The sequence below is a fragment of the Longimicrobium terrae genome, from assembly GCF_014202995.1.
Classification (GTDB): domain Bacteria; phylum Gemmatimonadota; class Gemmatimonadetes; order Longimicrobiales; family Longimicrobiaceae; genus Longimicrobium; species Longimicrobium terrae.
On record NZ_JACHIA010000001.1, the window covers coordinates 114504 to 229500 of the forward strand.

Annotated in this window: 99 protein-coding genes and 1 pseudogene (2 of these 100 only partly in view); 20 read left to right on the top strand and 80 right to left on the bottom strand. The window is 70.2% G+C overall.

Annotated elements, in window-relative coordinates; translation table 11 throughout:
• The 11 genes from HNQ61_RS00465 to HNQ61_RS00515 all read right to left on the bottom strand — a co-directional run.
• Positions 1–730: the 5' end (the start) of a DEAD/DEAH box helicase gene (locus tag HNQ61_RS00465; protein ID WP_170030603.1), read on the bottom strand. Its footprint begins 2396 nt before the window's first position; 730 of the gene's 3126 nt are visible here — the first part of the coding sequence; it begins with the start codon at positions 728–730; the stop codon falls past the left edge of the window.
• A gap of 346 nt (positions 731–1076) precedes the next feature.
• Positions 1077–2600: a metallophosphoesterase family protein gene (locus HNQ61_RS00470; RefSeq protein WP_170030605.1), complete on the bottom strand. Its 1524-nt coding sequence runs from the start codon at positions 2598–2600 to the stop codon at positions 1077–1079.
• A gap of 148 nt (positions 2601–2748) precedes the next feature.
• Positions 2749–3318, bottom strand: a complete 570-nt coding sequence (locus HNQ61_RS00475) for a hypothetical protein (protein WP_170030607.1) — start codon at positions 3316–3318, stop codon at positions 2749–2751.
• A 137-nt stretch (positions 3319–3455) separates the two neighbouring features.
• Positions 3456–3776, bottom strand: coding sequence for an antibiotic biosynthesis monooxygenase (locus HNQ61_RS00480; RefSeq protein ID WP_170030609.1), 321 nt, complete (start codon positions 3774–3776; stop codon positions 3456–3458).
• A 168-nt stretch (positions 3777–3944) separates the two neighbouring features.
• Complete coding sequence (locus tag HNQ61_RS00485) at positions 3945–4793, bottom strand: YwqG family protein (protein WP_170030611.1); 849 nt, start codon at positions 4791–4793, stop codon at positions 3945–3947.
• Positions 4794–4899: 106 nt separating this feature from the next.
• The gene (locus HNQ61_RS00490) at positions 4900–5235 is read right to left on the bottom strand and encodes a HEAT repeat domain-containing protein (RefSeq protein ID WP_170030614.1); all 336 of its coding nucleotides are present in this window, start codon (positions 5233–5235) and stop codon (positions 4900–4902) included.
• 66 nt (positions 5236–5301) lie between these two features.
• Positions 5302–5637 carry an antibiotic biosynthesis monooxygenase family protein gene (locus HNQ61_RS00495; protein WP_170030616.1) on the bottom strand — a complete coding sequence of 112 codons (336 nt, stop codon included), beginning with the start codon at positions 5635–5637 and terminating at the stop codon, positions 5302–5304.
• A 57-nt stretch (positions 5638–5694) separates the two neighbouring features.
• Positions 5695–6513, bottom strand: coding sequence for a hypothetical protein (locus HNQ61_RS00500; RefSeq protein ID WP_170030618.1), 819 nt, complete (start codon positions 6511–6513; stop codon positions 5695–5697).
• 11 nt (positions 6514–6524) lie between these two features.
• Positions 6525–7058, bottom strand: a complete 534-nt coding sequence (locus tag HNQ61_RS00505) for a hypothetical protein (protein ID WP_170030620.1) — start codon at positions 7056–7058, stop codon at positions 6525–6527.
• Positions 7055–7465, bottom strand: coding sequence for a hypothetical protein (locus HNQ61_RS00510; protein WP_170030622.1), 411 nt, complete (start codon positions 7463–7465; stop codon positions 7055–7057). Before HNQ61_RS00510 ends, HNQ61_RS00505 begins: the two co-directional genes overlap by 4 nt.
• Positions 7466–7557: 92 nt before the next feature.
• Entirely contained in the window at positions 7558–8061 is a 504-nt protein-coding gene (locus HNQ61_RS00515) for a hypothetical protein (RefSeq protein ID WP_170030624.1), read from the bottom strand.
• 299 nt (positions 8062–8360) lie between these two features.
• Between HNQ61_RS00515 and HNQ61_RS00520 the strand changes: the two genes are divergently transcribed.
• Genes HNQ61_RS00520 through HNQ61_RS00535 form a run of 4 tightly spaced genes read left to right on the top strand, consistent with a single transcriptional unit; the run spans position 8361 to position 16755 of the window.
• Positions 8361–9893 (top strand): TIGR02677 family protein, encoded by a 1533-nt coding sequence (locus HNQ61_RS00520; RefSeq protein ID WP_170030626.1) that lies wholly within the window; start codon positions 8361–8363, stop codon positions 9891–9893.
• Positions 9890–11083, top strand: a complete 1194-nt coding sequence (locus tag HNQ61_RS00525; protein WP_170030628.1) for a TIGR02678 family protein — start codon at positions 9890–9892, stop codon at positions 11081–11083. The genes HNQ61_RS00520 and HNQ61_RS00525 overlap by 4 nt, the downstream gene beginning before the upstream one ends.
• Positions 11083–15360: an SbcC/MukB-like Walker B domain-containing protein gene (locus HNQ61_RS00530; RefSeq protein ID WP_170030630.1), complete on the top strand. Its 4278-nt coding sequence runs from the start codon at positions 11083–11085 to the stop codon at positions 15358–15360. The genes HNQ61_RS00525 and HNQ61_RS00530 overlap by 1 nt, the downstream gene beginning before the upstream one ends.
• Positions 15361–15369: 9 nt before the next feature.
• Complete coding sequence (locus tag HNQ61_RS00535; protein WP_170030632.1) at positions 15370–16755, top strand: DUF2399 domain-containing protein; 1386 nt, start codon at positions 15370–15372, stop codon at positions 16753–16755.
• 23 nt (positions 16756–16778) lie between these two features.
• Here the strand turns inward: HNQ61_RS00535 and HNQ61_RS00540 are convergent, their stop codons facing one another.
• Positions 16779–17903: a hypothetical protein gene (locus tag HNQ61_RS00540; protein ID WP_170030634.1), complete on the bottom strand. Its 1125-nt coding sequence runs from the start codon at positions 17901–17903 to the stop codon at positions 16779–16781.
• Between the two features lie 367 nt (positions 17904–18270).
• Here HNQ61_RS00540 and HNQ61_RS00545 point away from each other — a divergent pair, with 367 nt between their 5' ends.
• From HNQ61_RS00545 to HNQ61_RS00555, 3 genes are all read left to right on the top strand, one after another.
• Positions 18271–18966 (top strand): hypothetical protein, encoded by a 696-nt coding sequence (locus HNQ61_RS00545; protein WP_170030636.1) that lies wholly within the window; start codon positions 18271–18273, stop codon positions 18964–18966.
• Between the two features lie 654 nt (positions 18967–19620).
• Positions 19621–20091, top strand: coding sequence for a hypothetical protein (locus HNQ61_RS00550; protein ID WP_170030638.1), 471 nt, complete (start codon positions 19621–19623; stop codon positions 20089–20091).
• Positions 20092–20117: 26 nt separating this feature from the next.
• The gene (locus HNQ61_RS00555; RefSeq protein WP_170030640.1) at positions 20118–20747 is read left to right on the top strand and encodes a hypothetical protein; all 630 of its coding nucleotides are present in this window, start codon (positions 20118–20120) and stop codon (positions 20745–20747) included.
• Positions 20748–21024: 277 nt separating this feature from the next.
• Here the strand turns inward: HNQ61_RS00555 and HNQ61_RS00560 are convergent, their stop codons facing one another.
• The gene (locus tag HNQ61_RS00560; RefSeq protein WP_170030642.1) at positions 21025–22083 is read right to left on the bottom strand and encodes a glycosyltransferase family 9 protein; all 1059 of its coding nucleotides are present in this window, start codon (positions 22081–22083) and stop codon (positions 21025–21027) included.
• A 163-nt stretch (positions 22084–22246) separates the two neighbouring features.
• Here HNQ61_RS00560 and HNQ61_RS29060 point away from each other — a divergent pair, with 163 nt between their 5' ends.
• Positions 22247–22465 (top strand): DUF4254 domain-containing protein, encoded by a 219-nt coding sequence (locus tag HNQ61_RS29060; protein ID WP_170030644.1) that lies wholly within the window; start codon positions 22247–22249, stop codon positions 22463–22465.
• A complete protein-coding gene (locus HNQ61_RS29065) occupies positions 22458–22730 on the top strand; it encodes a DUF4254 domain-containing protein (RefSeq protein ID WP_170030646.1) in 273 nt (90 codons plus the stop codon). The genes HNQ61_RS29060 and HNQ61_RS29065 overlap by 8 nt, the downstream gene beginning before the upstream one ends.
• 74 nt (positions 22731–22804) lie before the next feature.
• On the opposite strand, the gene HNQ61_RS00575 is transcribed toward HNQ61_RS29065, so the two are convergent.
• On the bottom strand, positions 22805–23092 hold the full coding sequence (locus HNQ61_RS00575; RefSeq protein ID WP_170030648.1) for a type II toxin-antitoxin system RelE/ParE family toxin: 288 nt from the start codon (positions 23090–23092) through the stop codon (positions 22805–22807).
• Positions 23093–23115: 23 nt separating this feature from the next.
• Positions 23116–23454: an addiction module protein gene (locus HNQ61_RS00580; RefSeq protein WP_205761084.1), complete on the bottom strand. Its 339-nt coding sequence runs from the start codon at positions 23452–23454 to the stop codon at positions 23116–23118.
• Positions 23455–23765: 311 nt separating this feature from the next.
• Here HNQ61_RS00580 and HNQ61_RS00585 point away from each other — a divergent pair, with 311 nt between their 5' ends.
• From HNQ61_RS00585 to HNQ61_RS00595, 3 genes are all read left to right on the top strand, one after another.
• The gene (locus HNQ61_RS00585; protein WP_170030650.1) at positions 23766–25532 is read left to right on the top strand and encodes an amidohydrolase; all 1767 of its coding nucleotides are present in this window, start codon (positions 23766–23768) and stop codon (positions 25530–25532) included.
• Positions 25533–25563: 31 nt separating this feature from the next.
• On the top strand, positions 25564–26784 hold the full coding sequence (locus HNQ61_RS00590) for a patatin-like phospholipase family protein (RefSeq protein ID WP_205761085.1): 1221 nt from the start codon (positions 25564–25566) through the stop codon (positions 26782–26784).
• A gap of 159 nt (positions 26785–26943) precedes the next feature.
• Positions 26944–27735, top strand: a complete 792-nt coding sequence (locus HNQ61_RS00595) for a DUF72 domain-containing protein (protein WP_170030652.1) — start codon at positions 26944–26946, stop codon at positions 27733–27735.
• A gap of 342 nt (positions 27736–28077) precedes the next feature.
• Here HNQ61_RS00595 and HNQ61_RS00600 read toward each other — a convergent pair whose 3' ends face one another.
• The 35 genes and pseudogenes from HNQ61_RS00600 to HNQ61_RS00770 all read right to left on the bottom strand — a co-directional run bounded on the left by HNQ61_RS00600 (position 28078) and on the right by HNQ61_RS00770 (position 70855).
• A complete protein-coding gene (locus tag HNQ61_RS00600; RefSeq protein ID WP_170030654.1) occupies positions 28078–28581 on the bottom strand; it encodes a GAF domain-containing protein in 504 nt (167 codons plus the stop codon).
• A complete protein-coding gene (locus HNQ61_RS00605) occupies positions 28578–28889 on the bottom strand; it encodes a hypothetical protein (RefSeq protein WP_170030657.1) in 312 nt (103 codons plus the stop codon). The genes HNQ61_RS00600 and HNQ61_RS00605 overlap by 4 nt, the downstream gene beginning before the upstream one ends.
• A gap of 183 nt (positions 28890–29072) precedes the next feature.
• Positions 29073–32807: an ABC transporter permease/M1 family aminopeptidase gene (locus HNQ61_RS00610; RefSeq protein ID WP_170030659.1), complete on the bottom strand. Its 3735-nt coding sequence runs from the start codon at positions 32805–32807 to the stop codon at positions 29073–29075.
• Positions 32807–34516, bottom strand: a pseudogene (locus HNQ61_RS00615) (ATP-binding cassette domain-containing protein); the annotation flags it as partial. The pseudogene HNQ61_RS00615 and the gene HNQ61_RS00610, both read right to left, overlap by 1 nt.
• A gap of 323 nt (positions 34517–34839) precedes the next feature.
• The gene (gene hutU, locus HNQ61_RS00620) at positions 34840–36519 is read right to left on the bottom strand and encodes a urocanate hydratase (protein ID WP_170030664.1); all 1680 of its coding nucleotides are present in this window, start codon (positions 36517–36519) and stop codon (positions 34840–34842) included.
• Positions 36520–36579: 60 nt separating this feature from the next.
• Positions 36580–37167, bottom strand: a complete 588-nt coding sequence (locus tag HNQ61_RS00625) for a Uma2 family endonuclease (protein WP_170030666.1) — start codon at positions 37165–37167, stop codon at positions 36580–36582.
• 107 nt (positions 37168–37274) lie between these two features.
• Positions 37275–38798: a histidine ammonia-lyase gene (gene hutH, locus HNQ61_RS00630; RefSeq protein ID WP_170030668.1), complete on the bottom strand. Its 1524-nt coding sequence runs from the start codon at positions 38796–38798 to the stop codon at positions 37275–37277.
• Positions 38799–39198: 400 nt separating this feature from the next.
• On the bottom strand, positions 39199–40371 hold the full coding sequence (locus tag HNQ61_RS00635; protein WP_170030670.1) for a fibronectin type III domain-containing protein: 1173 nt from the start codon (positions 40369–40371) through the stop codon (positions 39199–39201).
• 232 nt (positions 40372–40603) lie between these two features.
• A complete protein-coding gene (locus tag HNQ61_RS00640; RefSeq protein ID WP_170030672.1) occupies positions 40604–43591 on the bottom strand; it encodes a putative LPS assembly protein LptD in 2988 nt (995 codons plus the stop codon).
• Positions 43592–43608: 17 nt separating this feature from the next.
• The gene (gene tatC / locus HNQ61_RS00645; RefSeq protein ID WP_170030674.1) at positions 43609–44379 is read right to left on the bottom strand and encodes a twin-arginine translocase subunit TatC; all 771 of its coding nucleotides are present in this window, start codon (positions 44377–44379) and stop codon (positions 43609–43611) included.
• A gap of 64 nt (positions 44380–44443) precedes the next feature.
• Positions 44444–44980 carry a transcriptional regulator NrdR gene (nrdR, locus tag HNQ61_RS00650; RefSeq protein ID WP_170030676.1) on the bottom strand — a complete coding sequence of 179 codons (537 nt, stop codon included), beginning with the start codon at positions 44978–44980 and terminating at the stop codon, positions 44444–44446.
• 29 nt (positions 44981–45009) lie between these two features.
• Positions 45010–45783 carry a tol-pal system protein YbgF gene (ybgF, locus tag HNQ61_RS29070; RefSeq protein ID WP_170030678.1) on the bottom strand — a complete coding sequence of 258 codons (774 nt, stop codon included), beginning with the start codon at positions 45781–45783 and terminating at the stop codon, positions 45010–45012.
• Complete coding sequence (locus tag HNQ61_RS00660; RefSeq protein ID WP_170030680.1) at positions 45780–46391, bottom strand: OmpA family protein; 612 nt, start codon at positions 46389–46391, stop codon at positions 45780–45782. The genes ybgF and HNQ61_RS00660 overlap by 4 nt, the downstream gene beginning before the upstream one ends.
• A 111-nt stretch (positions 46392–46502) precedes the next feature.
• The gene (locus HNQ61_RS00665; protein WP_170030682.1) at positions 46503–47804 is read right to left on the bottom strand and encodes a PD40 domain-containing protein; all 1302 of its coding nucleotides are present in this window, start codon (positions 47802–47804) and stop codon (positions 46503–46505) included.
• The gene (locus tag HNQ61_RS00670) at positions 47801–48790 is read right to left on the bottom strand and encodes an energy transducer TonB (RefSeq protein WP_170030684.1); all 990 of its coding nucleotides are present in this window, start codon (positions 48788–48790) and stop codon (positions 47801–47803) included. The genes HNQ61_RS00665 and HNQ61_RS00670 overlap by 4 nt, the downstream gene beginning before the upstream one ends.
• Before the next feature lie 2 nt (positions 48791–48792).
• Entirely contained in the window at positions 48793–49206 is a 414-nt protein-coding gene (locus HNQ61_RS00675; RefSeq protein WP_170030686.1) for a biopolymer transporter ExbD, read from the bottom strand.
• Entirely contained in the window at positions 49206–49910 is a 705-nt protein-coding gene (locus tag HNQ61_RS00680) for a MotA/TolQ/ExbB proton channel family protein (RefSeq protein WP_170030689.1), read from the bottom strand. The genes HNQ61_RS00675 and HNQ61_RS00680 overlap by 1 nt, the downstream gene beginning before the upstream one ends.
• 28 nt (positions 49911–49938) lie before the next feature.
• Complete coding sequence (hemA, locus tag HNQ61_RS00685; RefSeq protein ID WP_170030691.1) at positions 49939–51237, bottom strand: glutamyl-tRNA reductase; 1299 nt, start codon at positions 51235–51237, stop codon at positions 49939–49941.
• Positions 51219–51863 carry an NAD(P)-dependent oxidoreductase gene (locus HNQ61_RS00690; protein WP_170030693.1) on the bottom strand — a complete coding sequence of 215 codons (645 nt, stop codon included), beginning with the start codon at positions 51861–51863 and terminating at the stop codon, positions 51219–51221. The genes hemA and HNQ61_RS00690 overlap by 19 nt, the downstream gene beginning before the upstream one ends.
• Positions 51860–52681: a cytochrome c biogenesis protein CcsA gene (gene ccsA, locus HNQ61_RS00695; RefSeq protein ID WP_170030703.1), complete on the bottom strand. Its 822-nt coding sequence runs from the start codon at positions 52679–52681 to the stop codon at positions 51860–51862. Before ccsA ends, HNQ61_RS00690 begins: the two co-directional genes overlap by 4 nt.
• Before the next feature lie 85 nt (positions 52682–52766).
• Positions 52767–53783, bottom strand: a complete 1017-nt coding sequence (locus HNQ61_RS00700; RefSeq protein WP_170030705.1) for a LysM peptidoglycan-binding domain-containing protein — start codon at positions 53781–53783, stop codon at positions 52767–52769.
• A 450-nt stretch (positions 53784–54233) separates the two neighbouring features.
• Complete coding sequence (locus HNQ61_RS00705; protein WP_170030707.1) at positions 54234–55688, bottom strand: hypothetical protein; 1455 nt, start codon at positions 55686–55688, stop codon at positions 54234–54236.
• Positions 55689–55834: 146 nt separating this feature from the next.
• Positions 55835–57268, bottom strand: coding sequence for a Dyp-type peroxidase (locus HNQ61_RS00710; protein ID WP_170030709.1), 1434 nt, complete (start codon positions 57266–57268; stop codon positions 55835–55837).
• Between the two features lie 67 nt (positions 57269–57335).
• The gene (locus tag HNQ61_RS00715; protein WP_170030711.1) at positions 57336–57782 is read right to left on the bottom strand and encodes a hypothetical protein; all 447 of its coding nucleotides are present in this window, start codon (positions 57780–57782) and stop codon (positions 57336–57338) included.
• 110 nt (positions 57783–57892) lie between these two features.
• A complete protein-coding gene (locus HNQ61_RS00720) occupies positions 57893–59152 on the bottom strand; it encodes a winged helix DNA-binding domain-containing protein (RefSeq protein ID WP_205761086.1) in 1260 nt (419 codons plus the stop codon).
• Between the two features lie 497 nt (positions 59153–59649).
• Positions 59650–60726 carry a CgeB family protein gene (locus tag HNQ61_RS00725; RefSeq protein ID WP_170030713.1) on the bottom strand — a complete coding sequence of 359 codons (1077 nt, stop codon included), beginning with the start codon at positions 60724–60726 and terminating at the stop codon, positions 59650–59652.
• Positions 60723–61805: a CgeB family protein gene (locus HNQ61_RS00730; protein ID WP_170030715.1), complete on the bottom strand. Its 1083-nt coding sequence runs from the start codon at positions 61803–61805 to the stop codon at positions 60723–60725. The genes HNQ61_RS00725 and HNQ61_RS00730 overlap by 4 nt, the downstream gene beginning before the upstream one ends.
• Positions 61796–62980 (bottom strand): CgeB family protein, encoded by a 1185-nt coding sequence (locus tag HNQ61_RS00735; protein ID WP_170030717.1) that lies wholly within the window; start codon positions 62978–62980, stop codon positions 61796–61798. The genes HNQ61_RS00730 and HNQ61_RS00735 overlap by 10 nt, the downstream gene beginning before the upstream one ends.
• Positions 62977–64095 carry a glycosyltransferase family 4 protein gene (locus HNQ61_RS00740; protein WP_170030719.1) on the bottom strand — a complete coding sequence of 373 codons (1119 nt, stop codon included), beginning with the start codon at positions 64093–64095 and terminating at the stop codon, positions 62977–62979. The genes HNQ61_RS00735 and HNQ61_RS00740 overlap by 4 nt, the downstream gene beginning before the upstream one ends.
• A gap of 76 nt (positions 64096–64171) precedes the next feature.
• Entirely contained in the window at positions 64172–65143 is a 972-nt protein-coding gene (locus HNQ61_RS00745) for a Gfo/Idh/MocA family protein (RefSeq protein ID WP_420816084.1), read from the bottom strand.
• A 541-nt stretch (positions 65144–65684) separates the two neighbouring features.
• Positions 65685–66710 carry an MDR/zinc-dependent alcohol dehydrogenase-like family protein gene (locus tag HNQ61_RS00750; protein WP_205761088.1) on the bottom strand — a complete coding sequence of 342 codons (1026 nt, stop codon included), beginning with the start codon at positions 66708–66710 and terminating at the stop codon, positions 65685–65687.
• Between the two features lie 18 nt (positions 66711–66728).
• The gene (locus HNQ61_RS00755) at positions 66729–67808 is read right to left on the bottom strand and encodes an SDR family NAD(P)-dependent oxidoreductase (RefSeq protein WP_205761089.1); all 1080 of its coding nucleotides are present in this window, start codon (positions 67806–67808) and stop codon (positions 66729–66731) included.
• 11 nt (positions 67809–67819) lie between these two features.
• On the bottom strand, positions 67820–68944 hold the full coding sequence (locus tag HNQ61_RS00760) for an NAD-dependent epimerase/dehydratase family protein (protein ID WP_170030721.1): 1125 nt from the start codon (positions 68942–68944) through the stop codon (positions 67820–67822).
• A 163-nt stretch (positions 68945–69107) separates the two neighbouring features.
• Positions 69108–69389, bottom strand: coding sequence for a hypothetical protein (locus HNQ61_RS00765; protein ID WP_170030723.1), 282 nt, complete (start codon positions 69387–69389; stop codon positions 69108–69110).
• Between the two features lie 428 nt (positions 69390–69817).
• Positions 69818–70855: a Leu/Phe/Val dehydrogenase gene (locus HNQ61_RS00770; RefSeq protein ID WP_170030725.1), complete on the bottom strand. Its 1038-nt coding sequence runs from the start codon at positions 70853–70855 to the stop codon at positions 69818–69820.
• Between the two features lie 139 nt (positions 70856–70994).
• On the opposite strand from HNQ61_RS00770, the gene HNQ61_RS00775 reads away from it, so the two are divergent.
• Together HNQ61_RS00775 and HNQ61_RS00780 are read left to right on the top strand one after the other, a co-directional pair.
• Positions 70995–71366 (top strand): DUF2513 domain-containing protein, encoded by a 372-nt coding sequence (locus HNQ61_RS00775; RefSeq protein WP_170030727.1) that lies wholly within the window; start codon positions 70995–70997, stop codon positions 71364–71366.
• A gap of 40 nt (positions 71367–71406) precedes the next feature.
• Positions 71407–72135, top strand: a complete 729-nt coding sequence (locus tag HNQ61_RS00780) for a GntR family transcriptional regulator (RefSeq protein ID WP_170030729.1) — start codon at positions 71407–71409, stop codon at positions 72133–72135.
• An 8-nt stretch (positions 72136–72143) separates the two neighbouring features.
• Here the strand turns inward: HNQ61_RS00780 and HNQ61_RS00785 are convergent, their stop codons facing one another.
• Positions 72144–72761 (bottom strand): glycoside hydrolase family 16 protein, encoded by a 618-nt coding sequence (locus HNQ61_RS00785; protein WP_170030731.1) that lies wholly within the window; start codon positions 72759–72761, stop codon positions 72144–72146.
• A gap of 285 nt (positions 72762–73046) precedes the next feature.
• Between HNQ61_RS00785 and HNQ61_RS00790 the strand changes: the two genes are divergently transcribed.
• From HNQ61_RS00790 to HNQ61_RS00800, 3 genes are read left to right on the top strand one after another with little or no spacing between them, the layout of a single operon-like run.
• Positions 73047–73442: a GntR family transcriptional regulator gene (locus HNQ61_RS00790; RefSeq protein WP_170030733.1), complete on the top strand. Its 396-nt coding sequence runs from the start codon at positions 73047–73049 to the stop codon at positions 73440–73442.
• Positions 73439–74368, top strand: a complete 930-nt coding sequence (locus HNQ61_RS00795) for an ABC transporter ATP-binding protein (protein ID WP_170030735.1) — start codon at positions 73439–73441, stop codon at positions 74366–74368. The genes HNQ61_RS00790 and HNQ61_RS00795 overlap by 4 nt, the downstream gene beginning before the upstream one ends.
• Positions 74365–75363 carry a hypothetical protein gene (locus HNQ61_RS00800; RefSeq protein WP_170030737.1) on the top strand — a complete coding sequence of 333 codons (999 nt, stop codon included), beginning with the start codon at positions 74365–74367 and terminating at the stop codon, positions 75361–75363. Before HNQ61_RS00795 ends, HNQ61_RS00800 begins: the two co-directional genes overlap by 4 nt.
• 103 nt (positions 75364–75466) lie before the next feature.
• On the opposite strand, the gene HNQ61_RS28210 is transcribed toward HNQ61_RS00800, so the two are convergent.
• The 13 genes from HNQ61_RS28210 to HNQ61_RS00875 all read right to left on the bottom strand — a co-directional run bounded on the left by HNQ61_RS28210 (position 75467) and on the right by HNQ61_RS00875 (position 90846).
• Positions 75467–76063: an HD domain-containing protein gene (locus tag HNQ61_RS28210; RefSeq protein WP_205761090.1), complete on the bottom strand. Its 597-nt coding sequence runs from the start codon at positions 76061–76063 to the stop codon at positions 75467–75469.
• Positions 76064–76292: 229 nt separating this feature from the next.
• Positions 76293–76910, bottom strand: a complete 618-nt coding sequence (locus HNQ61_RS00810) for a single-stranded DNA-binding protein (RefSeq protein WP_170030739.1) — start codon at positions 76908–76910, stop codon at positions 76293–76295.
• A 73-nt stretch (positions 76911–76983) separates the two neighbouring features.
• On the bottom strand, positions 76984–77475 hold the full coding sequence (rimI, locus tag HNQ61_RS00815; protein WP_170030741.1) for a ribosomal protein S18-alanine N-acetyltransferase: 492 nt from the start codon (positions 77473–77475) through the stop codon (positions 76984–76986).
• On the bottom strand, positions 77475–78179 hold the full coding sequence (gene tsaB / locus HNQ61_RS00820; RefSeq protein WP_170030743.1) for a tRNA (adenosine(37)-N6)-threonylcarbamoyltransferase complex dimerization subunit type 1 TsaB: 705 nt from the start codon (positions 78177–78179) through the stop codon (positions 77475–77477). Before tsaB ends, rimI begins: the two co-directional genes overlap by 1 nt.
• Positions 78176–78643 carry a tRNA (adenosine(37)-N6)-threonylcarbamoyltransferase complex ATPase subunit type 1 TsaE gene (gene tsaE, locus HNQ61_RS00825; RefSeq protein ID WP_170030745.1) on the bottom strand — a complete coding sequence of 156 codons (468 nt, stop codon included), beginning with the start codon at positions 78641–78643 and terminating at the stop codon, positions 78176–78178. The genes tsaB and tsaE overlap by 4 nt, the downstream gene beginning before the upstream one ends.
• Positions 78640–80688 carry an excinuclease ABC subunit UvrB gene (gene uvrB / locus HNQ61_RS00830; RefSeq protein WP_276510066.1) on the bottom strand — a complete coding sequence of 683 codons (2049 nt, stop codon included), beginning with the start codon at positions 80686–80688 and terminating at the stop codon, positions 78640–78642. Before uvrB ends, tsaE begins: the two co-directional genes overlap by 4 nt.
• 99 nt (positions 80689–80787) lie before the next feature.
• Positions 80788–83013: a RelA/SpoT family protein gene (locus HNQ61_RS00835; protein ID WP_183685468.1), complete on the bottom strand. Its 2226-nt coding sequence runs from the start codon at positions 83011–83013 to the stop codon at positions 80788–80790.
• Positions 83014–83132: 119 nt separating this feature from the next.
• A complete protein-coding gene (radC, locus tag HNQ61_RS00840) occupies positions 83133–83891 on the bottom strand; it encodes a RadC family protein (RefSeq protein WP_170030751.1) in 759 nt (252 codons plus the stop codon).
• A 209-nt stretch (positions 83892–84100) separates the two neighbouring features.
• On the bottom strand, positions 84101–87418 hold the full coding sequence (secA, locus tag HNQ61_RS28215) for a preprotein translocase subunit SecA (protein ID WP_183685495.1): 3318 nt from the start codon (positions 87416–87418) through the stop codon (positions 84101–84103).
• A 16-nt stretch (positions 87419–87434) separates the two neighbouring features.
• The gene (gene nadD / locus HNQ61_RS00860; protein WP_170030753.1) at positions 87435–88016 is read right to left on the bottom strand and encodes a nicotinate-nucleotide adenylyltransferase; all 582 of its coding nucleotides are present in this window, start codon (positions 88014–88016) and stop codon (positions 87435–87437) included.
• Between the two features lie 10 nt (positions 88017–88026).
• Positions 88027–88806, bottom strand: coding sequence for an outer membrane protein assembly factor BamD (locus HNQ61_RS00865; protein WP_170030755.1), 780 nt, complete (start codon positions 88804–88806; stop codon positions 88027–88029).
• Between the two features lie 53 nt (positions 88807–88859).
• Positions 88860–89594 (bottom strand): tetratricopeptide repeat protein, encoded by a 735-nt coding sequence (locus tag HNQ61_RS00870; protein WP_170030757.1) that lies wholly within the window; start codon positions 89592–89594, stop codon positions 88860–88862.
• A gap of 97 nt (positions 89595–89691) precedes the next feature.
• Entirely contained in the window at positions 89692–90846 is a 1155-nt protein-coding gene (locus HNQ61_RS00875; RefSeq protein ID WP_170030759.1) for a nucleotidyltransferase family protein, read from the bottom strand.
• 167 nt (positions 90847–91013) lie between these two features.
• Between HNQ61_RS00875 and HNQ61_RS00880 the strand changes: the two genes are divergently transcribed.
• Entirely contained in the window at positions 91014–91706 is a 693-nt protein-coding gene (locus tag HNQ61_RS00880) for a polysaccharide biosynthesis/export family protein (protein ID WP_170030761.1), read from the top strand.
• Positions 91707–91828: 122 nt separating this feature from the next.
• Positions 91829–94267 (top strand): polysaccharide biosynthesis tyrosine autokinase, encoded by a 2439-nt coding sequence (locus HNQ61_RS00885; RefSeq protein WP_170030763.1) that lies wholly within the window; start codon positions 91829–91831, stop codon positions 94265–94267.
• A gap of 782 nt (positions 94268–95049) precedes the next feature.
• On the opposite strand, the gene HNQ61_RS00890 is transcribed toward HNQ61_RS00885, so the two are convergent.
• The 16 genes from HNQ61_RS00890 to HNQ61_RS00965 all read right to left on the bottom strand — a co-directional run bounded on the left by HNQ61_RS00890 (position 95050) and on the right by HNQ61_RS00965 (position 114005).
• Positions 95050–96069: an MraY family glycosyltransferase gene (locus HNQ61_RS00890; protein ID WP_170030765.1), complete on the bottom strand. Its 1020-nt coding sequence runs from the start codon at positions 96067–96069 to the stop codon at positions 95050–95052.
• Positions 96066–97046 carry a UDP-glucose 4-epimerase family protein gene (locus tag HNQ61_RS00895; RefSeq protein WP_221239645.1) on the bottom strand — a complete coding sequence of 327 codons (981 nt, stop codon included), beginning with the start codon at positions 97044–97046 and terminating at the stop codon, positions 96066–96068. Before HNQ61_RS00895 ends, HNQ61_RS00890 begins: the two co-directional genes overlap by 4 nt.
• A gap of 190 nt (positions 97047–97236) precedes the next feature.
• On the bottom strand, positions 97237–97968 hold the full coding sequence (locus HNQ61_RS00900) for a class I SAM-dependent methyltransferase (RefSeq protein ID WP_170030767.1): 732 nt from the start codon (positions 97966–97968) through the stop codon (positions 97237–97239).
• Positions 97965–99245, bottom strand: a complete 1281-nt coding sequence (locus tag HNQ61_RS00905) for a glycosyltransferase family 4 protein (protein WP_170030769.1) — start codon at positions 99243–99245, stop codon at positions 97965–97967. The genes HNQ61_RS00900 and HNQ61_RS00905 overlap by 4 nt, the downstream gene beginning before the upstream one ends.
• A complete protein-coding gene (locus HNQ61_RS29420; RefSeq protein WP_170030771.1) occupies positions 99242–100417 on the bottom strand; it encodes a glycosyltransferase in 1176 nt (391 codons plus the stop codon). Before HNQ61_RS29420 ends, HNQ61_RS00905 begins: the two co-directional genes overlap by 4 nt.
• Entirely contained in the window at positions 100407–101150 is a 744-nt protein-coding gene (locus tag HNQ61_RS00915; protein WP_170030773.1) for a WecB/TagA/CpsF family glycosyltransferase, read from the bottom strand. Before HNQ61_RS00915 ends, HNQ61_RS29420 begins: the two co-directional genes overlap by 11 nt.
• A 121-nt stretch (positions 101151–101271) precedes the next feature.
• Positions 101272–102300 carry a glycosyltransferase gene (locus HNQ61_RS00920; RefSeq protein WP_170030775.1) on the bottom strand — a complete coding sequence of 343 codons (1029 nt, stop codon included), beginning with the start codon at positions 102298–102300 and terminating at the stop codon, positions 101272–101274.
• Complete coding sequence (locus HNQ61_RS00925) at positions 102297–103400, bottom strand: glycosyltransferase (RefSeq protein WP_205761091.1); 1104 nt, start codon at positions 103398–103400, stop codon at positions 102297–102299. Before HNQ61_RS00925 ends, HNQ61_RS00920 begins: the two co-directional genes overlap by 4 nt.
• Positions 103397–104653 carry a polysaccharide pyruvyl transferase family protein gene (locus HNQ61_RS00930; RefSeq protein ID WP_170030777.1) on the bottom strand — a complete coding sequence of 419 codons (1257 nt, stop codon included), beginning with the start codon at positions 104651–104653 and terminating at the stop codon, positions 103397–103399. The genes HNQ61_RS00925 and HNQ61_RS00930 overlap by 4 nt, the downstream gene beginning before the upstream one ends.
• Positions 104650–106149, bottom strand: a complete 1500-nt coding sequence (locus HNQ61_RS00935) for a lipopolysaccharide biosynthesis protein (protein WP_170030779.1) — start codon at positions 106147–106149, stop codon at positions 104650–104652. Before HNQ61_RS00935 ends, HNQ61_RS00930 begins: the two co-directional genes overlap by 4 nt.
• A 62-nt stretch (positions 106150–106211) precedes the next feature.
• On the bottom strand, positions 106212–107330 hold the full coding sequence (locus HNQ61_RS00940) for a glycosyltransferase 61 family protein (RefSeq protein ID WP_170030781.1): 1119 nt from the start codon (positions 107328–107330) through the stop codon (positions 106212–106214).
• Positions 107327–108208: an FkbM family methyltransferase gene (locus HNQ61_RS00945; RefSeq protein ID WP_170030783.1), complete on the bottom strand. Its 882-nt coding sequence runs from the start codon at positions 108206–108208 to the stop codon at positions 107327–107329. Before HNQ61_RS00945 ends, HNQ61_RS00940 begins: the two co-directional genes overlap by 4 nt.
• Positions 108205–109563: an O-antigen ligase family protein gene (locus tag HNQ61_RS00950; RefSeq protein WP_170030785.1), complete on the bottom strand. Its 1359-nt coding sequence runs from the start codon at positions 109561–109563 to the stop codon at positions 108205–108207. Before HNQ61_RS00950 ends, HNQ61_RS00945 begins: the two co-directional genes overlap by 4 nt.
• Before the next feature lie 118 nt (positions 109564–109681).
• Positions 109682–110737 carry an SDR family oxidoreductase gene (locus HNQ61_RS00955; RefSeq protein WP_170030787.1) on the bottom strand — a complete coding sequence of 352 codons (1056 nt, stop codon included), beginning with the start codon at positions 110735–110737 and terminating at the stop codon, positions 109682–109684.
• A 263-nt stretch (positions 110738–111000) separates the two neighbouring features.
• Positions 111001–112692: a capsule assembly Wzi family protein gene (locus tag HNQ61_RS00960; RefSeq protein ID WP_170030789.1), complete on the bottom strand. Its 1692-nt coding sequence runs from the start codon at positions 112690–112692 to the stop codon at positions 111001–111003.
• Between the two features lie 167 nt (positions 112693–112859).
• Positions 112860–114005, bottom strand: a complete 1146-nt coding sequence (locus tag HNQ61_RS00965) for a glycosyltransferase (RefSeq protein ID WP_170030791.1) — start codon at positions 114003–114005, stop codon at positions 112860–112862.
• 99 nt (positions 114006–114104) lie between these two features.
• On the opposite strand from HNQ61_RS00965, the gene HNQ61_RS00970 reads away from it, so the two are divergent.
• Positions 114105–114997, top strand: the 5' portion of a protein-coding gene (locus HNQ61_RS00970; RefSeq protein WP_170030793.1) for a capsule assembly Wzi family protein. Its footprint extends 895 nt past the window's final position; 893 of the gene's 1788 nt are visible here — the first part of the coding sequence; it begins with the start codon at positions 114105–114107; the stop codon falls past the right edge of the window.

Consider the following 114997-nt stretch of genomic DNA (forward strand, 5'->3'; position numbering starts at 1 on the left):
CCTCGCCCGGCGTGCGGCGGCCCCGGCGGGCGGGAAGCACGGCCTTGCGGGTCAGCGGCCCGCGAGCGAGGGCGTCGACCAGAGCGGCCAGCGCCATGTCGGCCACGTCGGGCACGGGGAGCCGGGGCTCCTCGGCCGCGGCAGCGCAGGCGGCGGGCAATGCGCGGCGCAGGGCGGCGGCGTGATCCGCATCTTCCTGCGCGGTAAAGACGGGGCGCCACGCGGCGATCCACGCATCACCGGAACGCTCCAGCACCGGCATCACCCGGCCGCGCGCCACCAGATCGAGCGCCATCTGCGCCGCCTCCGCTAGCGCGCGCAGCGTGTCGCCGACCGTCACGCCCTGCGGCGGCTCACCGAGGGAGAGGAGGAAGTTCACCGCGTCCTGCCGCTCGAACGCGAGCACCGGCACCGTCCACAGCCCATTCGACGCTGGCTGATCGGTGGGATGCAGATCGGGGAACGCCTCGACAAGCTGCGGCGATGCCTGGGGAGCGCGTGCGTGGGAGGGAAGGAGCAGCGTGGCGGTGGGGGCAAAAACGTGCCGGTGCACCTGTCCCAGCGCCCCGGCGGCTTCGCGGAGCGCGCGAGCGTCGGCCGCGAACGGGTGCAGGCGCGGCCTGGCCGCCCCTTCCGCGGGCGTCCGGGCGCGCGCGGAGGGCCGCTTGGCGCTGCTTTCGGCCCACACGCGGAGCCCGTGAACCGACCAGAAGGCGTGTACGACGATCAAGGCGCGCAGGGCTCACGGGGTCGGGCGCCGCCGCGCATCAGGCGGCGGCGGATCAACCGTCCAAGCTAGCCGCCCCAGGCGTGGGGTGGAAGTGCCCGGAATGCACGGTTCGGCGATTCATACGGATCCACAAAGATCCGTACCCCGCGTTTTTCTGCAGCGGTGCTGGAGTTCGGCAGCAATCCGCGAGAAGCGTGGGACGAGAAGTGCCCGACGCGGAGAGTTGCGTCGGGCACTTCCGTTTCACCCTGCTCGGATCTGTCGACCGCGACACGCACGACCGCGAGACCGGCCGCTCGCCATGGCGGAGGAGTAGATCGCTGGCGTTTGGCAACGATCAGCGCGATCAGTTTCCGCCGGGCTGGTTGACGACGCCGCCCGTCCCCGCCGGGATCGTCTCCGCCCACAGCACCTGCGATGTGGCATTCTCTACGTTCCCGTCGAACCGCACCTGATAGTAGGTGGCGGTCGCCGGCCCGCCATCCGCCAGGTCCAGCGTCATGTAGCCGCTGGACCACACCTCGTCATCTGCCTGCGACTGCACAAAGTTGCTGGGGAACGGGATTCCGCTCGGTGATTCCGTGGCATGCAGCGTCGCGACGTTACTGTCGGGATTCGGAGTGTAGCTCTCGCCGGTGAACATCGGGAATGCACCGTTTCCGATGCACCGACCCAGAATGGGCAGCGGCGGCACGGATTTCTGGTCGGGCGAGCCGGGGACCTCGTACACCTCAAGCACGTGCTCGTGGCCCCAGAACCACGCCGCGATGTTCGGCGTAACCTGCTGCCACGACTGCAGGGTGTCTTCCAGAATCGGATTGCGCCATGCGTTCTTGTTGATCGCCTCGAAGCGCGAGAACAGCTGGTGGTGCGAAAACAGGATGACCGTCCGCGTGCCCGCGCTCGAGAGCTGCTGCGCGTGCCATGCGGCCTCGTGCTCCCGCAGGCGCGTCATGTCGGTATTCACGTCGAGCAGGTCGCTGTCGTGGTATCCCGTGTCCATTCCTTCCAGCTGCCACCACGCATTGGTGAGCGCCCAGAAGCTGTTGGCCTGCACCGCCGCGTCCCGGACTCCCTCGTTCAGCTTCGGGAGCACACCGTAGAACCCGTCGCCCCCGCTGTAGTAGTCGTGGTTGCCGGGAAGCACGTACACGGGGACGTTGTGCCTCTCGCGGGCACGCCGGAGCGGCTCCAGCAGATGGCTGTTCTGCTCCGCGGCCGTGCCGGAGTAGTAGACGTCGCCCACGTGGATGATGATGTCCGGCGAGTGCGTCATCAGCTGGTCAAGGACGGCGAACGCGTCGTCTTCGCCGGTGCCCCAGTCTCCCAGCACCCCCACGCGCAGCCTGCCGTGGGTGGAGGGAGGCAGGGCGAAGGGCGCCGGAGTGGCGTAGGGCGCCTGCTCCTCGCCCGCGGCGTTCAGCGGCGGCATGTACCTGGGCGGCTTCTGCATCTCGTGGTAGCGGATCCACTCGTCCAGCGCGGTCGCCCAGCCCTCCAGATCGCATGCATTGTCGATCCATTCGCCGCGGATCTCGTTCATCTTGTCGCGGTCGTCCAGCACCCACGCCAGCGCGTAGTGCACGCCCAGATCAATGCACCGCTCCACCGTGCCCACGATGTGTCCAAGAGTGCTTTCCACCCCGGTCTGGGCCGCGCGAAACGCGGTATACGCCACCACGGCGACGCGCGCCTCGGTCATGTGGCCCCGGCTCACCTGGTCGAGCACGTGATTGGCCGCCCGCATCAGCGGGTGCCCGGCTTTCAGACCGGCCGCACTCGGCGAGTGGCGGGCGATCAGCTCGCGGATCATGGACTGGGCGACCGAGAGCCGTGCGTCGTGGAAGTTGGGAGTGCGGACGCGGGCCATGCTGACCTCCGAACGGATGATGAATCAAGTGCTGCCGGATGAACTTCATCATCATGAACGACAACGCATGAGAATACAAGGAGATTGTGTCCGGAAGTACACAGTCTTCCGGCAAGCGGAAAGGATGATTACGCCGCCATCGAACACGTCAGAGTCGTTCGGACTCCGAACCAGGCGCGCTTCCCGGCCGCCGCTGCTCTGCGGGCGAGACCGGCGCACGCGCGCTCCAGTGCCACGCGCGCAGCATCGCGAACGCAAACAGCGCCGCGCCCGCGAAGCGGACCCAGCCCGCGACCGCCTGATCGTGCTCGAGGAGATCCAGGCGTCCGAGGATGTACGCCCAGTCGTGCTCACCGCCGCCCACGAGCGGCAGCACCTGCGCGCGCGCATCGCCGATGTATACCGAGATGTTCCACAGGTTCTGCGCCACCCACGCCAGCACGATCGCGGCGGCGAAGTAATCCTTTCGTCGATGGAACGAGACGACGAAGCAGAGCGGCATGATGAGTTGCAGCAGCGTGCCGCCCAGCGCCGCCATGAACTCGCCGAAAGGCGCAAACACCAGGTGCCCCGTCTCGTGAACCGGCAGGTTCACGAAGTCGAGAAGGCGGAACGTCTCTGGCGAGCGGAGGCAGAGGATGCCGTAGAGGGTGATCCCGAGAACTGCGGCTTGCCGCAAGCGCACGCGCTGCTGCTGTGAAAGCGAGAGATTCTGCACGGGATTGAGATCGGGGCGGTGATGCGCCGACCGGCGCGACAGGAGGCCGCGAGCCGCCGGCGATCCGGCTCCGCTGGTCAGGAGAGATGCGCGCCGGGATCAGATGCGATGATCGTCAGCCGTCGGCACGCGGCGCATCACTGCGGTGGGGTATTCCCGGGCTCCACGACCGTGTAGTGCGTGACGGATGGCTCGCGCTCCAGCAGATACTCGTCGTCCTCGGGATAGTACCGGGCGCGCTCGTAGTCGGGGCCGGCGAAGGCGCGGATCGCATCGACCGAGTCCCAGAACGTCAGCGTCGTGAAGTGCGTGACGTCGCCCTCATCGCGGCGGAGGAGGTACACGCCGCGGTTGCCCGCGACGGCCTGGTAGTCGGCCAGCCCCGTCTGCCTCAGGTACGCCTCGTAGGCGGCCGCCCTGCTCAGCGGCACGCGTCCGTGCCAGGTGCGCGCGATCATGAGATCAGGGATATGGTGGATTTGATCATCGGCGTGCGCCAACTCTTCCTTTACCGCGGCGACGCCTGCGCCAGCGTGGGTCAGCATGCACCAGTTTCGCCGGTTCGGTATGACATTCACTATGTACGCAGGGGGCCGGGGAGAAGCCCTCCCGGCCGCCTGCGCGCATCACGAGCACTGGAGGATGGCCCACACGCGATCAAAGCGGCGCTCCGCCAGGTCCGCCTCCCGGATCCAGTAGTACAGCATCCCGCCATCGCCCCACTCCATCTCCGCGTCGCCATCCGAGTCGAACTGCGCAAGGAGGCGCCACTCGCGCGCGCCCGGCTCCAGCTCGCCGCGCCGTGGATCCGCGTATCCTTCAGGCCCCCCGCAGTAGATTCCCGCGGTGACGAGCTGACACTCCAGCTGCATCTCGCCCTGGACCGGGATCGGGTGCCCGAGCAGCTGGTGGCGCGGTCTGCCGCCCTCGCCCGCATCCCACTCCTCCCAGAACTCGAAGTAGGCGTCGCCCTCCTCGCTCGACATTCCAATCTCCCGAACCACCGGCGCGCTCGACCGCGGCCACGAAACACCCGGCCATTCTTCCAGCGGAGCCGGGAGGAACCTGCCGTGCCGGGGCAGCGCCTGCGGCGGTTCCATGGGACGAAGGCCGGCCACCTGGGGGAACCAGTAGACGCGAGCGGCTCCCCGGTCCTCGGGATCGAAGCCCCAGGCCGCCTGCTTCGGCTCGTAGAAGAACGAGAGTACGCCCTCCTCCGGCAGCACGCCCGGAACCATCCGGCTCGCCCCGGCAAGGTCCATCTGGCCGACAAACGCCAGGGGAACGCCGCGCCACACGGGCCAGTCAAAATCCGCGGGGACGTCAGGAAGGCCGCCCGTGCGGGACCCGCCGATGATTGCGGCGGCCTCACTGGCATTGAACCGCACGCACGGCAGCGCGAGCGGCGTGAGCGCGTCGGCGCGGGCAGCCAGCCCGGCCTCGATCAGCGGCAGCGCAAGAGAATTCACGGCCATGTGATTGGTTTGATGTGAAAGGTCGATTTACAGACCGGGGCCGCGTACGTGGACGAGCGCAGGCACGGCGGCTTGGGATGGGCGAGAGCCGGACGACGGGTGCCCGTTACGAATCCAGCCGCCGCGATGCTTCTGGATGCTGTATACGGCACGCGGCCGCGGCCCGAACTCCAGCCGCATCTCCGAGTTTGTGGAGAGCGAACACTGCCCAGAGCCGGGTATCAGAGCAGGAGAGTTCCTCGATCAGGTACGGGACCACGGAAGCATCGCCCATCTCGCCCAGCAACTCGGCGAACTTCCCTCGAGTGTAGAGATCCGCGGCCGAGCGCATTTCGGCGATAAGCCGGGGAATGACTTCGGAGCCGGACGGACGCTCGCCGTGATAGGTATCCTCGAACACCATCGCATCCCGGCTGCGGATGCGCGCGATCCAATCATCCAAGATCAAAGCGAACTTTCACGAGCGGCAACGCGGGGTCACGACGGCGGCAGGTCGTTCGAGGGAACTTCAGTTGGCGGGAAGCGCCGTGAAAACCGAAGCCGAGGGCTCCACGACCGTGTAGTGCGTGACGAACGGCTCGCGTTCCAGTAGATACTCGTCGTCCTCGGGATAGTAGCGCGCCCTCTCGTAGTCGGGGCCGGCGAACGCCCGGATCGCATCCAACGAATCCCAGAACGTCAGCGTCGTGAAGTGCGTGACGTCGCCCTCGTCGCGGCGCAGCAGGTACACGCCGCGGTTGCCATCCACGCGCTGGTAGTCGGCCAGCCCCGTCTCCCGCAGGTACGCCTCGTAGTCGGCCGCCTTGCTCAGCGGCACGCGTCCGTGCCAGGTGCGCGCGATCATGACGTCCGTTGAATGTGTGTGGCCCGCGCGATCCGCGCGACGGTCCGGCGACGCACGTCATCGCCAGTCCGGGGGCGGTTCGCAACGGCTGTAATCCTGCCCCTCGATGAAGATCCTCTCTACGAAGACGGTCCCGGGCCGGCAGGGCCGATGCGACAGCGCACGCCCCACGATCCGCATGTGGTACTCGGAGGGGTTATCTGGCACCATGGCCTTCAGATGGCGGCGCGACCACGTGGAATTCGCGATCGCCAACGCCTGGATGCCTGCCTCACGCGCACGCGGCGCGTTCATGTTGCCCGCGTGACGAAGGACGGTCCGGCGGGCAGCGTGCGACTCCCACAGGTACGGCGCGAGCGCAATCGTCGCCCAGTAGGCTGCGTTGTAGTCCTTTTCCCCCAGCGCTGGCGTCTCGTCCGACGCGATCCGGAGCAGGAGCGGAAAGTACCGGCGATGCCCGCTGTATCCCAGAAACGATACGGCCGCCGCCCGCGCCAGTTCGTCCCGTCCGCCTTGTCCGCGCGCAACCGCTTCGTAGAACGGCAGGGAGGCGGGATCGTCACGCAGGCGCCGCCGCACCAGGTTCGGCAAGCCCGTGCCGGAGCATCCGTGGGCCACGGACGCTTCGAGCCAGACTTGTGGGATCGCCACGCGACGGTTGCCGGCCCACACCGTATCCGCGCGAGGCGGGCAGTGGTTGATGCTGTCGGAAACGGCTTGCAGGCTGTCAGAGCGCCGATACAGGCCGGCATACCGCTGCATGTCGGAGGGCGAGCGGACCGTGTCCCGCAGCGAATACTGGAAGCGCGGCGGTCCACACGCGGCCAGCAGAAGCACGAAACCGGCTGCCTGCAGAATTCGGCTGATCACGATCATGTCGGCGAGACTCAGGAGTGCGGCCGAAGGCGGACAAAGAAGTGCGTCCACGTGCCCTGCGAGCGTCCGAACTGCCAGGCGGGGTCGGTGATGAACTCACGCAGGCGCTCCGGGATCTCCACATCCCAATCCACCCAGTCGAAGTCGGTGGGAAAATCATCCCGATAGGGATTGGGAGTGTGCAGGTAGACGGCGTCCTGCGACGAATCCAGCGCGTCGATCTGCAGCCAGCACTCGTGGGGCGTGGTCCACCCGGCGGTCTTGCCCAAGATGTCGCGGAACATGACGAAGAGCGCCTCCAGGTGCGACCGCCGGTCCCGCCACGAGACGTTGCCCAGGCCGGGCCAGTCCACGTGCCAATGCATCCGGTAGTACCAGTCGCTCTCCGAAACCGCCACCCGCGTCGCCTCACGCATGATCTTGCGGTAGTATCGCCGTCGCCCGCGCATCTTGCGTTGCGGCCGGTGCTGAACCGGATCGTCGCCCGCGAGCACGCACACGGGTCCGAACCAGGATTGAACGACGATGATGTCTGGGCTGTTCATTCGAGGATGCGCTGCGGCTTGGCTCCAGACGGCCGAACGCGTGTTGCCGCTCGCTTCGGCCTCAGGAGGTCCACGATGTCCGAAATCACGTCCGCGAGCTTTCGGCTCGCCAGGCTGCGCGTGTACGCCGGGGCATCCGGGCGCTTCCGGGCGTGGTACAGCGCGACGATCTCGGCCTTGGTCCTGTCCCTGATCACGATCATCGGCGCAACCGTGTGCAGATCCGGATAGAATGCAAAAGACTCTGACCGGGCGTCGATCACGGGCCGCGGATCGCCAACGAGCGCGAGCAGAGGCAGGCCCGCCTCACATTCGGCCGCGGTGCGGAACGCCAGCAACTCGGTTCCGGTGTCCAGCAGGATCGGAAACCGGGGTTGGCGCGGAAAGTACCCGATGCGCTTTTCCATCGATCGTGTGTGTCCTGGGCAGTTGCGGCGAGAGAAAGCCGGGTAACGGTTCAGCCCTTCGCGAACGCGGTACGTCTGGGATGAAGCCGGGCTCACACGATCATCGTCTGCTCACAAGCTCGGCGCACCCAGCGCCCACCCTCCCGGACGATGCGGCAGCGGATCGTGCCGCCCATGTGGATGAAGACGCTGGCTGTGTCGTTCACCGGGCGCAGGCTTCCCCCGCCGATGTAGACGTCAGCCGAATCCGCGCCGCGCGGGATTGGACGGGACATGCGCAGCTCCCCGCGAGCATGCTGCGAGATGCACCTCGGCCCTGCCCCGCGGTCGGGGCCCTCGCCGCACACCTCCGAAAAGAGCCCCTGTGCACGCAGGCGCTCCACCACGCGGTCGGGCATCCGCCCCGCCACGGAATAGTGCCCCGCATCCGTCATCAAATTTCGATTCAAAGCGGCGTCGCGCGGCGGATCCTGACGCACCTCGCCGTTCAGCGCGGCGATGTAAATGTCGGCGACCTCGTCTTCCGTGAATCCCGGCTGATCCGCCCATCCCACGACGACAAGGCAGGCGATGAGCAGAAGCGCTGGAATCTTCATGAGATGAGAGGGACGATGGTGGGAGCCGAATGCCGGCCCGGGAATCTTCCCGCGTCGTCGCCAAGCCCCGGAGAGATCACGCCCAAAACCGTGAACGCGCCCGCTTCAATCCAGATAGTACCCGTACGGCGGATCGTCAACAACGCCGGGCTTGGCGCAGAGATTCCGCCTCTACCGCATCTCCGGAACGTGTGTCCGGAATCCATCGCCGGTTCGCTCCAAACGCGACGTTCTTGCCCGCGGCCAATTCCCGCGGTACGATGGCAACTCCGTCCACCGCGTCACCCGCTTCGCCGAACATGGACACGCCCGAGCGCCTGCTGATCGACGATCTGCTGATGAGCCGGGTGAACGAGGTGAACTACCTCGTCGCGCCGGGTACGCCGGCGTACCGCCCCATCGTCCGCTTCTTTCACCAGCGCTATGAGTCCGGCGAAACCGGCTGGCTGTGGCCGGGCGAGGTGGCCGCCTTCATCCGCGCGAATCATCCCCATCACCCCGCGTACTCGGACGAGGAGTGCGAGGCGCACCTGAAACAGCTGGAGGCGTGGGGCGTCCTGACGTCGGAGCAGGACGTCAACCAGGCGCGGACGATCGAGGAGTTCGTGCGGGCGGCGCGGCGCTACCAGATCAGCGAAACGGCGCGCGTAATTGAGTCGATGGTCATCCGCCTGGCGCAGCAGGATGGGTCGCGCGGGTCGCTGGACACCACGCGCCTCGCCCGCCTGCGCGACGCGCTCTTTGAACTTGGCCGCGTGCTGGCGGATCTGGATCCCGCGCGCGCCCCGCACGACGTCCTCCGGCGCGTGGAAGGATTGTGGAACGCGGCGGACGACGCGCGGCGGGAAATGCGCGAGCAGGCCGTGCGCTACATGCGCGAGCTGGAGCACGACCGCATGCCCACCGCGGCGGATCTGGTCGTATTCCTCAAGTACAAGCGGATGCTGCGCGACTATCTGGACGAGTTCGCGCTCGGCCTCAAGGACTTTGTGGAGCGCACGCGCGACCTGTTCGACGACTGGGCCGCCGCCGGGCTGGACGTGCGCCTCGCGGCCGCGCTCGCCCGCAACGAGCGCGAGCGCAAAGCCGATCTGCGGCCGGAAGAGGAAGTCCGCGCCGTATTCGAGGGACAGATCCGCTCGATGCGCGGCTTTTCGGCCCGCGGCGGCGACGCGGAGATCCTCCAGGGGCGCACCACCGCGCGCGTTCGCGGCCTGGTGGAGCAGATCGAGCGCGTGGTGACGGAGCGGCGCAACGCCCTGAACCGCGCCCGCGATCTGCGCCTGCTGGCCCAAGCCTTTCGCCGCGCGGAATCGGATGATGACGCGCACCGGCTCGCGTCCGCCGCGTTCGGGTGGGGCACGCCGCGCCACATGCGCGCCTACAACGCCGATGCCGCGGCGGAGCTGGACCCCGGCGCCTCCGTCTGGCTGCAGCCGCCGTGGGACGTGGAGCTTCGGCCGCGGGTGCGGGGAAATCCCAGCTTTCGCGCGGTCACGCCCATGGCGGATCGCGGCATCCAGAAAGCGGAACTCCGCGCGCGCGTGCTGGAGCAGAAGCGGGCGGAGTCGCGCTTCTGGGATACCGTCTTCGGCGATGGCGATCTGGCGCTGGACGGCCTCGCGCTGCGCTCGCCGGGCGACCGCTCGCGCGTGGTGCGCCTGGTGCGCGACTGCCTGCGCTCCCCCGACCGCCACGTGCGCCTGACGGACGGATCGCGCGTGGAGATCCTGCCGCCGGACGATCCGCGGCAGATCGCGGAGATCGCCGCGCCGGACGGCTTTCTGTACCTCCGCGCCTTTCGCCTGCGCCGCACGCCCTCCGCGCCATGAACAGCAGCGACGTCGCGCGCGGCGCCGACTTCCGCCTGTGCGCCGAAGCGCTCATCGACAGGCCGATGATCACGGCCGCGGACGACCGGGCGCTGCTCGAGAAAATCCGCCGGCACCAGCCCGCGCTGCAGGCCGCGTTCGGCCGGGTGACGGGGTGGCGCGTGCTGGCGCACCCGGAGTTCGCGCGGCTGGTCAAGACGCCCGCGCGGGCCGAGGCGTCGCACGGGCTGTCGTGGGCAAAAGGGAAGCTGGATTACGCGCTGCTGGCGTGGGTGCTGTGGTACGGCGAGCACACGGGCGGCCGCAAGTTCACCGTCAGCCAGATCGCGGACGAGATCCGGCTGCGCAGCGCCGGCCCAGACGACGCGGCGGTGGATTGGACGTCGCACGCGCAGCGGCTGGCGGCGCGCCGCGTCTTTCGCGGGCTGGAAGGGATGGGTGTCCTCCGGCTCCAGGACGGCAGCGTGGACGAGTGGGCGGACGAGAACGGCAAGCGCGACGCGCTGTACGCATGGGGCGCGGCGGCGTGGCGCATCCACGTCGCCCTCCCCGCGGCAGAGCTGGAGCGGCTGGCGGAGGGCCGGTCCGCGTCCGCCTCCCCCGCCCCGCCGGACGGCACGGACGAGATCCGCCTGTACCGCGCGCTCCTCCTCAACCCCGCGCTCTACCGCCGCGACGACCCCGCCGCCTTCCGCCTGCTGGACGCGCCGGAATCTCTGGCGCGCGTCATTCAGAACCTGGCCTACCTCACCCGCTGGGAACTGGAGGTGACGGCGGAGTACGCGCGCGTTCTTCGCCCCGCGCGCTCCGACGATGCCGTGCAGACGCCCATCCCCGTCACGTCGGGGCTTGATCACGCCGTGCTCTGCTTCTGCGGCCTGCTGCGTGACCGGCAGGCGGCGGGGCGGCTGGTATCCGCCGGCGACGAGTGCTTTCTGATCGACCAGAGCCGCGTCTGGCAGGACGTGGATGAACTGCAGAAGCGCCACGGTGCCAAGTGGGGCAAGACGCTGCGCGAGCAGAAGGTGAGCGCGCTCGCGGATGATGTCGTCGCCCAGATGAAAGCGTGGGGGCTGATGCGCGACACCGACGAGCCCGGCCAGTACCTGGTGCTCCCCACCGCCGCCCGCCTCGCCGCCCACTACGCGGACGACAGGACGCAGGATCGCGACGAGGACTCAGAGGATTGATGCAGTCGGACTTCTTTGCGCTGACCGGAATGCCGCCGCGCATGCAGGCGCTGCTGGACGCCATGCACGCCGGCGATCCGGACCGCTGGCTGCCGCGCCGTCTGATCCTGCAGAACTACTGGCTGTTCGAGGAGCCGGAGATCTTTCACTTCGGGCGCGGCAACCTGATGCTCACCGGGCAGAACGAGTCCGGAAAATCCACCGTGCTCGTCACCGCCATCACGCTGGTGCTGGACATGATGCTCACCCCCGACCGGGTGGACACCTTGGGCAGCAGCGACCGATCCATCCGCTACTACCTGATCGGCAAGGACGACGCGCAGGAAGGCAGCCCCAACTGGCACCGCGAGCGCACGGCGTACATCGCCCTAGAGTTCGAGCGCGGCGCGTCCGGCGTGCACCAGACCATCGGCATCGGCCTACGCTCGTCGCGGGACTGGACCAACCAGAAGGTGGAGCGCTGGGGATTCGTGATGGACTCCACCCATCGCGTGGAGGAGGATGGATTCCATCTGCACCAGAAGGGACGCCCCCTGCGCCCCGGCGAACTGCGCGAACGACTGGGCAGCCACGGACAGGTGACGGACGACCAGCGCACCTACAAGTCCGCCGTGAACGACGCGCTGTTCGGCTTTCAGACGGTGGAGGATTACGAGCGATTTCTGGAGATGCTGCACGTGGTCCGCACGCCCAAGCTGGGCGAAGGGCTGAGCCCGCGGAAAGTAGAGGCGCTGCTCAAGGAGTCGCTTCCGCCCATCCAGTCCGACAAGATCGATGCGGCGTCCGAGGTATTTTCGCGGCTGGATACGATTGAGGAGGAGCTGAAGCACCTGCACGACCAGCTCGCCGTCGCGCGGGAGCTGGAGGCGCCGCAGGAGGCCGCCGTGCTCGCCCGTGCGCGGCAGGCGGCGTCCGCGTACCGGCAGGCGTCGCGCGAGCACGCCGATCGGCAGAAGAAGCACGGGGATCTGCTCGCCCGGCTGGATTCCGCGCGCGCGGAGGTCGCGCGGCAGACAGAGGCGCGGACGGAACTCGCCTCGGAGCGCGCGGAAAAGGACGGCACGCTCACCGTCCTCAAGGACCAGTTCCGGCTGAGCGAGGCGTTCGACATCGAGGAGCGCCTGCGGCAGGTACAGGCGGAGCAGCGGACCGCGTTCGATGCGTACGAGGCGCTGCGGGCCGATCGCAAGCGCGCGCAGGACGCCGCGGACCGCGAGCAGGCGGCCTTGGGCGATGCGGAGCAGTCGTGGGCGCGGCAGGCCGCGCGCCTGGGGGAAAAGCTCCACGCCACGCGCGATGCGGCCGCGCGCGCGCACTGGCCGTCGCTGGAGCAGCGCGCCGCCCTCGCCGCTGACGCGCTGGGCACCGTGAACATCGACGGGAGCGGCGCGATCGCGTCGGACCTGGCGCGCTCGTCCATCGACGGCGAGGCGCGGCAGCGGCGCGCCGTGATCGACGCCGTCCGCGCGGCGATGGATGCGGTCGCCTCGGCCACGGGGCGGCTGGACAGCGCGCGCAAGGCGAGCGAGGTGGCGACACGCGAGCTGAACCACGCGGACGACCGCTTTCGCACCGCCGGTCGAGAAGTTGAGACGGCGCTTGCGGCGGCCACGGAAGCGATCGCGGGATGGCGGGAATCGACCGCCGAGCTGCGCGTGCCGGATGAGGCGTTCGGCGCGGTGATGGCGGCAATCGAGGCGTATCAGCCCGGGAGCCGGCCGGCGTCCATCCTCGCCCCGCTCCAGCCCGCGCACGACGAGGCGCAGGAGGCGCTGCGGACGGAAGCGCAGGAACTCGGCATCATCCGGCGCCGCCATCAAACGGACGCAGAGCAGGTGGATGAACGGCTGCGGCGCCTGTCGCGCGAGGCGGACGTAGAGCCGGAGCGCACGCCCGCGCAGACCGCCGCGCGCCGCCTGCTGCGCGAACACGGAATCGCCCACGCGCCGCTCTTTGCCGCCGTCGATCTCGCGGGCCCGCTCGCCACGGACGCGGCGCTCGCGTCGCGCGTGGAGGCGGCGCTGCTGGATGCCGGGCTGCTGGACGCGCTCGTCGTCCCGCGCGCGGATGCGGATCGCGTCCGCGCGCTGCTCAGCGCGCACGGCGTCGGGGATCGATGGATCGCGCCGTTGGATGCGTCCGCGGACCGCGTCGGCTTCGATGACGGTGGATCGAGCGGCGCGGCAGACTGGCTGGTCCCCGTCTCATCGACCGACGTGTCCGCGAACGATGTCGCGGCGGCGCTGCGGACGCTGGGGATGATGGGCGGCGCGGGCGTGGTGGATGCGGACGGCGGATGGCGGCTGGGTCCGCTGCACGGTGTCACAGCTGCGCCGGCCGAGGCGCGCGTCCGCTTTCTCGGCGAGACGGCGCGCCGCGAGGAGCGCCGCCGCCGCATTGAGGAAGCGCGCCGCCAGCTTGCGGATCTGCGCGAGGAGATCGGCCGGCTGGGCGAGGCGCTGGATGGCGTCCAGTCCCGGGACCGCGCGCTGGCCCGCGAGTGGCGCGCCGCGCACGAGCTTCCGCAGCCGCAGACGCTGCACGACCGCCTGCTCGCCCTTCGCCGCGAGGAGCACGAGCGCGAGCGCCGCCGCACCGCCGCCGAAACGGCCGCCGAAACGGTGGAAAACGCCACGCGCGAGCTGCAGCAGCGCAGCGCCGCCTTGGAGCGCGCCACCGATGACGCGCCCTGGCTGCGCGGCCGTCCCCGCGGCGAGGTGGACGCATCCGCCGCCGCGCTCGCCGAAGTGCTGTCCATCGTCCGCGCGATCGGCGAGGACGTTGAGCGGCTGGATGAACTGCGCCGGGCCTACGCGTCCCGCACCCGCGCGCACGACGCGCTCCGCCTTCACGTGGAGGAACTGGCGCCGCGCATCGCCCGGGCGAGCGTGGGCGTGCAGACGCTGGACGCGCAGCTCGCCGCGCTCACCGAGCAGCTGTCGCGCGCCAGCGTGGGCCGCGAGGTGCTGGCGGAGGAGATCCGCGCGCTGGAGCAACGGCTGGCGGCAATCGAACGACTCGATCGCGATGCGGAGAAGTCCATCGACAAGAACACCGGGCAGATTGAAACGCTCGCCGCGCAGGAGCCGGACTACGCGGACCAGCTGCGGAGCGCGTTCATCCTCCTTCAATCCGCCGAACACGGCTTCCGCGAGCGGATTGACGCCTATCCCACCCTCTTAGAGTACGCCGACGACGCGCGCCGGTCCGGGCTGCCCAAGGCCATGCAGCGCATCCTGCACGACGTCGCGCCGGAAGCGGTGGACGACGAGGTGCGGCGCGCGCAGCAGGAGTTGAACGCGGCCTACGCCCGGGCGCGTGGCGCGTTCGAGGAAATGAGCCCCACGCTGGACGGCGACATCCTCCGCTTCACCCACGAACTCGGCGAAATGCGGCTGGATGAGCTGTATCGCACCCTGGAGGAGCAGCAGGCGCGCAACGAAACGCTGCTGGAGGACGAGGATCGGCGGCTGATCGAGCAGCTGATGCTGCGCGACGTGGTGGACGCCATCCGCGACGCCATCCGCAATACCCGCCACTGGGTGAGCGACATCAACGGCATCCTGGGGCGGATGAAGCTGTTCAAGGGCGGCATCATGCGCCTGCACTGGGATGTGCGCACCCGCGAGTCCGCCGACGCGTTCGATCCGCGCCGCCTGGACGATCTGCTCTCCCAGCGCGGCATCGCCCTGGACGAGGCGCGGCGCGAGGAGCTGCTGGAGATCTTTCGCACGATGGTGTCGGACATCCGCCGCCGGAACCGCGAGCACGAGCTGCTGGAGGATTATCGGACGGCGCTGCTGCGGATGGTAGACTATACCCAGTGGTATACGCTGACCGTGCAGCGCAAGGACGAGTCGGGACGGTGGGTGCAGCTCACGAAGCGCCTGTACGGACAAGGGAGTGGCGGCCGGCGCACGCTGGACCTGCTGCTGCCGTTGATCGCCGCCGTAAGCGCACGGCTGCAGTCGGCGGACCGCGCAGCGCCGCGGCTCGTCGGCTTTGACGAGGCGTTCGCCGGCGTGGACGACCGTAATGCCGCGGAGATCTACGCGCTGCTGACGGAGTTGGAGTTCTGCTGGATCATGGCAACGGAAAAGGCGACCGCGCTGGGCGCCGAGGTGCGCGGCTCCGCCACGTACGAGATGCTGGCCGACGAGCGCACCGTGGCCCCCGTGCTCAGCCTGTGGGACGGCGCGCGCCGCTACGAATTCATCGGTGACGAGTTGATCGGGATGGAGACGTCAGAGGGCATGGGAATAGGGAATCGAGAATAGGACGAATCCATGAGGCCTGACATGCACCCCGACATGCGGCGCGACCTGCTGACGCTGCTGCGCAATCCGAAGCTCGCGCGGCTGCTGGATGAACTGCACGCCTCCCTCGTCCGCAACGGCGAGCCGAAAGGCCGCGTGAAGGTTCAGTCGCGCGACGAGGCGGACGCGCTTCAGGACCTCATCGGCGGAAAATGGATCGAGCCCGGCCTCACCGTCGCCGTGCGCGACATAGACCAGCGCCTGCGCGAACAGAGCCTCTTTCACTGCTCGCTGGCCGAGGCGGTTGAACTTCACCGCGGTGCGCCGATCGCGCGGCCCAAGGAGGAGCGGGAGCGGCGGATCGCCGGCCGTGACCGCGCCGTCCGCCGCTGCTTCCAACTGCTGTCAGAACTGAAGATCTCGACCGAAGCATTCACCCGCGTCGCCACCTGGATGAACGCCGCGGAATCGGAGATGCGCGCCGACGCCACACGCTGGGGTGAGGCGGCGCTGGTGGATGGCATCCGCGCCGTGGCTCTCGCATTCCACCGTCTCCCGGCGCCCGGCAGTCCGCCCATCTACCTGGCGGAACTCGCGAACGAGGTCACCGGCGGCTCGCACGGGCTGGATGTCGGCAAGCCCGAGCACGCGCTGCTGATCCGCGCGCTGGCCTTCACCTTTCCCGAAGCCGCCGCGGGCGAGGAACGCGGATCCGCCGCGTGGAAGCTGAATCTGCTTTCCGCGGCCGGCATCGCGCGCGACCCCATCTCCGTGCGCGTGGACACCTTCGGGCTCGACGGGGATACGCCGTACCTTCGAGAGTTGCGGCGGGAGGGAATCGACCGGCCGTTCACGCTCAACACGCTGGGCGAAATTGGCGGCGACGTTCGGGCGTGGAGGAACGTCGCGTTCGTGGTGGAGAACCCGACGGTGCTGGCGGCACTCATCAAGCATGTGCGCCCGTGGATTCCGGATCGTCACCCCACCCTCATCTGCACCAACGGCAACCTGAACCTGGCAGACAAGGCGCTGCTGGACGCGCTGGTGCAGCGGGGCGCGCACCTGTTCTACGGCGGGGACTTCGACGCCAGGGGGCTGGAGATCGCGGCGCAGGTGCTGGCGCGCTACCCCGGCGCAGCCAGCACCTGGCGCATGAGCGTGGACGACTATCGCGACGCGTTGAGGACGGAAGGCCACACGCTTCCCCCCGGCGCCGTGGACCGCGCCGCGCGCACCTTCCCCGCCCTCACCGCCGAGATCGCCGCCCGCGGCCAGGCCGCCCATCAGGAGGGCCTGATCCCCGCCCTCACTCGCGACCTCAGCCGCTTCGTGCTGGAGGGCGTCGCGCCAAAGATTTCCCAGCTACTCATCTCAGACGCAACCGAATTACAATCTTCCTTGGCACCTTCGGAGTAGCTGTAGAAAGGGGTAACTACTACTCAGCCATTTCCGTTTCTCGGCCTGACAGGGCGCTCAGGTTTGAGCAACCCTTTATCTCTGCCCCAGTTCTCCACTTTGCGCTTCCAAGCACGCGCACGCGAAAAGCGTTTGCTGGTGCTCTTTTCGCCGAACTGTCGCGCAAGCGGGATCATGTCGAGTTCGCCGTATTCTGCAGTTGACGCATGAACCAACGCATTCCAGCGCCCTAAGACATCATCATCGATTACGTCACTGATTTCGCATTTATCGAGCAGCATGCCGTGTGAACCACTATACCACTTGGACACGTAGTGCTCGCTATCGGCGTCGTTCATGATCAACAGGAAATCGTACCGGAAATCCGGAGTGACACTCGGATCATCTGAAGACACATATCGAACATCCACTCCGACTTTGCTCATCCAATTCATCACCTGCAGGTACTGTGGACTTGGTTTCTCGTCAGAGTGAATGAAAATCCGGATTACGATTCCTCCAGCCTTGATGAAGTCTTCTTGAAGCTGCTTCAGTGTGTGGGCATTATTCCGTTCACGAAGCGACCAGAGGCTGATATCATTCGAGTGTGTAGTTCTGGCGATCAACCGGTGGTGGTCTGAGAATCCAAGCTTTCTCTGCTTTTCCAACAATAAGCGCCAGAACTCCTCATAAGCCGTCAGCGCTCCCTGTTCACCTTCTACAGCATAGCCCGTCGGGGTAACATAGAAGCTTTTGGCGTACTTTCGCAGAGTTCTAACACCCGCTTGGGCGACGTAAGGCTTTCGCCGCTGAAGCTCATACCGCGTCGTCGCAACGATACTGTTCAGCCTCAACATATCAATCACTTCTTGAGACATCTGCTCAAGCTCCTGCAGTCCTTCATCGGTGGCTTCCAATTTGGAATGAATCTCCAGAAGCAGCGCAATGGAAACCGACAGCATCGAAATGAAGATGCCGTAGGTGAGTGGTTCAAACCAATCGTTGTGCGCGTGAGTTTCTGTTAGTTCGGCATAGATAAGGCCGACGGCGAGGGAAAGGAGCATCCAAGATTTGTGAACATTGAATCGTTTCATCTTTATTCCCCATTGCTTGATCTTGACTAACATCAGCACATAAAGCATCTCAATGACCCAGACATGTTTAATCATGCGATCCAGCGGTGTCAATGAACAAGCGTCACGGTGTGCACACGGGACATGGTGTTCTTCGCCATCGTATCCGACAGCACGCAACACAGTGCGGGTTGTGCACGAAGCCTACGTAGCTGACGGCAACGGTCCAAAGCGTCAGAGGCTCGCGGTTTCGCACTCATCTCCCGTCGTCCTGCAGGGTTGATTGCGGGACTGCCAGTCTTGAGTAACGTCGCGAGACACGCACGGCTTATCCTGCTCAGGTCAGCCTCGGCTTCGATTTTGCCCCCAGCGTTGCACGTGCTGCAGTGCATCGTGCGGCGGAGCGCGGCCCCAGCGGGTCATCCGCCTCTCTTGCCCATCAACACCCACGACAGACACGACAATGCGGACAATCACCCCACGCTCCCTCTACGCTGTCGGCCTGCTGTCCGTTCTCAGCGCCTGCGGCGTCGACCGCACGCCTCCCGACACTGACTCCGGTTCGGGGGCCGAGGCGTCTCGCCCGGACCCCATCACGACGGTCGGTTCCGCTGGATCGAGCGTTCCGGCGTTCGTCACCGATTCCATGCCCGCGGGCGATTCGGCTCCGGCGGGCGGCGACTCGTCCGCGATCCGCAGCGTCTACACGTCGCTGGCGGAGAAGGATTGCCGCGTGACGGAGACGGACGACGAGGTGGGCGGCAGCACTTCGCGGTGCCCGGGAACCGCCGGGTACGCGCTCATGGTGCACGATTACGACGCGCGGATGTCGGTGGACATCGTGGCGCCGGGCGGCCGCGTGCTCCCGCTGCGCTACTCCGGCGTGATCACCGCCAACTTTTCCGCCGTGGGTGAGCGCGCCGAGTGGCGGATGCGAGGCGCGAATCCCATCGCACTGATCGTTCGGCTGAACGCCAACGAAGACCCGGAGGACCCGGCGCGCACGACATCCTACCTTGCCGTCGCCAAGATCACGCCCGGCGCCGCCTGCGTCACCGACCGCATCGCGCCCACCACTCCGAACGCCAACGAGGCCGCGCGGCAGGCGGCGGACCGGTCCGCGACGCGGCCCTGCATGCGAGACCTGGGAGAGCAGTAAGCCACGTAATGCCCGTCGCCCGCGGCTGAGATCCGGCACGGCGGCAGGCACTCCGGCCCCTCTCGCCGGGTTCACACGCATCATACACGGACGGCCGACATGAGACCGGGGCCGGCTGGTCGGCGGCTGCTCCGGATTCAGCCATCCCGCCGGATCGTGCGCCTTCCGCGCAACCGGGCACGACTTCCTTGACCGCCGCGTAAAACGCGACTATATATCGCACCTATACGTTAGTGCCGCCGGTTTTCATGCGTAAGGGTCTTTCAGAATGCGCAGGTTCGCTTGAATCCCTCCATATCCGTCCCAGACCAGCAGCGCCTGCACGAGGACAATGTCCGGAACGCGCGGCTGGGCATCAGAGCAGCTTGGCTGGGCATCGCTGCCGCAGTGCTGGGCATCGGTGTGGCGGTCCTAGAAGTCAAAGCAAATTTCAGTCGATCCGAGCCCGAACAGGGGTCCGGAACTCCCAAGAGACCCGGCGGCGGGCCAGAGTCGCCTCCCGTTGTCATTCCACCTGTGCCTCCCCCGCCCGACAGCGTCGCGGACGCCGGGCCAGTGCCCACCCCCGGAGAAACACCGGTTGACAGGGTTGTCTTTCCCTCGTCTACCCCTGCCAGGGACGGCACCTCCGCACCTCCGTACGGTGACGGCTTCATGCCGTCCGCCCGTGCGCCGGAGCGCTACGTGAACCCCAGCGTGCTCGCGGGAGGTCATCCCATGACCCTTCTGGTGGTGCGCGGGAATTCCGGCGCGGAGCAGCGCGTGGCGAGCGGATTGAGCGCGGCCGGCGTGGATGCCCGGACGGGCGCGTTCACGCCCGCGGCTCTCCGTGACGGCGTGGTGGACCGGCTTTCCGCAGGCGAGACGGCGGCGGAACTGGGGCTCCCGGCGATGACCGGGGACCTGGTGATTGCACGGCTCTCGTTCGATCCCGTGCAGAACACCATGGACGACCTGATGATGACGCACGCATCCCTCGCCGTGCAGATCGTGTCGCTGAGCGGGGGAACAACGAAGTCGCGCGTATTCCGTGCGCGAGGCGCGGGGTTCAACGAATCCGCCGCGCTCCAGCAGGCGGAGAGCCGCGTCGTGCAGGACCTTGCCGAGGCACTTGCCTCACCTTGATCACCCCACAGCGGTTGGAGGATTTAATGCGCAGAATCAATCTGGTTGTCACCGTTGCGTTGCTCACGTTCGGCAATACGGCATGCGGGGCCGTGCAGCAGTACGAACGTCTGGCGCGGGCGCTGGAACCCACGCCCAGCGCCACGACGTCGCCCCGGTTCAACCCGCGCCAGCACGAGCGGATCGCGATCCTGGTGGAGGACCACACCGGTACCGGCAGCGGCATTACGCGCCAGGCGGAGGACGAGTTCATGCGGGCGGCCATGGTCAAGGGCTACACAATCGCGGACCGTTCCAACGTGAACGCCATGATGCAGGAACTCCGGTTCCAGTCCTCCGGCGCCACGGCCAGGGACTACGAACAGGTCGGCAACATGCTTAACGTGTCGGCCATTCTCATCGTGAGCATCGATGACCTGTCGACTCGCCGCGAGGCCGCGCCCACGATTCAGAGCCTCGTAAGCAACGACAAGCCGGGCCAGGCAGACTTCTCGTATGCCACTGTGGGCGGGCGCCTGATCAGCGTGCGGGAGGCCGAGGTGCTCTGGGTGGGCACTCTGACCGGGCGGCAACAGGTGGCCAGCGGCACGGCGAACGCGGCCGCGCTCCCGTACGTTTCGCGCATCGTCGCTGCAGCCATCCCGTCACGGTTCTGACGCCGACCCGGAGGCGCCCGGGGCTCGGCAGCCCGGAATTCGCCCTGTGTCTCCGGCCACCGGAGCGCCACGCCCGGCTGATTTCGAGTACACGAAGGCCGCCGTGGCGCACATGCCGCGGCGGCCTTCATATGCTTCACGGGTATGAGGAGCAGAGACTGCGTACAGCGCGCGCCCCCGCATTTCGCCTCCCGAGCCACGGCGGCTCATTGTGCCGACCTCCCCGCGACCTCCGCGGCCCCCGCGCCCTCCGCGTGAGCTCTCCGACGGCCAGCGGCTACACGGAATCCGGCCGAACGCGCCCGCGATACTTCCGGTCCCACACGGCCACCTTCTCCAGCACCTGATCCACGGTGATCGTCTTCGTGCGCCCGGGCCGCTTCTCTGGCGTGATGGGATAGTCCTCGCCCGGGTCGCCGTACGCATCCACCAGCAGATCGTGAAAGCGGCGATACGGCCCGATGCGCTTGGGATTGTAGTAGCCGATCAGCGCCACCGTCGGCGTGCCGAGCGCGGTGGCGATGTGCATCGGTCCCGTATCCAGCGCCACAACGAGTTCCGACGCGTCGAAGATCCCCACCAGCTCGCGCAGGGGCACGCCCAGCGTGGAAACGACGGGGTGCCGCGCGTGCTCCATGATCACCCGCTCCGTCGCCAACTCCCGCTCCGAGCGCCCGCCGACGAGCACCGGCTGCAGCCCGAACCGCTCGTACAGCGCGTCGGAAAGCTCCACCCAGCGCTGCGGCACCCAGTCCTTTTCCGCGCGCGTCGTGCCAATCACCAGCGACGCGGCGGGCCGGTTCAGCCGGCCCAGGAATGCGCGCTGGGCATCCCGCTCGCCGTCCCACGGCCCCAGGTTCCACGTCACCGGCTCGGGATTCACGCCCAGAACGTCCAGGAACTCGAAGTACTGGTCCTGCACGTGCCGCTGCCCGCGCGGCGGAATGCGGTCCGTCGTCACCAGCCAGTTCCAGTCACGCGCGCGTGCCTTGTCGAATCCCAGCTTCACCGGCGCGGAGGCAATCGCCGTCACCATGCTGGCCTTGGCGTATACCTGCAGGTTGATGACGACGTCGAACTTGCGGCCGGCGAGCTTGCGGCGGATGCCGGTGAACGCCCGCCACCCCGCGCGCCGCTCAAAGAGGATGATCTCGTCCACGTCCGGATGGCCGCGCACCAGAGACGCCGGGCCGGGCTGCAGCACCCAGGTGATGTGGATGGCGGGATCGTGCCGCTTGAGCGCGGTTACGACGGGGAGCACGTGGACGGTGTCGCCCACGGCGCTCATCATCACGATCAGGACGCGCGCGGCGGGCGGAAGGCGTACGGCGGACAACGGACGGCCGGGATCGGGTGAACGGGCGCAAAACGGCGCGCAAGATAGCCGGGCCGCCGCGCGCGCCGCAATCGACGCCGGAGTGGCGCGGCGTGCGCGGGCCGTGTACATTCGCGGCGATCTGCCACGGCGGCGTGCCCGCCCGCACCACCGGAAGGCCGGAATGAACGAGACCATTGGAACGCTGATCGCACGCCTCGCCGAGACCAACATCGAGCTCTGGCACGAGGAAGACAAAGCGCGGGTGGATGACGACCATCAGGTGGCGGCCGCCAAGCGCGCGGTCGACAAGCTGAACCAGAAGCGCAACGACCTCATCGAGCGCATCGACGAGGCCGTGATGGACGCGGTGCGCGCCGCGGGCGGAGGCGTCCGTGGCTGAAACGGTGGGCTCGCTGGTAGACAAGCTCAGCATCATCGAGCTCAAGATCTACCACATGCGCGAGCAGGCCGAGCGCCCCGACGCCGAGCCGGAGTTCGTGGAGCGGTGCGTGGGGCGGCTGGAAGTGATGCGCATGCAGCGCGACGACCTGGCCCAGGAACTGTCCACGCTGCTGACGGACATCGCGTCCGGGCGCGTGGTGCCCAAGGTGTACCGCCAGTTCAAGATGTACAACGACCCGCAGTACCGTCAGCCCGCCTCCTGACGCTGCACGCTGGATGACAGAAACGCCGCCCCGGCTCCACGGCCGGGGCGGCGTTTGTGTATTCGGCACGCCGTTTATCGAAGCACGCGCCGCTGCCAGTCTTCAGGATCACGCGCCGTGTGCAGGCACGCGAGTACCACGATGGTCAGCGCGAAGATCTCGTAAAAGACGGCGTACGGGAACTTGCGCAGAAGTACCCGGCGCGTGGGCCCAAATACCCGCTGGTAGCGAAGCGGGCCATGCGCGACGTTGTCCAGAGCAGATCGCAGTTGATCCAGAAAGGAGCGGCCGAGTCCTCGCTTCTGCGCGTCGTACCAGCGAATTGCATCCGTGATGTCCGCCTCCGCTTCCGGCAGGAGCACGGATTCGTAGACAACGGGCCGCCTCACCCCAGAGATCGCTCGATCCGATCCAGCGCCTCATGCAGCGGGACCGCCCGTCCCGGATTCTGGTGGTAGGCACGGGAACGGCGCATGATCTCCCGGGCCTGCGCCTGACTGACCGGAAGCCGGTCTGGATGGGCCTCGGCCTCATCGGCCACGCTATCCCACAGATCGGCCGCAAGCTGCGCTCGTTCGGAGAGGCTGAGCGCCAGCAGTTCGGAAAGCGGGATTTCACTCATGCTCCAAGAGTACCCGCTCTCGCGCTCCTGATCAACCCGACTCGCCAATCCGCCGGAGTGGACGGCCATACCCGGATCGCGCGGCACTACGGAATCGTGCATCGTGCCTCCTGAACAAAGGGGAACAACAAAGCCCGCTCACTACGCCTGATCACATCATGTCGAGCGGGCCGCAAACGACTCTCTGTCAGCTGATACCCCCGTCACAGACGGTGACGGACTGTGACGCGGGCCGGGAGCCGCAGTCAATCATCCCGAGTCTCAGGCCCGATCAACTGCACAGCGTGGACAGAGGATAACGAGCACGCATCCGTCGCGCAACGCTCCTGTTTCGCCCCTGTGTTTGTCACGCGGCGGCGGGGCGCGTATCATGTTCCGCTCTGACGTCAGCCTCCCCGCACCGACGCTCCGGAATGACGCGTAGCCGCCCGCTTCTGCTCGCCCTGTGTGCGCTGTCCGCCTGCGCACGGCCGCATCCGCCCATTCTACACGGCCCGGCCGCGCCGGATCCCGCGGCGATGAACTCCCGCTCGCCCGGGTGGCCGCGCACGAGCGGCCAGGCCGACATGATCCTGGTGGGCGGGCGCGTGTTCGTGGCTGACAACGCGAACACGATGGCGCAGGCCGTCGCGCTCCGGAACGGCACCGTGCTGGCCGTGGGGACGGACGCGCAGATCCGCGCCCTCGCCGGGCCGGACACGCGGACCGTGGACCTGCAGGGCCGGCTCGTCACGCCGGGGTTCAACGACGCGCACGTGCACTTTGGCGCGGGCGGGCAGAACCTGCTGCAGGTGAGCCTGCTGGGCGCCACGTCGCTGGCGGAAATCGAACGGCGGGTGGCGGCCGCGGCGGAGCAGGCGGCGCCGGGCGAATGGATTCTGGGACGCGGATGGGACCAGACGCGCCTTCCCGCCTCGGAGCTGGGCCCCGGCGGCTGGCCCACCAACGCCGCGCTGAACCGCGCGGCGCCCAAGAATCCGGTGGTGCTGACGCGCGTGGACGGCCACACCTCGTGGGCCAACGAGACCGCGCTGCGAATCTCCGGCGTCACCGAAGACACGCCCAACCCCTCCGGCGGCGAAATCGTCCGCCATCCCACCACGCGGCAGGCGACCGGCATCCTCAAGGAATCCGCCGAGTCGCTGGTGACGCGCTTCATCCCCGACCCCACCGAAGCGCAGGAGCGCCGCGGCATTCACGCCGCGATGGACCTGGCCGCGCGCACGGGCGTCACCAGCGTGCAGAGCGACGTCACCCCGTCCCACGTGGCCATCTATCAGCAGCTTCGCGACGCGGACTCGCTCACGGTGCGCATCTACGGCTGGCTGCCGCTGCAGAGGGAGATGATCGACACCCTGCGCGCCCGCCGCATCACCGCGCCCACGGGCGACGACTGGGTGCGGGTGGGGATGGTGAAGGGGTACACGGATGGCACGCTGGGCTCGCGCACCGCGTACATGCAGGAGCCCTTTGCGGATGACCACTCCGTGCGCGGGCTGCCGCAGTACACCAACGCGCAGCTGGATTCGCTCGTCACCGCGGCGGACGCGGCCGGGCTGCAGGTGATCCTGCACGCCATCGGCGACGCGGCCAACCACCAGGCGCTGAACGCCTTTGAGAACGCGGCGCGCGCCAACCCCGCGCACCCGCGCCGGCACCGCATCGAGCACGCGCAGGTGCTGGACCGGGCCGACATCCCCCGCTTTCGCGAGCTGGGCGTCATCGCCAGCATGCAGCCCACGCACGCCACCAGCGACATGCGCTGGGCCGAGACGCGCATCGGACACGACCGCGCGGTGGAAGGCGCCTACGCGTGGCGGACGCTGCTGGACGCGGGCGCCACGGTCATCTTCGGCACCGACTTTCCGGTGGAGCCGCTGCCGCCGGTGGAGGGCATCTACTCCGCCGTCACCCGCCAGAGCCGCGAAGAGCCGGGGGTGCCGCCGGGCGGCTGGCTTCCCGCGCAGCGGCTGACCCGTGCGGAGGCCATCCGCCTGTACACGTCGGCGTCTGCGTTCGGGGAGTGGCAGGAGGCCAGAAAGGGCACGCTGCGGCCGGGGATGCTGGGCGACCTGGTGGTGTGGGACCGCGACCTGCTCACCGTGCCCGAAGCGGACATCCTGAACGCCGAGCCGGTGCTTACGGTGGTCGGCGGACGCGTGGTCTACGAGCGCCGATGACGGATTCCGGACGAGGGACGGGAGGCGGGGCGTGACGGACGGGCAGCCGAGGTACCCGGACGGATTCCGGTCGCAGGCGGGGCGCGAGTTCGCGCCCGCGGGAGCGACCACGGACCGCGGCGAACTGGCGCTGGTGCTCACCGGCGGCGGGGCGCGCGGGGCGTACCAGGTGGGAATGCTGCGCTACCTGGCGCGTGCGTATCCGGACCTGAACATCCCCATCCTGAGCGGCGTTTCGGCGGGGGCCATCAACACGGCGCTGCTGGCCCAGCATCACGGCACCTTTCTGCAGGCCGTCACCGAGCTGGCCGGGCTGTGGTCGGAGCTGATGCCGGAGCGCATCTTTCGCGTGGATGTGCGGTCGCTGGCGGCAAACCTGGGTCGCTGGGGCATCCGACTCACCTCCGGCGGCTTCGGGGAGAGCCATGCGCGCGGGCTGGTGGACACGGAGCCGCTGCGCGGATTCCTGGAAGAAGCGCTCGCGCCGGTCAACGGCGAGCTGACGGGGATCGACTACAACCTGCACCGCGGCACGCTCAAGGCCACGAGCATCAGCACCACGGACTACAACACCGGGCAGTCGGTGGTGTGGGTGCAGGGGCGCGACATCGAGACGTGGGAGCGGCCGGGCAGAACGAGCCGAAGCTGCCGGCTCACGGTGGACCACATCATGGCCTCCGCCGCGCTGCCGCTCTTCTTTCCCGCGGTGCAGATCGGGCCGCACTGGTACGGCGATGGCGGCATCAAGCTCACGGCGCCGCTCTCCCCCGCCCTGCACCTGGGCGCGCGGCGCATCCTTGCCGTCAGCACGCGCTACGACCGTACGCGCGACGAGGCCAACAGCGTGGACGTGCGGGGCTACCCGCCGCCGGCGCAGGTCATCGGGCAGCTGATGGACGCCATCTTCCTGGAGATGGTTGACCAGGACGTGGCGCGGATGGAGCGCATCAACCGCATCGTCCAGAAGGTGCCGCCGGAGCACCGGGACGGCATGCGCCCCGTGGAGCTGATGGTGATGCGCCCGTCGCGCGACTTGGCCAAGCTGGCGGCGGACTACGAGCCGCGTCTGCCGCGCGCGTTCCGGCTGATGACGCGCGGGCTGGGCACGCGGCAGACCTCCAGCCCCGACGTCCTGAGCATGATCATGTTCCAGGATGATTACGCCAAGCGGCTGATGGCGCTGGGCGAGGAGGACGCCGAGCGCCGCGGCGAAGAGCTGGACCACTTCCTCCGCGACGACCAGGGATCGTAACTGGCGCTGGACAACGATCAGAACGCCGCCCGGTGCACCAGCCCGGGCGGCGTTCTGTTTCTCGTACTCTCGTACTCTCGTACTCTCGTACTCTCGTACTTTCTGACTTTCGTACCTTCGTACTTCCCTTCCGGCACCGTGGATGCATCACCCCGCTGCATGCCCACACCTGATGCGCGTCCCGAGAAGCCGTCCGCCACCACGGAATCCGCCACGAGCGGCGTTCTGATCGGCTGCGCGGGATGGTCGCTGCCGCGCGACGTGCAGGAGCAGTTTCCGGTGGAGGGCACGCACCTTCAGCGGTACGCGGGCGTGTTCGGCGCGGCGGAGATCAACTCCTCGTTCCACCGCCCGCACCGGCCCACGACCTACGCGAAGTGGGCGGACAGCGTGCCGGATGCATTCCGTTTCAGCGCCAAGCTCCCCAAGACGATCACGCATACGCAGAAGCTGGTGGATACCGACGAGCTTCTGGACACGTTTCTGGCCGAGGTCGGCGGGCTGGGCGACAAGCTGGCGTGCCTGCTCGTGCAGCTTCCGCCGAGCCTGCGGCTGAATCCGGAGGTCGCAGCGCCGTTCCTGGCCGGCCTTCGCGCGCGCACGACGGTCGTGCTGGTCTGCGAGCCGCGCCACCAGACGTGGTTCACACCGGAGGCGGATGCGCTGCTGGCGGAATGCGGGATCGGACGTGTGGGCGCGGACCCGGCGCGCGTCCCGGCCGCGGCGCATCCCGGCGCGTGGGGACCGATCGCGTACTATCGCCTGCACGGTTCGCCGCGCATCTACTACTCCGCGTACGAGCGTGCTTTTCTGGATGACATCGCGGACCATCTGCGTGCGGACGTCGCTGCCGGTCGCGAGGCGTGGTGCATCTTCGACAACACCGCGTCCGGCGCCGCCGCCGCCAACGCGCTCGAACTGCGCGCCATGCTCGGTGACGGCGCGGATTGATCCCATCTCGCCTGCAAAAAAACGAAACCGCCGCTCCCTGCTCGGAAGCGGCGGTTCTGTCTGTCATCCATCATCCCGTGCGGCCGCCAAGTGTGAAACTGCATCTCACGCGGAGGCCGCGGGGGTCGCGGAGGTCGCGGGGAACAGCAACAGATCATCCTCACACAGAGTTAACAGAGTCAGCAGAGGAACAACAGCGCCTTACTCTGTTAACTCCGTTGACTCTGTGTGACCCATTTTTTCTGCAGTTCCCCCGCGTTCCCCTCCGTCAGAACCTCCGCGTCCTCCGCGTGAAACACAGACTCTGCTCACGAACGGCAATCCGCGGACGGGAACACGACGTCAGGCAACGCGCGCCTCGATCCGGCGCACGGCCTCGGACGCAAGATCGCGAAGAATCTGGACTTCCTCGTCCGAGAACTTCCTTTCCTCCAGCCCCACCACGCACAGGTTGCCCAGCACGTGCCCGCGCGACGAAATCATCGGTACGCCGGCATAGCAGCGCACCCCGTCCCGCGTAACCAGCGGATTGGTCTGGTGATACGGATGCGTGACCGCGCTCTCCACCACGAACGCCTCGCGTGACCGCACCGAGGTGGCGCAGAACGCCCACTCCACCGGATGCCCGCGCGTTTCGCCCAGCCACAGCCCGTCGATGCCGTGCGAGCCGGCCACGTGCAGCGCCTCATCCAGCACCACGCTCACCAGCGACACGGGCATTTCCAGCCGCCCGGCGGCCTGCGACGCGATTTCCGTGAGGATCGAATCCACTTCGGGAGCCAGCAGGTCCAGGTCGATGATTTCCTGGAGGCGCTCTTCACTGTGCAGAGGATCAGGCTGATTCATTCCCGCACTCCTGCGGCAAGGGCGGAGTTGGCGGCGAGCCGGGCATAGGTCCGCATGCGGATTTCAATGGAACGCGCGATCGCGGCGGTGGCGCCGCCCTGCGCGGCCAGCGCCTGCACGGTCTCGGCGAGGCGCGCGGAATCAACGCTCCCCACCAGCACCCGGGCGGTGGCGCAGGCCTCGGCCCAGCGCTGCTCTGCCCGCTCCTTGCCGAACACGCGGTGCAGCGCGAAGCGCACGTCCGCCTCGGTGGGCGCGGCGAGCTGGTAACCGGGGATGGGTGGCGGCCCGGAAGAAGATGTATCCATGTCGTTCTCTACTAGCGGGGATCGGCGGTGCGGCCATGGGGGATACGGCCGGACCGGCGCGTTCGGATCCAGGGCCTGTCCACAGTCTACCGCCGCGCGGCGTGGCGGGCCAGCACCAGCCCGCGCTTCGGCGGGAGACGGCGAGCGCGGACCGCTACCCGAATTTCATGCTTTCCCGCTCCGTCACCGCGGGCGCGCCGCTCCCGAGTCGCGCCGCGCGCTGTCACGGCGCACGGAATCCGGCCGCGCGGAACCACGACGGCTCGTGTCCCGCACGGGCGTCCGGCGCGCGGTGTCCGCGGGCGAGGCGCGGCGCGCGGGCGGACGGCTCAGCAGCGTGGGCCGCAGCCCTTCCACATCCATCACGTTGTCCTCCACGTCGCGGTCGATCAGCTTGTTCAGCGGATCGATCCCCGCGCGCGTGGGGCGCTCATCCACCCGGATGCGAAAGCGCCGCGCCTGGCCGTCGAAGCGGTACTTGCGCAGGTAGATGGGCTCGTCCTCATCCGCCCCGAACACGCCCACCTCGATCCAGTCATTGATCTTTACCGGCGTGGTGCGCCCCAGCCCGTCGGAACGCTCCTTGTACGCGTCCACCATCACGTCCACGTCGTAGCGCCCGTCCGGCAGCGCCGTGGCCCGCGCCGACAGTGCCGCGAGATCCCACAGGGTGATGTTGTTGAACAGGTCGTCCACCAGGTAGGCCAGCGAGTCGGGCGTGGCCGCGCGCAGGTGGTCCACCAGCCGCCGCGACGTGGGGTACGGCGCCCCGCGGAACCGTGTCTCCTCCAGGTAGGCGCGGATGGCGCCGTTCACCCGCTGCTCGCCCACGTAGTCGCGCAGCGCGTACATCACCAGCGCGCCTTTGTTGTAGTGGATGTACTGCTGGTTCTCCACCAGCGCCAGCGGCATCTCCGCCCGCCGCTCTTCCGTGCGCCCCTTGAGGTACCCGTCCAGCTCAAAGCGCAGGAACCGGCCGATCTTCTCGCGGCCGAACTCCTTTTCCATCACCATCAGCGCGCTGTACTCCGCCAGCGTCTCGCTCAGCATCGCCGCGCCCTGCACGTCGGCGGGGACGGCCTGGTGCCCCCACCACTGGTGCCCCATCTCGTGCGCCGTCACGAAGAACGGGTAGTCGATGTCGTCCGCGCGCACGTCGGCGATGAAGCCGATTCCCTCGCTGTACGGCACCGTCCCCGCGAACGACTGCGCGTAGTCGGCGTAGCGGGGGAACTCCACGATGCGGATCTGCTTGTGCTGGTACGGGCCGAACTGCGCCGTGTAGTAGTCCAGCGACTTCTGGATGGCGCGAATCATCCGCGCCACGTTGTACTCGTGCCCGCGATGGTGAAACACCTCGATCTGCACGTCGCGCCAGCGGTCGCGGCGCACGGCGTAGCGGGCCGACTGGAAGGAGTAGAACGAGAGCATGGGCACGTCCATCCGGTACTGGAAGTAGCGCCGGTCTCCCTGCCGCCACTCGCGCACCAGAGTCCCCGGCGCGATCGCCGTCTGGTCCGCCGAGGTCGACACCGTCGCGGCAAAGCGGATCCAGTCCGCGTCGCGCGACACTTGGTTGCGCGCCAGCCCCGCCGAGTCGCCGATGGGTCGCGCGCGCGGCCGCTCCCGCAGTCCGTAACGGCCGCGCGCGGACTCGTCCGCCAGCTCGCCCTCCTCGTTGTACCCGATCCCCGGCAGCCAGTGGTTGTCAAAGAACGTCCCGTTCTCCACCACCGGAAAGAACGACGGCTCGTTCTCAAACCCGCGCGCCAGGTACGCGATCTGAAAGCGCAGCTCGGTGCTGTCTCCCGGCGCCAGCGGCCGCGCCAGGCGGAATGCGTGGTACCCCTTCTGGTCGTCGTCGATGAACGGCGTGGCCGGCACGCCCAGCTCCATCCGCTCCACCTCCAGGCTGCTGGTGAGGTCCACGTGAATCTGGTCCACCGGGCGCCCGGAGCGGTTCACCAGCCGGTACACGCCACGGATGCGCATGCTGCGGCGCTCGGGAAACAGGTCCACGTCCAGCTTCACGTCCGTCACCCGCGGCTGCGGCAGCGTCAGATACTTCCGGTACTGCTTCTCGTAATCGGCCTGGATGCGCTCCGCCTGCTTTTCCGGCATCCACTCGTTCAGCGTCACCGTGTTGTGCACGATCCAGCCGCCGGTGGCCGTCATCAGCGCCGCCACGCCCAGCGCGGTGGCCAGCACGGGGCGCGTGGCGCGGGCGCGCGCCAGCCGCAGCCGCCACCTGCCGTCCGTCTCCTGCCCGCGCACCCAGAACAGGTGCGCGATGAGCAGAAGCAGCACCGCCGCCAGCGCCCAGAACCCCATGTACCACGCCCAGGCACGCACCGTGTGCCCGTACCCGTTCATGTCGGAATAGAAGGTGGTGGGCGTGCCGGAGTAGATGAACAGGTTGTGCGTGAGCCCCGCGCTGACGGCAAAGGGCATGAGGATGAAGAAGAGGATGACGCCCAGGTGGCCCACGTACTTGTGGTTGGCCAGCGTGTGAATCGCCATCGCCAGCACCACCAGCAGCGCGTACGACGACAGCCCCAGCCCGAACAGCTCCTTCAGGTACAGCCCGGGCTCATAGTGAAAGTAGCCGCGCACGGACTGGATGATCATGCCGCACAGCATGGCCACGCCCATCAGCACCGCCACCATCGCGGTCAGCGCAATCGCCTTTCCCGCCAGCGGCACCCAGTTGGGAATGGGCATGCTGTCGTAGATGCCGGCCACGCGCACCTCCCGCTCCTCCCACACCAGCTCGCCCGCGTACACGGCGATGATGATCACCAGAAAGAGCGCGAAGCTGGTTCCCAGCAGGTCCACCACCTGGTAGGTGACGGGAAAGGTCCGCGTTCCGTAGATGCTGCCCAGGTCCGTGGCCATCAGCAGCATGAAGAGCACGCACAGGCTGGCCAGGATCCAGAACCACGGCCCGCGCACGATGCGCATGAACCCCGCACGCGCTCCCGCGGCCACCTGCCGCGCCCGCGCGCCCCCGTCAAACGCCCGCGCGGGCCGCGGAATGCGCAGCACCGAAGCCAGCGACGGCGCCTCGGACGGGGGCGGCGGCGGGGAGCCGCCTTCCTCGCGCACGAACTGCGCGAAGCGGAACTGGCGGATGGTCCACGCCATGACCCCCGCGGCCAGCGCCAGCCAGAGCAGGCGGTTGCGCAGCAGCGCGGCGGTCAGCGGAAGCGGAAGGGTGTTGCGCTCGTCCACCGACCAGTAGCGGAGCGACCACCGCAGCGGCGCCCACCCGAACGGGTCGGACAGCTGCGTCCACCAGTTGAAGTCCAGCGCGGCGGCAAACACGGCGGCCACGCTCCACGCCACCAGCAGCGCCAGCCCGCCCGCCTGCACCGCGGCAAAGCGGCGGGTGAGCGCGGCCAGCGACAGAAAGATCGCCGAGGTCAGCAGGATGTCGGGAATGACGAACAGCACGAACGGGATCAGGTACGCCCCCAACCCGTAGCTGCCGATGCGCTCCGCCTCCACGAACGGCATCACCGTCGCGGCGGCGGCGCCCAGCGGCAGGCTGAGCAGCACCAGGATGTTGGCGGCCACCGCGCCCAGGTAGCGCCCGCCCAGGTACGCGCCCTTGCTGATGGGCGTGGTAAAGAAGAGCGGATGGATCCCGGTTTCGAAGTCGCGGAACGCGGCGCGCCCCGCCAGCCCCGCCGCTACGGGCACGGCCACGATCGCGAGCACGGCCATCACGCTGGCGATGCCGGCCGGCGAGTTGGCCTTGAGCACGGGCGAGCCCATCTCGAAACTTTGCCACGCGCCCGCCGTGGAGGCCGTCATGATGAACGACAGCGCAAAGAAGACGGCGAAGTACGCCCAGGTGGAGATGCGCCGCAGCTGGTGCCGCAGTTCAAATCCCGCCAGGCGAAGGAGAACGGCCATCATTCCGTCCCCGCCCCGCCGCGCCGCGCGGAGTCGTCCAACGGCGGGTGGATGGCGGGCCGTTCGTCGCGCGCGCCCGACCCATCCCGATCGTCCCCGTCGCGCATCGGTTGATCGGGATCAGGACGCACATCGTCCGCCGGCCGCTGGATGACCGGCCGGTTCTCATCGACTGACGGGGGATGAGCGATGGATTGGTTCTCGGCTGACCGCGCTGGATCGACCGACGACCGGCTCTGCTCGGCCGCTGCGGGCTGACCGACAGGCTGCGCCCGATCCGCGATCACGGATCGATGATCATCGACGGCAGACGGCGGAAACGCGGGATGCGTGTCGCCCGCACTTCGCGGAGTTTCAGTGGATGGTACGGCCGGAGGCGCGGCATGCGGCTGCGGAACGTCGGACGTGTTGCCGAAATCACGCACAGTCTCGAACGATGGCCCGGTCTCGGGGACGGGATGCGGCGCGCTGCCGCTTTCCGTCCTGCGGAGCCCCGTGGGATGAATCGCGTCCGCCGGGTCGGAGTTGGCCGTCGATTCGATCGTGTCTGGCTGGCCGACGCCTGTCTGCGGATTGGGCGCGGCGGGCCGCCGGAAGCGGGCCAGCGGATCATCCGCGCCGGCTTGAGGCGAGTTGGCCGCCGACTCGGCTCCCGTAGGCGGATTGCTCGCTGAACGAGCTTCGGCGGATTGCGCGGACTCGACGGACTCGGCGCGGCGGCGGAACGTGGCCCAGGGATCGGCGCCGTCCGCCGGCCGCGGCGCGGACACGCTAGCGGGAACGTGCGGCGCGATCGGCTCCGGCGCGGCCATCGGCTCGGGCGCATCCGTGCGTTCCGGCACGCCCGCCTGCGCCGCCGGTTCGGGCGTCACGTGGAGCGCCACGGGCTGCGCGGTGGAGCGCAGGCTCAGGCCGCGCATCAGCGTGAAGTACACGTCCTTCAGGTCCGGCTGCACCCGCTGGAACGTGGAGTCCGGCGCGGAATCAGCCACCACGTGCACCATCGTCTGCCCGCCCACCAGCGTCGTGGAGATCACGGGGTGCGCCTCCTCGAACGCCACGAGTTCGTCGCGCGGCACCTCGCGGCGCCACACGCGGCCGGAAAGGGCGGCCACCGCGTCCCTCGGAACCGCCTCCAGCAGAATGCGGCCGCCCTGAATCACCGCCATACGCTGGCACAGGTCGCTCACGTCCTCCACGATGTGCGTGGAAAGCAGCACCACCGCGTTCTCGCCCAGCGCGCTCAGCAGGTTCAGAAACCGCACGCGCTCCGCCGGGTCCAGCCCCGCCGTGGGCTCGTCGACGATGATGAGCCGCGGGTTGCCGATGAGCGCCACCGCGATCCCGAACCGCTGCCGCATCCCGCCGGAAAAGCCGCCGAGCCGCCGGTTGCGCGCATCCCACAGGTTGGTCTGCTCCAGCAGCGACCGAACCGTATCCCGCCGCTCGCGCGCATTCACCACGCCCTTGAGCAGGGCAAAGTGGTCCAGCAGTTCCTCCGCCGTCACACGCGGGTACAGGCCGAATTCCTGGGGCAGATAGCCCAGCGTGCGCCGCACCGCGTCCTTGTCGCGCAGCACGTCGATGTCGCCCAGCGTCACCGCGCCGCCGTCCGCTTCCTGCAGCGTGGCAAGAATGCGCATCAGCGTGCTCTTGCCCGCGCCGTTGGGCCCCAGCAGCCCGAACATGCCGGGCGCGATGGTCAGACTTACCTCCTGCAGGGCGTGCACGCCGTTGGGGTAGGTCTTGCGAAGGCGGTCGATCTTGAGTTCCACGGGATTGCGATCCGGGGGAAGAGCGGCGGCGGAGGAACCGGCGCCGGAGAGTCGGAGAGCCGCGGCGCCGGGAGGCCGGGCGCGCGTGGATGTCGGGAGATGAGCGTTGATTCTAACGCTACGCCCCGTCCGCTGCCCAGTACGCGCCGGGCGTACCGCGGGATGACGGCGGATGGCGATCATCAGAACGGACACGCCGCGTGTGCCCGGCGTGTCCGTTCTGGTCGGTGGATCGGTGGATCGAAAGACGTCCGGCCTCAGCCCGCGTGCCGCTCGCGCATGGGAATGCGGATGCCCTGCGCGTCCGCCGTCTCGATCGCGGTTTCGTATCCCGCGTCCGCGTGGCGGATCACACCCATCCCCGGATCGTTGGTGAGCACGCGCTCCAGCCGCTCGCGCATCTCCGGCGTGCCGTCCGCCACGATGACCTGCCCCGCGTGCAGCGAGTTTCCGATCCCCACCCCGCCGCCGTGGTGAAACGACACCCACGACGCGCCGCTGGCCACGTTCACCAGCGCGTTCAGGATGGCCCAGTCGGCGATGGCGTCGCTGCCGTCCTTCATCGCCTCCGTCTCGCGGAACGGCGACGCGACCGAGCCCGTGTCCAGGTGGTCGCGCCCGATCACGATGGGTGCGCTGATCTCGCCGGACGCAACCAGGTCGTTGATCGCCACACCCATCTTGGCGCGGTCGCCCTGCCCCAGCCAGCAGATGCGCGAGGGCAATCCCTGGAACTCCACCCGCTCCTGCGCCTGCGTGATCCAGCGGCGCAGGTGCTCGTCGTGCGGAAACAGCTCCAGCACCAGCCGGTCCGTGCGGTGGATGTCGGCCGGGTCGCCGGACAGCGCCACCCAGCGGAACGGGCCCTTGCCCTCGCAGAACAGCGGCCGCACGTACGCGGGCACAAAGCCAGGAAAGGCGAACGCGTCCTCGTAGCCGGCATCGCGCGCCTGGCCGCGCAGGTTGTTGCCGTAGTCGAACGTCACCGCGCCGCGCGCCTGCATCTGCACCATCGCCTCGCAGTGCACGCGCATGGACGCCATGGACCGGCGCTGGTACTCCGCGGGATCGGAGGCGCGCAGCGCGTCCGCTTCTTCCAGCGACAGCCCGGCGGGGACGTAGCCGACGAGCGCGTCGTGGGCGCTGGTCTGGTCCGTCAGCACGTCGGGCGTCACGCCGCGGCGAACGAGTTCCGGCAGCACCTCCGCGCAGTTCCCCACGAGGCCCACGGAAAGCGCCGTCCCGGACTTCCGCGCCTCGTCCATCCACCCCAGCGCCTCGTCCAGCGAGTCCGTCATGCGGTCGCAGTAGCGCGTCTGCACCCGGCGCTCGATGCGCCTGGGATCGACATCGACGCAGAGCACCGCGCCCTCGTTCATGGTCACGGCCAGCGGCTGCGCGCCGCCCATGCCGCCCATGCCGCCGGTGAGCGTCCACGTGCCGCGCAGGCTGCCGCCGAAGCGCTCGCGCGCCACCGCGCCGAACGTTTCGTACGTCCCCTGCAGAATCCCCTGCGTGCCGATGTAGATCCACGAGCCGGCCGTCATCTGGCCGTACATGGTGAGCCCCTGCCGTTCCAGTTCGCGGAACACGTCCCAGGTGGCCCAGCGCGGCACCAGGTTGCTGTTGGCGATCAGCACCCGCGGCGCGTGCGGGTGCGTGCGGAACACGCCCACCGGCTTGCCGCTCTGCACCAGCATCGTTTCGTCGTCCGCCAGCGTGCGCAGCGTGGCGACCATGGCGTCGAACGCCTCCCACGAGCGCGCGGCGCGGCCGGTGCCGCCGTAGACGACGAGGTCCTCGGGCCGCTCGGCGACGTCCGGGTCCAGGTTGTTCATCAGCATGCGCAGCGCGGCCTCCTGCTGCCATCCGCGGCAGGAAAGCTCATTCCCGCGCGGCGCGCGGATCACACGGGGTTCGGCGAGAGTCGCGGACATGAAAGCGGAATGCGTTCGGATTTGTGAGGAAGGGGCGCGGACGAGGCCGCCCCATATGGATCAGCGTGAGGAACGAGAGTGGTCCTTGAGCGGACGCAGCAGATGCGGCACGTCCAGCAGCAGTTCGGGACCGTCCACCCCCGGAGACCATGACAGAACGTCGCGAGCGATCTGTGTGCGGCGCAGATCGTTCTGGATTAGGCGATAAACCTCGATCGCTTTCGCGTCGGAATCCACGATCCAGTATTCCGGAACGCCGTACCCCGCGTATCGATCCCGCTTGATGCCGCGATCGCGCATGGCCGTGCTTTCGGAAAGCACTTCCACTACCAGATCCGGCGGGCCCTCGATTCCACGCTCGCCGATGATCTCCTCCCGGTCACGGCGGACGAAAACCAGATCGGGCTCCAGGTAGTCGCCTTCCCCGAAGATCACGTCGCAGGGGGCGAACAGAACCGTTCCGGCGCCGTGCTCCTCGCAGAACGCCTCGATGGCGGCGAAGATGCGGCCGACGATCTTCTGGTGAATGGTGAGGGGTGAAGGCGTCACGAAGAGTTCTCCGTCAATGACCTCGTACCGGTTGCCGTCATCCGGCAACCGTCTGAACTCCGCGTAGCTCCACCCTCTCCTGGCGGGATGCGTAGCCATCGTCCCTCTCCGGTTCAGTCCACTTCTCTCAACAACTCTCGCCCATCTTCGCCCCGCCGTCCAGCAGCGCCGGCGGATCGCCCATCCAGGCAATCACCCTCGATCCATCAGGCCGGCTCGAGGAGCGCGCCGTCGCGGACGAGCTTGGCGGCGGCTTCGATGTCGGGGGCGAGCACGCGGTCGCCCTCCAGCGGCGGGATCGTGGCGCGGAAGATGTCGTACGCGCGCTCCACGCCCCGCCCGGGGCGCAGCGGCTTGCGGAACTCCAGCGCCTGCGCCGCGCAGAGCAGTTCGATCCCCAGCACCGCCTCGGTGTTGCGCAGCACGCGGCGCGCCTTGATGGCCCCGTGCGCCCCCATCGACACGTGGTCTTCCTTGTTGGCGCCCGTTGGAATGCTGTCCACGCTCGCGGGATGGGAGAGCACCTTGTTCTCGCTCACCAGCGCCGCCGCGGTGATCTGCGCGATCATGAACCCGGAGCACACGCCCGGATCAGCGGTCAGGAACGCGGGCAGGTCACCCGACAGGTCCGGGTTCACCAGCCGCTCCGTGCGCCGCTCGCTGACGGAACCCAGGTCGGTGAGGGCCATCGCCAGCAGGTCCAGCACCTGCGCCACGGGCTGCCCGTGAAAGTTGCCGCCGCTGATCACCAGCCCGTCCGGCCCTTCGTCCGGAAAGATCAGCGGGTTGTCCGTCGCGCTGTTCGCCTCGGTTTCCAGCACCTGGCGGATGTAGGCGAACGCGTTCCGCGCGGCGCCGTGAATCTGCGGCATGCAGCGGATGGCGTACGCGTCCTGAACGCGCGGGTCGTCGTAGCGATGCGATTCGCGGATCTCGCTGTCCGCCAGCAGGCCGCGCAGACGCTCCGCGCTGGCCGCCTGCCCCGGGTGCGGCCGCGCGCGCATGATGGCGGGATGAAACGCGTCCGGCGTGCCGCGCAGCCCTTCCAGCGACATCGCGCCGGCCACCTCCGCCGCCTCCACCACGCGCTCCGCGCCGCGCAGCAGCAGCGCACCGATGCCGGCCATCACCTGCGTGCCGTTGTTCAGCGCCAGCCCTTCCTTGGCCTGCAGCCGCACCGGCTCCAGCCCCGCGCGCCGCAGCGCCTCCGCGCCCGTCATCCGCTCGCCGCGGAACTCCGCCTCGCCCTCGCCGATGAGCACCAGCGCCAAGTGCGAGAGCGGCGCAAGGTCTCCCGACGCGCCCACGGAGCCCTGTTCCGGGATGATGGGATGCACCCCGTGGTTCAATAGGTCCAGCAGGCGCTGCACCACCACGGGGCGGATGCCGCTGAACCCCTTGGCCAGCACGTTGGCGCGCAGCAGCATGATGGCGCGCGTTTCCGCCTGCCCCAGCGGAATGCCGAACCCGCAGGCGTGGCTGCGGATCAGGTTCAACTGCAGTTCCGCGAGCCGGTCGGCGGGGATGGGCGTTTCCGCGAGGCGCCCGAAGCCCGTGGTGACGCCGTACACCGTGGCGCCGCTCGCCAGCGCGCGTTCCACCACGTCGCGAGAGCGCTGCATGCGCGCCTCCGTGCCGGGCGCGAACGCCACCTGCACGGCGGGGTTCGTCGCCACCTCTTCCACCTGCTCCAGCGTCAGGCTGTCGCCGTCGATCTCGATCCGCCGCATCCGTGCTCCGCTCCGGGTGTGTGAACGCGAGAACATAGGCCGATTCCGCACGCCGAACAACGGGTTCGAATCCGCCACGCGTGGCACAATGCTGATCTTCATGGCGGGACGCACGGTTATCGTGCGTGAACTTCAACTGCCCTCACGCGGAGGTCGCGGGGGTCGCGGGGAACTGAAGAAGAGAGGATGATGATCAAAAAAGATTCGTGCAGCAAAGATGCGGTGCCGTGGAGAACATGCCGAGACGCCGATCCGAATCAACCAGTCCTTTGCGGTTCCCCCCGCGACCTCCGCGTCCTCCGCGACCTCCGCGTGATGGCTGTTCAGATGGACGGAGAACGCAAAGAAGGCCGCCCCGAGCACCGGGGCGGCCTTCGTTCATCCACCGAAAGAGAGCGGATCAGCGCGTGATGCTCAGGCGCGGCTCGTTGACCCGCGTCTGGTGCGCCCAGTCAAAGATCATCAGGTCGCGGCCGGTCTGGTCGCTCCCCAGAAGCTGAACCCGCACCACCCCATAGCGCACACCGTTGGTGACCGGAATGCGGAAGACGTAGCTGAATTCCGCGTTCGCCGGCACCGGTCCGCTGGTGTAGCCCGACGTGGGCGCCACCGTGGCCGCGCGGCACCCCGCGTCCGAACCCGGCCCGCAGGCCAGCGCCGTGGTGCGTCCCGGAAATTCCACCACCTGCGCGCCGTTCAGCGGAACGATCTTCCACCCCGCCGCGTCGCTTTCCAGGCGGAAGTGCGCCGCCGTGCTCGATCCCGCCACGATCGGGTTGTCGCCCTCGGACGCCGAGAACACGAACCCGCTCTCCGCGGCGTTGTCGGAAAAGGCGTACAGAAGCTCGCCGTGATAGTCGGGCCGCGGCACGCCGGTCACCTGCGTGCTCAGGTTGCTCACGTGGCCCAGCGTGTCCACCGCCGCCACGCGGTAGCCGAACTCGTGGCCGTTGCCCGCTTCCTCGTCCAGGTACCCGGTGCCGTCCGTCTGCCCGATGCGGTACAGGTAGTCCGTTCCATCCAGGCGCGTAAGGTACACCAGGTAGTGCGACAGGCTGCCGACGGACTGCGGCGTCCACCGCAGGTACACAGCGTCGTCCAGTCCCACCGGCGTCACCGGCGTGGGCGCGGCGGGGCGGCCGGCACCGGGCACCGCCACCGTTTCAAAGAACTCCGAAGGCGTTTCCAGGTTGGCGCCCTCGTTCACCGCCGCCACGTAGAAGTCGTAGCTGCCGCCCGGCTGCACGTTGCGGTCGCGGTACACGCACCCCGACGTGGTGCACGAGGTGACCGTGGCGATGAGGGAGTAGCCGCTGCTGGAAGTGGCGCGGCCGTAGACGCGGAACACCTCGCGGTTCCAGTCCGAAGGCGGCTGCCAGGTGACTTCCACCACCGGGTAGCCCACGGGCGCGCCGGACGAGGAAAAGTCCTCCAGCACCCACTCGTAGCGGGCCGCCACGTCGCGCGGCTCGCCGGGCTCGTCGCCCCGGATGATGACGTTGGGATCGTTGTCGCAGGCGGCGAGCAGGAGCGCCGCCGCCGAGGCGGCCAGGGTGCGCGATCTGATTTTCATGGGAAGCGGTCGGTACAGGGTGTCGCGGCAGAACGGGAGGTCTCCGTCCATCCCCGGCAAAGGCAACCCGCATTCCGCGCGGGGCCCGCGCGGAGCGGTTCATCCAAGCGGTTACATCCCATGTACTTGCCGTCGCCGGCCAGGTTCCGCGCCGCGGGGCGGGTGTCCCGCCTGAACGGCAAACGGGCGTCCCCGGAAAGGGACGCCCGTTGGTCTTCCGCACCGGAAGGGATTACTGCTGCACCGTTCCGGCGGTGGTCGCGCGGTCCGTACCCAGGTTCTGGCGGCGGTAATCCGTCTTCAGGTCCGGCAGGTCGATCAGGTGCACGGAAAAGGAGAACGACGTGTTCCCCGTAGGCGTGCGGATGAAGTCGAAGTTGGCCTGCCACCGGTACAGGTCGCGCTTCAGGTTCAGCACGTGCGTGCCGAACTCGCTGCGCGTGATCGAATAGTCCGTACGCCAGCTGACCGCCCAGTTGCGCGTGGGATAGAACGACACCGACCCCGAAAGCTGCTGGCTGTCGTCCGTCTCCACCTGCGGAATCTGCTGCAGCGGGTCCGCCCGGCGGCGGCGCAGCGAGTACGCCACCTGCGCGTTCCACGGCGTATTGCTGCCCCCTGTCCCCGTCACCACCTCGCGCCCGGTGCTGGTCTGCGCCCCGGGCGGGTCGATGGGCGCCTGCCCCTGCCCCGCAGGCGTGCGCCCGCGCTCCGCCGCCCGGTCGTCCTCGCTGGCCCGCGCAAAGCCCATCCACCGGAACAGCGCCGAGTTGGCCCCGAAGCTCACCGAGGTCTGCAGGCTGGTGAGGAACGGGGCAAACGTCCCGCGCTCCGACCGCGGCGTCAACGCGCCGTCGTCCTGCACCACGCGCTCGCGGAACAGGTCGTGGCTGAGCGACACCTGGAACCCGCCGAACAGGTCCGAGCGCAGCGTGTTGCTCAGGTCATCGGTCTGAAAGCGCCGCCCGTAGATGTCGGTGGGGACGAAGCTGTACGCCACCGCACCGGTGTTGATGGCCAGCAGCGTGATCTTGCGGTCCTGGTCCGGCGCGTCGCCGCCGCTGGACGGCCCGCCCGCCGAGTCCACCGCCGCGGTGGAATCCCCCGGCGCGGCCGCTTCGGCCAGCCCGGGGTTCAGGTCGTTGGTGTTCTGCGCGTTGCCGCGCCCGGCGCGGGCGATCTCCTCGTCACGGGCGGAACGGACGGGGCGCCGCACCTTGGCCTCGAACGTCTGGTCCAGGTTGAAGGAGATCTGGTTCTGCTCCGCGCCGCCCTGCGCGCCGAACACCGCCTCCTGCCGCGCCGTCTGCCGCACCGCCGGCGAGTACACGTAGCTGGCGCCCGGCCGGATGTGGTGCCGGATGGCCGAATAGCCCGCCACGCCGGGGAAGAAGCCGAACAGCTCCGTCTGCAGCGCCGCGCCGAAGTTCACCCGCGGCGCCGCCCCCACGAAGCTGCCCAGCGCCGCCTGCTCGAACGGGTTGGGCCGCGGCGTGCTGGAGCCGGGCCGCGGCAGCCCGGAAGCCGTGTCGCTGCGGCTCAGGAAGTTCTGGCTCACGCTGATGCTGGGGCTGAGCCGCGTGTTCCCCATCAGCCGGAACTCGTAGGACGTCGACGCGTTCACGTCCAGCGTCTGCCGCGCCTGTCCGGGCACGTAGCCCAGCGCCGTCGTGTTCACGTCCGGCGACAGCGCCGTGCTGTCGATGGGCAGGAGCGGGTCGCGGTTCTGGCTGGCGTAGCGGATTCCGCCGCCCACACCCACGCTGCCGAAGCGGATGCTGCTGGTAAGGCTGGCGCCCGCGTTCCACTCGTCCGCCAGCCGCCGCGCGAAGCCCTCGTCCCGCACCGACTGGTCGTACTGCAGGTCCGTTCCCAGCGTCAGCGCGCCGTCGTTGTACCACCGCGCGCCGCCCTCCCCCGCGGGGAACAGGGTAATGGTCTGCGGGCTGATGTTGAAGGTGCTGCGGAACGTCTTGTCGCCCGTGGCGATGGACTGCCGCAGCTCGCCGCCGGTGGCCAGCTGCCCCCAGTCCATGCGCCGGCTCAGGGCGAAGGTGCTGCTGATGTCGCTGGTCTGCCGCGCCGGGTCGATGCTGCGGTTGCGCTCGAACCGGGTGTTGGAGGTGTAGTTGGCCGAGGCGTTCAGCGTCGTCCGCTCATCCGGCAGCCACGAGCCGAGGCCGTTGATGTTCTGGTCCGTTCCCGTCTCCCGCCAGAACTGCTGGAACGAGACGTTGCCCCGCAGAAAGCGGCGCCGCCAGTTGAACTCGTAGCCGCCGGTGACCGCCTGCCACGACTGGCTCCGCCACTCGTACGCCAGGCTGGCGCCCATGTAGTCGTTGATCGCCCAGTAGTAGCCGATGTTGGATACCTGCCGCCCCGTGCCGCGCTGGTTGTCGCCGCGGGCGTCCGTGCGCACGATGTCGTTGACGTCAAAGCGCGGAATCAGCACGCCGCTGGCGCGACCCTGGGCCAGGTCCTTGACGATGAACGGCAGGACGAAGACGGGAACGTTGCGGAAGTACAGGTACGCCGGCCGCCCCACCAGGATGCGGTTGCGGATCACCTTGATGCGGTCGGCCTTGAAGTAGTAGGCCGGGTCCTCGCGGTCGTCGGAGGTGAAGGTGCTGCCGGTGGCGTACACCCGCGTTCCCTCATCCTCCGCGGTCACGTTGCCCCGCACGAACCAGGTGGCGCCGCTCTCGTTGATGGCGGTCTGCGCCCCGCGCACGCTGGTGCGCCGCGCGTTCAGGTCGTAAAAGAGGACGTCTCCCTTGATGTCCTGCCCTTCTCCCGTCACCTGCGGCCGCCCGTACACCTCCACGAAGTCGCTGCGCTCGCGGTACACGATGCTGTCCGCCGCCTGCAGCCGCGTTCCCTCGCGGGTGACCACGGGGTTGCCGCGCAGCCGCAGCGTGCGGTCGGCGTTGCTGAACGAGGCGCTGTCGCCCTGGTACTCCACGGGAACGTACCCCTCCAGCCGCAGCAGCTCGTCGATGAGCGAGTCCTGCACCACCTCGCGCCGCGGGGTGGTGTCGCGCGAGGCGGAGTCGGGCGCGGGGCGCAGGCCGGGGCGCGGCGTTTCTGCCCGGCCGCCGCGGGGAGGCGGAATGCGCTGCGCGGCTGCGGTTGGCGCGGCGGCCGCCACGGCCAGCAGCGCCAGGCAGAGCGAAGCGAGAACCGGCGCGCGGAACAGCCGGGGGACCCTGATGCGTATCATCGAAACCACCTGCTCCTTCAATCGGCCGGCGCGGCGGCCAGGTTCTCGCGGCGCCGCACCACCAGCCGTGACAGGAAGATGCTGAGCTCGTACAGCAGAATCAGCGGCAGCATCATCATCACCGTCACCGTGATGACGTCGCCGGGGGTCAGCACCGAGGCCAGCGCGGTGATCCCCACGATGGCGTGGCGCCGCTTGGAAGCCAGAAACTGCGGCGTCACCAGCCCCATGGCCGACAGGATCAGAATGACCACCGGGAGTTCGAAGACGATGCCGAACCCCAGCAGCAGCCGCATCACCATGGACATGTACGGCCCCACGACGATGTTCTGCTCCAGAAAGTCCGTTTGAAAGTTCATGGTGAAGCGCAGCGTCATGGGCAGCACCAGCTCGTACGCCATCACCACGCCCACGATGAACAGCACCACGCCCAGATACAGAGAGGGCACGATGACCCGCCTTTCGGACGGCATGAGCGCCGGGGCCAGAAAGGACCAGATCTGGTAGATGACGATGGGAGACGCCAGCACCAGCCCCGTGGCCAGCGCCAGCTTCAGCGTCAGGAAGAAGGGGTCGGTGGGGCTCAGGTACTTGAGCTTGCCCCCGTTCAGAAACGGCTGGATGGGTTCGATGAGCAGCTGCATGACGCGCATGTGCTGCACCAGCAGGTACCCCCCGATGGAGCACACGATCACGGCCAGCAGACTCCACAGCACCCGCCAGCGCAGCTCCTCGAGGTGGTCGAGAAACGGCATCTCCGCCGGCCTGGGCACGTTCACCTTCGCCATCCTGAACCCCGCGCTATGAAACAGAGAAACGGGCGCGGCTCCTCCGCGCCCGCATGGTTCCCGGTCAGTCCCGCCCGTCTCCGTCTTCTTCGCCCTCCGGCAGCCCCAGCTCCAGTTCCGGCTGGTGGCGCCTGATCTCGCGCTGCGTCTGCCGGTCGCGCAGGTCGCGGAACTCCATCAGGAACTCTTCCGGATCCTGGAAGTTGCGGTACACGGAGGCAAAGCGCACGTAGGCGATGTGGTCGCGCCGCTTCAGGCGCTCCATCACCATCTCGCCGATTTCGCGGCTTTCCGCCTCACCGCTTTCCCGCCGGTCCAGGTCGCGCTCGATCTCCTCCACCACCCGTTCGATCTCGGTGGGGCTCACCGGGCGCTTGGCCGTGGCGATCTGAATGCTCAGCAGCAGCTTGCGCCGGTCGAACGGCTCGCGCTCGCCGTCGCGCTTGGTGATCTGCAGCGGGCGTTCTTCGATGTACTCGTACGTGGTGAAGCGGCGCTCGCAGCGCAGGCATTCCCGCCGCCTGCGCACGGCGCGCCCCTCCCGCACGCTGCGCGAGTCCACGACGCGGTCGTCCGTGTGGTGGCAGAAGGGGCAGCGCACGGCCTAGGACCCCGAACCCGTCGGGCGGTTCACCGCGTCCCCAGCCGCTGCAGCTCCGTGCGGGCCTCGGTGGCCTCGGCGCTGCGCGGGTAGCGGGCGATGACCGCGTTGAAGCGCAGCCGCGCCTCCGAGCGGTTTCCGCGAGCCAGTTCCAGCCGCCCCATCCGCAGCAGCGCGGCGGAGGCGCGGGGCGAGGTGGGATACAGCTCCAGCACGCGGCCGTACGCGGTGATGGCCGCGCCCCGGTCGTTCCCCGTCTCGTACGTCTGCCCGATGTTGTACTGCGCCTCCGCGGCCAGCCGGTGCTCCGGGTTGGCGCGCAGAAACTCCTCGAACCCCGTGCGCGCCGTGGATACCGAGCCGCGGCGCATGGCGGCGAGCGCGGCGTCGTACAGCGCCTGCGGATCGGCCGCGTCGTCGTCCGCGGAGGCGTTGCCGCCCGTGGACGCCGCCTGCGCCGCCGCGGCCTGCTGGCGGCGCGCTTCCTCGGCCGCGCGATCGATCTGCGTGCGAAGCTGGCCCAGCTGCGCCTGGTTCTGCCCGCTCAACTCCTGGATCTGCACCAGCTGGCGGTCGATGGCCAGCAGCCGGTTGGCCAGGTCGCCGCGCAGACGGATGTTCTGGTCGCTCAGCGAGTCCAGCATCGCTTCCGTGCGCTGGATCAGCGCGTCCACCATGCTGTCCTGGCGCGCCTGGTTGGCGGCCATCCCCAGTTGCAGGTCGCGGATGTCCTGCTTGGTGGCCACGCACCCCGCCGCGGCGGGAAGGAGGGCCAGCAGCGCGGCGAATCCCGCGCGCCTCACCGCAGCTCCGTCGGCACCACGCGCACTTCGCCGCCCGCGATGGCGAACTCCGCGCGGCGGTTGCGGGCGTAGGCATCTTCCCCGTCGCCCTCCACCAGCGGGCGCTCCTTGCCCATGCTCACCGGAACGAAGCGGTCCGCGTCAATGCCGTAGTTGGCCAGCCACTCGCGCACGGCCTCCGCGCGGCGCTGGCCCAGGGCCAGGTTGTACTCCGTGCTGCCGCGCTGGTCGGCGTGGCCCTCGATGCGCAGCCGCAGTCCCGGGTTGGCCTGGAGGACGGCCGCCTTCAAACGCAGGATGCCGGCCGCGCGCTCGGTGATCTCGTTGCTGTCGTACTCGAAGAAGACGATTTCCGTGAGTGCCTCGCGGGCGCCCGCTGTTTCGCGCGCCATCCGCTCGCGTTCCACGCGGTCCCGCTCGGCCCGGTCCGCGGCGGCCTGGCGGTCGCGCTCGCCGGCCAGGCGGATGCTGTCGGCCCGCGCGGCGGCGTCATCCACGCCGGAGCCGGCGGTCGTGTCCGGCTCGGGGCTCACCGCCGGCTTCTTCTTGCAGGCGCCCAGCGCCAGCACGGGGACGAGGGCAAGGACCATGGCGTTGCGAACGTTCATCCGGTCTCCACGGAAAACTGGTGCGTAGGGCAAGTGCGTGAGTGCGTTAGTGCGGGGTGCGTCAGTGCGACGGACCGAAGTACGAAAGTACGAGAGTACGAAAGTGCGACCTCAGCGGCTGAGGCGCTGGAGCGCGGGGGACCAGTCGGGGAGGCCGAAGCCGCCGCCGGGCACCAGCGTGCGCGTCTTGCCCGTCGCGGTGTCCAGGATGATGAGGCCGTTGCCGGCCGCGTACACCAGGTGCCGCCCGTCCGGGGCCCAGCTGGGGTCCTCGTTGCTGCCACTGGTGGTCAGCATGCGCGGGCGGCCGCCGTCCGCGCTCACGGCGGCGATCTGCATCCGCCCGTTCACCCGCGTGTGATAGGCGATCACGGGGCCCGCGGGCGACCAGTCCGGCGAGGTGCTGTAGCCGCGCTGCCCGTACGCGTAGTCGCTGATCAGCCGCGGCTGGCCGCCGGGCTCCATCACGTAGATCTGCGGCTCACCCAAGCGGTCGCTCACGAATGCGAAGCGCCCCCCGTCCGGCGCCCACGTGGGCGACAGGTTGTCGTAGCCGCGGCCGCGCGTCTGCTGCTGCAGCCCGCCGCCCGCGCCGCTGATCGTGGCGATCTCCGTGTTTCCCGACACCGTCGTGGCGAATGCCACCGTCCGCCCATCCGGCGAGTACGACGGGGTGATGTTGATCCCCGCCCGGTCGGAAAGGACGCGGTCCGCGCCGGTGGACAGGTTGCGCTCGTACAGCATGGGCGCGCCGCCGCGAAAGCTGGTGTACGCGAGTCGTCCACCGTCCGGCGCCCACGCGGGCGAGAGCGCGATGGAACCGTCGCTGGTGATGCGCGTCAGGTTCTCGCCGTCGCTGTCCACCGCGTAGATTTCCTTGCTCCCCCGGCCCTGCGTCACGAACGCGATGCGCGAGGCGGCCATCCCCGGCTCGCCCGTGGCCCAGCGGACGACCTGGTCGGCCGCGGCGTGGGCCGCCATGCGGAATCCCCGCGCGTCCGCCGCCGGGATGGGGAACGAGCCTGTCCCCTTGGGCTGGCCGTAGACGGCGTCGTACAGCGTCATGGTCAGCGTCAATCCGCCCGCGCGGGGAGCCACGCTGCCGCGCAGCACCCAGTCGGCCCCGCGCTCGCTCCACAGCGCCAGGTTCACGGAATCCGCCGCGCGCACGCCGGTGGCCTCGCGGATCTCGAAGCGGTCGCTGAACGTAAGGTCGCGCTGCACGATGGTCCGCAGCGCCTCGCCCCCCGTCCCGCCAAAGGGGAGAACGACGAAGCCCGGCTGCCGCGACGTCTCGTACGTCGTGCGAAGCTGGACGACGACGGAGTCCTGCGCGGCGGCGGGCGCGGCGGCCATCAGCACGCCCGCGCCGCAGAGGGCGAGGGAGAACAGCGATCGAAAACGCGAAATCATTGCGCGATGCTCGGGGAAATGTCGACGCACACCGGAAGCTCTTCCGCCCCGAAGGCGCTGGGGAGCGCACCGAACGCGCGGCGTGTTCCGGCCTGCTCGGCGGCTTCCATCAGCGCCAGCCGGAACGCGGCCCCGCCCCGCACCCGCTCGGTGCTGATGGCCGCCGTGGTGCCGTCGCGCAGAATGCGGAAGCACACGTTGCCGCTGCCGCCCTCCGCCCCTTCCGGCGCGCGAAAGAAGCGGCGCACCTGACGCACGATGTTCTCGCAGTAGCCCGGCGACGGGCAGCGCGCGCCCGCGGAGCGGACGGTCAATCCCTCGCCGCCGGGCGAGTTGGCGTCCGGATTGCGGCCGGTCGCCGGGCCCGTGCGAGTTCCGTCGCCCCGCGTGGTGTTGGCCGCGGTGCCGGTCCCCGGCCGGGTGGACGCGCCGCCCGCGCCGGTCGCCGGACGCGCAGGCGTCGTCGCGCCACCCGCGGCTCCACCCGTCGCGGGACGCGTGGCGGGCGTGGACGGGCGCGCCGCCGGCGGCGTGGTCCGGGGCGGCGTCGCGGGCGTGGTGCGCGGCGGCGTGGACGGCGTCGGACGCGGCGGTGTGGGTGCGGGTCGCTGCGGTGTACGCTCGGGGGCGGGCCTGGGTTCCGGCGCCTTCTCCGGCGTGCGCGTTACCGGCGGCGCCGGCTTGGGCGCGGGAGGCGCGGGTTCCGGCTCCGGCGCGGGCGGTTCCGGCTCCGGTTCCGCCGCGGCGGGGGCCGGAGCGGCGGCGGCGGGCGGGCCCGCGTCCTGGTTGGCCGGCGGCTCCGACATGGGCTCGCCCAGGACGTTGGGCGGCGGGGAAACGATGTCCACCGCGTAGACCTTCGTCTTCGGCAGCGACGGCGGGGAGGCGCCGGCCGCAGCCAGCGTCATCGCCAGCCCGGCGATGGCGTGCAGCGCCACGGAGGCCAGCACCGGCCCTCCCGTTCCGCCTCCCGTGCCGCGGCGCATCGTCAGTTCCCCGTCTCTTCTTCGGCGACCAGGCCGACGGTCGCCACGTCCGACGCCTTCATCATCCCCAGCACCTGCACCACGCGGCCGTACGGCACCGCCTCGTCCGCCTTCAGATAGACGCTGCTGGCGCCGCGCTCCTTGACGATGGCGGGAAACTGCACCGCGAACTCCTCCATCCGCACCGCCGCCTCGCCGATGTACACCTGCCCGGCCCTGTCCACCGTGACGATCAATCCCTCGCTGGACGGCACGGACTGCGTCTGCGCGCGCGGTACCTTCACCTCCACCCCGCCCTGCATCATGGGCGCGGTGATCATGAAGATCACGAGCAGCGTGAGGACCACGTCCACCAGCGAGGTGACGTTGATCTCCGCGCTGTATCCCAGCTCCTTGCGGTCGCGGCGGCGCGGCATCAGATGCGCCCTTCGCGGGCTAGCGCACCGATCAGCTCGCTGCTGATTCCCTCCAGCTCCGCGCTGAAGCGGTTCAGCCGGCCCAACAGGTAGTTGTACGCCATCGCCGCGGGGATGGCGACCACCAGGCCGCCCGCCGTGGCGACGAGTGCTTCCGCCACGCCGGGCGCCACGACGGTGATGCTGCTGCTCCCCGCGCCGGCGACGGCCAGAAAGGAGTTCATCACCCCCAGCACCGTACCGAGAAGCCCCAGCAGCGGCGCCACGCTGGCGATGATGGCCAGCCAGTTGAGGCCGCTCGCCAGCTCGTCGCGCTCCTCGCCCTCTTCCTTTTCGAGGACGATGCGGAGGACTTCCAGCTGCGCGGGAGACAGGCCGCGCACCTCGGAGCCGGCCCGCGCAGCGCCGGGCCGCAGCTCGCCAAAGAAGGCGGCGCCGCGCTTGAACAGCCGCGTGAAGGGAGAATCGCCCATGCCGCGCACCCACGAGTACGCCTCGTCCAGCGAGCCCGCGCTCTCGATGCGGTCCAGAAACTGGTCCGCCTCGCTGTGCAGGCGGCGGAACTGCAGCGACTTGCGCACGATCAGCGTCCACGAGACCAGCGACAGGATGGCGAGCACCGCCATGACGATCTTGGTGGAAGGGGTGCCGTGGACAATCATCTGCCACGCCGACCCGAACTCGCTTCCGCTGTGCTGCTGCATCAGGTGATGAAATCCGGATGAGAGGAGGTCACTGGCCGTCCCCGCGGGGCTCGGCGTCCAGTTCAAACAGGTAGCGCGCGGTGTCCAGCACGCCCGTCCCGCGGCCGTTGCCCGCGGCGCTGCGCAGGTTGACCGTGGGGGCGTGCAGCACCTTGTTGACCACGGCGCGGGTGAGCGCGTCGATGGCGGCCTGGTCCTCGGCGCTCAGGTGCGCCAGCTGCCGCATCGCCCGCTCCACCTCGGCGCGGCGCAGCGCCTCGCCCCGGTCGCGCAGCGCGCGGATGGTGGGGACGACGGCGAGGCTGTTGTACCACTGCCAGAAGTCTTCGACCCCCTCCGCCACGATGCTCCCCGCCACGGGGAGCTCCGCGCGGCGGCGGCCCAGGTTGTCGTCCACGATCTGCCGCAGGTCATCCACGTTGTAGAGAAAGACGTTGGGCTCGTTGCCCACGCCCGGCTCCACGTCGCGCGGAATGGCGATGTCGATGATGCACAGCGGGCGCTGCGGCCCGGCCGGGAGCGCCGCGCGCAGCCGTTCGCGCGTGAGCACGGGGTGCGGCGCGGAGGTTCCGCAGATGACGATGTCCACCGAGGGCAGCGCCGCGCCGAAGTCGTCCCACTGGATCGCCTCGCCGCCGCACCGCTCCGCCAGCTCGCGCGCCCGCTCAAAGGTGCGGTTGGCGACGATGGCGGTCCGCACGCCCTCCGAACGAAGCAGTTCCAGCGTCAGCTCGCTCATTTCCCCCGCGCCCAGAATGAGCGCCTTTCGCCCCTTGAGCGCGCCGAAGATCTTCTTGGCCAGGTCCACCGCGGCGCTGGGGACGGAGGCCGCGCCCACGCCCAGCGCCGTCTCGCTGCGCACCCGCCCGCCGATGGAAAACGCCGTCTGGAACATGCGATGGAGGGCGGGTCCGACGACCGGCCCCTCGGCCCCCGCCACCTCGCGCGCGACGGAATACGCCTCCTTGACCTGCCCCTGGATCTGCGGCTCGCCCAGGATCATGCTGTCCAGCCCGGACGACACGCGGAACAGGTGCTCCACCGCCGGCCGGTCGCGGTGCACGTACAGGTACGGCGCGGCCCCGGCGGACGCCATCCCCACCCGCGCGGAAAGCAGGTCGCGCGCAAGCTCCACCCCCTGCGATCCCTCGGGGGTGGCCAGGTATACTTCTGTACGGTTGCAGGTGCTGAGGATGACGGCCTCGCCCGCGGCCTCTTCCGCCAGCCCCACGAGCGCGCGCGGAAGCTCGGTGCGCCCAAAGGCGAACCGCTCCCGGAGCTCGATGGGCGCCGTGTGGTGACTGACTCCTACGACTGCGACAGGCATCGTGAGATGGCCCGCTCCACTTCGTCGTCCCGGCCGCGGACCGCGTGGTCCAGAAAGCCGGGCGTGATGAGATCAAACCAGAAGGCCCGCCGCCGGGCATCATCCCCGGCCCAGCGCGCCTGGATTTCGGCCCGCACCTGCGACAGGCGGCGCACCGCGCGCCCCAGTCCGGGGGTGACGACCGTTTCGGCCAGCCGCTCGCGGATGCGCCGCGCCAGCAGCGGCGACGCCCCGCCCGTCGAGAGCGCGACGACGACGTCGCCCTCCCGCAGCGTGGACGGAACCTGCACCTCGCCCGCGTCGCCCTGGTCCGCGCGGCTCACCATGGCCCCCGCGGACCGCGCCGCATCCGCCACGGCCGCGTTGACATCCACCGAGTCCGTGGCGGCGAACACCAGGTGGTACCCCGCCGCGTCCGTTTCGGCCGACCAGGGGCGCCGGTGCCAGACCAGGCCCTCCCGCGCCACCAGATCCGCCAGCTCCGCCGTGGCTTCCGGAGAAACGACGTCCGGCCGCCCGCCCGCCTCCACCAGCCCCGCCACCTTGCGCGCCCCCACGGCTCCACCGCCCACCACCAGGACCCGCAGCCGCGCCACATCCAGCAGCACGGGATAGCGCGCGCTCACAGAAAGCCCGAGCCGGCGGCCTCGGCGGCGCGCAGCACCACGTACGCCGCCACCACCACGGCGAAGCCCACCACGGTGGTCATGGCGCCGCGCCGGGCGTGCGTGGCGTTCCCGGCGCGCGCCAGGAGCGCCGCCACAAAGGCCAGCCACGTGACTACCCCCCAGACGACTTTGGGGTTTCCCGCGTGCATGGCCGGGCCGAAGCGCTGCGACCACGCCCACCCCAGCAGCAGCGCCGCCGTCAGGCAGGGCAGCCCGGTGAGCAGGGCGCGCACGCCGATGCGGTCCAGCGTGTCCAGGGGGGGAAAGAAGCGGAACACCGCGCCGAACCGCTTGTCCTTGAGCTGGCGGAACTGCAGCAGGTACATGAGCCCCGCCGCGAAGGCGATCGTCAGCCCCGCGTACCCCGCGAACGCCAGCGTCACGTGCAGAATGAACCACGGCCCGCGGTACGCCAGCTCCGGACCGGTGGGCCGCAGCCCGGCGATCTGGGCGATGGCGGTGAGCAGCGCCGCCACGGGCACCAGCACCAGCCCCAGCGGCCCGCTGCGGCCGATGACCGCAAGCAGAAGCGACCCCAGCGCAATCAGCAGCGCCAGGGTGCTCAGCGAGGGCGCCAGCCCCACCAGGGGCGGCTCCCGGAACGACGTCCAGTACGATCCCAGCGCGGCGGCGTGCGCCCCCACGCCGGCGGCCAGCGCGGCGCCCGCGGCCAACGGCGCCCGCTGCGCCGCGCGGGCCAGCGACCACCCCAGCAGCGCCGCGGTGACGGCGTACAGCACCAGGGCCAGCGAGTGCAGCCCCAGGGTCATGCTCATTCCCATCCCTCCGCAAGCAGAGGCGCCCTTCCACAGGGAAGGGCGCCGCGGGCACCACCCGGCCGGGGCACGCTGGCGGTGCGCGTCACCGCATCCGCGCTACGCGCCGCACCGCCAGCCCGGTAGTGATGCTGGGCTGGCCCAGCTCCGTCACCCGCACCGACGCGCTCCCTCCGGTGACGCGCACCACCTGCATGCGCGCCACGTACACTTCGGGGCGAATGCCCAGCCGCGACCGGTGCCGCGGCTCGTACGCCTCGAACACGTCGCCCACCGCCACGCCCGAGTCGCGCCCCACGTTCAGGAACAGAATGGACTCGGTGCGCTGCAGGACGCGGCCTTCCTCGTCGAACGCGATCACGCGGCCCTCCAGGTCCGGCTCGCCGGCCTGGCTGCGCGCGTTGGGCTCCAGCGGAAAGCGCTCCCAGGGCACGGCCACGTCGTTGGGCTCCATCGGGGCGTACAGGCCCACGACTACGACGGTCGCCACGCCGCTGTCCACGGCGGCCACGGTGCCCACGCCGGTGGGGCGGTAGATGCGTCCCACGCCGCGCATTTCGCGCCCGGGACGCAGAAAGCGCAGCCGGTCGCCCTCGCGCACCGACTCGTCCACCTGCACGAACACGCGGTCGTACTGGTTGATCTGCGGCGGCATGCGCAGGTCCAGCGCGGAGTGCGCCTCCGGCTCCGTCAGCCGGCCCACCGGCACCACCTCGCCGCGCCGGGCAATGAAGCCCACGCGGTAGAAGTCGCCCGGCAGCACCTCGGGGCGCGGGACGCGCTCGCCGAACTGCACGCTGGGGCCGCGCTCGCGCGGAAGCCCGCCGTTGAACACCGTTTCCGTCGCGGCGGCCGGCACGCCGTCGGGAAGCACCAGGCGCTCCGACGGATAGATGCGGGCCGGGTCCTGCACGACGTTCGTGTTGAGGCGGAAGATTTCCGGCCACAGGAACGGGTCGTTCAGGTAGTTGCGCGCGATGTCCCACAGCGTCTCGCCGGGGCGCACCACGTGGACGCGCTCGTTCTGCGCGTCGTTCTGGGCGGCCAGCGGCACGGCCGCGAGCAGGCCCGCGGCGGCGATGACGGTTGCGGCTGTTCTCACGAGACCCCGAAGGTGGTGTGCAGGAGGCGTGGGATTCACCCGGAGCCGGGAGCCGGCGCACGGCCGGCCCTCGATGCGGCGCCACCCGCGGCGCGCAGCCGAAAGTGTAAGCCGCGGCACGGCGAAAGGCAAGGCGAATCAGGAAAAAAGCGGATGGGTGTGCACGACGGCCCCGCCAGAGGCGTGCCGGATGCGCCTTCGCGCAAAATCCAGCGGTTCCGCCGTTTTCCGTGGATTGGGCGCAGCCGGCATCCACTGATACGGGAGCAGGACGTGCAATGTTTTCCGGATCTGCACCGCGTTGCCGGGTCTGCAAACGGCCCTCACGCGGAGGTCGCGGAGGTCGCGGGGGTCGCGGAGGTCGCGGGGAGAATGAGCGAAGCCCCGGCCGCGGGTGCGGTCCGGGGCTTCTCGATGATCGCGGATGACGGCGCGGGATGATCCGGCGCGTCAGCGTTCGGCGGCGGGGAGGCCGGCGCCGCGGCGGCAGGCGGCGGCCATGCCCGGCTCCGCCGTTTCGCACCGCGCCGCGCGCCGCTCCGGGGTGCCTTCCAGTGCCTGGATGCTTTCGCCCACGATGCGGTAGCAGTCGCTCTTGATCGCCCCGTCCGTCACGATGCGGCAGAAGCGCAGCCCCTCGTCCGGATCGGCCGAGACGTTGACCAGGTTCTGCGCCACGCCCTGTACGCACCACAGCTGCCCGCGTCCCTCCGCCCGGCCGCACAGTTCCAGCGAACGCGCATGGTTCTGCTCGGTCAGCGCCGTGATGTCGCGCCCCAGGCTGGCGAAGCAGGCGGGGCGGAACGCCTCGGGGGCCTGCGCGCAGTTGCTGGCCGTCTGCGTGATGTCGCCGTTGTTGAAGTACAACATCACGGACGTCTGCATGCTGTAGCAGGCATTGCCGTATCTGGCGTTCACCGCGTTGCAGGGATAGTGCGGATCGCTCCGGTCCAGCGCCTTCCACGCCCCGCGCGCCGCCATCCCGTGCCCCGCATGCGCGTCCGCCCCCATGTCGTGGCCTGCGTGTTCGGCGGCGGGCATGTCGTGGCCGGCGTGTTCGTCCGTCACCGTGTCGTTGGGGGAGTATCCAGCCGCGGGCATGGTATGGCCGGCATGCTCGTCCGCCGGCATGTCGTGTCCGGCGTGCTCGTCGGCGGCCGCCGCGCCGTGCTGCGTTCCGGCGTGCCCTTCCGCCGTGTGGTGCGGGTGGCTGACGTTCACCAGGTTCTCCATGAAGACGCCGCCGTAGCAGCTTTCACGGATGAAGTTCTCGCTCGCCTGGTCGCAGGCCTCCAGCGCCATGGGGACGTGGTTCGCGTGAACCGCCATCAACCCGTGCCCCATGCCGTGCGCGCACTGAAAGAAGAGGAACGGCGACGCGCGGTGCGGAGCGCAGACGCCGTCCAGTTCCGTCTTCCCCACCGGCTTTCCGGCGGACTTGAGGGCCAGAAAGTAACCCTGCACCACGCCGTGATAGCAGCCGGACATCTGCGAGGGCGTGCACCCGGCAAAGGTGGCCGCCAGCGTCTCCGGCGAGCGGTACGCGCTGATCCCCAGCCCGTGCGCCAGCGCGTGCGCATTCAGCCGTACCTCGCCGTCCTGCGCGGTCAGCGTGTCCAGCACCTCCATGGACTTGGCGATCCCCGCCGGGTCGATCAGCCCGGTGAGCGCGCGCTCCACGCACGCCTGCTTTCCGCCCGCGGGCCGCTTGCATCCCTCGCGCATCCACGCCGCGATCTCGCCCGCGCCGGACCGCGGCGTCCACGACGCCTGCGCCAGCTCGGTGCGCGGGCCGATGGAGGGGAGCGAGGGCCCGTACATCCCGTGCTCGGACCACGCGCACGAAGCGGCGAGCATCAATCCGGCGGCGGTCAGCAGAGTGCGGGCGAGCGAACGGATCGTCATCAAAAGACCTGACGGCGAAAGTGGGGGTGTCGGGGGATCAGTGCGCCAATGTGATGGCGCCGGACGCGTCCCGCAACGGTGCCCCACGCAGAACCGCCGCGCCCTCCGGTGAGGGCGCGGCGGTTCCGATCCGTCCTCCGTCGCGCTCAGGCCGCGGGCGATCCTAGCGCGGCCAGGTAGCGCAGGCCGGTCATGCTGGGCAGAAAGCAGTACACGCTCCCCGCCGTCTGGATCATGCGGGAAAAGCCCGTGATGGTGGTGTTGTTCGCGCCGTTCTTGCCCAGCGCCGCCAGCGTAAAGGAGCTGGCGCCCGGGTCGTTGACGCCCAGAAAGACGTCTTCGCCGCTGATGTTCCACACCGCGTTTCCCGCGTTCGTCCCGCCCGGCCCCGTGGCGGCTTTTACAAAGGTCGACAGCTGGTTCCACTGCCCCTGCAGAAACTCGAACTGGTTGAACAGGCTGGCGTTGATGAAGTAGCCCACCAGCCCGCGGGGCGTGTCGTCCGGCCTGGCCGGATCGTACGCGGGGCCGTACGGCATGGCCCGCCGCACGATGCGGTGGTGCGTGGCATCCGTCCCCACCACCGCCTCGCTGCGCGGGTTGTTGCGGCGGATGTGCGAGCCGATGGGGCACTTGAGGCCCAGCGTGTCGTCGTTGGCGGGATCGGACGGCTGCACGTAGGTAAAGTCGTTCAGCTGATGGCTGGGAAGGCACGCGCCGCCCTCCGGCACCAGCTCCAGCGGGTTCCCGTTCCGCCACCGTCCGCACACCTTGGCCGCCAGCAGCTCCGGCTCGATCCCCGCCTTGGCCGCGTACGTCGTCAGGAACGATTCAAAGCCCGCCACGTCCTGCTGCAGAATGCGGAACGCCGCGTAGCTGCTGTTGGTGGAAAGCGCCGCGGGCTGCACGGAATAGGTGCCGCCGGACGCGTTGGGATAGCCGAGCAGAAACTCGCCGGTGGGCACGACGGGCTGGTCGTCCGGCGTGGGACGCTTGCGGCGGGGCGCGCCCAGCACGGTGGGCTGCGCGATGTTGTCGCGATAGCCGAAATGCACGCCGTTGTCGGGAAGCGCGTTGGCGTCGGCGGCCAGCAGCTCCGTCATGCAGCCGGCGAAGGCGGCGCGCAGCGTCTGCGTGGTCGCCTCCAGCACGGCGGGATCTTCCGTCACCCACAGGTTGAGGACGACGTGCACGCCCGCGCCGCCGTCCGCGCCGAGTCCGCCCAGCCAGTTGGCCGGCGCGCTCTCGTTCACGTCGCCGATGGTCTGCGCCGTCTGCGTATTCGCGGCTCCGCGCTGGAACGCGGGATCGAAGGTCGCCAGTTCCTGCGCCGTCACGCCCAGCGCGGCCAGCCCCGTGGCCGTGAAGCTGATGTTGACGAACAGGTCCGGCTTCACGGACGGGCGCGCGGCGGTGGTCACGGCCGGCAGACCGCCCGTTCCATCCACCAGGTTGGCCAGAAAGGCGCGGGCGCCCGCCGCGTCGGTGATGCTCAGGATGAAGTGCCGCGCCAGCTCCACCCGGTATCCACTCAGGATGGTGCCCTGCACGTCGGTGTAGTCGATGGAAGCGGTGGTCATGATGGGAGGGGGGATGGATGGGAGCGTGGAGCGCCCGGGCGGCCCGGGCGCTCCCATGCGGTGTGGATCAGCCGGCCAGAACCTGCTGAACCGTCAGCGGATACGCCTCGTACAGCCCCTGGCTGCCGGGCTGCTGCGACAGGTCGTTGGCGGCGATGAAGGCGCCGAACGCCGTCGTGTTGTCGGCCACCGGCGTCACGGCCTTGCCGCCCACCACGAACTGCAGCAGCGCGTCAAAGATGTTTCCCACCTGCGCCACGAAGTCGCCGATGTACGCCTGAAAGCTGCCGTCGTATTCCGTGATCACGGCCAGCACGTACGGACCCTTGCCCGTAGGGCTGGGCTGCAGGTTGGGCGCCGAGGTGTCCATGATCAGAAAGCGGGCGTAGTGCACCGTCCCGATGGAGGTGAGCGCGGCCTGCAGCTGGGGCTGGAACCCCTCGAGCGCCTTGGCCACTTCCAGCGGATTGGTGCCCGGAATGAGCGGCATGAGCAGGGTAAGCGGATTCGCCATGACTTGTCCTGTAGAAGAGAGGTGCGCCGCGGACGCAGCGGACGGGATGAAGGTGGAGAGCGGGACTGCTACATCTCCGCGTGGCAAAGTACAATCCGGCCCGGCTTCCGTCAATCGATTTTCGTCCTGTAAAGGATGCGTACCGTTCCGATAAAACACCCCCGGACGGCCGCCGCCCGGGGGTGCTTCTGTCGATCAACCGCGTTCGATCCAGGTCTGCCCGCTCCGTTTGATGACGTCCGCCTCGCGCGTGGACTACGCGAACCGCACCTCGTGCCGGGCGGCATCCGCGGCGGCGAAGCGGACCAGGCGCTCGCCTTCTTCCTCCAGCGCGCGCCGGTCCGCGGGGGCGAGCGCCACGAAAGGGTTGATGACCAGCACAGCCGTGTTGCGCTTCTTTTCGATCGTCCACAACCCCGCACGAAGCCGTCTACGAGGATGCTCGCGCGGATGATGCCGTTGACGCTGAAAACCCGCGCGCGGTCCTCCTCGGAGATGATGCGCGTGCGGTCCGCGTGGGATAGCAGAACGTTGTCGAAGTCGGGAAGAAAGCGCACCGGCGCCGGCGTGTCCGCGTCCGGCCGCGGTGCGTCCGGCAGATCGAAGAGTTCGGTCCCGTTCTCGTCGCGAAATGAGACGAGCCGCGGCCGCAGCCGGTCCATCACCACGTTGAGGCGCTTGAGGCCGCACCAGTGCTGCGCGTCGCGCACACTCGCCGGGCCGAACGCGGCCAGGTAGCGCATCACCATGTTGTCCGGCGCGGTCTCCGCGGCGAGTGGCTGGCCAAGCCAGTGTTCCGCCGTGGTGTGCGCCGCGGGCCCGCTCTCGCCCCAGATGCCGCGCGGAGGCACCTGCACCAGCGGCAGGATCGTGCGCGCCATCCCCACCAGCGCGGTGCGGTCGGCGGCGGGCCATCGCTGGGACAGCAGTGGGCCCAGTTCCGCCCAGGTGCGCGGCGCCTCTTCCACCAGCGCGCGGGCGGCGACGGCGAGCGCGTCCACGTCCACGCCTTGCAATCCCTTGCGGTACACGGTCTTTCCCCAGCGCAGCAGTTCCGCGTGCAGCACGGGGCGAAGGCGCAGGGCGTCGCGGGCGGTGACCAGAAAGATCGTGGAGCGCATCAGCGCGATCCGCACGGCCTTGCGCTCGCGCACCAGCGTGGCGAGATCGTCGATGGCGAATCCATCCAGCCGCGTCCACAGGCCCAGGTATGGCGGATTGGGTGCCTGCGCCTGCATCCCCACCACGTGCTCCAGCGCGTCCGCCGCGGACAATTCCGCGCGCCGCAGCAGCATCTGCCGCGCCAGCAGCGCCCGGTTGAGCGCGCGAGTGGAGAGGACTTCACCGCTGGATGAGGAACGAGGTGGCATGGACGGTCGAGGTCGGGGATAGGATGATGAGGAGGGTCGGCGGTCAGCGACTGGCGGCCGGATCGGCGGATCGGCGGATCGGCGGATCGGCGGATCGGCGGATCGGCGGATCGGCGGATCGGCGGATCGATGGATCGATGGATCAGGGTCAGCGACCGGCGCAGAGTTGGGACGCGGCGGACGGACGACCCCGTGCCCGGCGGCGAGGTTCGGCCCGGCGGTTGAAACCGCACCTCGAAAGACACGAAGCCCGCCTGCGCGGGCTGCGGCGGAGACCCCGGCCCATTCCGCAGATCTTCTCTTGCTCCCCTCTCCGTGCGTCAGTTTGCACGGGGAGGGGCCGGGGGAGGGGCCCCCAAGCCCGGCCACAAGAGGCACGTCCGAAGCACGCCGACATTCAGAGACGCCGGCCTGATCCAAAGCGGATCAGGCCGGCGTCATCTCCATCCATCATCATCGCGAGCGCGACGATTATCCACCCCGACGATGGGGTGCGATCACGCGCTGGCGACGACCGTTCCGACGAGCGCTTCCAGCTCTTCCGCGCGATGGGCGGCCGTGTGCTCCGCGACGATGCGCGCGCGCGCGGCAAGGCCGATGGCGCGCCGGTCATCCTCGTGCGTGTCGCGAATGATGTGGATCACCTCCTCCGTCGTCTCCGGAAGCAGGATCTCCGACCCGGGCGTAAAGAAGTGGTCGATGCCGGGCCAGCGGTCGCTGATCATGGCCGCGCCGCAGGCGGCCGCCTCGAACAGGCGGACGGAGGGCGACCAGCCGGCCGCCACCATGTCCGCGCGCGTCGCGTTCAGCTGCCAGCGCGCGCTGCTGTAGAACTGCGGATGCAGCGCCGGCGGCAGGTGCGGGTTGTGGAGCACGTTCTCCGGCCACTCCAGGTCGTCGGGATACTGCGGGCCGGCCACGTAGAACTTGCGATCCGGCATCCGCCGCGCGGGCTCCACCAGAAAGCGGTCGATCAGCGGCTGGCGGTCCGGCGCGTACGTGCCCATGTACGCCAGGTCGCACACCAGGTACGGATCGATCTCCGTCGGCCGGTACCGATCCACATCCACCGAGCAGTACAGCGGCCGGGCCTCGCGCGCGCCCAGTTCGCGCTCAATCACGTCCTGCAGAAACGGCCCGCCGGTGAACGACAGGTAGCGGGTGAAGAGCGGGACCTGGTCCGGCCGCAGGTACTCGGTGCCGCCGCGCCGCAGCGCCGCCACCGTCACCGGCGTGTCGATGTCGTAAAAGAACAGGGGATCCACCCCGGCCCCGGCCAGCGCGTCGATGACCCGCGGACCGTCCTTGACGTACGAGCCCACGATCACGGCGTCCGCCTCGCGTGCCTCGGCCACGGCGGACGCGGCCACGTCATCCCACTCCGCGTACAGCTTGAGCCGCGCGAAGCCGGGATGCGGCAGGTCGCGGTTGCCGCGGTACCAGGGCGCGTCCCACTCGTAGAACACGATTTCGTGCCCGCGCTCCGCAAAGGCGCGCAGCAGGGCGCGGTACGTGGTGGCGTGGCCGTTTCCCCAGCTGGAGGAAATCGTCAGGCCGAAGACGACGAGCTTCATACGGCGCTCTCCACCGGCGCGCGCAGGATCGCGTCCATCTGCCGCGCGCGCTGCGTGTAGGTGTGGTCCGCCAGCGCCCGCCGCCGCCCCGCCTGCCCGATGCGGCGCGCGTCCTCATCCCCCGTTTCGCGGACGATGCGGGCCACGTCCTCCGCCTTTGCCGCCACCAGGATCTCCTCGCCGGGGGCGAAGAAATCCTCGATCCCCATCCACTCGTCCGTAACCTGGCAGCTGGCCGCGCCCGCCGCCTCGAACATGCGGGTGGCGGGGCTCCAGCCGTTCTGCACCATGCTGTCGCGGTGGATGTTGAGCACCAGCCGCGCGGAGGCGTTCACCGCGTTGTGCCGCGCCGTGGGCACGTGCCCCAGCGAGGTGACGTTCGCGGGCATGTCGCTCTTCCATCCCCACCCCTCGCCGCCGAGCAGGAACCTGTGCTCGGGGCACAGCCGCGCGGCGCGGAAAAAAAACTCCTCCACGCGGGCTTCGCGGTCCGGCAGCCGGTTGCCCATGAACAGCAGGTCGTACTCGATGGGCACGCCTTTCACCGGCCGGTGCTCGTCCGGATCCAGCGCGTTGTAGATGGGCGTGCACACCCTGGCGCCCCACCGCTCGTACTCCGCCACGACCGGCGGACCGCCACCGTAGGTAAAGATGTGGTCGTAGCGCGGAATGCAGGCGCGCGCGGGATCGTTCTCGTCCGCGGCGATGCGGCCGAGCGTGGCGGGCGCGTCCACGTCCAGAAACGCCGTCATCACCGATCCGCCGGCACGCGCGGCGACGGCTTCCTCCAGCTCCGTGTCCCACACGCCCACGCCGCTGCACTTGATGACCCAGTCGCTTTCCGCGAACGCCTGCTCCATCAGCGCGTCGCGCTCCGCCTCGGTCGTGTAGACGATGACGCGGGCATAGTGCGGATCTTCGGCCAGGTCGCGGTTCTTCTGCCGGTCGTAGGCGTCCGGCTCGCAGAAGGTGACCTGGTGCCCCAGGGCGTGCAGAGCGCGGATCAGCCCGCGGTAGTAGGTGGCCGCGCCGTTCCAGTAGCAGGACACGAGCGAGGAACCAAAGAACGTCAGGTGCATGCCGCCTCCGAAGCCGTTTCGCCGGCCGTAAGGCCGTCCCTATTCCCTATTCCCCATTCCCTATTCCCTGCCCCACCCGCCGCGCCGAGCTCATCCACGATCCCCAGCAGCTGCGCCGCGCGGTGCTCGCACGTGTGCCGCGCCAGAATCGTCTCCAGCCCGCGCTCCGCCTGCCGCATCCGTGCGTCCTCATCCGTCGCCAGCCGGTGCAGCGCCTCCGCCATCGCGTTGGGCGAATCGACCGAAACGTAGTCGCCGGGGCGAAACAGTCCCTCCGAATCCAGCCATGGCGCGGACACCAGCGGAATGCCGCAGGCCAGCGCCTCGAACACGCGGATCGTGGGAATCCCGCGCAGCGCATCCACGTACGCGCGCCGGGGCACGTGCAGCGTCACGCGGCTGCGCGAGAAGACTTCGGGGACGCGCAGCGACGGAGCCCATCCGCGGAACTCCACCCCCGCTTCCGCCAGTTCCGCCAGCGCGTACTCCGGATAGCGGACACCGTGGGCAATCCACTTCAGCTCCGGAAAGCGCTTCGCGGCGCCCAGCCAGTAGTCGCGCAGCTCCTGCGTGCGCTCCTCGTCGCCCCAGTTGCCGATCCACGCCACGTCCTGCGTTTTTTCCACGTCCAGCGGGCGAAAGCGGATGTGGTCCGCCGCCTCGTGAAACGTCCACGCGCGCTCGACGGAAAAGCGGTCGCGGTAGATGTCCGTCAGCACGTCGCCGAACGCCAGCACGCCGTCGTACGCGGCCAAGTCGAAGCGGGCGATGGCCTCCGGCTGGCTCCACGGACGGTGGTGCGTGTCGTGAAAGAGGGCGATGCCCCCCGCCGCGTGCACCGCCGCCGGAATCGCGTTCACCACGTGCGGATCGTTCCACTCGTGGACGAGCACGACGTCCGCGCCGCGCACCGCCTCGGCCAGATCGCCGGACAGTGACGCCGACGCGGGATCGAATGAGCGGACCTCGATTTCCGGATACGCGCGGGCGAAATCCACGATGGCGCCCACGCCGTAGTCGCGCAGCAGGTTCTCCACCGACCACGCGCCGCGCGGCTCGTAGCTGACCACCTCGTGGCCGCCGCGGGCCAGCGCGCTCATCAATCCGCGGACGAAGTGCGCGTTGCCGTGGTTCCAGTCGCTGACCGCGCTGTGAACGAAAAAGACGAATTTCATGACGATGTAGCGAGCCGGTTCACGCCGCGCCGGCGGGCCGCCGGGCCGCGCAGCAGCTGCTGGTAAAGTTCGATGTAGTCGGCCGCCATGCGGGTTGCCGTGTAGCGCCGCTCCGCCCGCTTGCGCGCCGCCCCCGCGCACCGCGCCCGCCGCGCGGGATCGTCGGCCAAGGCGCGCAGCGTCCGCGCCAGCGCCTCCGCGTCGCCCGGCGGAAAGAACTCCGCGCAGCCGTCCCACAGTTCGCGAAAGGTACCGATGTCGCTGAGGACGAGCGCGCATCCGTGCAGCGCGGCTTCCAGCGGCGCCAGGCCGAACGGCTCGTAGCGGCTGGGGGCGCAGTAGATGGCGGCGCGGCGCATCCAGTCATCCACCTGCGCCCGCTCCACCCGCCCGTGCGCCGTCACGTACTTCGGATGATACGCCTCGCCGTGCGGCGCCTCCGGCTCGCCGATGACGTGGATTTCCGGCGCGTCGTCCCCCAGCAGACGGGCGGCCTCGTCCAGCACGTCCACGCCCTTGCCGCGGTCCCACACGCGCCCCACGCTCAGGACCATGGATCCTTCGCGCGGCGCCGGCTCGCCGGCGGTCAGGTGGGTGCCGTTGTGAATGACGCGGGTGACGGGGACGCCGTAGTGCCGCGTCACCATCTCCGCCTGATAGACGGTGGGCGTCACCAGCGCGTCCGCGGCGGCCATCCCGGCGCGCATCCACTCGCCGTAGCCCTTCCACTCCTCCGCCGGGGCATCGACCCCCAGCACGTGCGTCCACCAGCTCAGCACGTCGCTGTGAACCACCACCAGCACCGGCGCGGGAAAGTCGTGCACGGCGTAGGCGATCTGGTTGAGGTGGACGATGTCCGCGCTCCACACCTCCGCCAGTCCGCGCAGCCACTCGCCCGCCGCCTCCACGTCGCCCGCCGCGTCGGCCATCCACTCCAGCCGGTACTGCCGCCAGACGACCTGCACCCCGGCGGGGAGCACCGCCAGCCGCTCGTCGCGCGGCTCGCCGATGACGGCCACCAGCACCTCGTGCCCCGCCGCGTCCAGTTCGCGCGCCAGGGTGACGGTGTAATCCCAGACCCCTCCGACAGTGTCGGTGCTGAGCAGGATCTTCATGAACTCCCTTGGACGCGGATCGCGCGGGGGGCAGACGCCCTCCCGCGCACGGCAGACGAGGGACGCACCCGATCCGTCATCGGCCGTAGATGCGGTCCAGCACGCCGGCTACGTCGATCAGCCGCTCGGCGGACGGATCGAAGCGCTCGCCCTCGCCCAGCCGGCGCGCCCAGTCCGCCGCCGCGCGCCCGCCCCACTCGTCCGGCGGCGTCGCCAGCGTCTCGCGCGAGGTGCCGCGATAGGCTTCGGCGGTGAAGTCGTAGAACGAGCCGCCGACATTCCTGAGCGCCGCGCCGCCGCTGGTTCCGTAGAACGACGCGCCGATCACCGCGTCCTGCCCGGCGGACACCTTCCACGAGCAGGCCAACTGCACCGCCGTCCCGCCTTCCAGCGTGATGAGAGCGGATGCGTAGTCCTCGCACCGGTCCGGCGCGGCGGCCAGCGGCTCGCCCCCGGCGAACAGCCGCGCGCTCACGTCCGTGGCGGCGGGAAAGCCCAGCGTCCACATCGCCAGATCGACCAGGTGTACGCCCAGGTCCATCACGCAGCCGCCGCCGGAAAGCGCGGGGTCATAGAACCAGGGCTTGTCGGGCCCGTACGCGTTGTGAAAGACGAGGTCTACGGCGTAGATGCGTCCCAGGTCGCCGCGCTCTACGCGCTCGCGGATGGCGCGCATTCCCTCCGTAAAACGGTAGGACAGGTCGACTTCGAGCAGGCGGTCCGCCGTGCGCGCGGCATCGACCACGGCGCGCACTTCATCCGCGGTGCGGCCCAGCGGCTTCTGGCAGAAGACGGCGGTGCCGCTCTGCAGTGCGCGGATGCTCTGCTCGGCGTGCATGGCGCTGGGCGTGGCGATGACGATGCCGTCCAGCCCCAGCGCGAGCAGCCCGTCCAAGCCGTCCACCACCTGCGCGTCCGGCGCCGTCTGCTTCGCCGCGGCGATCATCTCCTGTGACGTGTCGGCAATGGCGGCGACCGTACCGAAGCCGCCGTTTACGATGGCCTCCATGCGGTGCCGCCCGATCCAGCCCACGCCCAGGAAACCCAGTGCGGGAGTGCGAACGGGCGAACGGGCGAACGCGGGCTCGGGGCCCGGGCCGGTCGCGGTCGCGGATGAGGTCAGGACGTCGCTCACGGGCTCTCCACAGGATCTACAAAGCTGAGAAAAAAACGGGCGCACCCGTTTTGTCGTTCGACCAATTCCATCACCAGCGAAGCCGGCCGATCCCGTTTCGGCCGGCACGGGCGGATTCTCCGTCCGTTCGGGCAGGAATCCGCGGCAGGCGAAACCGCCGTCAGAGCGGGTGAGGAATCCGGGACCGGCGGCGCCCGCCGTCGAGAGCGAATAAATCCGCCGCTCAAACAGCGGGAACCCCCGACACCGGCCGCTACCGCGTCCGGTTCGGGGCTTCAACCGATTTCGGAACGCGCACCCATCTGGTGTGTGCCCCCTCTCCCACATCTGTTCGTGGGAGAGGGTCGTCGTGCGCAGCACGCGGGGTGAGGGCCCCAGCCGGCGGCCGCGCCACCCTCCGCAGCCCACGCCTCATCTACCCCCACTCGCACTCACGCACTCACGCACCCAGCACTCACGCACTGCGCGCCGCACCGTCCGTCATCACCAAGGCCTTCAAAAACCCGTCCGGCCTGTCCCGCGTGGCGTTCAGCGCGTCGTCCAACCCGTCCAGCGGGAAGCGGTGCGTGTACAGCGGCGTGGGGTCCAGCCGCCCGCTGGCGACCGCCTCCACCGCCATGCGGATCCCCTCGATGTACACCTCGGGGTCGCGCTCGTGGGCGTTGATCACGTCCAGCCCGCGCCAGTTCCACATCTGCATGTTCACCTGCCGCGGGCCGTCCTGGTGGTAGCCCGCGATGATCAGCCGGCCCCGCTCCTTCGTCAGTTCCCCGGCCAGGTCCAGCGGCCACTGCTTGCCCACCGCCTCGATCACCCGGTCCGCCATCACCCCGCCCGTGAGTTCCTTGACGCGGTGGATGATCGCGTGGTGGTCGTCCATGGGGATGACCTCCTGCGCGCCCATCTGCCTGGCCACGTCCAGCGAGAACGGGCGGCGGCTGATGGCGATGACCCGTGCGCCGGCGTCCACGGCCAGCCGCGTGAGCAGCGCGCCCAGAAAGCCGATCCCCACGATCGCGACGGTCTGCCCCGCCTGGATGTCGCTGCGGCGAAAGATGTTCATGGCGCAGCCCAGCGGCTCGCCGGGAAACGGCTGCCCCGCCAGCGAGTCCGGCAGCTTCACGGTCGCGCTGGCGTCGGCGATGTCGTACTCGGCGTAGGCGTGATACGAGAGGGCTGCCACGCGGTCGCCCACGGCGAAGCCCGTCACGTCCGCGCCCACCGCGTCGATCACGCCCCATCCCTCGTGCCCCAGCCCGCCCGGCTCCGTGGGATACGTCATCCACGAAGCGCCGGCCCACGGCGTGAGGTTGCTGGCGCACACGCCGCACCCTTCCAGCCGGATGCGCACCTGCGCGGGCCCCGGCTCCGGAAGCGCGGCGGCCTCCACGGCGGTGGCGCCCGGCGCGGTCAGGCGGGCGGCGCGCATCTCTCCGGCGGCCACGGCGGTCACGTCCGTCGTTTCATCAATCAGCGTCATCAGATCCAGATCGTCGGTTCAGCGGCCCGCGGCAAGCACGGGCTCGTGCATCGGTTCATCCATCCCCACCGGCATTTCCAGGTTGGCCTCGTGCAGCCAGCCCACCAGCTTCTCCAGCCCGGCCTTCCACGACGTGCGCGGCTTCCACCCCAGCACGCGCTCCATCTTGGCGCTGTCGGAGACGTAGATGCGCTGGTCGCCCGGCCGCCAGTCCGCCGTATGCACGGGCACGGTGCGGCCGGTGATTTCCGACAGGCGCTCGATGACGCCGCGCACGGTGACCGCGTTGGCCGCCCCACCGCCCACGTTGAACACCTGCCCCGAAACCGAGTGGATCTTCCCCACGGCGAGGCGCATGGCCTCCACCAGGTCGTCGATCCACAGAACGTCGCGCACCTGGCAGCCGTCGCCGTACACGGTGATGGGCTCGCGGCCGTACAGCGCGCGGCCGAAGTGCGCCACCCATCCCTGGTCCTCGGTGCCGAACTGGCGCGTTCCGTAGATGCAGCTCATCCGGAAGACAATCGTCGGCAGGCCGTAGATGCGGGCGTAGTCGTGCACGTACTGGTCTGCCGCGCCCTTGCTGCAGCCGTAGGGCGAGTGAAAGTCCAGCGGCGTGGCCTCCGTCACCCCGGCGCGCCCGTCGGCGTAGCGGTAGGCGTCGCCCGCCAGCTCCACCTTCACGTCATCCATCCCCCCGTACACCTTGTTGGTGCTGGTAAAGAGGATGGTGGGCGGGTTGGGCATGGTGCGGGCAGCCTCCAGCACGTTGAAGGTGCCGATCACGTTGGTCTGCAGGTCCGTGGCCGGATCCTCCAGCGACGTGGTGACCGCCACCTGCGCGGCCAGATGGAACACCTGCCGGCTCTGGCGCACCAGCGGGGTGATGCGCGCGGCGTCGCTCACGTCCACCTGCTCGATGCGCACCCGGTCGCCGTGGTTGGCCTGCAGCCACGCCGCGTTCCGGCGCACGCCCGCGCGCGCGAAGTTGTCGGCCACGATCACCCGCTGGCCGTCGCGCAGCAGGGTGTCGGCCAGGTTGCTGCCCACGAACCCCGCGCCGCCCGTAATCAGGACATGGTCGCGCGTACCCATCATCGTCCTCTCCGTCACAGCGTAAGTCCGCGGGCGGCCAGCTCGGCCGCATGCGCTTCCACCCCGTCCTTCGGGCGATCCTGCTCCTGCAGCCACGCCACCAGTTCCTGCATCCCCTGCTCGAAGGTCACGCGCGGCTCGTAGCCCAGCACTTCGCGCGCGAGGGAGATGTCGCTGAAGCAGTGGCGGATGTCGCCCACGCGGTACTTGTCCACGATCTGCGCCTCCAGCTCCGTCCCCAGCACCGAGGCCAGGATGGACGCCACCTCGTTCACGGTCACCGCCCGGCCGGAGCCCACGTTGAACGCCTTGCCCGCGGCCGCTTCCTCCTCGGCCGACAGCAGCAGCGCCTGCACGATGTCGTACACGCTCACGAAGTCGCGCTTCTGCCCGCCGTCCTCGAATACCAGCGGCGGCTGCCCGTTCAGCAGGCGGCTGCTGAAGATGGCCGCCACCCCGGTGTACGGGTTGCTGAGCGACTGCCGGGGTCCGTAGATGTTGAAGAAGCGGAGCGCCACCGCGGGGATGTCGTACGCGGCGCCGATCTGCAGGACCATCTTTTCCTGGTCGGCCTTGGTGAGCGCGTAGATGCTGGTGGGGTCCAGCGGCTTGCTTTCGTCCGTGGGCACGGGCGCGAGCACGGCGCCGTCCACGTCGCGCGGCTCCCACTCGTGGGCGCGCAGGCGGTCCAGCGTGCGCAGCGTGGCGCGCGGCTCGCCGCCGTCCGGGCGGGCGTAGCGGCCCTCGCCGTAGATGCTCATGGACGAGGCGACCACCACCTTCTGCACGTCGCCCCGGTCGTCCACCAGGCTCTGCAGCAGGTGCGCGGTGCCCAGCGTGTTGACCGCGGTGTAGTCGGCGATCTGGTACATGCTCTGCCCCACGCCCACCGCCGCGGCCAGATGGTACACGACGTCGATGTCCCGCAGGCTGTCGCGCACGCCGTCGGCGTCGCGCATGTCGCCCAGGACGAACTCGGCGTCCGCCGGAACCCACTGGGGCTTGCGCCGCTCGGGGTGAACCTGCGGGTCGAGGTTGTCAAAGATGCGCACCCGGTCGCCGCGCTGCAGCAGCGCGTCCACCAGGTGGCTTCCCACGAACCCCGCCCCTCCCGTCACCAGCACTCTCCGAGCCGACACGCACCACCTCCGTTTGCCGTGTATCCCCACGCCCGGCCGTCCCTTGCGGCCCTCCCGCGCTTCCCGCTTCCGGCCGCTTCCGCGCCGGGCCCCGCAAGCAGCACGGGGGACCGATGCCGATCCCCCGACGTGCCTTTCCGCTACCCGCCCGCCGGCGTGCGGCTCACGCCGCCTCGTCCATGCCCAGGCGCCGCGCGTACGCGTGCTCCCACTGCTCCATGCGGCCGTTCACCTCTTCCGCCGGAACGCCGGCCACCAGCCGCTGCGCCAGGCGCACGCCCAGGCGGCGCTCCTGAACGCGAAGGTACTCGTCGGCGCGGCCGTGCTCCAGATGCGCGGCCGCTTCCATTTCGAGCGCGAAGGCCAGCTTGTCGAGGTCGGTAAAGATTCGGCCGCGGAGGTCGATTGCTTCGGGAGTGTCGCTGGAACCGGGCTGGCTGAGCATTCGTGGCTTTTACGGACGGCGGGTGTTGGTTTGGCCTCACCCCGGAATGCCATGGATGCAGCCGCCACATGGCGGGCATTTTCGGCAATCGTATGTAGATCTTTTAGCAATCATCATGCCCGGAGATGGACAGAGAGGCTAAGTACAGCAGGTGAGTAGCTTTGGGAGAAAAATCCGGGCGCTTTGGCAAGAAGAATGAACAGAGTGAAACAGTGGCTTTGAATTCGGCGACGCTGCTCCATGTCACGCTTTCGTCCCGGATTGTACTACGCGGAACATGCCGCGGGCCGGGTCCCAACCGAGCCCCGGCGAATGGCTTCAACGGATTGGCTGTCAATGCTTTGCACAACCAGAGCAGGGCGGAGGTTCGCCGCGCCCGTGCCGGGAGGGGACATGGAAGGGGAGGTCGGGCTGAGGCGCGACGGCGGTCAGGGGAGCGGCCCAGCGGCGGACGCGATGCGCTCTTCCGCGAGCTGGCCGGCCGCCTGGTGCGGCGGGATCCCGGCCTGCGCGGCGCGGCGCAGCACGCGGGTGGCTGTGTCAAAGATCGCCTCCACGCGCGCGGCCGCCTCCCGCGCCGGGCGGCCACGCAGTTCGTGCACGCCGGTGATGACTCCGCCCGCGTTGGCCACGTAGTCGGGGACGTACAGGATTCCCCTTTCCGCCAGCCGCGCCCCGTCTTCCGGCTCGCGAAGCTGATTGTTGGCGCCGCCCGCCACGATGCCGGCGCGCAGTTCGGGGATGCTCGCCTCGTTCAGCACGCCGCCCAGCGCGCACGGGGCGAACACGTCCGCATCGATGGCGTGGATCACATCGGGAGTCACCACTTCCGCGCCCAGTTCCGCCGCGACGGCATCGGCCCGCGCCGCGTCCACATCCGCGACTGCGACCTCAGCGCCCGCCCGCCGCAGCTCGGAAACGAGGCTGCGCCCCACGCCGCCGCACCCCTGCACCGCCACCCGCAGCCCGCGCACGCCTTCCGCGCCGGAACGGTGTTGGACCGCGGCTTCGATCGCGCGGAACACGCCACGCGCCGTACGCGGGGACGGATCGCCGGAGCGCGCGGAGAGGCCGACGACGTGCGCCGTCTCCTCTCCAATGAAATCCATGTCGCCCGCGCGCGTGCCCACGTCGTCCGCCGTCACGTACGCGCCGCCCAGCGCCTGCACCGCCCGGCCGTGCGCGCGGAAGAGCGCGGCGCGGTCCTCGATCCGCTCGGGCGCAAGGATCACCGATTTGCCGCCACCGGCGTCCAATCCCGCCAGCGCGCTCTTGTACGTCATCCCGCGCGACAGGCGCAACACGTCGTGCAGCGCGTCACCGGTGGAGGCGTACCGCCACAGGCGCGTGCCGCCGACCGCGGGGCCCAGGACGGTGCTGTGCAGCGCGATCAGCGCGTGGTACGCGCCATCGCGCGCCTCCACCACGCGCTCCCATCCCGCGACCTGGATCTCTCGCAACCGCATAGATTTCTCCTGAACCCGTTCTTGCAATCGGGAAGGCAGACGCCCACTCCGGTTGTCGAAGAGCTTGCGCAGTCAGCAGTTTGCGATCTGAACAGGTAGCGTTCCGCTGACGGCAGACCTCACCTAAGCCTAAAGATCAATGCGCAGAGATCTTGATCTCATCAGAAACCTGATGGTCCAGATGGAAGCTCATCCGGGAACTGAGCTACGGGATTTTACAGCGGTACCCCCCGACGGGGTATCCCAAGAGGTGCTAGACGCTCACCTCCGCTTGATCATCGAGTCAGAGTTGGTCACAGGGAAACCACTCGAAACCAACAGCGGCCTCTATGGTGTGTTCCTATTCCGAATCACCAGTAAGGGGCACGACTTTCTAGAACTCGCGCGCAACGATACCAATTGGTCGCGCGCCGTGAAGGAACTCAAGACCAAGGCACTTCCCGCAACGGTCGGCTTGGTGATGGACCTTTTGAAGAAGTCCGCGCTGAACGCGATTGGGCTTAGTGGCTGAGTTCACTGTGAACTTCGTTCTTCTCTCCGATGTGGAAGCGATGACTGATTCCATTGAGCGCGGCGGCCGGTCCGCGCACGTATACGATGGCCTGCGCGACCTGATCGTGCGCGGCGGGCTGGCGCCGGGCGCGCGCGTGGTGGAGCAGGAGGTTGCGGCGCGGATGGGCGTGGGGCGCACGCCGGTGCGCGAAGCGCTTCAGCTTCTGCTCACGGAAGGCTATCTGGTCGCCTCGGAGGGCGGGCGCCGGCAGCTTGCCGTCGCCCCGCTGCGCGACGAGGACGTGGAAGAGCTGTTCGGGTTGATCGCCGACCTGGAAGCCGCCGCCGTGCGCAAGATCAGCGAACTGGATGAGACGAGCCGGGCCACCCTGGCCGCCTCGCTGGGAGACGCCAACGACCTCTTTGGATCGACGGTGGCGCAGGTGCCGCTGGACCTGGACGGCGCGTACGAAACACACAAGGCGTTTCACGCCACGCTGACAGATTCACTCGCAGGGCCGCGGCTGGCGTGGCTGCTGGGGATGGTTCGCCCGCAGGTGGGGCGATACGAGTACGTGTACGGCGCGCTGCTGGAGGGCGCGCTGGGCGTGGCCACGAACGAACACGAGGACATCGTCGCCGCCGTGCGAGAGGGGGATGCCGTCCGCGTGGAGGCCGCCCTCCGCCACAACTGGCGGAACGCGAGCAGCCGCCTGCGCGGCGCCATCCGCCGGGTGCCGTCCGCTCCCGAAGCGGACACGGACGCGACTTCTCCCCCGGACGCCTGACGCGCGGCTCAGGACTCCGCGCGGATGCGGCGGATCACGAGCGCCCGCGGCTCGTGGAGCACGGGGCGCGTCATCCACCGGGGCCACCACGCGTTCGCCATCACGTACATCGGCTGATGCGGAACGCCGTCCGTCCACCGCTGCATCTCCTCGCCATCTACGGCGAAGCGCACCTCGCCGGGGCGCCACTCGATGCGGTACTCGTGATGGTCCGCGGCGGGATCGAAGGCAAGCGGCAGCGTGGCGGTGTGCGTCTGGACGCCGGCCACCCAAGTGGTGAACATCACCGTCCGGCCGCCGTCGTTGGGGATCTCGATGTCCAGCTCGTCCGACTCGTCGCTGCCGCCCTGGTAGAGAAAGAGGGCGGAGATGGAGCCGGGTGCCAGCGGTGTCCGCATCCGTGCGCTGTAAGTGCCATACCCGAAGCGCTCCGCCGACCGAAGTTCCCCGCCGTCACGCGCGCCCGGTGCGAGGACGAGCGACACCCCGCCGTCGCCGGTCCGCACGTTGTCCGCCCGCACCGAGCCACTGCCCAGCGGGTGCGTGTCCAGCCTCCAGCGTGCCGCATCCAGCGCATCGCCGCCCGTCACCCCGCCGAAATCGTCGTCGAACCCGCGATCATTCATCCGCAGCCCCATCCCGTTCCCGTCATCCACCGAATCGTACGACGTCCCGCTCGCAATCCGCGCTCCCGGCGGGGAGCGAAGGTGATCGCGATCGAGTGAAAAGACAAAGCCACCCCGGTCGTCTGCGCGGCTTTCCATGATCCATCACCCAATGGCCTCGAAAAGCGGCATCGATCCAGGTTTGGCGTGGACCAATGCTGATCACCATCGACAGCATCCTTGACGAAACCGGTGCACCTCACTAGTGTATTAGTTAACCAGTACACTGGATCACAAGGAACCCGCGTGCAGATCTCCATCAACACGGCCGATCCCCGGCCGATCTACGTTCAGATCATGGACGAAGTGCGGCGCGCCATCGTTCTGGGATCGCTGCGGCCCGAAGATCCGCTTCCCTCCGTCCGCCACCTTTCCTCCGATCTCCGCGTGAACCCGAACACCGTCGCGCAGGCCTACCGCGAACTGGAGCGGGCGGGCACCGTCTACGTGCGCCGGGGCCAGGGCACCTTTGTGGCCCAGACCGGCGCGGGAGAGGCCGAACGCCGCGACATGGTGCGCGGCGTGGCGGAAAGGGCGCTGGTAGAGGCGCACCGCAGCGGCGTCAGCGCCCAAGAACTGATCGAGGCCATCCGCGAAGCAGCGGCATCGCGCGAACTTCCCACCCTGGCAGGCCAGTCATGAGCACTCCCCTTCCCACCCGCCTGGACGGCGTGCCGCTGGCCGTCCGTACGCAGAACCTGACCAAGCGGTTCGGGCGCCAGACCGCGCTGGACGACGTGAGCCTGCAGGTGCCCGAGGGCGCCGTGTACGTGCTCATTGGCCCCAACGGCGCGGGAAAGAGCACCACCCTGAAGGTGCTGCTGGACCTGGTGCGCGCGGACAGCGGCACGGCGGAGGTGTGCGGCGTGGACCCGCGCACCCGCGGCCCGGAGGCGCGCGCGCAGACCGGCTACGTCCCCGAGCGCCTGGACTGGGGATACGGCTGGATGCGCGTGGGCCGGCTGCTGGAGCACCACGCCGCCTACTTTCCCGCCTGGGACCGCGAGTACGCCGCGCGGCTGGGGCGGATCTTCGGGATCGAGCCGGAGCGGAGGATGGGCACGCTCTCCAAGGGCCAGAGCCGGCGCGTGCACCTGATCATGGCGCTGGCCCACCGGCCGCCCGTGCTGGTTCTGGACGAGCCCACGGACGGGCTGGATCCCGTGATGCTGGATGAAGCGCTGGGGCTGCTGGCCGAGCACGTGGCGGACACACCGACCACCGTCCTCGTTTCCACCCACCAGGTGCACGACGTGGAGCGCCTGGCCGACCACGTGGGGGTGATGCGCGACGGCCGGCTGGTGCTTCAGGCCCCGCGCGACGTGCTGCACCGCGACCTGCGCCGCTACCGCGCCGAAGTGCCGGAGGGCTGGGCGGGCGCGCCGGAGCTGAACGGGGCCGTGCTGCGCCGCGGTGCACTCGGGCGCGAGATCCAGTGGACCATCTGGGGCGGGGAGCGCGACGTCGCGCAGCGGCTGGCACGCGCGGGCGCCGTGGTGCGCGACGCCGCCCCGCTCACCCTGCAGGAAGCCGCCATCACCCTTCTCAGCCGCAAGGACCAGCCATGACCGCCACCCTCGTTGACCGTCCGCCCACCGCTCCGGAAACGACCGCCTCGGCGCCGCACCCCCGGCCGCGGTGGACCGGCGTGGCGCGCGAGCAGCTGCTCACCGTGCTGGGCGCCCTGCGCTGGCAGACCATCCTGGGCGCGGCGGCGCTGGCGGCGCTCACCCTGATGTGGGTGGTGAGCCGCATCAGCTCGCCCAGCCGGCCGGAGACCGTGCAGTTCGCGGAGCTGATGATTCCCCTAGCAATGATCGCGCTCTTCACCCCGGCGGAGGTGTGGCGGGGCGAGCAGCCGTCGCGGCGCGGGTACTTCTGGGCCATGCCGGTGGACCGCACGCGCCACACCCTGCTGCGCGTGCTGGGCGGATGGGCGTGGCTGATGGCCGCCGTCGCGGTGTTCCTGCTCTGGATCGCGGCCGCGTCGTGGGCCACCGGCGGCAGCTTCAGCCTGGGAGATGTGCCTCTGTCGCCTTCCGGCACCGCCCAGCAGACCGCGGCGGAGTACGCCATTCACGCGCCCGTTCCGGCGTGGCGATGGCTCGTCCCCTTTGCCGCCACCACGACGCTGTACCTCCTGGGGAGCATCATCCCGCTCGCCAGCAACTATCCCTGGCGCTGGTACGGGGGCATCGCGCTGGCTTCGCTGCTCGTCGCGGCCCTGGGCGCGGACTGGAGCGAGCGGGCGCTGCACCTGCTGGTGCCCGGTCCGTTCGGGCTCGAGACGCTGCTGACCGGCGGCGGGCAGGCGTTCGTGGAAGGCTCCGTACCAGGGCAGGTGCGCGCCGTGCCGTACGCGGCCACGCCGGGAGGCTGGCTCTCCGCCACGGCGCTGTGGATGGGGATCGGCTTGATCGGCGTATTCATCGCCCCGCCGCCACCGCGACAGCTGACGCGGCTGGATCACGCGATCGGTCCCGGCGCCGCTCCCTGCCGGCCCGCTGTGGATGACGACAAGCCCGCGCCTGGATCGCTCCAGGCGCGGGCTTCTGCTCTGTGATACGGGTCAGCGGTGGATCGCGATCAGGTGGATGGCGGTCAGGTGGATGGCGGTCAGAGCTTCCGGCGCGGGACCGGATGCTCCGACGACGCGCGGGCGTCGGCTACTGAACGTTGTCAGCGGGCCGGAACGGTCCGTGAACGCGCGCCACCTCGGCGTGTGCCTCGTCGAACAGCGCTTCGAGCACGGGGCTGGCGCCGCGGCAGGCGGACACGATGCGGAGCGCGCCTTCCGCGTAGGCGCGGCACTTCTCCGGTGGCCAGCCGGTTGGAGGGTCGACCGCGAGCGAGCGCAGGTTCGAGGTCTGGTCGGCGATCTTGCCCCGCTTGACTGCGTCCGGCTTGCTGCGGATGCGCTCCGCCTGCAGGGTTTTGCGCTCCAGCAGCGGCATCCCCGCGAATTCGGGCGGGTCCGTCATGCCGTCGACGATGGCCGCCACTTCCGGACCGAAACGCTCCCGGATCTCGGCGAGGGTCACGCTGGAATCCTCCACCACGTCGTGCAGCCGCCCGGCCGCGCGCTCGCTGTCGGAGGCACCGGCGAGCGCCATCAGCGCGGCGACTTCCTCGAAGTGCGCAGTCACAGGGATGGAGCGGCGGCCGGACCGCATCTGGCCGGCGCACGCAGCGGCTGCAAACGCCGCGGCCTCAGCCTCGAGCGGGCCGACCGGGGCGCGGACGGCGGGTGTGGAAGAATCCATAGGTTGGACATGCCGAGTAGAGATTCGCGGAAATCCGGATCTCGATATCCGGAACGTCGCTTTACAGGTGCTGCCCGCGCGCGGGCGGGCGAAACCACGCGTTCAGCCGATCAACATCAGGAAAAGCGGGCAGGGGAGCCGAAGCACCCCTGCCCGCTTTCATCGTAGAGCCCCGCCAGGTCTGCGGGTCGCGCTCGCGAACAGATGAACGCGGGGCGAGGCACGCACGCTAGAACGGCAGATCGTCGTCGTCCTCGAAGGGCGGAGACTGGAAGTCGTCGTAGTTGCTTCCACCACCGCCCGCGCCGCCGCGACCGCCGCCGGCCGGCGCGCCGCCCCCGGAGCGCGGAGCAGCGCCGCCGCCACCGCCGCCGCGGGGCGCACCACCACCACCCCCGCCGCCGCCCCCGCCGCCGCCCCCGTAGCCGCCGCCACCTCCACCACCGCCGTAGCCGCCCCGGCCGCCGCCACCACCCCCGCCGGAGTAGCCGCCGCCGTCCTCGTCACCGCCACGGCCGCCGCCGAGCAGAAGCACTTCGCGGGCGCGGATCTCCGTCGTGAACTTGGTGACGCCGTCCTTGTCCTCGTACTGCCGATACTCGATTTCACCCTCGACATAGATGCGGTCGCCCTTCTTGACGTACCGCTCGATGATGTCGACAAGCTTTTCCCACGCCACGATGCGGTGCCACTCGGTCTTTTCCTGCGCTTGGCCGTCCCGGCCGTTCCACTTGCGCGTGGTGGCGACCGAAAACTGCGCCACTCGGGCACCGCTGGGGATGGACCGGATTTCGGGGTCCTGCCCCACGTTGCCGATGATCATGGCCTTGTTCAGGCTGCGAGCCACAGCTCCTCCTCAGACTTTGAAAGGTAACGCAGTGGACAACAGGCGCCTATGATAGGCCGCGCCCGTGACGGTGTCAAGGAAATGATTGGATCTGGAGACGCATAACAAGCGCGTCTTCCTTGGGAAGCGAGTAATACGAACGTCTTCTTCCCACAACGGCGAAACCACGGTGGCGGTAAATGGATTGCGCGGAGTGGTTGGTTTCACGTACTTCCAGAAAGATTTCCCGTCCGCCACGCGCCCGCACGTGCTCCACCACCGCGTCCACCAGCGCGCCGCCCACCCCCGTTCCCCGGGCGATGGGGTCCACCGCCACGTTGCCCAGTTCCGCCTGGTCGATGACCGTCCACGCCGCCGCGTAGCCCAGCACCCCGCGCTCGTCCTCCGCCACCAGCACGTCGGTGTCCGTGCGCTTGATCAGACCGCGAAAGGTGCTTTCCTTCCACGGCGTGGAAAACGACTGGTTTTCGATCTCCAGAACCCGCGGCAGGTCGGCTTCGCGAATGGGGCGGATTCCGTACGGCGCCGTGGCGGCCCCGGGGAGTTCGGCGAGCGGCGTGGACATCAGCCCGTCTTTGCGGCCGCCATGCGCTCGGCGCCCGCCGCGCGCACGTACTCCGGCTCCCACGCCGCCGCGTCCGCGATGCGGCCGCTCTCGGGCGCGTGCCGCGCGAGCCAGAGCAGCCCCGCGGCCAGCGACGCGTCGTCCCCCAGCACCGCGTCCGGGCCGAACGCCGCGCGCAGGTCGTCCGCGTACAGCACGGAGCCCTCGCCGCAGAAGCGGACGGGACCGTCGCCCAGCCGCGTACGCAGTTCATCCACCCGCAGCGCGTCCACCGGCAGCACCTCGTCCACCGCGCCGTCCTCGCCGAAGCGCCAGGCACCCGCGAACACCTCGCGGTTGCGCGCGTCGAACAGCGCGCAGACTGTCTGGCCGGGCACTCCCTGCGCCGCCGCGGCCGCCATCAGCCCGGACCAGGCGAAGAGCGGCACGCCGAGGGCGTGCACCATCCCCTTTGCCGTCGCCGCCGCGATCCGCAGCCCGGTGAACGACCCCGGCCCGCCGCCCACGGCGATGGCGCCGATCTGCACCGGCGCGATCCCCGCGGCGCGCAGGACGGCATCCACCGCCGGCAGCAGCGCGGAAGAGGCGTTGGACGCCGCGGCCACCGTCTGCTCCGCCACGATCCGGCCGTCCATCCACAGCGCCACGTACGCCGCGCGCGTGGAACTGTCCAGCGCCAGCAGCGGCCCGTCCGTCGCGCTCATCGGTCCTCCATCGGCGGCAGCGGCGGCGGGTCACCCACGGCGCGCGCGGCGACGGCGCGGACGGCGGGATCGGCCTCCTCCGTCAACTCGATCTCCCAGCGGATGGGAGGCAGAAGCCGCTCCGCGCGCTCCGGCCACTCGATCAGCACCAGGTCCCCCGCTCCGCCCAGCTCCGCCCATCCCAGTTCCCACACTTCTTCCTCGTCTTCCAGCCGGTACAGGTCCAGGTGCCAGAGCACCCCGCCGGCGGGAAGGTCATAGCGGAACAGCAGGTTGTAGGTGGGCGAAGGCACGTCGCCCTCCACCCCGGCTCCGTGCGCGATGGCGCGGGCCAGCGTGCTCTTTCCCGCCCCCAGATCCCCGCGCAGGCAGAGGACGAGCGGGGTGCGCGCCTCCGCGCCGATCCGCCCGCCCCACGACTGGAGAGCCTGCTCCGACAGCACCGCCCGCATGGAATCCGTCACCGCGCGCCCGAAACGGAGCGGCGCTGCGCGGGCTTGGCGCCGTCCATCTCCGCCTTGAGTTCCAGGTACTGGTCGCGCAGCACCGCCGCGCGCTCAAAGTCCAGCTGGGCGGCCGCGTCGCGCATCTGGTTCTCGATCTCCTTGAGCATCTCCTCCGGCGTGCGCGTGCCGAAGTCCACCGACGCCTCGCGCAGGCGGTCCGCGCCGGTGCGCTTGTCCGCCTCCACCTTGGGCGTGCGCGCGTCCGCCACCCGCGTGCTGGACTCGATCTCGTCCACCGACTTCAGAATCGTCTGGGGGATGATGCCGTGGTCCGTGTTGTACTTGACCTGCAGCTCGCGGCGGCGCTCCGTCTCCTCCATCATCCGCTTCATGCTGCCGGTGATGCGGTCCGCGTACAGAATCGCCGTCCCCTCGGAGTTGCGCGCCGCGCGCCCCACCGTCTGGATGAGCGAGCTGCTGCTGCGGAGGAAGCCTTCCTTGTCCGCGTCCAGGATCGCCACCAGCGACACCTCCGGCAGGTCCAGCCCTTCGCGCAGCAGGTTGATGCCGATCAGCACGTCGAACTTGCCCAGGCGCAGGTCGCGCAGGATCTCCACCCGCTCCAGCGTCTGGATGTCGCTGTGCAGGTAGCGCACGCGCACCCCGGCCTGCTGCAGAAAGTCCGTCAGGTCTTCCGACATCCGCTTGGTGAGCGTGGTCACCAGCACCCGCTCGTTCTTGCCGGCGCGATCGCGGATCTCGTGCAGCAGGTCGTCCACCTGCCCCTTCACCGGGCGGATGATCACCACCGGGTCCACCAGCCCCGTGGGGCGGATGATCTGCTCCACCACGACCCCGCCGCTGCGCCCCAGCTCGTACTCGCCCGGCGTGGCGGACACGAAGATCGCCTTGGGAACCAGCTCCTCCCACTCCTCAAAGCGAAGCGGGCGGTTGTCCAGCGCCGAGGGCAGGCGGAAGCCGTGGTCCACCAGGGTGAGCTTGCGCGCCCGGTCGCCGTTGAACATCCCGCCGATCTGCGGCACGCTCACGTGGCTTTCGTCCACCACGACCAGAAAGTCTTCCGGAAAGTAGTCGAACAGGCAGGCGGGCCGGTCGCCCTCGTTGCGCCCCGCGATGTGGCGGGAATAGTTCTCGATGCCGGAGCAGGTGCCGATCTCCAGCATCATCTCGATGTCGAAGTTGGTGCGGCTTTCCAGCCGCTGCGCCTCCAGCAGCTTGCCCTGCCCCAGCATTTCCTTGAGCCGCCCGTCCAGCTCGCGGCGAATGCGGTCCACCGCCTTTTCCAGCTTGGGCCGCGCGGTGACGAAGTGCGTCGCCGGGTAGATGGCGGCGCGGTCCATGGTCTGAATGGTGTCGCCGGTGAGCGGATCGAAGCGCGAAATTCGCTCGATGTCGTCGCCCCACAGCTCGATGCGCACGCCCTGCTCCTCGTACGCGGGATACACCTCCACCGTGTCGCCGCGCACGCGGAAGTTGCCGCGCTCAAAGGCGGCGTCGTTGCGCTTGTACTGGATGGCCACCAGCCCCTCCAGGATCCGCTTGCGGCTGATCTCCTGCCCCACGGACAGCACCAGCATCTGCGACCGGTACTCCTGCGGGTCGCCCAGGCCGTAGATGCACGAAACGGAGGAGACGATGATGACGTCTTCGCGCTCCATCAGCGACGAGGTGGCGCGCAGCCGCAGCCGCTCGATGTCCTCGTTGATGGAGCTGTCCTTTTCGATGTACGTGTCCGTGCTGGGGACGTACGCCTCGGGCTGGTAGTAGTCGTAGTAGCTGATGAAGTACTCGACCGCGTTCTTCGGAAAGAAGTTCTTGATTTCTCCGTACAGCTGCGCGGCCAGCGTCTTGTTGTGGCTCATCACCAGCGCGGGCTTGCCGTGCTCCGCGATCACGTGCGCGATCGACAGCGTCTTGCCCGTGCCGGTGGCGCCCAGCAGCGTCTGGTACTTGTCCCCGCGCCGCAGCCCCGCCGACAGCTCGGTGATGGCCTTGGGCTGGTCGCCCGCGGGGGAAAAGGGAGAAACCAGTTCAAACGGCATGGGCAATCCTCGTCATCTCAGGGGGTCGGCGCGGGCCGCGCGCGGCACCCCGTGGTACACCGAACAGAAACCGCAGTTCACGCCATGGACGGAGCGCGGTCAGTTCTCCGCCGCTTCCAGCTCCGGCTGCTCGCGCCGCTCCACGCGCACCACGCCCTTTACCTTCTTGATGGCGTTCAGCACGCGGTTCAGGTGCGCCAGGTTCTCCACCTCCACCACGAAGTCGCCGCGCATTCCGTGCTGGTCGGCGTTGATGTCGGCGCTCTTGATGTTGGTGTTGGTCGCGCTGATGGCGGACGCGATGTCGGCGAACAGCCCGCGCCGGTCGCTTCCCTCCATGGCCAGGCGGACCAGGAAGCGGTCCGTTCCGTCGCCGTCCCAGTCGATTTCCACCCGCCGCTCCGGATGCCCCTGCAGCTGCAGGATGTTGGGGCAGTCGATGCGGTGAATGCTCACGCCCCGTCCGCGCGTCACGTACCCCACCACCTTGTCGCCGGGCACGGGCTGGCAGCACTGGGAGTAGCGCACCATCAGGTTGCTCATCCCCTGAATGCGCACCGCCGCGTTGGGCTCGCGCCGCACGCGCGACACCAGTCGCTCGAACGCGCTGGGCGCCTTCTGCTGCTCCTCCGCCGTTTCCGGCCACAGCGCGCGCATGACGGCGCTGGGGCCCAGGTCGCCCCGGCCCAGCGCGGCGAACAGGTGGTCGGCGTCCGGCTGGTCCAGCGTGCGCGCGGCAACGGAAAAGCGATCGTCCGACACCTTGTCGCGCCGCGCCTTGCGGATCTCCCGCTCAATGAACTCGCGCCCCAGCCGAACCGAGTCGCCGAACTCCTCTTCCTTGATCCACTGGCGGATCTTGTTGCGCGCCCGCGCCGTCTTGACGAACGCCAGCCAGTCGCGCGACGGGCGCTGCTTGGCATCCGTCATCACCTCTACCTGGTCGCCGTTCTTGAGCTCCCGGGTAATGGGGGTGATGCGGCCGTTGACCCGCGCGCCCGCGCAGTGCAGCCCCACCTCGGTGTGCACCGCGAAGGCGAAGTCGATGGGCGTGGCCCCCTTGGGCAGCTGCTTGACGTCGCCCATGGGGGTAAAGACGAAGATCTCGTCCTGGAACAGGTCGATCCGCAGGAATTCCATGAATTCCTCCGGCTCGCGCGTTTCCTGCTGCCACTCCAGCACCTGGCGAAACCAGGTCAGCGTTTCGTCGACGTCGTCGCCGCGCGGCCCGCCGTCGCGATCCTTGTACTTCCAGTGCGCCGCGATGCCGTACTCGGCGGTGCGGTGCATGTCGCGCGTGCGGATCTGGATTTCGTACAGCCGCCCACCCGGCCCGAAGATGGTGGTGTGCAGCGACTGGTACATGTTGCTCTTGGGCGTCGCGATGTAATCGTGAAACCGCTCCGTCAGCGGCGTCCAGCGATTGTGAATCACGCCCAGCGCGTGGTAGCAGTCGGCGATCGTGTCCACGATCACCCGCACCGCCATCAGGTCGTAGATCTCGTCGTAGTTCTTTTCCCGGTGAACCATCTTGCGGTAGATGGACCACAGGTGCTTGGGGCGGCCGGTGACGTCGCAGTTGATTCCCGATTCCTGCAGCTCCGCGCTCAGCGGCGCGCGCAGGTTCTCGATCCACTCCTCGCGCTCGCGGCGCTTTTCCGAAACCTTGCGGGCCAGCTCTCGGTAGGGCTCCGGCTCCAGGTACTTGAAGCACAGATCCTCCAGCTCCCACTTGAGCGCGGCCACCCCCAGGCGGTGGGCAAGCGGGGCGTAGATGTCGCGCGTTTCCAGCGCGATGCGGTGCTGCTTCTCCTCCCGCAGGTAGTCCAGCGTCCGCATGTTGTGCAGGCGGTCCGCCAGCTTGATCAGGATCACCCGGGCGTCCTGCGCCATGCTCAGCAGCAGCTTGCGGAAGTTCTCCACCTGCTGCTCGGTGCTGGTGCGGAACTGCACCTTGGCGATCTTGGTGAGCCCGTCCACCACCGTGGCCACCTCGGGGCCGAACGCGGCGCGCACGTCGTCCAGCGTGGCGGAGGTGTCCTCCACCACGTCGTGAATCAGCCCGCCCGCGATGGTGGCCGAGTCCAGGTGCAGGTCCGCCAGAATGCGCGCCACCTCGATGCAGTGGACGATGTAGTCCTCGCCCGAGTGGCGCTTCTGCCCGGCGTGCGCGACCGAACTGAACTCGTACGCGCGCGAGATCAGGTCCAGGTCCAGCCGGTCGGCGTACGGCTCCACCGCCGAAAACAGCTCCGGCGGAAGGGTGCCGCGGGCGTGCTCCAGCGCCTGTTCGGCGGCGGGGAGCAGGGGGGCCGGCGACGCCATCAGCCGCTCGCCTCCGGCAGGGGGCGCGCGGGGCGCGGCGGACGGGTACACGGGGCAGAGCGTCTCATGTCCGGAATCTAAGCATTCCGTGCGCGGAGAACACCCCTGCCCGCCCGGTGCTACAGCAGCGCCAGCAGCCCCTCTTCGGTGAACGAGAAGTAGCTGGCCTCCCCCACGATGATGTGGTCCTGCAGGGGGATGCCCATGGTGCGCCCCGCGCCCACCACCCGCCGGGTGATTTCGCGGTCTTCGGGGGACGGGGTGGGCACGCCGGTGGGATGGTTGTGCACCAGCACCACCTTGGCCGCGCTTTCGGCCAGCGCGGGGCGAAACACGTCGCGGGGGTGGATCTGCACCCCGTCCACGGTGCCGCGCGCCACCACCACGTCGCGCAGCAGGTCGTTGACGGGGTTCAGCAGCAGCACGTGCAGCTCCTCCTGGTGCAGGTCGCGCATCACCAGCCGCATGCGCTCGTACACGTCGCGGGCGGTGCGCAGCCGCTCACGGTCGGGGAGCGCTTCTTCCGACACGCGGCGCCCCAGCTCCAGCGCGGCCTTGACCTTGGCCGCCTTGGCCGGGCCGATGCCGGCCACCTCGCACAGCGCGGAGAGCGGCGCCGCGACAATGCGGCGCAGCGATTCGTCGCCGGAGGGGGCGGCAAAGGCGGTGAGCAGCGCCCCCGCCAGGTCCATGGCCGAGCGCGCCGGCCGCCCGCCCCCCGCCGCAGACCCCGTCTCGATGATGAGCGCCAGCAGCTCGCGGGCGGACAGCGCGCGGGGACCCAGCTCCAGCATGCGCTCGCGGGGCCGTTCCTGGTTGGGCCACTTCTTGATGGCGTACGGGCTGAAGCGGGGCGGCGGGCAGGGACGCGGGCTCATGGGCGGCACTCCGGCAGCGGGGCGGTGCGCGGGCCGCGGGGCACCCGCCCCGCACACCCGAAACATTTCCGAAAGATAACTCTACCCGCCGTCCAGATCCAGCATCTTTCCACGCCACCCGCCGCACACATCGCACGCGGGCCCGGACGAAAACGGCGCCCCGGAACAGATGCTCCGGGGCGCCGTTCTTCCCTTCCCGCCGCCTGGGATCAGGCGCCGCGGCCGTGGCAGGCCTTGTACTTCTTGCCGCTGCCGCACGGGCACGGATCGTTGCGGCCCACGGTGGGCGCGGCGGCCTTGGCGGCCTCGCCCTCGTCGCGGTTGGTGCGCAGCTGCTGCGGCGGCGTGGCCGGAACCGCCGTGTAGGGGTTGATGCCCAGCGACGGCGCGCGGCGCGGCGGCGGGGGCGGCTCCGGCGCGGGGGCGGGCTCCGGCTCGGGCTCGGGCTCCTCGCCGTAGAACGCCTCCATGGGCTCGGCGTCAAAGTCCGGCCCGCTGAACGCCAGGTCCGCGCGCTCGTTCATGTCGAACCCGGCGAACTCCGGGGGCGGCTCCATGGGCGCCAGCTGCGCGCGGAAGACAAAGCGCGACGCGGCGGCGTACAGGTCCGTCATCAGGTCCTCGAACATGTCGTACGCTTCCTTCTTGTACTCCAGCAGGGGGTCCTTCTGTCCCCAGCCGCGGAAGCCGATCGAGGCCTTGAGGTGGTCCAGGTCGTACAGGTGGTCCTTCCACTTTTCGTCGATCGTGGAAAGCACCACGTAGCGCAGCACCGGGTCCGCCGCGTCGCCGAAGCGCTCCAGCTTGTCGTGGTAGTGGTCGCGCGCCAGCTCCACCACGTAGTCGTCCAGCTCCTCGCGGGTGGAAAAGGCGGGGGCCGCCCCCTCCGCCGCGGGAAGGCGGTCGGCCACCACCATGAAGTCCAGCATCAGCCGCTGGCGCAGGCCGTACAGGTCCCACTCGTCGGCGCTGGCGCCCGCGGGGGCGTACTCGTCCAGGATCACGGGGAGGGCGCGCTCGATCATCTCCCACACCTCGCCCCGCAGCTCTTCGCCGCCTTCCAGGGCAAAGGTGCGCAGGTCGTAGATGACCTCGCGCTGCTGGTTCATCACGTCGTCGTAGTCCAGCAGGCGCTTGCGGGACTCAAAGTGCTGCAGCTCCACCCGCTGCTGCGCGCCGCCGATGGAGTTGGTGATCCACGGGTGGGTGATGACCTCGCCCTCTTCCGCGCCCAGCCGGTCCATGATGGCGGCGATGCGGTCGCTGCCGAACAGGCGCATCAGGTCGTCTTCCAGCGACAGAAAGAACTGCGACGCGCCCGGGTCGCCCTGGCGTCCGGCGCGGCCGCGCAGCTGCCGGTCGATGCGCCGCGACTCGTGCCGCTCGGAGCCGATGATGTGCAGCCCGCCCGTCGCCACCACGTAGTCGTCGCCCTTGGTGGTCAGGTCCACCACCTCGGCCGGGTCCGGCACCTTGGAAAGCTCCGCCAGGTCCGCCCCGCGCTCCTTGAGCCAGCGGATGGTGCGCGGCTCGGTGACGCCCGCGCCCAGTTTGATGTCGGTGCCGCGGCCGGCCATGTTGGTGGCGATGGTCACCGCGCCGGGCTGGCCGGCTAGGGAGACGATTTCCGCCTCGCGCTGGTGCTGCTTGGCGTTCAGCACCTCGTGCGGCACGCCGGCGCGCTTGAGCATGCGCGACAGCGTTTCGCTCACGTCCACGCTGACGGTGCCGACGAGGACGGGAATCTCCATGGCGTGCAGCCGCCGCACCTCTTCGACGATGGCGTTCAGCTTTTCGCGCCGCGTCTTGTAGACCAGGTCGTGGCGGTCGCTGCGCTGGATGTTGCGGTTGGTGGGAATCACCATCACGTCCAGACCGTAGATCTGGTGGAACTCCCCCTCTTCCGTCTCGGCGGTGCCCGTCATGCCGCCGAGCTTGTCGAACATGCGGAAGTAGTTCTGGATGGTGATGGTGGCCAGGGTCTGCGTTTCGGCGCGCACCTGCACGCCCTCCTTGGCCTCCACCGCCTGGTGCAGCCCGTCGCTCCAGCGCCGGCCCGGCATCATGCGGCCGGTGAACTCGTCCACGATCATCACCTCGCCGCCCTGGATCACGTACTGCTCGTCGCGGTTGAAGAGCGTGTACGCCTTGAGCAGCTGGTGGATGATGTGGATCTTCTCGCTCTTTTCCGCGTACTCGCGCTCCAGCTCGTCGCGGGCGGCGCGCTTTTCATCCACGGTGAGCGAGTCGTCCAGGTCCACCCGGTGAATCTCCTCGGAGATGTCGGGAACGATGAACGCCTCATGGTCGTCCGGCGCCAGCACGTCCAGCCCCTGGTCCGTCAGGTGGATGGTGTGGCCCTTTTCGTCCATCGAGTACAGCATGTTTTCTTCGAGCAGGTGCACGCGCTTGTCCATCATGTAGTCGCGTTCCACCTTGCCCATCACCTTCACCAGCCCGGGGTCGTCGGCCAGCATCTTGAGCAGCCGCTTGTTGCGCGGAGAGCCGCGCCGGGCCAGAAAGAGCTTTTCGCCCGCGGCGTAGCTGTCGCCGCCCTCGATGTCCTTTTCCGCCTGCGCGATCAGGTCGTTCACCAGCCGCGTCTGCCGGCGCGCCAGGTCGGACACCATGGGGTTGTAGCGGGCGTACGCCGCGTTGGTCCCCGTGCCCACCGGGCCGCTGATGATGAGCGGCGTGCGCGCCTCGTCAATCAGGACGGAGTCCACCTCGTCGACGATGGCGTAGTGGTGGCCGCGCTGCACGCGCTGCTCCGACCCGTGCACCATGTTGTCGCGCAGGTAGTCGAAGCCGAACTCGTTGTTGGTGCCGTAGGTGATGTCGGCGGCGTAGGCCGCGCGGCGCTCCGGCGTGTTGGGCTCGTGCAGGTCGATGCACCCGGTGGTGAGCCCCAGGTAGCCGTACAGATGGCCCATCCACTCGCTGTCGCGCTGCGCCAGGTACGAGTTGACGGTCACCAGGTGCGCCCCGCGGCCGGCCAGCGCGTTCAGGTACAGCGGCAGCGTGGCGACCAGGGTCTTCCCCTCGCCCGTGGCCATTTCCGCCACCTTGCCCTGGTGCAGCGTAATGCCGCCGATGAGCTGCACGTCGTAGTGCACCATGTCCCAGGTCAGCGTCTGCCCGGTGACGGTGGCCTGCGTGCCCACCAGCCGCGCCGCCGCCGCCTTGACGGTGGCGAACGCTTCGGGAAGGATCTCGTCCAGCACCGCTTCCAGCTCGGCCTTGAGCCGCGCCTCGGCGTCGCCGATGCGCTGCGAAAGCGCCTCGCGCTCGGCGGCGTCCTCGCTGGCGCGGCGCTCGGCGCGCAGCTCCAGCAGCTCCGCCTCGACCTCGGCGGTGGCTTCGCGAATCAGGGTGCGGAACCGCTCGGTCTGCGCGCGCAGTTCCTCTTCGGGAACGGCCTTGAGCCGCGCGAACTCGCGGTTGATCTCGTCGACGATGGGCTGCAGCCGCTTCAGCTCGCGCGTGTGGCGCGTTCCGAACACGGCGCGTACCAGGCTCTTCAGCATCGGACTTCCTCGGCAATCAACGGGAACGGCCCCCGTACAGCCCGTGCCGCTCGATCAGCGCGCGGACGGGCTCGGGGACCAGGTATCTCAGCGTCTGTCCCGCCGCGGCGCGGCGGCGTACTTCGGTGGACGACACGTCCACCCGGGCAACCCGCACGGCCACGGCCGGAAGCGGGCTTTCGGGAGCGAGCGCGTCGCCCTCGCGGGAAACCACGGCCAGCGTGGCCAGCCGCATCACTTCGTCCGGCTCGCGCCACCGCGGCAGCTCGTGCAGCAGGTCGGCGCCAGCCAGCAGAAACAGCTCGGCATCGGGATGACGGGCCCGCAGCTCGCGCAGCGTATCGACCGTGTACGAGGGGCCGGCCCGCCGCAGCTCCAGGTCGTCCGCCTGGAACCGCTCGTCCCCCGCGATGGCGGCGCGAACCATCTCCAGCCGCAGCTGGGGCGCGGTGCGCACCCGGTCGCCCTTGAGCGGGTGCACGGCGGAGGGGATCCAGAGCAGCCGGCTCAGCCCCAGCGCCTCGCAGGCGTCGGAGGCGGCCACCAGGTGGCCCAGGTGCGGAGGATCGAACGATCCCCCGTACACGCCCAGCCGCACGGACCGCGCCTCAGGTCCCGGCGGGCGCGGCCGCGGCGGCGGGGGCCGGCGCCGCGGGCGGGGCCGTCCGGGCCTCGGCGCTCTGCGGGTACTCGGCCTGCAGCCGCTGCCGGGCCGCCGCTTCTTCTTCGCGGTACCCCATGCGGTGGTAGCTTTCCACCAGCCGCAGCAGGGCGGCGGGCGCCACCGTGCTGCGCGGGTGCTGCTCCAGCACTTCGTTGAAGTACACGATGCCTGCGTCGTACAGCCCGCGGCGGAAGTAGAAGAAGCCGTTCTGGTACGACTTGGTCGCCAGCTTCTCGCGCATCTGCCCCACCCATCCGGTGGCCTGCTGCGCCGTCGCCTCGGCCGGGTACAGCCCGGCGAACGACTCGCAGTAGCTGATGGCGGCCACCGTGTAGTCCTGGTCCAGCTGCGGCTTGGGAGACAGCCGGTGATAGGCGTCGCACAGGCCGAAGCGGGCCTCCACGGCCTCCGGATCGGACGGGAACTCGGTGGCCACGCGCAGGAACTCGGCGCCCGCGGTGACGTAGTCGCCCGTTTCCATGTGGCTGCGGGCCATGGCCATGAGCGCCGGCTTCAGGCGCTCGTCGGAGCCGGTGGCGGTGACGAACTGGTTGAGCAGTTCGGCGGCGCGGCCGTAGCGGCGGTTCTGGTACGCCTGCATTCCCTGCGCGTACGACGTGTCGGGAGTCGGCGGCGGCGGGGTGCGCAGAACGGAGCAGCCGCCCAGTACGGAGGCGGCCGCAAGGGCGGTGAACGCCCGGCGGAGATTGAAGGATTCGTTCATGGCCTGCATGTACCCGCGGACCGGCCGCAAGGTTCAGAGTCTTGGGAAAAAAATCAGGAACGGCCGGTGGAACCGCCCTGCCGCTCCAGCATTCCCAGGTAGGCGGACACCTGGGCGTTGTCGGGCTGCTGCGCCTGGCACCGGCGCCATTCTTCTCCCGCCCCGGCCAGATCACCGGCCCGGAAGCGGGCCAGTCCCAGGTGCGCGCGGGCCTGCACGAACCCCGGATTGCTGTCCAGCACCGCCTGCAGCTCGGCCACCGCTTCGCCGGAGCGGCCCAGCTCGATCAGGGTGCGCCCCAGCCGGGTGCGGATGTCCAGGAACTGCGGGCGCAGCTGCACCGCCTGCCGGTACTGCAGCACCGCCTCGTCCCCCGCCCCGGCCTGTTCGTACGCGTCGCCCAGTTCGCGGTGCAGGTTGGCCAGCCGCGCCGCCGCCGCGGATCCGAAGCGCCCGCCGCCCCCCTTGGCCTCGTCCGCCTCGGCGGCGCGCTGGAACGACGCCGCCGCTTCGTCGGTGCGGCCCAGGTCGTTCAGGGTGATGGCCCGGTTCACGTGCGCTTCCACGTACCCCGGATTCACCTGCACCGCGCGGCCGAACGCTTCCAGCGCCTCGTCGGGACGGCCCACCATGGACAGGCACAGCCCCATCAGGTTCTGCACGTCGGCAAAGCCGGGGCGCTGCGCGGCGACGGCCTCCAGGTCCCCCAGCGCGGCAAGGTACTGGCCGCGCGCCAGGGCTTCGCGCGCCCGGGCAATGCGCTGCTCGACTGCGGGTTCCTGGGTCATCGTCGGGGTTCGGGCGCGGTGCGGCGGGCGATCGTGAAAAACGCCGGAAAGGTACGGGCGCCGCCCCCGGGGGGCAATCCGGCCCGCGGCGGCGCGCTCAGGACGCGGAGGCGGCCAGCGCGCGGGCGGAGCGGGCCCAGCGGAAGGCGGAGGGAAGCGCGCCCACGCGGCTGCCGATGCGCAGCAGCGACCAGAGCGGCCCCGGTGGCCCCAGCGTGGTGTCGTCGTCCCCGCTTCCGCCCAGCACTTCACGCAGCAGTTCCGCCGGTCCCTCGCACGCCGCGGCCGCCACGCTGTGCACCACCATGGTGCGGCGCGTTCCGTCGCCGCGGGTCATGAGCATGAAGCGCAGGGCGGAGGGCGCGGCGAAGCGGTCCACGGGCGGGCTTCCCCCCGCGGCTTCCTCGGCCATGCGCAGCGCGGCGGCCATGAGGGCGCGGTGCGGATGCGTCCGCACCACGGCGTGCACGCGGGCCAGGTCGTCCGGCGCGCAGTCGCGGCGCGCGGCGGCCAGCACCAGCAGGTCGCGGATGGCGCCGCGCCGCTCCGGGTGGTGCGTGACCCCGTGCACCAGCACGTGCCACAGGTGCAGCGCGGGGCTCAGGCGAAAGAGCCCGGCGGGACCGAGCGGAAGCGCGCCCTCCCACGGATCGCCCGCGCGGCCCAGGAAGGGGACGTCGAAGTGCACCTCCACCGCCACCGCCCCGGCCGCGGCGCGCACGGCGCCCTCCCACCGCCCCGGGGTCCCCGGCGCCGCATCCTCCCCCACGGTGCGGTATCCCCCCGCGCGGGTGAGCGCCTCGCCCAGCGGGCCTGCCTGCTCGGGGCGCAGAAGGACGTCCACGTCATGGACGTCCACGGGCGGGTTGCCCTGCATCAGGTAGGTGCCGCCCTTGAGCACCAGCGCGTTCCACCCCAGCTGGCGCAGCACGGCGGACACGCGGCGCAGTTCGGCCTGGGCGGAAAGCGCGCGCTTGACCTCGATCATGGAGACGCGCCGCAGCTCGGCGGCGGCGTCCGGCGCGATGCCCTCCCACCCGCCCCGCGCGTCCAGCCGGCCGGCCAGCGGAAGGGCGCACCGGTCGGCCCGCAGAAAGAGCGACCAGGCCCGCGCCGGCTCGGCGGGCGGGGCGGAAACCGGCGCCTCCCACAGCGCGCGCAGCGCCCAGGACCGCAGCCGCAGCGCCCCCGCCACCTCGTCGGGCGGGGGCGGCGGGGCGGATGCCGAAGGGGCTGCGGGGCGCGGTTTCATGCAGTCGGGGCACGGGTGGATTGCGGCGTTCGCGCAATCCGGGATCATACCCCGCGCCCCGCGCCGGGGCAAGTCGCTGCACCGGGCCGACTTGCTCCGCGCCGGGGGCGCGGGCTATATTGCCGGCCGTAGACAGCGTGAATTCTTTCCTTCAGCGGGACCCGTCCGTGCACAGGTTTTACACGGTACTCTTCTGCCTCGCGGCGGCCGCGTGGCCCCTGGCTTCGGGCGCGCAGACCACGACGACGCCGGCCACGACGACCCCGACCCCCTCGTCGGCGCCGGCCACCGGCGTTTCGTCGGTGATCGGCGGAACGGACGAGATGCGGCTGCGTCCCGGCGACGTGCTCCGGATCATCGTGTACCGCGAGCCGGACCTGAACGGTGAATTTCTGATCGACGAGCAGGGGATCGTGAACCTTCCCCTGATCGGCGACGAGCAGCTTGCGGGAATGACGATGCGCCAGGTGCGGGACCGCGTGATCGAGCGGTACCGGGTGCACCTGCGCAACCCGTCCATCTCCGTCATCCCCCTGCGCCGCATTCACATGCTGGGCGAGGTGCAGAAGCCGGGGCAGTACGGCATCGACCCCACAGTGAGCCTGGCGGGCGCGGTTGCGCTGGCCGGCGGCGCCACTCCCAGCGGTGACCTGCGCAAGCTCCGGATCGTCCGGGACGGGACGGTGTACCGCGACCGGGTGGACGCGGCGGTCACGCTCTCGGCCCTCAACATCCAGTCCGGCGACGTGGTGTACGTGGAGCGCCGGAGTTGGTTCGAGCGCAACAGCACCTTTGTGGTGAGCGCGCTCATTTCCGCCACCAGCATCGTCACCAGCATCATTCTGGCGCTGACCCGGTAAGGGAGCTTCGGCTTCCCTTCCCGGGCCGGCGGACTTTCGCCGCGCGGCGGAACCGTTCCGCGCGGCGGCCAGAGGGCGCGCCCATGCAGCGTGCGCCCTACTCGGAACCCGTTATCCATCGCATGATTTCCAAGGCAACTCCGCCGCGCCTCACCACCGAGGGCGACGATCCGGGCCAGGACATTTCGCTTCGCGAGGTCTGGGGCACCGTTGTACGCCATCGCATTCTGATCGCGCTGACCGCGCTCGCCCTGGTGGTGGCCGCGGGCATCTATACCTGGATGCAGGTGCCCGCGTACCAGAGCGTCGTCACGCTGCGCATCGACGAGTCCAACTCCACGGGGAGCGTGCTGTCGTCGCTGAGCCCGGTGGCGGGGCTGTCGCGCGGCAAGATCGAAACGGAGATGCGGGTGCTGCAGAGCCGCCGCGTCACCGAGGCGGTGGTGGACTCGCTGAACCTGACGCTGCGCGTGCAGGAGCCCGCGGGTGCGCGCACGCTGATCGTGATCCACGACCTGCCGCGCACCGGGGGCGAGGGGCACTACGAGCTGGCCCGCCGCTCCGACGGCTCGTACGCCATGACGGCGACGGCAACCGCGCCCACGGTGCGGGCCCCGGCGTCGGTGGCGGTGGGGCAGCCGTTTACCCTGGGCACGGCGCGGCTGTCGCTGGGGCCGGACGTGGCGCGCGACAAGCCGCAGGCCATCGTCTTCAACATCAGCCCGTTCCGCGGGACGGTGTCGGGGGTGCGGTCGGGGATCGCGGTGGAGCGGGCGGACCTGGTTTCGCACGTGGTGAACGTCACCTACACCAGCGCCGACCCGCGGGTGGCCGCCGACGTCCCCAACGTCCTTGCCGCGCGCTTTCTGGAAGAAAAGCTGTCCGGGCTGCGCAGCGAGTCGCGCAGCACCGTGCAGTTCCTGCGCGAGCAGGTGTCCAGCTACAACGAGCAGCTGCGCCTGGCCGAAGAGCGCGTGCGGTCGTACCGCGAGTCGCAGCAGGTGGTGAGCCTGACGGAAGAGGCGTCGGAGCAGGTGCGCCGCCTGGCGGCGGACCAGGCCGAGTACGACCGGCTGCGCAGCGAGCGCCAGTCGCTGGCCACGCTGCTGGCCGAAGTGACGGCCGCGGCGCGCGCCGGGGTGAGCAACGGGACCTCGGGGACGTCGCCGTACCGGCGGCTGGCCTCGTTCCCCGTGTTCCTGGTGAACCGCGCCGTGCAGGACATGCTGCAGTCGCTGACCGCGCTGGAAACGCGGCGCTCCGAGGTGCTGGTGCAGCGCACCGAGGTGGACAACGACGTGCAGTCCATCAACGAGCGCATCGGGCAGATCGAGGAGCAGCTGCTGCAGCTGGCGCGCAGCTACCTGGCCAGCCTGGACAGCCAGATCGCCTCCAAGCAGTCGTCGCTGAACCGCTTTGGCGGCGAGCTGGCGCGCATCCCCTCGCGCGAAGTAGGATTCGCCCGGCTTTCGCGCGAGCAGGACCTGCTGACGCAGATCTACAACCTGCTGCAGACCCGCCTGAAGGAGGCCGAGATCCAGGCCGCGGCGGAGCCCAGCGACGTGGAGATCATCGACTCGGCGCTGGTGCCCATCACTCCCATTTCGCCCAACCCGGTCAAGAACGTGGGGCTGGGGCTGATTCTGGGCTTGGGCCTGGGCGTGGCGCTGGCGTTCGTGCGGCAGGCGGTGGACACCAAGATCCGCTCGCGCCAGGACGTGGAGCAGGCGACCTCCGGGGCGCCCGTGCTGGGCATGATTCCGCGCATCCGCATTTCGCAGCTGGCGCCGCTGTCTCCCAACGGCAACGGCAAGGGCAAGGCGGCGCAGGGCGGACGGGGCAAGCACGTGGACGACGTGCGCGAGTACGGCCCCGTTACGCGGCGCAATCCGCAGAGCCCGGTGGCGGAGTCGTACCGCGCGCTGCGCACCAACATCATGTTCGCGGGGGCTGACAGCAGCCCGCGCGTGCTGGTGGTGACCAGCGCCTTCCCCGGCGACGGCAAGAGCACCAGCGCCAGCAACCTGGCCATTACGCTGGCGCAGCAGGGCACGCGAACGCTGCTGGTGGACGCGGACCTGCGGCGCGGCGTGCTGCACTCGGTGTTCGGCATCAGCTCCGACCCGGGGCTGTCGCACGTGCTGCTGGGCAAGGTGCCGCTGGACGAGGCGATCAGCACCGTGTCGGCGGGTGAAAACGGCGTGGTGCTGGACGTGCTGCCCACGGGCGTGCTGCCGCCCAACCCCGCGGAACTGCTGGGCCACCAGCGCACCCGCGACCTGGTGGAAACGCTGCGCGAGCGCTACGAGATGATCATCTTTGACGCGCCGCCGCTGAACCTGGTGACGGACGCGGCGGTGCTGGGCACGGTGGCCGACGCCACGATCCTGGTGGCCCGCAACGGCATTACCGACCGCCGGGCGCTGGAGCACGCGGCGCTTCAGCTCAGCCACGTGGGCGCGGTGCTGGGCGGCGTGATTCTGAACGACGTGGTGGGCGACGAGAACAGCTACTACAACAGCGGCTACGGCTACACCTACGGGGCGTACCGCCGCAACTGATCCGGCGCGAACCATCGGCATGACAAACGAGAGAGGGACCGGCCCCAGGCCGGTCCCGCTCTCGTTTTCCGTCTCGGCCCGGACCTTCTCTTCCCCGCCCTGCGCGAGCGTCCGCACGGATGATCGACATCGGTAGATACTCATGATGCCGCTCGGCGCCGGGCCTGGGAGGCTCCTTCCCCGGCCCCTCCCCGCTCCCCTCCCGGCCGAAGCAGAGGCGCGAAGAGGGAAGAACGGCAACTCAATCCGATCCGGATCGTGCCGTGCGTCGGAGAGGCCCCCTCTCCCCGGCCCTCTCCCCCGCTCCGCGGGAGAAAGGGAGACCTAAGCGCGGGGGCAACTTTCCGTCCCGTTCCGCTGCTTGTGCGCGGTGAAGCCTCACAGCAGTCCCGTGAGGCTTTCCGCCGTTGCTGGGGGGCAACTTCAGCTGCTCACGCATCCCGGCTCGCACCCGCCGACGGGCCGTGGTCGACCCGCATCACGGAGACGGACGAGAGGCTGCGCATCATCATCCCCCGATGTCGTAGTTCAGATGGATTGGACGAAGATGACGTGGCGCGACGGATGGAGGCTGCCCCGGCTCGAGGCCGGCACACGCGTGGTCGCGTGGTCGCGTGGTCGCGTGGTCGCGTGGTCGCGTGGATGGGATGGATGGGTCGGGCAGAAGATCGCCGCGGGGCGCCCGGGAGGCGGGCGTGGAGGAGGATGCGGCGTTCGGAGAGGTGGGGGTCGAGCGGCAAAGGACGGAGCCGGAGACGGCCGCGGACGGGCGGGGATGCCCGTCAGCCGGCGGCGTCCATGGGGCGCACGCGCTCCGCGGCCACGTACGCCATGGTCAGCAGCACGAACCCCGCACCCAGCGCTTCCAGCAGGTAACCCCGCTGGTTGGCGCCCAGAACGGCCAGCCCCGCCAGCAGCGCGTTCAGCACCAGGAGCGTGATGCAGACGCGCGAATGCGTCCACCCGGCCTGCACCAGCCGCTGGTAGGCGTGCGAGCGGTGCGCCTCGTACGGCCGCGCGCCGCGCAGAATGCGGCGCAGCAGGGTGACGGAGGCATCAAAGACGAACACGCCCGCCAGCAGAATCCACACGAGCAGCGGCACCGCGCCGGAGCGCTCCGAGGCGAGCGCCACCACGGCAAACACGAAGCCCAGGAACCCGCTTCCCACGTCGCCCATGAAGATGCGCGCCGGCTGCCAGTTCCACGCCAGGAACCCCGCGCTGGACGCGGCCACGGCCGCCGCGCAGAGCGCCAGCCCGCCCGCCCCCGCGCTCCACAGCAGCAGCCCGCCGATGGTGCCCGCCACCAGCGCCTCGGTGCCGGCGATGCCATCGATCCCGTCCATGAAGTTGTACAGGTTGATGCACCACACCACGCCGATGACGGCCAGGACGGCGCCCGCCGTACCCATCCGCGCCACGCCGCCGCCCCAGTCCAGCGCGGGGAGCCCGCCCAGCCACGCCACCGCCCACGCCGCCGCGGCAAAGTGCACCGTCACGCGCACTCGGGCGCGCAGGTGCGACAGATCGTCGCGGAAGCCCACGCCCGCCACCATCAGTCCGCCGCCCACCAGGGCGATGGCCGCGCGCCGCTCCAGTATCCCGAACACGCCCAGCAGGGTCGCGGTGACGAGCACCACGGCGACGATGGCGAGCCCTCCGCCGCGGGGCGTGGGCACCACGTGCGAACTGCGCCCGTTGGGAATGTCCATGAGCGCGCGCGAAAGCGCCCACTGCCTCACCCAGCGCGTCAGAAGCCAGGCACCGACCGCGGTGGAAGCGATCCAGAGCGCCTCGCTCATGCGCCCCTCCGGCTTCGATAGTCAGCGGCGGTCACCGTCAGTCCTTGATCCAGCGTAAACGGCGGAACCCACCCGGCCGCCCGCCGGAGCGCGCCGTCGTCCACCTCCAGCGATGACGTCAGCCGCTCCGCCGCGCCCGACCTGCCCAGCAGCCCCGCCGCCGCGCGGATCAGCCCCGGCGGCACGGGAAGCAGCCGCGCCGGCCGTCCCAAGGCCACGCCCATGCGGCGCACCAGTTCCGCCGTGGACACGGCAGGGCCGTCGGAGACCAGAAAGGTGCCGCCCGCCGCGCCCGGCGCATCCACGCAGGTGACGATGGCGTGCGCCAGGTTGCCCACGTACACCAGGCTGCGGCGGTTGCGCACCCCGCCCAGCGGCAGCGGCAGCCCCCGCGCAACGGCGCCGAGCAGCGCGGCGAAGTTGGCGCGCACCCCGGGGCCGTACACCAGCGGGGGACGGATGACGACCGTTTCCAGCCCCGTCTGCGCCCCGGTGGCGTGCACCGCGCGCTCCGCCGCCAGCTTGCTGCGGCCGTACGGGTCGCTCGGCGCCGGCGCGTCCGATTCGCGGAAGGGCGTGCCGTCCGTCGCCTCGCCGTTCACCTTGACCGTGCTGACGAAGACGAACCGGCGCACCCCAGCGGCCGCGGCGGCCCGCGCCAGCGCGGCCGTGGCGCGGTGGTTCACCCGGTCGTACTCCGCCTCGGGATCGGCGGCGGTGTCGTTCATCACGTGTACGCGGGCGGCCAGGTGCACCACCGCGTCCACACCGCGCAGCGCCGCGCTCCAGTCCGTCGCCTCCGACAGGTCGCCCACCACGGCGACGTCTCCCCCCGGCGCGTCCTCCGGCGGGGTGCGCAGGGCACGCCGCACCGGCCGGCCGGCCGCCTCCAGCGCCTGGCACACGGCGCGCCCCACGAAGCCGCGGGCGCCCGTCACCAGCACCGTTCCGCCGCCCGTCACGCGGCCTCCACGCACGTCCGTGCTCCGTTCCGCGCACGCGGCGGCTCTCCGTCCCGGCGGGCGGGACGGGGGATCGCGGAATGCGCGGCCCGCGCGCCGGGGGCGCGCGGGGACAGGGCGTGCGGCCGGGGCGAAGGCCCGGCCGGGCGCGGTGCCGTGGATGGGAGCAATGCTTCTCCGAAAGGGGGAATGGGAGGGTCCGGCGCTAGTGCAGCGCCTGAACCATCCGCTTGACGGCGGAGCGCACCGGAACGGGAAGGCGCATTCCCGTTCCCTGGTACGCACGATACGCCATGTCGTACGCGTCCTTCACCAGCAGAACGTACCGGTTGCGCAACCGTTCGGCGGCGGTGTTCTGCTCCACCTTTTCGGCCACGGTCATGGAATCCACGAAGCGCACGTTGCGGAAGCGGTGGGAACGGAACACCATCTGCTCCACCACGCGGCGCGGACCTTCTCGCCCGATGGTGTCGTGAAAAGCCATGACGCCCCCGTTGATCACCTTGGGAAACCAGAGCTCGAAGTCCATCTTCACCAAGTTGTACTCGTGCGCCCCGTCGATGAAGATCAGCTCCACCGGCTCGTTGAAGTCCGCGGCGGCGTCGCTGGAGGTGGCCACGATGGGGCGCACCATGTCCTCGACCCCGACCGATTTCAGGTTGGCGCGGAACTCGTCGAAGGTCCACACCGTGGCGGCGCGGGCCTTCTGCTCCGACGCGCCCGTGTGGGGATCGATGGCCACCACGGTGGTGCCGGCGCCCTCGCGCGAGCCCATGGCCAGCCAGCAGGTGGAGCGGCCCTTCCACGACCCGATCTCCACGATGGCGCCGCGCGCGGTGGCGGCCCGGGCGAGGCGGTACAGCGTCACGGCCTGCCCGTCGGTGAGCCAGCCCTCGACGTGGCGGGTGCGCTCCCTGAGTTCTGCGATCTGCATCATGGACCATCCGGCGGAAGGGGAACGGGCGGGGTCCGGGATTCGGGCCGCCGCCTGGGTTCCGCTGCCGCCGGAACGTCGCGGGCCGCTTGGCCGGGGAAGATGAACGACATCATCCGCTCCGCCAGCGCCTCAACCGTGTGTGCCGCCCCGGCCGCGTGGTTGGCCTGCGCCATCCGCGCGCGGTACCCGGGGTCATTCAACAGAACCTTCAGCGCCGCGGCCATCGCGGCGGGATCGTTCGGGGGAACCAGCAGCCCGTTGGCTCCCTCCTCCACCAGGTCGGGAACGCCGCCCACCCGCGTGGCCACGATGGGGAGGCCGAACATCATGGCCTCCACCAGCACCCGCGGGGTGCCTTCCGACGGCGAGGGGAGCACGAACAGGTCGGCGTCGCGAAAGCAGCCGAAGAGCTCCGGGCCGTACGCCTGCGGGCCCAGAAAGCGGACCACCTCCTCCACCCCGTGCGCGCGCACCTCGTCGCGGACGCGCTCTTCCTCACCGTGCGCGGCCCAGCCCGCAATGCGCAGTTCCACCCGCCCCGGCGCCGCCGCGTGCACGATGCCGAGCGCCGCCACGAGGGTGCCGAGCCCCTTGTCCGGCGCCAGCCGGCCCACGTACAGCAGCCGCACGGGGCCGTCGTGCTCCCGCGCGGGCACCTGCGCCGGGCGGTCTTCCGCGCGGAAGGTGGTCGATACGACGGGGAGCACGTCGCGCCGCCCGGGCGCCAGGTCGCGGGCGTAGGCGGCCAACTCCGAGCCGTTGGCGATCACCGGCCAGCGCGCCATCCAGCGGCGCTCCACGGCGTCGTTCAGGTCGCTCAATCCCAGCGCGATCCGCATCCACGCCCCGGTGCCCCGGCGTCCGGCGTGCACCTTTCGCATCTCGCGCCGGTCCGCCACCAGCCACACCACGGGGCGGAACCCCAGCAGGTTCAGCAGCGGCATGACGACAAAGTTGCCGTGCTCCGGCGCGCGGCACAGCACCGTGCGGAACTCGCGGCGCAGGCGGGTGATCTGCAGGGTGATGCGCCCGCTGATGCGGGCCACCCGGGCGTACCCCGAGGCGTTGGGGAGAGGAAAGACGCGGTCGCCGGCGCGGGGATGCCACCAGCCGCGCGGGGCCTCGTCGTCCGGGACGGGGGCCGTGGGCGCCACCAGCCCCACGGCGTCGCACGCTTCCGCCGCCGCCCGCACCCAGTTGATGATGGTGCTCTGCGACGTCAGCCCGGACCGGTGTTCAAACAGGCGTTCCAGCCGGATGATGCCCAGCCGCCTCATGCCGCACCCGCGCGGGCCACCGAACGCAGCAGATCGGCGATGCGCTGCGCGCTGGGGCCGGGGCGGTACTCGCGCTCCGCGTCCACCGCGGCCTGGCGGCGGGCGCCGTCGCGGCTTTCCTCGATCGCCGTCCGCAGCATGTCGGTCACGGACCGGGGATCGCCCGCGTCGCACACCCATCCCGCGCGGGCCACGAACTCGCCGCCGCCCGCCTGGCGGCTGATGAGCACCGGCGTCCCCATCGACATCGACTCGTTGAGCACGTTGGCCCACGGATCGTAGCGGCTGGGGAGCGCGGTGAGGTCGGCGTCGCGGTAGATCTCCCACAGCCGCTCGCGGTCGATGTGCCCCAGGAACTCGCAGCGCACCCCGGCGTCCGCCAGCCCGGGAAGCAGGTCCTCCTGCGGCCCGTCGCCCACGACGCGAAAGAGGACGCGCTCGCGCAGCCCGGCGGGGAGCGCGGTCATCGCCTCGGTGAGCAGGTCGAAGCCCTTGCGGTGCTCCAGCTTGCCCACGAAGAGCACCTGGTAGTCGGCTTCCGGCGGATTGGGCTCCACGCGCGGGGCCACGCCGCGGTCCGGCATCACCTGCGTGCCGATGGCGAAGGGGCCGCGCGCGCCGCGGGCCTCGGACCACTCGCGGCTGAGGTCCGAGTAGTACACGTACCCCGAAGCCATGCGCAGCGCGGAGGCGAAATAGCGCTCAAAGGCGCGGTCCACCAGCCGCGGCACGCCGGTAAAGAGGATGGGATCCGGCTCCACCGCGCCCACCCAGAGCACCACGGGAACGCCGGCGCGGCGCCCCCAGCGGCAGATGCGCAGCACGTCGATGGCGTTGGATCGCGTCAGCACCGCGATGACCGCGTCGGGCCGGGCGCGCTCCAGGTCGCGCACCACACCGGGGCAGACGATGAGCGGCCGGTTGAAGGCGTACATCGACCAGCCGTCCAGAAAGCGGTGCGAATAGGTGTCCGGCACCTCCAGCGACCACTTGCGGTCGCGCGTGGCGCGCACGGAAAACCACACCTGCAGATCCACCCGGCGGGCCAGCTCGGTAAAGAGCGGATGGCGGTACGGGGCGACCATGTTGTGGTACAGCACCACGCGCCCCGGCCAGGGGGCCGCCGCGCCGGGCTGCGCCGGTGCGGCGGCGCGTTGGAGGTCAGCGGCCACGCACCACCTGCCGCCAGACGAACCGGGGGAGGGTGCGCCGCTGGCGCTCCATCCGCGTGCCGGGCTCCGTCACCAGCCGGTACAGCCACTGCATCCCCAGGCGCCGCAGGATCTTGGGCGGCGTGGGGGTGGCCCCGCTCACGTAGTCCACCGCGCCGCCCACGCCCACGTACACGGCGGGCGGGCCGCCGCGCTCCAGCTGGCGGCGGATCCAGAATTCCTGCTTGGGCGATCCCATGGCCGCCACCACCAGGCCGCCGGGGGGAATCATCTCCACCGGAAGCGGGTGGCCGGTGCCGTCCGCGTTCACCATGGGGGAGATGCCCTCGCGCACGGTGATGCCGCGGGCCCGCAGCCGCGCCTCGGCCTCACGCCGCGACGCGTCCGACGCGCCGATGATGATGACTTCGCGGCCGTGCGCGGCGGCGTCGCGGGCCAGCGCGTGAAGAATGGAAACGCCCGTCACCCGGCCGGGAAAGCGGCCGTGCTGCCGAAGAACCGCGAGCGAAATCCCCACCCCGTCGATGGTGGTGAGGTGGGCCGCGTCCAGCACGTCCTTGTACGACGGGTCCGCCAGCGCCAGCTCCGCCAGTTCCGGGTTGAGCGTGCAGACGTGCACCGTCCGCCCCGCGTCCACCAGGGTGCGGCAGGCGCGCACGGCGGCGTCCACGGAAAAGTCCTGAACGCGCAGCCCCCCCGCGAGCGTGTACGCGGGGGTCTCGTTGTCGTCCATGGGCGGGGCGGCCGGGGGCGGAGCTCCCGGGGCAAGGCTTGTCTGTTCCACTCGTTCCTTCAGAGACTCCGGATCTGCTGCCATCACAGGAAGCAGAATGTAGCGTTGCGGGGGATGGGCTTCAAGCGCGGGCGATCGCCAGGTACGTTCGCACCACCGCGTCCCACCCCAGCCGCTCGCGGAGACGGAGCGCGTGCGACGGGTCCGCCGGGGGCGCCGCGGCCTCCCGCGCCAGCACGGCGGCGAGCGCGGCCCGGTCCCCCAGGGGCACCGCCGCGCCGCCGGACTCCCGCAGAATCTCCAGCGTTCCCGGAATGCCGTACGCCACCACGCGCATCCCCGCCGCAACCCCTTCCAGCAGGGAGAGCGGATACGCGTCGGCGTAGGAGGGATAGGCCAGCACACGGCAGGCGCGCATCAGCACCAGCACCTGGCGCTCGCCGAGCGGGCCGTACCATCTCACGCGGTCCCTGACGCCCAGACCGGCCGCCTGGTCACGTAGAAATTGCAGATAGGCGGGCTCCGCTGCGCCGGCCACGTGCAGCAGTTCGTCTCCTGGGAGGGCGGAAAACGCCTCCAGCAGGTCCGGAATCCCCTTTTCCGGAGACAGCCGTCCCACGAACAGAATCCCGCTCCGCTCCGCCGCCGTGTCCACCGGCTCGTTGATCCACGCGGGGAGCAGGGTGGGGACGACTTCGGCGGCGATGCCCATCCCCGCCCACATCGTCCGCTGCGCCTCCGAAAGCGCGCAGACCCGGTCCGCGCGGCGCAGCGCCCAGGCGGCGGCGCGGCGCGGGCCCGGCGAGCGCAGGTGGCGCCACTGCTCCCCCGCGTGCGCGGTCACCAGCAGCCGCCCGCGGAACCGGGCGCGCAGCCACGCCAGCAGCGCCAGGTCCGGCGCGTTGCCGTACTGCAGCCACACGGCGTCCGTCCGCGTGTCCAGCCGCGCCGCCGCGCGCCCCACCGCGGCGAACGATCCCGCCAGCCCGCGTGCGTACGCCGGCAGCGGCGCGCCCGCCACCGCGGTATCCGCCGAGGCGGATTCCACGACGACGCCGGGCACGGGGCGAAAGGCTTCCGCGAATCGCTCGCAGTACCGCTCCACCCCGCCCAGCGCCCGCGAACTTCCGCCGACCAGAAGGATCTTCACGCGTCCGCCTCCACGCCCAGTACGCGCAGGTACTGGTGGACGACGTGGTCCGGCGAAAACTCCGGGAGGTCGGGGCGGACGCGGTCGTGCGGCGCGTCCAGCGCGCGGAGGATGGCATCGGCCAGCGCCACGGAGTCCGCCGGGGGAACCAGCGCGCCGCGCTCGCCGCCGCGCAGGATCTCCGCGGGGCCGGTGGGGCAGTCGGTGGATACGACGGGAACGCCCAGCGCCAGCGCCTCGATCAGCACCGTCGGCAGCCCCTCCCACGCGGAGGAAAGGACAAAGGCGTCCGCCCGCGCCAGCGAGGGATAGGGATCGTTCGTGAAGCCGGCGAGGTCCACGTCAGCGCCCACCCCCAGCCCGTCGGCCAGGGCGCGTAGCGCATCCCGCTCCTCCCCTTCCCCCAGGATCAGCAGGCGGGCGGGGCGGAGGGCGCGCACCCGGGCAAAGGCGCGGATCAGCGTGGCGAAGTCCTTTTGCGGCGCCAGGCGCCCCATCCCCAGAAGGACGGGGACGGTGCGGTCGTCCGCCAGCCACGGATGCGCGGCGGGGCCGGCCGCGTGGCGGAACAGCTCCGGCGTCACCACGGGATTGTAGATGGCGCGCACGCGCTCCGGCGGCATCCGCAGCACCTCCGCGGCCTCAGCAGCGGCGGCGCGGGAGACGGAAACCACCGCGTCCGCGCGGCGGTACGCGGCGGGCACCACGCGGCGCAGCAGCCAGGTGCGCGGGTCCGCCGCGTTGGCGAACTGCGCCCGCAGCGCGATGTGGATGGCGACGACCAGCCGCGCGTCCGACCGGGCCGCCGCGCGCGCGAGGACGGCGAGCACGTTCAGCCGCTCCCCCGCGGACAGCAGGGCGCGGGGGCGGGATTCGCGCAGGTAGCGGACGAGCCCGGGAAGGACGTTGACCGTGCGGCGGGCGGCCAGGTTCACCAGCCGCGTGCCGGGGGGGAGCGGGGGGACGTCGCCGGGAACGCGCGCCACCACGAGGTCCACGGGAATGCCCAGGGCGGCGATCCCGGCCCCCAGGTTCATCATCACCCGCTGCACCCCGCCGCCGACCGGATTGGAAAAGAGCAGCGCGACGGGACGGGTCACCCGCGCACCCCGCCCGCGGGCGGGCCGAACAGCCGCTCCGCCACGCCGAGGCGCAGTTCATCCTGCAGCGCCCCGACCTTGCGCGCCACTTCCGCCCGGTACGCGGGCTCCGCCAGGCGGGGAAGGCGCGGCAGGACGTCCGCCGCGCGGAAGCCCTTGGTGTCGGCGCACAGGTCCGACATCCCCAGCATCTCCATGATCCCCTGCGCCTTGGGGCCGAAGTACGCGACCGCAAAGGCGGGCGTCCCCCCGGCCAGGGCAAAGATCACGGAGTGGAAGCGCGTGCCCACCATGGCCACCGCGCGTCCGTACAGCGACACCAGCTCGCCCGGGGTGAGGTCCTCGTCCACCACGGCGATGGACTCCCCGGCGAGACGCTCCGCCAGCTGCCGGGTCGCGACGCGGTCGTCTTCCGCGGGAGTGGGGCCGTTGCAGTGCGCCACCAGCGCCACCCGCTCCGCCAGCCCCTGCCGCAGCACGCCGCGCACTGTTTCCGCCATCTGGTCCAGGAACGAGGCCGACTCCGCCTCCGTCCCCCATCCGCGCACGGTGAACACCCAGAACGGCCGGTCCAGCCCGTGGCGCGCCACCACCGCCTCCACCGCGGGGGTGTGCTCCGCCCGCAGCGCGAACGCCACGTCCGGGAGCACGGCGCGGGTGCGGTCCGGAACGCCCAGCTCCGCCGCCAGCGTGTCCGACCGCGCCTCACGCAGAATGACCGCGCGGGCGTCGCGCAGCACCGGCGACGCGAAGCGCCGGCTCGTCGCGTCGGTGAACGGCCCCAGCGACTGCGCGAGGAGGACGTAGGGAACGCCGGCCGCGCGGGCGACGCGCAGCGGGTGCAGGTGCCGCTTGAGCCGGCCCCAGTCGCGCGGGTCCGCACGGCGGTTGTACAGGTAGTGGCCGCCCACGCTGATGACCAGATCCGCCCCGGCGATCGCCCGTTCCGCCTCGCCGCGGCGGGGGGGAAGCAGCGTCCACCGCAGCGCCTCGCTCATCCGCCCCACGCGCCCGGCGGGGGGGCGCAGGCCGGACACCAGCGGCAGCACGCGCACGTCCGGGTGCCGCGCCAGCAGGTGCCGGTGCGCGCGGGCGAACGCGGGATGGTCCGCGGGGAACTTGGAGACGATGGTGAAGCGCGCGTCCGGAACGTGCGGCTGCAGCAGGAGCAGCGTGGCTTCGATGATGCCGCCGTCGCCCTTGTTGTCGTCGTGCCAGGCGTTCACCAGCACGATGTTCATGGGCCCGCTCATCGCGTCCTCCACGCGGAAAGACGGCCGCGCGCGCCCGCCACGTTCATCGCCAGCGCCGCGGCGCCGTACACCGCCGCGCCCAGCGCCACCTGCCCGCCCAGCGCCCAGGGGCCCCGCCCCGACATCACCGGAACCAGCGCCGCCGCCATCACCCCGGCCGCCAGCGCGATGCGCAGCGACTCGCGGGTGGGAAAGGGAAGCGGAAACAGCCGCAGCCCGATCCACCAGGTCAGAAGGACGGAAACCCCGTATCCCGCCACCGTTGCGTACAGAGCGCCCATGACTCCCCAGCGTGGAATCCAGAGAAGGTTCAGTCCCAGATTGACGGCCGCCGCCACCCCGGTGGGCCAGATGCCCAGCCAGGTGTTCTTGCTGAGCGTAAAGGCGCGGCCGAAGTGGTACTGCTGCATCCCCAGCAGAAAGACGGCAAAGGCCACGATGGGCAGGATGGCCCCGCCCTGCGCGCGGAACTCGGGGCCCAGGAATACGTGCGCCACGCTGGGGGCCAGAATCATCAGCCCCACCGTGCCCGGAACGGAAAGCGCCAGCAGCAGCACTGCCCCGCGCTGCAGCTCCGCCTGCGCGGCGGCCAGCCCCCGCTCCGACATCGCCCGCACGGCGACGGGAAAGGTGGCCAGCGCCACGGGGAGCATGAGGATGATGATCCCCTGCTTGGCCAGCACGTAGGAGGCGGAGTACACGCCCGCCGCGTCCGCGCCCGCCATGGTGCCCAGGAGCAGCCGGTCGCTGCTGTCGACGATGAAGCTGGCCAGCAGCACCCCGGTGAGCGGCGCGCCGTAGCGGAACACGCGCCCCACCACCTCGCGGTCCACGTCCGCCAGGCGCATGCGCGGCCAGTGCTTGCGCGATCCCCATCCGCCCACCACCAGCATGCTCACGATCAGCCCCGCCAGCAGCCCGCGCGCACCCCATCCCTGGTGCGCCAGGTACACGCCCACCGCCAGGGAGATGGCGCCCTTGGCCGCGCTCAGCAGGGCGTAGCGCCCCGGCGCCAGCTGGGCCCGGGCCACCTCCAGGTTCATCTCGAACCAGGCGTGCACCACCAGCAGCCCCGTCCCCAGCGCAAACAGCGGCCGCGCGGACCGGTCCGGCCAGAAGAGCGAGGCCGCGACGCCCACGATCGTAATCACCGCGGTGATCGCGGCAAAGGCGGCCAGCGCGGAGGCCAGAAAGCGTTCGTAGGTGCCGCGCTGTTCGGGAAGAAAGCGCGCCACCCCCAGGCTGAGCCAGTTGTACAGAACGGCGTGTACCAGCGCCGAGGTGGCGATCACCATGGCGTAGGTGCCGTACTCGCCGGGCGACAGGACGCGGGTGTACACGCCCAGCGCCACCAGCCCCAGCGCGTCGGAAGCGAACCGCGCCACCAGGTAGATTCCGCCGTGGCGCGCCACCGAGGTGCGCGGCGCGGCGGGAGGGGAGGGCGCGGGTTCCGCGTGCGGAGCCCCGTCCCGTTCCCCTGCGACTGCAACTTTCATTTCGCTCGTGATCAGGGGGACGTCCGCGTCCCCGGTTGGTTCAGCCGCGACAGGCGCCCGGCTCACGGCCCGTCCGTCAGCCGCCACAGCGCGTCGTCCAGCGCCACGGGATCCACCGTGCAGTCGAACGGGCTGGGGCCGGCGGTCCCCGCGGGGCGCGTCCCCGCGCTCGGCGCGGGAAGGCAGGCGTACCGCAGCCCCGCCGCGCACGACAGGCTGTAGTAGTGCGGGTAGCGGTGGTCCGACGGCACGACCTCCAGCACCGCCGTTTCCGGCGCGCAGAACGCCAGGTTGCTGAGCGCCGCCCCGTGCGGCCCCGCCACCACCGACGCGCTCGCGAAGTCCTCCGGCTGGTCCGGGTGCGAGCCGGGCTCGTACACCTCGAATCCGTGGCGGGCCAGCACCGGCTCGATCTCCGCCTCGTTGGCGATGGTGCGCTGGCCGCCGCGCCGCGTAACCCACAGCCGGCGGCCGGAGGGGGGCGGAAGCGGCGCCATCATCCCGCGCAGAAACGCCGGCACCCAGGCCGGCACGTTGCGCCGCAGCCCGGGAAAGGCGGGGACCAGCGCGACGTCCGGCCGGTACGACACGCCCGGACGCGCCCAGACGATGCGCGCCGGGTCGATCCCCGCGCGGCCCAGGATGCGCTCCGCGTTGGCGGAGGGCGGCACCGGGCACAGCACGTGGTCCATTGCCGAAAGCGCGAACCCCGCGTCCAGGAACACCCCCAGCCGCGGCAGCGCGTCCAGCAGAAAGTGCGAGTAGTTGCGCGAGGCCGAGTCGCTGGCCAGCGACAGGCACACGCCGCGCAGCCGTTCCGTTTCTCGGCTGCGCGGCAGGCGCATGGCCGCCACGTCGCCGCCAAACCAGGTCAGCTCCGGAAGCAGGTGCCCGCCGCGGGTGAACGCCCATCCGTGCGGCCCCGCCAGCGCGGCGCCGGCAATTTCCACCACGCCCAGGGCGGGAAAGGTGTCAGCCACCGGGCCGCTCCACTCCATCACCCCCCCGCCGTGCACCGCCGCGGGGGCGCAGACGGCCGCCTCCGCCGGGCGCGCGGGGTGCCACACGGCCTCGCCGCGGGCGACCGCGTCGGCGGTGGCGCGCCACTTTCGCGGCGGGCCGCCCCGCCCCAGCAGGGCGCGGACGGCGCCGCGCAGCCCCGCGGGGCCGTCGCCGCTCACTTCGGCGCGGCGGTCTTCCGGTACGCGAAGATGTGCAGGTCCTGAAAGTCCCGGTTCCTGCGGCCGCGCGGGAGCTTGCCCCACAGCTGGTAGCCGAACCCGGCGCGCTCCAGAATCCCCAGCATGTCCGAAAGCCGGTCCTCGTCCGGGCGGATGTGGTGATGGTATTCGATGGCCATCGCCCCGATCCGCGCCAGCGCGCCGCTCTGCTCCAGCTCCTCGACGACGTCGTGCTCGGCGCCCTCGATGTCCATCTTGAGCAGGTCCACCCGCTCCGGCAGGTAGGTGGAAAGGGCGACGGACTCCACCGGGCGCACGCCGCCGGCGATGCGCTCGGGAACCGTGCTCATCCGCAGGCTGCCCGTCTTGTCGGGGTCAAAGAACAGGTCCACCCCGGCGTCGTTGGCGCCCACCGCCTTGCAGTGCACCGTCACGTCGCGCAGCCCGTTGGCTTCCACGTTGGCGCGCAGCAGGTCGTACGCCTCGCGGAACGGCTCGAACCCCACGATGACCGCGTTGGGATACAGCGTCTTGAAGTACAGGATGGACATGCCGATGTTGCTGCCGCAGTCCACGATCACCGGCGGGCGCCCCTGCACGTCCAGCCGCGCGAAGTAGTCCTCATCCACGTACAGCTCCTCGAACAGGCACACCAGCGTGTCGAAGTCCGCGTAGTGCACCTGGTAGCCCATCACCTGCTCCGGCGAGCTCACGCTGCGCCCCATGCGGGTGTGCATGGACTGCTTGAGCTTGAGCCGCGTGTAGTTTCGCGCCACCTCGCGGCCGGGAATGGGCGAGGGCGGGGCCGCGGCCAGCGACCGGGCCTGCCGCGCGATGCGCAGCGAGTCGCGGAGTACGGAAAGTCCCTGCATGGTCATGGAATGGATGGCGGATGAAGCCGCGCGGCAAAGCCGGCGGCCGTCCCGGCCCCCGCCGGGCGGGGGAACGGGGCCGCGGCGGGGCGCGGCGCGCGGGGAATGGACCCGATGCCCACCCCCAGCAGGAACCATCCGTACGGGATGGTGACCACGTTGTCGAAGATGATCATCAGAATGAACAGAATCAGCAGCAGCAGCGACCGCACGGCGTCGCTGGCGTCGCTTCCCGGGCGGCGGAAGTAGCGGAACAGCTCGCGCCCCCACCACGCCAGGCTCAGGATCAGAAAGACGGTCACCAGCGGCCCCGACTCGATGGTGAGCCACACGAAGTCGGAGTCAGTCACGAAGGTGTACGTCCCCAGCACCTCGGCCTGCAGGTGGCGGTACGTCTGCATGGTGTAGCCGGCCAGCACCCGCGGCGCGCTTCCCGGCCCCCGCCCCAGCAGCCCCAGGTCCGGCACGGACTTGAGCGTGGCCAGGAACAGGTCCAGCCGGTACAGCGACGACGAGCGGATGCGGAAGTCCCACACGCTGCGCAGCCGCAGCGCCATGGTGCTGTCGGACGTGAGCGCAAAGGTGATGGCCGCGGCCAGCGTCACCGCCAGGATGGTGACGGCCAGCAGCGGCTTGCGGCGGTAGATGAGCAGCGCGATGCCGCCCAGGTACACCACCAGCCAGGCACCGCGCGCCAGCGTCATCAGCAGCGTGAGCCCCAGCACGCCCAGGGCAAACACCAGCAGGCGGCGGTTGCGGCGCTCGCGCTGCACGTACAGCCGGAAGATGAGCCAGGCCGTGGGGAGCGAAAGAAAGTAGCCGAACCCGGTGCGGTGTTCGTGCGAAAGCAGGTTCACCTTGTCCTGCCACCAGCGCCCCGGCGAACCCAGGAACATGAGCGCGCCCAGCACCGCGATCCCCAGCCAGATCTGAAAGAAGTGGGTGCGGTCGCGCAGCCGGACGGAAAAGAAGACGCCGAAGAAGAAGGTGACGATCCACAGCCCCAGGCGCGCCGCCAGCTCCGCCGACCCGCCGAACCGGTGCACCGTCCACGACAGGGTGATGGTGATCAGAAACGCCCACAGCGGCAGCGGAACCCGCGCCAGCGTTTCCCGCATCCACCGCCCGCCGCGGGCCAGGTCGGCCAGCACGGCGACGTAGAACACGATCAGCAGCAGCACCGACTCCGGCGCGATGGGCAGCGTGAACAGCCGGTCCGGAAGGGCAAACAGCAGCACCGGGTACAGCAGCCAGAAGTCCAGCAGCTGCCACCGCTTGGCGGGCGCCTTCCACGGCACCGCCGCGGGTGCCTGCGCCTGCGCCGCGCCGAAGCGGGGCGCGGGAAAGGGCATCTCCGTCATGCCGCGCCTCCGCCCATGCGTACAGCGCGGACGCGCCCGCCGTCCCGGAGACCGGGGCGGGGGGCGTGCGGGGGATACGGACGGATGCTGCGGTCCTGCGTCATGCCTGTGCCGGGAATCAGGGTCGCGCGGGGTGCGGCGCCTGCGACGGAGCCGCGCCCTCCATGGTGGCCACGTACCAGGCCAGCGCCTCGCCCAGCCCGTCCGCCACGGTGCGGGTGGGAACGTATCCCAGCCCCGTGCGGATGCGGGTGATGTCGGCCTGCGAGTGGCGCACGTCGCCCGGGCGGAAGTCGCCGTACTGCGGGGGCGGAAACGAAGCCCCCGGACGCAGCGCGGCCAGCCCCTCGCGGAGCAGTGCGTGCACCTCGTTGAGGGTGGTGCGCTCGCCGCACGCCACGTTGTACACCTGCCCGGTCGCCTCGGCCGGGGCCGTGGCGGCCAGCAGGTTGGCCTGCACCACGTTTTCCACGTGGCAGAAGTCGCGGCTGGTTTCGCCGTCGCCGTTGATGACGCAGGGCTCGCCGCCCAGCATCTGCCCCACCCAGCGGGGGATCACGGCGGCGTACGCGCCCTCCGGGTCCTGCCGCCGCCCGAAGACGTTGAAGTAGCGCAGCCCCACGGTGTGCATGCCGTATGTCCGCTGAAAGACGGCGGCGTACAGCTCGTTCACGTACTTGCTCACCGCGTACGGCGACAGCGGCGCCCCGATGCGCTCCTCCACCTTGGGGAGCGCGGGGTGGTCGCCGTACACGCTGGACGACGAGGCGAAGACGAAGCGCCCCACCCCCGCGTCGCGCGCGGCGGCCAGCATGTTGACGAAGCCGTCGACGTTGGCGCGGTGCGTGGCCAGCGGATCGTTGATGGAACGCGGCACCGAGCCCAGCGCGGCCTGGTGCAGCACGATGTCCACCCCCTCGCAGGCGCGGCGGCAGTCTTCCAGCTCGCGGATGTCACCGTCGATGAAGCGGAACTGCCCGTCCGCCGCCGCGGCGCCGGACTGGTCCACGTTGCGTCGGTGCCCGGTGGCGAAGTTGTCCATCGCCACCACGCGCTGGCCCAGGGACAGCAGCGTTTCCACCAGGTGCGAGGCGATGAAGCCGGCGGCGCCGGTCACCAGCCAGGCGCGCGGCGCCTGGCGCAGTTCGTCGCGAAGCTGTTCGTAGCGGCTCATGCCCGGCTCCGCGGGACGCCGGCCGGTGTTCGGTCGCGGGGCCCGGTGCACCCCGGTCGCGGGGGGCTGTCGGTCAGTGACTGTGTGGGCATCGCGAATGGGAAGCAAAGGAACGGGCGCCGCACGGCGAACGGCGGTCACCGATACAGCGGGGCGGCCAGCCCGGCCCATGGCCCGGCGGCCGCCCACCATCACTGCTCGGGGCGCGGACCTGTTCACCGGGGGCAAATGCACGCCGGGGGCCGCGGCACAAGGCGCAAAAGTTATCGGTCCGCGGGGAAGGTGTCAACGCGCACGGGGCGCGCACGGCCGGGTCCCAGCCCCACGCGTACGCCGAACTGCGCGTTCAGGTTGTGGGCGTCGCCCCCGTTGTAGCGGTTCAGGTTGGCGCTCCACGCCACCCCGCCCACCAGGTCCACCGGCCCGCGAAAGAAGACGCCCTCCGCCGACAGGGTGTGCATCACGTCGGCGGAGTCGGCGGCCAGCGTTCCCCCCATGCGGGTGCGCACCCACTGCGCCGTCCACCGGCCGCGGGGGTGGTACAGGTCCGCCGCCACGATGGACCCGCCGCCGCCGTATCCGAAGGGCGAACCCAGCACCTGGCCGCGGCTGGTGTGCCCCTGCAGCGCGTTGTCGTGGCGGTAGAAGGCCGGCTGCCGGCGCACGCGCGCCAGCGTCGAGGGCTCGGTGCTCTGGACTTCGATCCGCACGCTGGCCAGCCGCGTGGGGGAGGGGCGCCAGGCGCGGGCGGCGCCCAGGGTGTACCCGGCCTGGTGGTCCGGCTCCAGCGCGAAGTCCAGCAGATCGTAGTTGTGGTCTTCCCGCGCGAACTCGCCGTACACTTCCAGCCCGGCGCGGGGAAACACCCATCGCGCGAACACGGAGGCGAGCTGGTTGTCCGGCGACGAGCGGCCGTCCGTGCCCACGCCGGACGAATCCACCGAGGCCTTGGTGATCCCCTCGAAGATCTTGGTGAAGTACCCGGAGCTCAGCCCGTCCTCCGGCCACGCCAGGTGAAAGAAGCGCGAGCCGCCGATCTCCAGCCCGTTCAGCCCGCGCGGCATCCACACGGCCACCATCCCCGTGGCGAAGCGGCGGCTTCCCGGCCCCTGCATGGGCGAGTAGTCCGACTGCGACACGCTCCCCCACAGCACGCGGCCGTGCACCCGGCCGATGGGCGTGTTCCACGGCGACGAGGTGCCGGCGAAGACGTGGGCGAATCCCCCGGCGTTGTTGCCCAGAATCAGCGGCAGTTCGCGCGACGGGCCCCACTGCTGCGCGGCGGTGGACGCGCCCAGGGCGAACCCCGCCACGTCCAGCCGCAGCGTGCTTTCCCCCGGATCCACGCGGGCGTACGCCTCGTCGCCGAACCGCTGGGGAAGGTCGATGTTGCGCGGGCTGCGGCCGTCCGCGTACACCTGCTCCCCTGTTCGCCCGTTGGGCATGAGGGCGAATTCGCGGTTCTCCGCCCAGAACACGACGGGCTCTACCCGCAGGGAGAGCGGGCCCACCCGCGCCGTGGCCCCGGCGTGCGCCTCCACCGTAACCCCGCGGCCGCGCCACACCGGGCCGTCGTTGTAGCCGTACGCGAAGCCGGTGTTGTACGCCGCCCGCGCGGACGGGCGCAGCAGCCCGCCGCTCACCCGGGCGAACGGCCGCCGTTCCTCCGTCCGCGACGTCCACGGGTGCGCGGAGTCCGGGTGCAGGCGCGCCATCTCGCGCGGGGCGAAGCCGCGCAGCGACCACGGGTGCGAGGGAAGCTGCCCCGCCACCTGCAGTGTGCGCAGGTACGCCTCGGCCTCGCTCCCCGCCACCACCGCCTCGCGGGCCAGCACGTCGTCCTGCGCGGCCGCCGGGCGCGCGAACGCGGCCAGCGCGCCGGCCGCCAGCACGGCGCCGGCCCGCATCCATCCCGCCGCGCGGCGCGGGAACTCCGGCCGCTTCAGATCGGTCATCAGCATCATCGGTTCAGCGCGGGGGACGCGGGAGGCGGCGCGTCCGGAAGGGACGTGCGCCACGGTACCGGTCCGTCCGGCGTGGGTCCATCGATCCTCGAATCCACCGGATCCATCGATGCCATCCACTTTGTCGGAGACATCGGCGCCGGCGGATCCATCCATCCTCACGAAGCCGTCACCAGCGCGGCGACGGCGCGGCGCAGGGGCTCCGCCTCGGCGCTCCACGGATGCGCGGCCACGAACGTTTGCAGCCGCCCCGCGTACCCCGGGAGCGACCCGGCGAGTTCCCGGATGGCGGCGGCGACGCGCTCCGGCGACACGTCCTCCGTCGCCAGCGCCGTCCCCACCCCGCCCTCCCTCACCATCCCCGCCAGGTACGGCGAGCCCAGGGCCACCACCGGCACCCCGGCCTGCGCGTACTCGTACAGCTTATTGGGCGCGCACAGGCGGTTGTTGCGGTCCGGCGCCACGTAGGCGATGAGGCCGATGTGGCAGGCGCGCACCCGCGCGTCCAGCGCGTCGCGGGGGATGGGGCCGGCGAACTCCATCCGTCCCCCCACGCCCATCCGCTCCGCCCGCGCCCGCAGCGCCGCCAATCCCGGCCCGCCGCCGATGAACTCCAGGCGGAACTCCGGCGGCAGCAGGGCCAGCGCGTCGATGAACACGCCGATCCCCCGCCCCTCGTCCATGTAGCCCTGGTAGACCAGCCGCACGCCCCCCGCGTCACTTCGGTGGATGGCGGAAACGGGATGGGGCGCCTCGGGGATGTTGCGGACGACCAGCGGCTCATCCGCCAGCCCGTAGTGGCTCCGCATCACCTCGCCGCGCGCCCGGTTGGCCACGATTACGAGGCCCGCGCGGTGGATGGATCGCTTTTCCATCCGGTAGAAGAAGCGGTCCCGCCGGTCCACCGGGATGTCCGGCTCGGGAACGATCAGTTCGTGCGCGTCGTACACCAGGGCCGCGCCGGCCAGGCGGGCGGCCAGCGCGCCCACGGCGGAGAGATAATAGTCGTGCGCGTACACCACCGCCGGCCGCGTGCGCCGGGCCAGGGCGAGCACCGCGGCGCTGAAGCGGGCCAGCCGCACGGGTCCCGCGCCGCGGACGGGGATGGCGGCCGCCTCGTATCCCTCCGCCCGGTACGCCGCTCCGCTTGCTGCCGGATACGCCACGCGCACGTCGAAGTCCCCCGCCAGCGCCCGGGCCGCGCGCTGCACCCGCCCGTCGGTGGCGAGGTCGTTGTAGACGGCCATCAGCAGGGTGGGACGCACCGCGCTCACGCGTTCGGGGAAGAAGACGGGAGCCGTCACGGCACCCTGGCGCGGGGCTCAAATGGTTGCCCCGCAACGCGCAAGCCGGTAAAGTTAGAGCCGTACGCCCCCGCCGTCCACCTCGCACCCGGGTTCGCCGTGTTCGCCAGACTGGCCCTGTTCGCCGCGCTCGCGGTTCCCTGCGCGCGGCCCCTGCACGGACAGGACCCGGCCCCCGCGCCGTCGCTGGCAGGCGGACCGCCCGCCGCCGCCGACACGGTTCCCGTCGTCCCCGCCGCGACGACGCAGGCGGCCGTGGATTCCGCGCGCGCCGCCGCCTTCTTCGCGTCCAACCGCCACGTCGAACTCGTCGTTCCGCCGGAGCATGCCCGCCGGCGGGAGATGTACGGCGTGGGTGCGCTGGTGGGTGTGTCCGGCGCGGCGGACCGCGAGTGGCGGCTGTGGCAGATCACCGGGCGCGAAGAGGCGGCCGGCGGTTACCTGCTGCGCTCCCCGTCCAGCGCCATGCCGCGCGGCCGTGACGGATTCCGCGTGCTGGTGCCGGAGGTGGAGACCGTGTGGAACACGCGCATCCCCTTCTCCGTCAACGACGGCCCGCTCTGGGCCGGCCGCGGCGCGAACGGGCGCGTGATGGCGGGATTCGTCGGCACCCTCGGACCCGTGCGGTTGATCGCGGCGCCGGAAATGGTGTGGTCGGAGAACGCGCAGTTCGACAGCGTCCTTCCCACGCGGTGGACGGCGGAGCAGCGCGCCCGCTTCGTGGCGCCCTGGTTCGCGGGCCCCAACTCGGCGGACGTGCCGTGGCGGCCGGGGAACGACGAGGTACGCCGGCTGTATCCCGGCCAGTCGTCGCTCACCGTCACCGCGGGCGCGGTGGAAGTGGGCGCCGCGACGGAAAACCAGTGGTGGGGCCCCGGCATCCGCAGCGCCATCCTGTTCAGCAACAACGCGGCGGGATTTCCGCACCTGTTCCTGCGCAGCGGCCGTCCCCTGCGCACCTTTCTGGGCGACATGGAGGGGCGCTGGCTCGT

Excerpts from the sequence above, each read along its gene's own strand:
- HNQ61_RS00470 (WP_170030605.1), bottom strand. The coding sequence starts at position 2,600 with ATGGCCCGCGTCCGCACTCCCAACTTCCACGACGCACGGCTCTCGGTC.
- HNQ61_RS00480 (WP_170030609.1), bottom strand. The coding sequence starts at position 3,776 with ATGATCGCGCGCACCTGGCACGGACGCGTGCCGCTGAGCAGGGCGGCC.
- HNQ61_RS00485 (WP_170030611.1), bottom strand. The coding sequence starts at position 4,793 with ATGGCCGTGAATTCTCTTGCGCTGCCGCTGATCGAGGCCGGGCTGGCT.
- HNQ61_RS00495 (WP_170030616.1), bottom strand. The coding sequence starts at position 5,637 with ATGATCGCGCGCACCTGGCACGGACGCGTGCCGCTGAGCAAGGCGGCC.
- HNQ61_RS00500 (WP_170030618.1), bottom strand. The coding sequence starts at position 6,513 with ATGATCGTGATCAGCCGAATTCTGCAGGCAGCCGGTTTCGTGCTTCTG.
- HNQ61_RS00505 (WP_170030620.1), bottom strand. The coding sequence starts at position 7,058 with ATGAACAGCCCAGACATCATCGTCGTTCAATCCTGGTTCGGACCCGTG.
- HNQ61_RS00510 (WP_170030622.1), bottom strand. The coding sequence starts at position 7,465 with ATGGAAAAGCGCATCGGGTACTTTCCGCGCCAACCCCGGTTTCCGATC.
- HNQ61_RS00515 (WP_170030624.1), bottom strand. The coding sequence starts at position 8,061 with ATGAAGATTCCAGCGCTTCTGCTCATCGCCTGCCTTGTCGTCGTGGGA.
- HNQ61_RS00520 (WP_170030626.1), top strand. The coding sequence starts at position 8,361 with ATGGACACGCCCGAGCGCCTGCTGATCGACGATCTGCTGATGAGCCGG.
- HNQ61_RS00525 (WP_170030628.1), top strand. The coding sequence starts at position 9,890 with ATGAACAGCAGCGACGTCGCGCGCGGCGCCGACTTCCGCCTGTGCGCC.
- HNQ61_RS00530 (WP_170030630.1), top strand. The coding sequence starts at position 11,083 with ATGCAGTCGGACTTCTTTGCGCTGACCGGAATGCCGCCGCGCATGCAG.
- HNQ61_RS00535 (WP_170030632.1), top strand. The coding sequence starts at position 15,370 with ATGAGGCCTGACATGCACCCCGACATGCGGCGCGACCTGCTGACGCTG.
- HNQ61_RS00540 (WP_170030634.1), bottom strand. The coding sequence starts at position 17,903 with ATGATTAAACATGTCTGGGTCATTGAGATGCTTTATGTGCTGATGTTA.
- HNQ61_RS00545 (WP_170030636.1), top strand. The coding sequence starts at position 18,271 with ATGCGGACAATCACCCCACGCTCCCTCTACGCTGTCGGCCTGCTGTCC.
- HNQ61_RS00550 (WP_170030638.1), top strand. The coding sequence starts at position 19,621 with ATGCCGTCCGCCCGTGCGCCGGAGCGCTACGTGAACCCCAGCGTGCTC.
- HNQ61_RS00555 (WP_170030640.1), top strand. The coding sequence starts at position 20,118 with ATGCGCAGAATCAATCTGGTTGTCACCGTTGCGTTGCTCACGTTCGGC.
- HNQ61_RS29060 (WP_170030644.1), top strand. The coding sequence starts at position 22,247 with ATGAACGAGACCATTGGAACGCTGATCGCACGCCTCGCCGAGACCAAC.
- HNQ61_RS00580 (WP_205761084.1), bottom strand. The coding sequence starts at position 23,454 with ATGCACGATTCCGTAGTGCCGCGCGATCCGGGTATGGCCGTCCACTCC.
- HNQ61_RS00585 (WP_170030650.1), top strand. The coding sequence starts at position 23,766 with ATGACGCGTAGCCGCCCGCTTCTGCTCGCCCTGTGTGCGCTGTCCGCC.
- HNQ61_RS00595 (WP_170030652.1), top strand. The coding sequence starts at position 26,944 with ATGCCCACACCTGATGCGCGTCCCGAGAAGCCGTCCGCCACCACGGAA.
- HNQ61_RS00600 (WP_170030654.1), bottom strand. The coding sequence starts at position 28,581 with ATGAATCAGCCTGATCCTCTGCACAGTGAAGAGCGCCTCCAGGAAATC.
- HNQ61_RS00605 (WP_170030657.1), bottom strand. The coding sequence starts at position 28,889 with ATGGATACATCTTCTTCCGGGCCGCCACCCATCCCCGGTTACCAGCTC.
- HNQ61_RS00610 (WP_170030659.1), bottom strand. The coding sequence starts at position 32,807 with ATGGCCGTTCTCCTTCGCCTGGCGGGATTTGAACTGCGGCACCAGCTG.
- hutU (WP_170030664.1), bottom strand. The coding sequence starts at position 36,519 with ATGTCCGCGACTCTCGCCGAACCCCGTGTGATCCGCGCGCCGCGCGGG.
- HNQ61_RS00625 (WP_170030666.1), bottom strand. The coding sequence starts at position 37,167 with ATGGCTACGCATCCCGCCAGGAGAGGGTGGAGCTACGCGGAGTTCAGA.
- hutH (WP_170030668.1), bottom strand. The coding sequence starts at position 38,798 with ATGCGGCGGATCGAGATCGACGGCGACAGCCTGACGCTGGAGCAGGTG.
- HNQ61_RS00635 (WP_170030670.1), bottom strand. The coding sequence starts at position 40,371 with ATGAAAATCAGATCGCGCACCCTGGCCGCCTCGGCGGCGGCGCTCCTG.
- HNQ61_RS00640 (WP_170030672.1), bottom strand. The coding sequence starts at position 43,591 with ATGATACGCATCAGGGTCCCCCGGCTGTTCCGCGCGCCGGTTCTCGCT.
- tatC (WP_170030674.1), bottom strand. The coding sequence starts at position 44,379 with ATGGCGAAGGTGAACGTGCCCAGGCCGGCGGAGATGCCGTTTCTCGAC.
- HNQ61_RS00660 (WP_170030680.1), bottom strand. The coding sequence starts at position 46,391 with ATGAACGTTCGCAACGCCATGGTCCTTGCCCTCGTCCCCGTGCTGGCG.
- HNQ61_RS00665 (WP_170030682.1), bottom strand. The coding sequence starts at position 47,804 with ATGATTTCGCGTTTTCGATCGCTGTTCTCCCTCGCCCTCTGCGGCGCG.
- HNQ61_RS00670 (WP_170030684.1), bottom strand. The coding sequence starts at position 48,790 with ATGCGCCGCGGCACGGGAGGCGGAACGGGAGGGCCGGTGCTGGCCTCC.
- HNQ61_RS00675 (WP_170030686.1), bottom strand. The coding sequence starts at position 49,206 with ATGCCGCGCCGCCGCGACCGCAAGGAGCTGGGATACAGCGCGGAGATC.
- HNQ61_RS00680 (WP_170030689.1), bottom strand. The coding sequence starts at position 49,910 with ATGCAGCAGCACAGCGGAAGCGAGTTCGGGTCGGCGTGGCAGATGATT.
- hemA (WP_170030691.1), bottom strand. The coding sequence starts at position 51,237 with ATGCCTGTCGCAGTCGTAGGAGTCAGTCACCACACGGCGCCCATCGAG.
- ccsA (WP_170030703.1), bottom strand. The coding sequence starts at position 52,681 with ATGAGCATGACCCTGGGGCTGCACTCGCTGGCCCTGGTGCTGTACGCC.
- HNQ61_RS00705 (WP_170030707.1), bottom strand. The coding sequence starts at position 55,688 with ATGACGATCCGTTCGCTCGCCCGCACTCTGCTGACCGCCGCCGGATTG.
- HNQ61_RS00710 (WP_170030709.1), bottom strand. The coding sequence starts at position 57,268 with ATGACCACCGCTTCCATCGACTACACCGACGTGCAGGGCACCATCCTG.
- HNQ61_RS00715 (WP_170030711.1), bottom strand. The coding sequence starts at position 57,782 with ATGGCGAATCCGCTTACCCTGCTCATGCCGCTCATTCCGGGCACCAAT.
- HNQ61_RS00720 (WP_205761086.1), bottom strand. The coding sequence starts at position 59,152 with ATGCCACCTCGTTCCTCATCCAGCGGTGAAGTCCTCTCCACTCGCGCG.
- HNQ61_RS00725 (WP_170030713.1), bottom strand. The coding sequence starts at position 60,726 with ATGAAGCTCGTCGTCTTCGGCCTGACGATTTCCTCCAGCTGGGGAAAC.
- HNQ61_RS00730 (WP_170030715.1), bottom strand. The coding sequence starts at position 61,805 with ATGCACCTGACGTTCTTTGGTTCCTCGCTCGTGTCCTGCTACTGGAAC.
- HNQ61_RS00735 (WP_170030717.1), bottom strand. The coding sequence starts at position 62,980 with ATGAAATTCGTCTTTTTCGTTCACAGCGCGGTCAGCGACTGGAACCAC.
- HNQ61_RS00740 (WP_170030719.1), bottom strand. The coding sequence starts at position 64,095 with ATGAAGATCCTGCTCAGCACCGACACTGTCGGAGGGGTCTGGGATTAC.
- HNQ61_RS00750 (WP_205761088.1), bottom strand. The coding sequence starts at position 66,710 with ATGACGCTGATTGATGAAACGACGGACGTGACCGCCGTGGCCGCCGGA.
- HNQ61_RS00755 (WP_205761089.1), bottom strand. The coding sequence starts at position 67,808 with ATGATGGGTACGCGCGACCATGTCCTGATTACGGGCGGCGCGGGGTTC.
- HNQ61_RS00765 (WP_170030723.1), bottom strand. The coding sequence starts at position 69,389 with ATGCTCAGCCAGCCCGGTTCCAGCGACACTCCCGAAGCAATCGACCTC.
- HNQ61_RS00770 (WP_170030725.1), bottom strand. The coding sequence starts at position 70,855 with ATGCGGTTGCGAGAGATCCAGGTCGCGGGATGGGAGCGCGTGGTGGAG.
- HNQ61_RS00775 (WP_170030727.1), top strand. The coding sequence starts at position 70,995 with ATGCGCAGAGATCTTGATCTCATCAGAAACCTGATGGTCCAGATGGAA.
- HNQ61_RS00780 (WP_170030729.1), top strand. The coding sequence starts at position 71,407 with ATGACTGATTCCATTGAGCGCGGCGGCCGGTCCGCGCACGTATACGAT.
- HNQ61_RS00785 (WP_170030731.1), bottom strand. The coding sequence starts at position 72,761 with ATGAATGATCGCGGGTTCGACGACGATTTCGGCGGGGTGACGGGCGGC.
- HNQ61_RS00795 (WP_170030735.1), top strand. The coding sequence starts at position 73,439 with ATGAGCACTCCCCTTCCCACCCGCCTGGACGGCGTGCCGCTGGCCGTC.
- HNQ61_RS00800 (WP_170030737.1), top strand. The coding sequence starts at position 74,365 with ATGACCGCCACCCTCGTTGACCGTCCGCCCACCGCTCCGGAAACGACC.
- HNQ61_RS28210 (WP_205761090.1), bottom strand. The coding sequence starts at position 76,063 with ATGGATTCTTCCACACCCGCCGTCCGCGCCCCGGTCGGCCCGCTCGAG.
- rimI (WP_170030741.1), bottom strand. The coding sequence starts at position 77,475 with ATGTCCACGCCGCTCGCCGAACTCCCCGGGGCCGCCACGGCGCCGTAC.
- tsaB (WP_170030743.1), bottom strand. The coding sequence starts at position 78,179 with ATGAGCGCGACGGACGGGCCGCTGCTGGCGCTGGACAGTTCCACGCGC.
- uvrB (WP_276510066.1), bottom strand. The coding sequence starts at position 80,688 with ATGCCGTTTGAACTGGTTTCTCCCTTTTCCCCCGCGGGCGACCAGCCC.
- HNQ61_RS00835 (WP_183685468.1), bottom strand. The coding sequence starts at position 83,013 with ATGGCGTCGCCGGCCCCCCTGCTCCCCGCCGCCGAACAGGCGCTGGAG.
- radC (WP_170030751.1), bottom strand. The coding sequence starts at position 83,891 with ATGAGCCCGCGTCCCTGCCCGCCGCCCCGCTTCAGCCCGTACGCCATC.
- secA (WP_183685495.1), bottom strand. The coding sequence starts at position 87,418 with ATGCTGAAGAGCCTGGTACGCGCCGTGTTCGGAACGCGCCACACGCGC.
- HNQ61_RS00865 (WP_170030755.1), bottom strand. The coding sequence starts at position 88,806 with ATGAACGAATCCTTCAATCTCCGCCGGGCGTTCACCGCCCTTGCGGCC.
- HNQ61_RS00870 (WP_170030757.1), bottom strand. The coding sequence starts at position 89,594 with ATGACCCAGGAACCCGCAGTCGAGCAGCGCATTGCCCGGGCGCGCGAA.
- HNQ61_RS00875 (WP_170030759.1), bottom strand. The coding sequence starts at position 90,846 with ATGAAACCGCGCCCCGCAGCCCCTTCGGCATCCGCCCCGCCGCCCCCG.
- HNQ61_RS00885 (WP_170030763.1), top strand. The coding sequence starts at position 91,829 with ATGATTTCCAAGGCAACTCCGCCGCGCCTCACCACCGAGGGCGACGAT.
- HNQ61_RS00890 (WP_170030765.1), bottom strand. The coding sequence starts at position 96,069 with ATGAGCGAGGCGCTCTGGATCGCTTCCACCGCGGTCGGTGCCTGGCTT.
- HNQ61_RS00900 (WP_170030767.1), bottom strand. The coding sequence starts at position 97,968 with ATGATGCAGATCGCAGAACTCAGGGAGCGCACCCGCCACGTCGAGGGC.
- HNQ61_RS00905 (WP_170030769.1), bottom strand. The coding sequence starts at position 99,245 with ATGAGGCGGCTGGGCATCATCCGGCTGGAACGCCTGTTTGAACACCGG.
- HNQ61_RS00915 (WP_170030773.1), bottom strand. The coding sequence starts at position 101,150 with ATGGACGACAACGAGACCCCCGCGTACACGCTCGCGGGGGGGCTGCGC.
- HNQ61_RS00930 (WP_170030777.1), bottom strand. The coding sequence starts at position 104,653 with ATGAGCGGGCCCATGAACATCGTGCTGGTGAACGCCTGGCACGACGAC.
- HNQ61_RS00935 (WP_170030779.1), bottom strand. The coding sequence starts at position 106,149 with ATGAAAGTTGCAGTCGCAGGGGAACGGGACGGGGCTCCGCACGCGGAA.
- HNQ61_RS00945 (WP_170030783.1), bottom strand. The coding sequence starts at position 108,208 with ATGACCATGCAGGGACTTTCCGTACTCCGCGACTCGCTGCGCATCGCG.
- HNQ61_RS00950 (WP_170030785.1), bottom strand. The coding sequence starts at position 109,563 with ATGACGGAGATGCCCTTTCCCGCGCCCCGCTTCGGCGCGGCGCAGGCG.
- HNQ61_RS00955 (WP_170030787.1), bottom strand. The coding sequence starts at position 110,737 with ATGAGCCGCTACGAACAGCTTCGCGACGAACTGCGCCAGGCGCCGCGC.
- HNQ61_RS00960 (WP_170030789.1), bottom strand. The coding sequence starts at position 112,692 with ATGACCGATCTGAAGCGGCCGGAGTTCCCGCGCCGCGCGGCGGGATGG.